The 86298-nt window shown below is 43.0% G+C and carries 84 protein-coding genes and 2 pseudogenes; 42 read left to right on the plus strand and 44 right to left on the minus strand.

Going from position 1 to position 86298, the window contains the following annotated elements:
- Nucleotides 1-103: 103 nt before the first annotated feature.
- From pxpB to NWE91_05155, 3 genes are read right to left on the minus strand one after another with little or no spacing between them, the layout of a single operon-like run.
- A complete protein-coding gene (gene pxpB, locus NWE91_05145) occupies nucleotides 104-766 on the minus strand; it encodes a 5-oxoprolinase subunit PxpB (GenBank protein ID MCW3985777.1) in 663 nt (220 codons plus the stop codon).
- A 9-nt stretch (nucleotides 767-775) separates the two neighbouring features.
- On the minus strand, nucleotides 776-1549 hold the full coding sequence (locus tag NWE91_05150; GenBank protein ID MCW3985778.1) for a LamB/YcsF family protein: 774 nt from the start codon (nucleotides 1547-1549) through the stop codon (nucleotides 776-778).
- Nucleotides 1550-1566: 17 nt separating this feature from the next.
- Nucleotides 1567-2595, minus strand: a complete 1029-nt coding sequence (locus NWE91_05155) for a hypothetical protein (protein MCW3985779.1) — start codon at nucleotides 2593-2595, stop codon at nucleotides 1567-1569.
- Between the two features lie 177 nt (nucleotides 2596-2772).
- On the opposite strand from NWE91_05155, the gene NWE91_05160 reads away from it, so the two are divergent.
- The 7 genes from NWE91_05160 to NWE91_05190 all read left to right on the plus strand — a co-directional run bounded on the left by NWE91_05160 (nucleotide 2773) and on the right by NWE91_05190 (nucleotide 10048).
- The gene (locus NWE91_05160; GenBank protein ID MCW3985780.1) at nucleotides 2773-4206 is read left to right on the plus strand and encodes an FAD-dependent oxidoreductase; all 1434 of its coding nucleotides are present in this window, start codon (nucleotides 2773-2775) and stop codon (nucleotides 4204-4206) included.
- Nucleotides 4196-6604 (plus strand): CoB-CoM heterodisulfide reductase HdrA2, encoded by a 2409-nt coding sequence (gene hdrA2, locus NWE91_05165; protein MCW3985781.1) that lies wholly within the window; start codon nucleotides 4196-4198, stop codon nucleotides 6602-6604. The genes NWE91_05160 and hdrA2 overlap by 11 nt, the downstream gene beginning before the upstream one ends.
- Nucleotides 6605-6617: 13 nt before the next feature.
- Nucleotides 6618-6914: a ferredoxin family protein gene (locus tag NWE91_05170; GenBank protein ID MCW3985782.1), complete on the plus strand. Its 297-nt coding sequence runs from the start codon at nucleotides 6618-6620 to the stop codon at nucleotides 6912-6914.
- Nucleotides 6898-8055 carry a 2-oxoacid:acceptor oxidoreductase subunit alpha gene (locus tag NWE91_05175; protein ID MCW3985783.1) on the plus strand — a complete coding sequence of 386 codons (1158 nt, stop codon included), beginning with the start codon at nucleotides 6898-6900 and terminating at the stop codon, nucleotides 8053-8055. Before NWE91_05170 ends, NWE91_05175 begins: the two co-directional genes overlap by 17 nt.
- Nucleotides 8052-8921, plus strand: a complete 870-nt coding sequence (locus NWE91_05180) for a 2-oxoacid:ferredoxin oxidoreductase subunit beta (protein ID MCW3985784.1) — start codon at nucleotides 8052-8054, stop codon at nucleotides 8919-8921. Before NWE91_05175 ends, NWE91_05180 begins: the two co-directional genes overlap by 4 nt.
- Nucleotides 8906-9466, plus strand: coding sequence for a 2-oxoacid:ferredoxin oxidoreductase subunit gamma (locus NWE91_05185; GenBank protein MCW3985785.1), 561 nt, complete (start codon nucleotides 8906-8908; stop codon nucleotides 9464-9466). Before NWE91_05180 ends, NWE91_05185 begins: the two co-directional genes overlap by 16 nt.
- Before the next feature lie 84 nt (nucleotides 9467-9550).
- Nucleotides 9551-10048, plus strand: a complete 498-nt coding sequence (locus NWE91_05190) for a metallophosphoesterase (GenBank protein ID MCW3985786.1) — start codon at nucleotides 9551-9553, stop codon at nucleotides 10046-10048.
- On the opposite strand, the gene NWE91_05195 is transcribed toward NWE91_05190, so the two are convergent.
- The 5 genes from NWE91_05195 to NWE91_05215 form a co-directional block, all read right to left on the minus strand.
- Nucleotides 10049-10720, minus strand: a complete 672-nt coding sequence (locus tag NWE91_05195; GenBank protein ID MCW3985787.1) for an HDIG domain-containing protein — start codon at nucleotides 10718-10720, stop codon at nucleotides 10049-10051.
- A gap of 30 nt (nucleotides 10721-10750) precedes the next feature.
- Nucleotides 10751-11461, minus strand: a complete 711-nt coding sequence (nfi, locus tag NWE91_05200) for a deoxyribonuclease V (protein ID MCW3985788.1) — start codon at nucleotides 11459-11461, stop codon at nucleotides 10751-10753.
- Between the two features lie 12 nt (nucleotides 11462-11473).
- Nucleotides 11474-12112 carry a hypothetical protein gene (locus NWE91_05205; protein ID MCW3985789.1) on the minus strand — a complete coding sequence of 213 codons (639 nt, stop codon included), beginning with the start codon at nucleotides 12110-12112 and terminating at the stop codon, nucleotides 11474-11476.
- Between the two features lie 65 nt (nucleotides 12113-12177).
- On the minus strand, nucleotides 12178-13134 hold the full coding sequence (twy1, locus tag NWE91_05210) for a 4-demethylwyosine synthase TYW1 (GenBank protein MCW3985790.1): 957 nt from the start codon (nucleotides 13132-13134) through the stop codon (nucleotides 12178-12180).
- Nucleotides 13135-13554: 420 nt separating this feature from the next.
- Entirely contained in the window at nucleotides 13555-14544 is a 990-nt protein-coding gene (locus NWE91_05215) for a serine hydroxymethyltransferase (protein MCW3985791.1), read from the minus strand.
- Nucleotides 14545-14953: 409 nt separating this feature from the next.
- Between NWE91_05215 and NWE91_05220 the strand changes: the two genes are divergently transcribed.
- The 3 genes from NWE91_05220 (at nucleotide 14954) to cofD (ending at nucleotide 18506) form a co-directional block, all read left to right on the plus strand.
- Complete coding sequence (locus tag NWE91_05220) at nucleotides 14954-17092, plus strand: hypothetical protein (GenBank protein ID MCW3985792.1); 2139 nt, start codon at nucleotides 14954-14956, stop codon at nucleotides 17090-17092.
- 104 nt (nucleotides 17093-17196) lie between these two features.
- Entirely contained in the window at nucleotides 17197-17487 is a 291-nt protein-coding gene (locus NWE91_05225; GenBank protein ID MCW3985793.1) for a hypothetical protein, read from the plus strand.
- 74 nt (nucleotides 17488-17561) lie between these two features.
- Entirely contained in the window at nucleotides 17562-18506 is a 945-nt protein-coding gene (gene cofD / locus NWE91_05230) for a 2-phospho-L-lactate transferase (GenBank protein ID MCW3985794.1), read from the plus strand.
- On the opposite strand, the gene NWE91_05235 is transcribed toward cofD, so the two are convergent.
- On the minus strand, nucleotides 18503-18673 hold the full coding sequence (locus NWE91_05235) for a DNA-directed RNA polymerase subunit P (protein ID MCW3985795.1): 171 nt from the start codon (nucleotides 18671-18673) through the stop codon (nucleotides 18503-18505). The two genes, cofD and NWE91_05235, sit on opposite strands and share 4 nt — an antisense overlap.
- 286 nt (nucleotides 18674-18959) lie before the next feature.
- On the opposite strand from NWE91_05235, the gene NWE91_05240 reads away from it, so the two are divergent.
- From NWE91_05240 to NWE91_05250, 3 genes are read left to right on the plus strand one after another with little or no spacing between them, the layout of a single operon-like run.
- Nucleotides 18960-19130 (plus strand): DNA mismatch repair protein MutT, encoded by a 171-nt coding sequence (locus tag NWE91_05240; protein ID MCW3985796.1) that lies wholly within the window; start codon nucleotides 18960-18962, stop codon nucleotides 19128-19130.
- Entirely contained in the window at nucleotides 19114-19299 is a 186-nt protein-coding gene (locus NWE91_05245) for a hypothetical protein (protein MCW3985797.1), read from the plus strand. Before NWE91_05240 ends, NWE91_05245 begins: the two co-directional genes overlap by 17 nt.
- Before the next feature lie 24 nt (nucleotides 19300-19323).
- Nucleotides 19324-20175 carry a class I SAM-dependent methyltransferase family protein gene (locus NWE91_05250; GenBank protein ID MCW3985798.1) on the plus strand — a complete coding sequence of 284 codons (852 nt, stop codon included), beginning with the start codon at nucleotides 19324-19326 and terminating at the stop codon, nucleotides 20173-20175.
- A gap of 72 nt (nucleotides 20176-20247) precedes the next feature.
- Here the strand turns inward: NWE91_05250 and infB are convergent, their stop codons facing one another.
- The 7 genes from infB to tuf form a co-directional block, all read right to left on the minus strand.
- Nucleotides 20248-22029, minus strand: a complete 1782-nt coding sequence (gene infB / locus NWE91_05255) for a translation initiation factor IF-2 (protein ID MCW3985799.1) — start codon at nucleotides 22027-22029, stop codon at nucleotides 20248-20250.
- Between the two features lie 607 nt (nucleotides 22030-22636).
- Nucleotides 22637-22834: a 50S ribosomal protein L24e gene (locus NWE91_05260; GenBank protein MCW3985800.1), complete on the minus strand. Its 198-nt coding sequence runs from the start codon at nucleotides 22832-22834 to the stop codon at nucleotides 22637-22639.
- Nucleotides 22835-22859: 25 nt separating this feature from the next.
- Nucleotides 22860-23093 (minus strand): 30S ribosomal protein S28e, encoded by a 234-nt coding sequence (locus tag NWE91_05265; protein MCW3985801.1) that lies wholly within the window; start codon nucleotides 23091-23093, stop codon nucleotides 22860-22862.
- A 1-nt stretch (nucleotide 23094) separates the two neighbouring features.
- Nucleotides 23095-23475 carry a 50S ribosomal protein L7Ae gene (rpl7ae, locus tag NWE91_05270; GenBank protein ID MCW3985802.1) on the minus strand — a complete coding sequence of 127 codons (381 nt, stop codon included), beginning with the start codon at nucleotides 23473-23475 and terminating at the stop codon, nucleotides 23095-23097.
- 107 nt (nucleotides 23476-23582) lie between these two features.
- Nucleotides 23583-23945 (minus strand): hypothetical protein, encoded by a 363-nt coding sequence (locus NWE91_05275; protein ID MCW3985803.1) that lies wholly within the window; start codon nucleotides 23943-23945, stop codon nucleotides 23583-23585.
- A 9-nt stretch (nucleotides 23946-23954) separates the two neighbouring features.
- Nucleotides 23955-24659, minus strand: a complete 705-nt coding sequence (locus NWE91_05280; GenBank protein MCW3985804.1) for a hypothetical protein — start codon at nucleotides 24657-24659, stop codon at nucleotides 23955-23957.
- A gap of 116 nt (nucleotides 24660-24775) precedes the next feature.
- Nucleotides 24776-26080, minus strand: a complete 1305-nt coding sequence (gene tuf, locus NWE91_05285) for a translation elongation factor EF-1 subunit alpha (protein MCW3985805.1) — start codon at nucleotides 26078-26080, stop codon at nucleotides 24776-24778.
- A 220-nt stretch (nucleotides 26081-26300) separates the two neighbouring features.
- Between tuf and NWE91_05290 the strand changes: the two genes are divergently transcribed.
- A complete protein-coding gene (locus NWE91_05290) occupies nucleotides 26301-27476 on the plus strand; it encodes a 50S ribosome-binding GTPase (protein MCW3985806.1) in 1176 nt (391 codons plus the stop codon).
- A gap of 1 nt (nucleotide 27477) precedes the next feature.
- Here NWE91_05290 and NWE91_05295 read toward each other — a convergent pair whose 3' ends face one another.
- The 5 genes from NWE91_05295 to NWE91_05315 form a co-directional block, all read right to left on the minus strand.
- A complete protein-coding gene (locus tag NWE91_05295; GenBank protein ID MCW3985807.1) occupies nucleotides 27478-28056 on the minus strand; it encodes a 30S ribosomal protein S7 in 579 nt (192 codons plus the stop codon).
- A 16-nt stretch (nucleotides 28057-28072) separates the two neighbouring features.
- A complete protein-coding gene (locus NWE91_05300) occupies nucleotides 28073-28513 on the minus strand; it encodes a 30S ribosomal protein S12 (protein ID MCW3985808.1) in 441 nt (146 codons plus the stop codon).
- A gap of 81 nt (nucleotides 28514-28594) precedes the next feature.
- Entirely contained in the window at nucleotides 28595-28984 is a 390-nt protein-coding gene (locus NWE91_05305) for a tyrosine-type recombinase/integrase (GenBank protein ID MCW3985809.1), read from the minus strand.
- 88 nt (nucleotides 28985-29072) lie between these two features.
- Entirely contained in the window at nucleotides 29073-30266 is a 1194-nt protein-coding gene (locus tag NWE91_05310; GenBank protein MCW3985810.1) for a winged helix DNA-binding domain-containing protein, read from the minus strand.
- A gap of 120 nt (nucleotides 30267-30386) precedes the next feature.
- The gene (locus NWE91_05315; GenBank protein MCW3985811.1) at nucleotides 30387-30782 is read right to left on the minus strand and encodes a Mov34/MPN/PAD-1 family protein; all 396 of its coding nucleotides are present in this window, start codon (nucleotides 30780-30782) and stop codon (nucleotides 30387-30389) included.
- Between the two features lie 62 nt (nucleotides 30783-30844).
- Here NWE91_05315 and NWE91_05320 point away from each other — a divergent pair, with 62 nt between their 5' ends.
- Nucleotides 30845-31657, plus strand: coding sequence for a lipoate--protein ligase family protein (locus NWE91_05320; protein ID MCW3985812.1), 813 nt, complete (start codon nucleotides 30845-30847; stop codon nucleotides 31655-31657).
- Here the strand turns inward: NWE91_05320 and NWE91_05325 are convergent.
- A complete protein-coding gene (locus tag NWE91_05325) occupies nucleotides 31634-33538 on the minus strand; it encodes a hypothetical protein (GenBank protein MCW3985813.1) in 1905 nt (634 codons plus the stop codon). The genes NWE91_05320 and NWE91_05325 overlap by 24 nt on opposite strands.
- 178 nt (nucleotides 33539-33716) lie before the next feature.
- Between NWE91_05325 and NWE91_05330 the strand changes: the two genes are divergently transcribed.
- Complete coding sequence (locus NWE91_05330) at nucleotides 33717-34007, plus strand: Trm112 family protein (protein MCW3985814.1); 291 nt, start codon at nucleotides 33717-33719, stop codon at nucleotides 34005-34007.
- Here the strand turns inward: NWE91_05330 and NWE91_05335 are convergent, their stop codons facing one another.
- From NWE91_05335 to guaA, 5 genes are all read right to left on the minus strand, one after another.
- Nucleotides 34008-34970, minus strand: a complete 963-nt coding sequence (locus NWE91_05335; protein MCW3985815.1) for a Gfo/Idh/MocA family oxidoreductase — start codon at nucleotides 34968-34970, stop codon at nucleotides 34008-34010. It lies immediately after the preceding gene.
- A complete protein-coding gene (locus NWE91_05340; protein ID MCW3985816.1) occupies nucleotides 34967-36337 on the minus strand; it encodes a nucleotide sugar dehydrogenase in 1371 nt (456 codons plus the stop codon). Before NWE91_05340 ends, NWE91_05335 begins: the two co-directional genes overlap by 4 nt.
- A gap of 62 nt (nucleotides 36338-36399) precedes the next feature.
- Nucleotides 36400-37767 (minus strand): phosphoglucosamine mutase, encoded by a 1368-nt coding sequence (glmM, locus tag NWE91_05345; GenBank protein MCW3985817.1) that lies wholly within the window; start codon nucleotides 37765-37767, stop codon nucleotides 36400-36402.
- Between the two features lie 17 nt (nucleotides 37768-37784).
- Nucleotides 37785-38909, minus strand: a complete 1125-nt coding sequence (locus NWE91_05350; protein ID MCW3985818.1) for an NDP-sugar synthase — start codon at nucleotides 38907-38909, stop codon at nucleotides 37785-37787.
- Nucleotides 38910-39052: 143 nt separating this feature from the next.
- The gene (gene guaA, locus NWE91_05355; protein ID MCW3985819.1) at nucleotides 39053-40603 is read right to left on the minus strand and encodes a glutamine-hydrolyzing GMP synthase; all 1551 of its coding nucleotides are present in this window, start codon (nucleotides 40601-40603) and stop codon (nucleotides 39053-39055) included.
- 301 nt (nucleotides 40604-40904) lie between these two features.
- Between guaA and wtpA the strand changes: the two genes are divergently transcribed.
- From wtpA to NWE91_05375, 4 genes are all read left to right on the plus strand, one after another.
- The gene (gene wtpA, locus NWE91_05360; GenBank protein MCW3985820.1) at nucleotides 40905-41963 is read left to right on the plus strand and encodes a tungstate ABC transporter substrate-binding protein WtpA; all 1059 of its coding nucleotides are present in this window, start codon (nucleotides 40905-40907) and stop codon (nucleotides 41961-41963) included.
- Between the two features lie 4 nt (nucleotides 41964-41967).
- Complete coding sequence (locus NWE91_05365) at nucleotides 41968-42774, plus strand: ABC transporter permease (protein ID MCW3985821.1); 807 nt, start codon at nucleotides 41968-41970, stop codon at nucleotides 42772-42774.
- The gene (locus NWE91_05370) at nucleotides 42771-43820 is read left to right on the plus strand and encodes an ABC transporter ATP-binding protein (protein MCW3985822.1); all 1050 of its coding nucleotides are present in this window, start codon (nucleotides 42771-42773) and stop codon (nucleotides 43818-43820) included. The genes NWE91_05365 and NWE91_05370 overlap by 4 nt, the downstream gene beginning before the upstream one ends.
- Before the next feature lie 1435 nt (nucleotides 43821-45255).
- Nucleotides 45256-45792 (plus strand): hypothetical protein, encoded by a 537-nt coding sequence (locus tag NWE91_05375; protein MCW3985823.1) that lies wholly within the window; start codon nucleotides 45256-45258, stop codon nucleotides 45790-45792.
- Between the two features lie 36 nt (nucleotides 45793-45828).
- Here NWE91_05375 and NWE91_05380 read toward each other — a convergent pair whose 3' ends face one another.
- Both NWE91_05380 and NWE91_05385 read right to left on the minus strand, forming a co-directional pair.
- A complete protein-coding gene (locus tag NWE91_05380) occupies nucleotides 45829-46926 on the minus strand; it encodes a reductive dehalogenase (protein ID MCW3985824.1) in 1098 nt (365 codons plus the stop codon).
- A gap of 103 nt (nucleotides 46927-47029) precedes the next feature.
- Nucleotides 47030-47821: a mechanosensitive ion channel family protein gene (locus NWE91_05385; GenBank protein MCW3985825.1), complete on the minus strand. Its 792-nt coding sequence runs from the start codon at nucleotides 47819-47821 to the stop codon at nucleotides 47030-47032.
- A gap of 124 nt (nucleotides 47822-47945) precedes the next feature.
- Between NWE91_05385 and NWE91_05390 the strand changes: the two genes are divergently transcribed.
- Entirely contained in the window at nucleotides 47946-49022 is a 1077-nt protein-coding gene (locus tag NWE91_05390) for an inositol-3-phosphate synthase (protein ID MCW3985826.1), read from the plus strand.
- 84 nt (nucleotides 49023-49106) lie between these two features.
- On the plus strand, nucleotides 49107-49796 hold the full coding sequence (locus NWE91_05395; protein MCW3985827.1) for a hypothetical protein: 690 nt from the start codon (nucleotides 49107-49109) through the stop codon (nucleotides 49794-49796).
- A gap of 20 nt (nucleotides 49797-49816) precedes the next feature.
- Here NWE91_05395 and NWE91_05400 read toward each other — a convergent pair whose 3' ends face one another.
- The 4 genes from NWE91_05400 to NWE91_05415 form a co-directional block, all read right to left on the minus strand.
- A complete protein-coding gene (locus NWE91_05400) occupies nucleotides 49817-50719 on the minus strand; it encodes a site-specific DNA-methyltransferase (GenBank protein MCW3985828.1) in 903 nt (300 codons plus the stop codon).
- Nucleotides 50720-51527: 808 nt separating this feature from the next.
- Nucleotides 51528-52589 carry an inositol-3-phosphate synthase gene (locus NWE91_05405; protein ID MCW3985829.1) on the minus strand — a complete coding sequence of 354 codons (1062 nt, stop codon included), beginning with the start codon at nucleotides 52587-52589 and terminating at the stop codon, nucleotides 51528-51530.
- Between the two features lie 166 nt (nucleotides 52590-52755).
- Nucleotides 52756-52908: a DNA-directed RNA polymerase gene (locus tag NWE91_05410; GenBank protein MCW3985830.1), complete on the minus strand. Its 153-nt coding sequence runs from the start codon at nucleotides 52906-52908 to the stop codon at nucleotides 52756-52758.
- A 370-nt stretch (nucleotides 52909-53278) separates the two neighbouring features.
- Complete coding sequence (locus NWE91_05415; GenBank protein ID MCW3985831.1) at nucleotides 53279-53611, minus strand: hypothetical protein; 333 nt, start codon at nucleotides 53609-53611, stop codon at nucleotides 53279-53281.
- Nucleotides 53612-54214: 603 nt separating this feature from the next.
- Between NWE91_05415 and NWE91_05420 the strand changes: the two genes are divergently transcribed.
- The 3 genes from NWE91_05420 (at nucleotide 54215) to NWE91_05430 (ending at nucleotide 56588) form a co-directional block, all read left to right on the plus strand.
- Nucleotides 54215-54838 carry a DUF116 domain-containing protein gene (locus NWE91_05420; GenBank protein MCW3985832.1) on the plus strand — a complete coding sequence of 208 codons (624 nt, stop codon included), beginning with the start codon at nucleotides 54215-54217 and terminating at the stop codon, nucleotides 54836-54838.
- A gap of 255 nt (nucleotides 54839-55093) precedes the next feature.
- The gene (locus NWE91_05425; protein MCW3985833.1) at nucleotides 55094-55975 is read left to right on the plus strand and encodes a fumarate hydratase; all 882 of its coding nucleotides are present in this window, start codon (nucleotides 55094-55096) and stop codon (nucleotides 55973-55975) included.
- A gap of 7 nt (nucleotides 55976-55982) precedes the next feature.
- The gene (locus tag NWE91_05430; protein ID MCW3985834.1) at nucleotides 55983-56588 is read left to right on the plus strand and encodes a FumA C-terminus/TtdB family hydratase beta subunit; all 606 of its coding nucleotides are present in this window, start codon (nucleotides 55983-55985) and stop codon (nucleotides 56586-56588) included.
- A 240-nt stretch (nucleotides 56589-56828) separates the two neighbouring features.
- Here the strand turns inward: NWE91_05430 and NWE91_05435 are convergent, their stop codons facing one another.
- Complete coding sequence (locus NWE91_05435; protein MCW3985835.1) at nucleotides 56829-57938, minus strand: (Fe-S)-binding protein; 1110 nt, start codon at nucleotides 57936-57938, stop codon at nucleotides 56829-56831.
- Between the two features lie 95 nt (nucleotides 57939-58033).
- On the opposite strand from NWE91_05435, the gene NWE91_05440 reads away from it, so the two are divergent.
- From NWE91_05440 to NWE91_05485, 10 genes are all read left to right on the plus strand, one after another.
- Nucleotides 58034-60397, plus strand: coding sequence for a 4Fe-4S binding protein (locus NWE91_05440; protein MCW3985836.1), 2364 nt, complete (start codon nucleotides 58034-58036; stop codon nucleotides 60395-60397).
- 15 nt (nucleotides 60398-60412) lie between these two features.
- Complete coding sequence (locus NWE91_05445) at nucleotides 60413-61201, plus strand: electron transfer flavoprotein subunit beta/FixA family protein (protein MCW3985837.1); 789 nt, start codon at nucleotides 60413-60415, stop codon at nucleotides 61199-61201.
- A complete protein-coding gene (locus NWE91_05450; protein ID MCW3985838.1) occupies nucleotides 61202-62185 on the plus strand; it encodes an electron transfer flavoprotein subunit alpha/FixB family protein in 984 nt (327 codons plus the stop codon).
- Between the two features lie 205 nt (nucleotides 62186-62390).
- Complete coding sequence (locus tag NWE91_05455) at nucleotides 62391-64022, plus strand: type II/IV secretion system ATPase subunit (protein ID MCW3985839.1); 1632 nt, start codon at nucleotides 62391-62393, stop codon at nucleotides 64020-64022.
- Nucleotides 64000-65712 (plus strand): type II secretion system F family protein, encoded by a 1713-nt coding sequence (locus NWE91_05460; protein MCW3985840.1) that lies wholly within the window; start codon nucleotides 64000-64002, stop codon nucleotides 65710-65712. Before NWE91_05455 ends, NWE91_05460 begins: the two co-directional genes overlap by 23 nt.
- Before the next feature lie 8 nt (nucleotides 65713-65720).
- Complete coding sequence (locus NWE91_05465) at nucleotides 65721-66524, plus strand: hypothetical protein (GenBank protein ID MCW3985841.1); 804 nt, start codon at nucleotides 65721-65723, stop codon at nucleotides 66522-66524.
- Nucleotides 66525-66536: 12 nt separating this feature from the next.
- A complete protein-coding gene (locus NWE91_05470; GenBank protein ID MCW3985842.1) occupies nucleotides 66537-66998 on the plus strand; it encodes a hypothetical protein in 462 nt (153 codons plus the stop codon).
- Nucleotides 66999-67081: 83 nt separating this feature from the next.
- On the plus strand, nucleotides 67082-68251 hold the full coding sequence (locus NWE91_05475) for a hypothetical protein (GenBank protein MCW3985843.1): 1170 nt from the start codon (nucleotides 67082-67084) through the stop codon (nucleotides 68249-68251).
- On the plus strand, nucleotides 68239-68703 hold the full coding sequence (locus tag NWE91_05480; protein MCW3985844.1) for a hypothetical protein: 465 nt from the start codon (nucleotides 68239-68241) through the stop codon (nucleotides 68701-68703). The genes NWE91_05475 and NWE91_05480 overlap by 13 nt, the downstream gene beginning before the upstream one ends.
- 4 nt (nucleotides 68704-68707) lie before the next feature.
- Nucleotides 68708-69445, plus strand: coding sequence for a hypothetical protein (locus NWE91_05485; GenBank protein MCW3985845.1), 738 nt, complete (start codon nucleotides 68708-68710; stop codon nucleotides 69443-69445).
- Nucleotides 69446-69512: 67 nt separating this feature from the next.
- Here the strand turns inward: NWE91_05485 and NWE91_05490 are convergent, their stop codons facing one another.
- From NWE91_05490 to NWE91_05500, 3 genes are all read right to left on the minus strand, one after another.
- On the minus strand, nucleotides 69513-70313 hold the full coding sequence (locus tag NWE91_05490) for a prepilin peptidase (GenBank protein MCW3985846.1): 801 nt from the start codon (nucleotides 70311-70313) through the stop codon (nucleotides 69513-69515).
- A 105-nt stretch (nucleotides 70314-70418) separates the two neighbouring features.
- Nucleotides 70419-70880 (minus strand): hypothetical protein, encoded by a 462-nt coding sequence (locus tag NWE91_05495; GenBank protein ID MCW3985847.1) that lies wholly within the window; start codon nucleotides 70878-70880, stop codon nucleotides 70419-70421.
- A 201-nt stretch (nucleotides 70881-71081) separates the two neighbouring features.
- The gene (locus NWE91_05500) at nucleotides 71082-71648 is read right to left on the minus strand and encodes a hypothetical protein (protein MCW3985848.1); all 567 of its coding nucleotides are present in this window, start codon (nucleotides 71646-71648) and stop codon (nucleotides 71082-71084) included.
- A 308-nt stretch (nucleotides 71649-71956) separates the two neighbouring features.
- On the opposite strand from NWE91_05500, the gene NWE91_05505 reads away from it, so the two are divergent.
- The 3 genes and pseudogenes from NWE91_05505 (at nucleotide 71957) to NWE91_05515 (ending at nucleotide 72902) form a co-directional block, all read left to right on the plus strand.
- Nucleotides 71957-72427, plus strand: coding sequence for a pyruvoyl-dependent arginine decarboxylase (locus NWE91_05505; GenBank protein MCW3985849.1), 471 nt, complete (start codon nucleotides 71957-71959; stop codon nucleotides 72425-72427).
- Nucleotides 72428-72543: 116 nt separating this feature from the next.
- A pseudogene (locus NWE91_05510) lies at nucleotides 72544-72665 on the plus strand (ATP-binding cassette domain-containing protein).
- Nucleotides 72666-72710: 45 nt separating this feature from the next.
- Nucleotides 72711-72902, plus strand: a pseudogene (locus NWE91_05515) (ABC transporter permease).
- A gap of 146 nt (nucleotides 72903-73048) precedes the next feature.
- Here NWE91_05515 and NWE91_05520 read toward each other — a convergent pair.
- Nucleotides 73049-73597 carry a 50S ribosomal protein L15e gene (locus NWE91_05520; GenBank protein MCW3985850.1) on the minus strand — a complete coding sequence of 183 codons (549 nt, stop codon included), beginning with the start codon at nucleotides 73595-73597 and terminating at the stop codon, nucleotides 73049-73051.
- Nucleotides 73598-73773: 176 nt separating this feature from the next.
- Here NWE91_05520 and trxB point away from each other — a divergent pair, with 176 nt between their 5' ends.
- The 4 genes from trxB to gltA all read left to right on the plus strand — a co-directional run bounded on the left by trxB (nucleotide 73774) and on the right by gltA (nucleotide 78876).
- Complete coding sequence (gene trxB, locus NWE91_05525; GenBank protein MCW3985851.1) at nucleotides 73774-74709, plus strand: thioredoxin-disulfide reductase; 936 nt, start codon at nucleotides 73774-73776, stop codon at nucleotides 74707-74709.
- A gap of 358 nt (nucleotides 74710-75067) precedes the next feature.
- Nucleotides 75068-76096 (plus strand): hypothetical protein, encoded by a 1029-nt coding sequence (locus NWE91_05530; GenBank protein ID MCW3985852.1) that lies wholly within the window; start codon nucleotides 75068-75070, stop codon nucleotides 76094-76096.
- A 535-nt stretch (nucleotides 76097-76631) separates the two neighbouring features.
- Complete coding sequence (locus NWE91_05535) at nucleotides 76632-77483, plus strand: sulfide/dihydroorotate dehydrogenase-like FAD/NAD-binding protein (GenBank protein MCW3985853.1); 852 nt, start codon at nucleotides 76632-76634, stop codon at nucleotides 77481-77483.
- The gene (gltA, locus tag NWE91_05540; GenBank protein MCW3985854.1) at nucleotides 77467-78876 is read left to right on the plus strand and encodes an NADPH-dependent glutamate synthase; all 1410 of its coding nucleotides are present in this window, start codon (nucleotides 77467-77469) and stop codon (nucleotides 78874-78876) included. The genes NWE91_05535 and gltA overlap by 17 nt, the downstream gene beginning before the upstream one ends.
- A gap of 743 nt (nucleotides 78877-79619) precedes the next feature.
- On the opposite strand, the gene NWE91_05545 is transcribed toward gltA, so the two are convergent.
- The 6 genes from NWE91_05545 to NWE91_05570 all read right to left on the minus strand — a co-directional run.
- A complete protein-coding gene (locus tag NWE91_05545) occupies nucleotides 79620-80711 on the minus strand; it encodes a hypothetical protein (protein MCW3985855.1) in 1092 nt (363 codons plus the stop codon).
- A complete protein-coding gene (locus NWE91_05550) occupies nucleotides 80695-80949 on the minus strand; it encodes a hypothetical protein (protein MCW3985856.1) in 255 nt (84 codons plus the stop codon). Before NWE91_05550 ends, NWE91_05545 begins: the two co-directional genes overlap by 17 nt.
- A gap of 138 nt (nucleotides 80950-81087) precedes the next feature.
- Nucleotides 81088-81963: a CoB--CoM heterodisulfide reductase iron-sulfur subunit B family protein gene (locus NWE91_05555; protein MCW3985857.1), complete on the minus strand. Its 876-nt coding sequence runs from the start codon at nucleotides 81961-81963 to the stop codon at nucleotides 81088-81090.
- Complete coding sequence (locus NWE91_05560; protein ID MCW3985858.1) at nucleotides 81960-82475, minus strand: 4Fe-4S dicluster domain-containing protein; 516 nt, start codon at nucleotides 82473-82475, stop codon at nucleotides 81960-81962. The genes NWE91_05555 and NWE91_05560 overlap by 4 nt, the downstream gene beginning before the upstream one ends.
- 1 nt (nucleotide 82476) lies before the next feature.
- Nucleotides 82477-84912, minus strand: coding sequence for a hydrogenase iron-sulfur subunit (locus NWE91_05565; GenBank protein MCW3985859.1), 2436 nt, complete (start codon nucleotides 84910-84912; stop codon nucleotides 82477-82479).
- Nucleotides 84913-84924: 12 nt separating this feature from the next.
- Nucleotides 84925-86298 (minus strand): Ni/Fe hydrogenase subunit alpha (locus tag NWE91_05570; protein MCW3985860.1); only part of this gene is annotated, 1374 nt, incomplete at its 5' end.

Raw genomic sequence — 86298 nt, forward strand, 5'->3', positions numbered from 1 at the left:
CTTTTGAAAACCGTATCGTCCCACATCTTGAACTGTCGTAAAAAGGCCCGGCTTAATCACTTTGCATAGTTTCATTTTTGCTATTCCTGAAATCTTCAAACTCTTATTTTCCAACGGGTTTGAATTTCACAGCGTCACCGGGCTGTATCAAGGCCGGTGGATGTTTTCTTGTGTCGAAAAGCTTTAGGGGAGTTCGACCGATTATCCGCCATCCTCCGGGAGACTCACACGGGTATATACCGGTCTGTTTTTCAGCTATTCCCACAGACCCTGCTGGAACTCGCAACCGCGGCGTTTCAAATCTCGGTGTCGCGATTTCGTCGGCTACTTCGCCTAAGTATGGGAAACCAGAGATAAAGCCAATCATGTACACCGTGTATTCTCTATCACTATGTAGCCGAATAACCTCTTTCTTGTCTAGGTTGTGATATTTAGCCACGTAGGCGAGGTCTGGGCCGCATTCGCCGCCGTAAATTACTGGCACTTCAATTACTCGTTTTCGGGTTGAAGCTCTAAACTTGTCCAGTCTTTCTTCAAAATCTCTTAATCTGAAAACCAACTGTTCATAACTTATCTTCAACGGGTCATAGTAAACAAGGAGCGAACGGTAGGTTGGCACACACTCTTCCACACCTTTTAGCTCAAGTTGGGAAATTGCACGGTTTAAGGCGTGCACCTTCCTGTTAAGGTCTAGACTTATGGTGTTGCCGAACTCAACCAATAACGCCCTATCGCCCACAGGCATATGCTTCGCAGTTTGGTACATAGTTTGCACCTAGACGAAAGTGCCTACAGGCGTAACTTCAACATCTGCAGCCAAAAGCGCTTTCTTGACGGATTTCGCAAGCTCCACAGCGTTTAACGTGTCGCCGTGAACACAAATGGTATGCACTTCGTCAAACTTTACAGTCTGACCATCGATAGCAGTTACACTTTTTTCCTTTACTATCCTTACCGCCCTCTCAGCCACAAGTTTCGCTTCTTCAATCACCGCTCCCGCTATGTTTCTGGAAACTAAGCTTCCGTCTGGGTTGTAGGCTCTGTCAACAAAGATTTCATGAGCCACGCGCAAACCTGCCTCAGCTGCTATCTTCGCCATCTTAGAGTTTGCCAAAGCAAAAAGCATCAGTTTAGGGTCCACAGCACATAAAGCTTCGATGATGGCGTTTGCATAAGCTTCGTTCTTGGCCGCAGTGTTGTAGAGGGCTCCATGAGGTTTAACGTGTTGCAGATTCTTGTCGGCGGCTTTTGCGAAAGCTGCGAGGGCGCCTACCTGATAGATAACGATGTTCTCTACTTCTTCTTGGGAGAGGCTCATGTTGCGGCGACCGAACCCCAACAAATCTGGGAACCCAGGATGTGCACCTATTGCAACTCTATTTTCTTTTGCCAACTTCACGGTTCGAGCGATAACGACTGGGTCGCCTGCGTGGAAACCGCAAGCGATGTTGGCTGAGGTTATGAAAGGCATAATTTCTGCATCGTGTCCTATTTTGAAGTTACCGAAGCTTTCGCCGAGATCGCAGTTGATGTCGATTTTGAGCTTCATGTATGAGCCTCTTGAGTTTAATGAAGGAAATTACGCATGTTTTCTGTTGCTGCAGAAGGAACAGGCAAGTCCTTCATGGTAACTAAACCCGGCGATGCATTAATCACTTTGGGAATTGTGTTCACCACCATCGCCACAGTACCTATATCACCGTGCACACAAGGTGTGATTTTCTGGTTTACGTTTGGAACACCTTCAATTGATATGGAGTCATATTCTTCCTCTGCGCCAATGTATGCTTGAAACTCAAGAGTGATCACTTCCTTTCCATTTTTATATCCTCTTGCCACTTGTCTTAAGCCAGCCGCGTAACCAGCCTTAACTTCGATGGCCTCGCTTCTAACAGGTTTCTTGGCGATAACAGGCTCAACCGGATCAACTTTAATCCCCTCCAGCTCCCAAGCTAAGGCTGCCGCAATCATTGAGATGGACTGTTCTAAGCCTACATGTCCAGTAATCACTTTCTTTTCGATTGCTTTATGGAATTCCTCTGTGGTAAGACTTGCACCAATCTTCTTTTGGAAAGGTACTCGTCGAGTGGCGGCGTTCATGATTCGAACCGCTTTTATTTTTTCTATTTTTTGGCAGACTGCGGTAAGAGTGATGACTAGGGTGTCCATTAGAAAGCCGGGGTTTATGCCTGTGCCTAGAACTGTGGCTTGGTGTTTCTTGGCTAGTGCATCAAGTTTTTCTGCCAGTTGTGGTTCTGAAAGATAGGGATAAGAGAGTTCTTCACACGTTGACACCACATTGACCGCTTCTTTTACGATTTCTGCAAGCTGTGGAAAAACGTCTTTCAGATAAGATGAAGTTGTGTGCACCACGATGTTTGGTTTCGTCTTTGAAAGCACTGCCTTGGTGTTGCTTGAGATAATCACTCCAACATGCTTGCCTATGCCTAAGACTTCTCCCAAATCCCTGCCCACTTTCTCCTTTGCCACATCGATGGCTCCAACTATTTCTAATCCTTTTTTCTGGAGGAGATGTTTTGCTATGAGGCTACCGACTGCTCCTACGCCGTATAAAACTACCTTTATTTTCTCCAATTTCTCAACCTTTTTATTTTTGTTGCTTTGTGTTTGGATATAGGTGTTTCGCAGCGTGTATTATGATGGCTTTGGACAAAAGGTTTACGTTTGTAAAGTTTTATATCGGAGACGCCGCTTCTATTCCAGAATAACGAATGAACTACTCATAGAGCGACTAACGGAGCAAGAGGTCTAATGAAACCAATGCTCATCCCAAAGGAAATCCGTGAAAAAACAAAATACTGCTATGAGTGCGGCATTTGCACCGCAAGCTGTCCCATGGCAGAACTTCTGTCAACGCATTACAACCCTAGGAGTCTTTTGCAAAAAGTTCTTACAGAACCCGAAAAGACTTTGAACGAAAATAGGCTTTGGCTGTGCGCGTGGTGCTACAAATGCTACAAACGATGCCCCCAAGGATTAAAACCGCCAGAAATATTCCAAATTCTAAAAAGTGAAGCCGCAAAACGTGGACTTTCTAGTGGTTTCGAAGAGGCGGTTGCAATAATAGAAGAAAATGTGCCTTTTCCGGTTATCTGCTGGTACACTTGTTTTCACCCTGAACGTGCAGAAGTGGGTGATGAAAAGATAACTGAGGCTTTGGAAAAATTAGCCGCGCAGCGCATGCAATCAAAAAAGAAAGAAACAGCCACTGGTCACAAGGAGAAGATTGCAATCATCGGCTCAGGTCCTGCAGGACTTACAGCTGCTTGCGAACTAGTAGAAAAAGGATACTCGGCTACGATTTTTGAAGCTCTTCCAGAGGTTGGAGGTATGTTAAGGACAAGCGTGCCAGAGTACAGATTGCCCAGAAAGGCGCTACAAAGTGAAATTCAATGTTTGAAAGATTTGGGCGTGGAAATAAGAACCAACACAAGGATTGGGAAAGACATTAGTTTTGATGAGCTTTGGCGAGATGGATATAAAGCTGTGTTTGTTGGAGTTGGCGCCCATAAAAGTCGAAAATTGGGAATTGAAGGTGAAGAGCTGGAAGGAGTTATTGACGCTTTGGGCTTTCTTTGGAAAGTAAACATGCAACAAAAAGTCAGCCTTGGAAAAAAAGTAGGAGTAATCGGCGGTGGAAACGTTGCCGTCGACGCCGCTAGAACCGCACTTCGCCAAGGAGCCAAAGAAGTTGTTATTCTTTACAGAAGGTCACGAGAGGAGATGCCAGCTAACCCTTGGGGAGTTATGGAAGCAGAAAAGGAAAGTGTGAAAATCGAATTTTTAGTGGCACCCCAAAGAATTCTAAAAAAAGAAGGAAGGGCTGAGGGATTGGAGTGTATTAAAATGAAGTTGGGAGAACTGGATGAAACTGGCAGAAAAAAACCAATGCCAATTGAAGGCTCCGAATTCTCTCTAGAGCTAGATACGATAATAGTTGCTATTGGAGAAACAACAGAAACTACTTTCTTGCCCAAAGAAGTAGAAGTGGACAGAGGCAACAGAATTCTAGTTAACCCGATTACCATGGAAACCAGCATGACGGGAGTTTTTGCAGGCGGAGACACGGTCACTGGACCAGCAACTGTGATAGAGGCTATCCTTGCTGGAAAACGAGCCGCATGTTCCATCAACCAATATCTAACGGAGATTAGGGAAAGGGAGGAAAGAAACCGTGGCGACTGAAAAGAAAGTTGAAGAAGAGCCGCGAATCGGCGTCTATGTGTGCCACTGCGGACTAAACATAGCGGGCACGGTGAACTGTGAAGAAGTGGCAAAGTTCGCTGCTACTCTTCCCAACGTAATTGTTGCAAAAGACAACCGATACGCATGTTCTGACCAAGGCCAAGAGCTTATCAAAAGTGACATCAAAGAGCACAACCTTAACCGTGTAGTTGTTGCTTCTTGTTCTCCACGCCTCCACGAGCCCACTTTTAGAAAGGCGTGTGAAGAAGCTGGATTGAACAAATATCTTTTCGAAATGGCAAACATACGAGAGCATTGCAGCTGGGTACATCTTCACGATAAAGAAGCGGCTACAGAGAAGGCTAAGGACTTAGTTAGAGCGGCGGTGGCGAAGGTTGCTCTTCTTAAGCCAGCAATCGAAACCGAAGTTCCTATACTCAGAAAAGCGTTAGTAATTGGTGGTGGAGTGGCGGGAATTCAAGCGGCCTTAGACTTGGCTGATACGGGCTATAAAGTGTATTTAGTGGAAAGAGAGCCAAGCATCGGCGGAAGGATGGCGCAGATTGACAAAACTTTCCCCACGATGGACTGCTCAATCTGTATTCTTGCACCAAAAATGTCCGACGTAGGTCATCATTCCAATATCGAGTTATTAACAAACAGTGAGGTCCAAGAGGTTAAGGGATACATTGGAAACTTTAAAGTAAAAGTGCTGAAAAAGCCGAGATATGTAACGGACGATTGCAGCGCTTGCAACGATTGCTCAGAAGTATGTCCCATAACCGCGCCAAACGAATTTGACATAGGCTTAGCAACGAGGAAGGCAATTTATACACCCTTCGCTCAAGCGGTGCCATCTACCTACATAATTGACCGTGAAATATGCCTCAACAAAGAAGGAGTCATCCCGTGTGACAAGTGCATAAAAGCCTGCGAACGACTAGCCATAGACTTCGACATGAAACCAAAACCCTTGGAATTGGAAGTCGGTACAATAATTGTGGCAACAGGCGCCGACGTATACGACCCTTCCTCACTGCTAAACTACGGATACACTCATTACCCGAACGTACTAACCTCACTCGAATTTGAAAGACTAATCAACGCGGGAGGGCCTTCTGGAGGAAACCTTATTCGCCCAAGTGACATGAAAATTCCCGAATCGGTTGCCTTCATCCAATGCGTAGGCTCACGGTCTAAAAAAGGAAACTTCTATTGCAGCAACGTATGCTGCATGAACACGATAAAAGACAGCCTGCTAATCAAAGAACACTGGCCTGACGTTAAGATATACGTTTTCTACGTGGACATAAGGGCTGTTGGAAAAGGTTTTGAAGATCTCTATAGAAGGGCGAAGGAAGAAGGTGTAATATTTATTCGAGGATTGCCAGCAGAAGTGATTGAAGACCGGAAAACTAACAACTTATGGCTAATTGGGGAAAATACACTCCAAAAAGAGCTGTACAAAGTCAAAACGGGCATGGTGATTCTTTCAGTCGGCATCGAACCCTGTCATGACAGCGATGTTATTCAACGCCTCTTCACGCTGTCTAGAACTCCTGACGGATTTTTCATGGAAGCTCACCCCAAACTCAAACCTGTAGACGCCCCCACTGGAGGAGTGTTCTTAGCAGGCTGCGCCGAATCTCCAAAGGACATAAAAGACAGCGTAACCCAAGCAAGCGCTGCAGCAGCACGCGCTGGCATCCTGATGGCGCAAGGAAAAGTAACTGTTGAAGCCATCACGCCCGAGCCTATTCCTGAAAACTGTACAGTCTGTGGACTATGCGCCCGAGTTTGCCCTTACAATGCGATTGTTGTGGACAAAGAGCACAAGCTGGTCGAGATTATTGAGGCTGCTTGTGCTGGATGCGGCACTTGTGGTGCCGAATGCCAATTTGAAGCCTTACACATGCGTCACTTCACGAACGCCCAAATCCTAGCTCAGATTGGTGCGTTGACGGAAGAGGATGCTGACAAGAAGATAATTGCGTTTTGTTGCAATTGGTGTGCTTACGCAGGGGCAGATTTCGCAGGCGTCAGTCGTATGCAGTATCCACCAAACGTACGTATAATTCGAACGATGTGTTCAGGAAGAGTGTCACCAAAGTTTGTTGAACACGCATTTGCCAGAGGTGCAGGGGCAGTGTTAGTCGCTGGGTGTCACCCAGGCGACTGCCACTACATCGACGCTAACTATCAAACGCAGAAAAGAATGGAGAGATTGTGGAAGAAAATGGAAAGACTGGGAGTTGACAAAGAGAGACTTCAGCTTCTGTGGGCTTCTGCTGCTGAAGGCGAGAGAGTCGCATCTAAGGTACGCGGAATGCAGGCAACATTGAATAAGCTAACGCCTAGGGAACTGGAAAATTCGAAGAAAGGCTTTGCAGGAAGCTAGGGTGGGATTGGTTGTGCCTCAAAAACTGTGGAGAAAACCTTTAGACACTGAAAAAATCAAGCTTCCCAAGGCAGAAATCCACATCATAAAGGATTTCTGTAAAGGCTGTGACTTCTGCATCGAATTCTGCCCAAAGAATGTATTAGAAAAATCTGACAAGATTAACAAGAGGGGAGCATACCTGCCAAAAGTGGTGGATGAGAATAAATGTGTCCTTTGTGGCTTTTGCATGGCCATCTGTCCCGAGTTTGCCATTTTTACCATTGAAAAGAAATGTAAGGAAGGTTGTGAGAATGGAGAAAAAGAATAGAGCGGTTCTTACAGGAACGCATTTCATGAGCGGAGATCTGGCATGCGCCGAAGGAGCAATTGCCGCTGGATGCCGATTCTTTGGCGGCTACCCCATCACTCCCGCCACTGAGATTGCTGAGCGAATGGCTAGACGAATGCCCGAAATTGGCGGTGTTTACATTCAAATGGAAGACGAAATCGGCTCCATTGCCGCTATCATTGGGGCCTCTTACGCTGGTAAGAAAGCCATGACTGCAACGTCGGGTCCAGGATTCAGCTTAATGCAGGAAAACATAGGATTAGCTGTCATGACTGAAGCACCTCTTGTTATCGTAGACATAATGCGTGGTGGTCCCAGCACCGGCCAGCCAACCATGCCTGGGCAACAAGATATGATGCAGGCGAAGTGGGGGTCCCACGGAGACTACGAAATTATCGCGCTGGCTCCTGCATCTGTTCAAGAGATGTTCGATTTAACAATAGAATGCTTCAACCTCGCCGAAACCTATCGTGTTCCAGTCATGTTGCTAGCTGACGAGATTATTGGTCACATGTGGGAGCGAGTCAAGATTCCACCCCCCGAAGAAATTGTTCTTGTCAGTCGCAAAAAACCCAAAGTGCCGCCGAATGAATACCACCCCTTCAAACCGGACGGAAACCTAGTTCCTCCCATGGCTTGCTTCGGAGAAGGCTACCGCTTCCACGCCACCGGCTTAACACACGACGAAAAAGGTGCACCCAAAACGGTAAGCATCGAAGAGCAGACCAAACTTGTCAAAAGGCTGTGCGACAAGATACGCAAGAATGCTGGAAAAATAATCAAAGCTGAAGAAGTAATGTTGGAGGACGCTGAGGTGGCAGTTATTGCTTACGGCATTACTTCCCGCGCAGCTTTAAGTGCAGTGCGAAAGGCCAGAAAGGAGGGGATAAAAGCGGGGCTGCTTCGTCTAATCACCATTTGGCCCTTCCCAGAAGAACTAGTTGCTGGAATTGCTAAACAGGTTAACGTCATAATTGTTCCTGAAATGAATTATGGACAGCTAGTTCGAGAAGTTGAAAGAATGGCAAAGACGACTCCAGTCTTTCTCTTTTCAAAACTTGGTGAAGAACCCCATCGACCTTCAGAAATTATAGAAGCTATGAGGAGGGCTCTGAAATGACCGAGTCAAACTTGATGTTAGAGCATCCCTTGGCAAAATATTTGAGACAGGAAAGGATGCCACACATTTGGTGCGAAGGCTGTGGAAACGGCGTTCTGCTGAGCAGCTTCTTTGAGGCTCTCGACGAACTTAAGCTGAACTTGGACAAGTTAGTTGTCGTTTCAGGAATCGGATGCATCGGTCGCGCAGCTGGCTATGTCAACGTTGACTCGTTCCACACAACGCACGGTAGAGCCATAGCCTTTGCTACAGGAGTGAAGCTTGCCAATCCAGACTTAAAAGTCGTAGTAATCAGTGGCGACGGCGATCTCTTCGCTATCGGCGGAAATCACTTCATCCACGCTGCCCGTAGAAACGTGGATATCAAAGTTATCTGCGCCAACAACTTCAACTACGGAATGACTGGCGGCCAGTATGGTCCAACTACACCCTTAGACTCATGGACCACAACTACTCCTTACGGAAACATTGAACATCCCTTCAACCTAGTTCATCTAGCTGCAGCATCTGGTGCCGTGTACGTTGCCCGATGGACAACGCTTCAAGTGAGAAGACTAAGAAACTCGATAGAAAAGGCGCTGCAAAAGGAAGGCTTCTCCTTCATTGAAGTCATATCGCCGTGCCCAGAGATTTATGACCGCTACAACAAGCTTGGAACAGCCATTGACGTAATGAAACGGTTTAAGCTGGTGTCCGAAGTTCGGCATGGTTACGATCCTGCAAAAGCAGAAATAACAAAAGACCAAATCATAGTGGGCGAGTTTATCGATATTGAAAAGCCAAGTTATGGCAGGTTATTCCGAGAAATGACTGCTAAGGTGCAGAAAAAACTCAAAGGAGGAAAAGCCAAATGCGAACGGAAATAAGGTTTGCAGGTTTCGGAGGACAAGGCATCATCCGTTCAGGCTTGATACTGTCCATGGCAGCCTGCATTTACAGCGATAAAAACGCAGTGCAAACTCAATCCTATGGACCAGAGTCAAGAGGCGGCAGCTGCAAATCCGAAGTGGTCATAGCAGATGAAGAGATAGACTTTCCAAAAGTAGACAACCCAGATATAGTAGTGATAATGTCACAGGAAGCCTACCACAAATACGTCAGCACCGCAAAGAAAGGTGCAACAATCCTTGTTGACCCTAACAGAGTAACAGATAGAAGCGACCCAGCAAACACAAAAATATATGACATACCGGCAACGAAATTCGCAGAAGAAATGGGTAAAACAATAGTAGCAAACGTGGTTATGCTAGGCGCTCTAACAGCCATCACAAACACAGTCACGCCGGAAGCCATGAAAAAAGCTGTTTTACGGAATGTTCCAAAAGGGACTGAAGAACTGAATATGACGGCCTTTGAAAAAGGCTATGGCTATGGCAAACAACTTCTAAAAAGCCAAGGCAACAGCGAGTAAGCTATTTCTCCAGTCAAAATGGAAAGATTTCAAGGAAAAAGGCTTTTCAAGTAAGTGCCCAACTCGTCAATAGGTGAAAGAAAGTTGAAAGTAGGTATAATATCGGACACGCATGACAATCTGCCTTTAGTCGACAAGGCAATAGAGAGACTCAACCGCGAAAGGGTAAAAATAGTGCTTCACGCAGGCGATTATATTGCGCCCTTCACCGTAGCGCGTTTCAAACAGTTAGAAGCAAAACTAATTGGTGTTTTTGGAAACAACGATGGCGACCATGAACTATTGAAGAAACGATTCGCAGACATTGAAGCGGCGGAGATTCGAGGTAACTTCGCTGAGGTTAAAGTCGATGGGTTGAAAATTGCATTACTGCACGGTGGAGAAGAAGAGCTTTTTCAATCGCTTGTCAACATTGAATGTTATGACGTGGTGGTTTATGGACACTCGCATGAAGCGCGAACGTACAAGAAAGGCAAAACAACAGTAGTTAATCCTGGGGAGGTCTGCGGTTACTTAAGCGGAAAATCTACGATAGCTCTATTGGACACAGTAACTCGAGAAGCGAAGATTGTTCAATTATAGTCAACTCTGCCTTTTTCGTTTGATTTTCTCTACAGTTTTGCTTACCCCTTCCCATCCTTCGACTGTTTTCGAATGAACAATTTCGAAGGCTTCCTTCGACGTCAACAACATATGCTCCTCCCCTGTAGCTGTTCTCGAGAGATACCTCGCAGCCCGCAACACATCACCACTTAGCCGAGAGTCTGCCTGGTCTGCCAGATGACAGATTAATGCTTCAACTGTTCTAGGCCACATCGGTCCTGCTTGACCTCCATGATGAGCACAAACTATGTGAACTAAATCTAGTGGGAAATCTCTTCGAATCAATTCGGCGGTGATGAGAGACAAGTGGTCTAGGCGTTCCCCGATGTGTGAAGTGGAGTAGCCTTCACCTTTCGACTCGTAAGTTAATGGTTTGAAAATGTCGTGCAACACAACGCCTGCCATTACGAGGTCATGGTTCACTTTGCCTCCGTATACTTTCTTGGTAACATCACAGAGTGTTAATGCAATTTTTGCTGTGGCAAGAATGTGCTCAATGAACCCTCCGGGATAGCTGTGGTGGCGGGAGAGACTGGCAGGAGAAATGTTGAGGGGTAGTCCAGAATAAATTGTTCCGCTAATTTCGATTTGCGGGTTTTCAACTATTTCTGCAACTTTTTCTCGAAGCCTTCTGTCCTTTATTTGGTTCAAAACGCGTCTTAGGCGGGAATTCAAAACGTATCACTCTCTTCTCTCTTTGCTTACTCGCTTTTTTTGAATTTTCCGTTTTTCCCTCGCCGCTAAAGCGTGAGCTAGGCGGATGGGTTTTGGAATTCGATAGGTTGGGGTACAGTGCTTGACGATTTCTATGGCTCTTTTCAGCGAGACCATGTGTCCAACGCTGACGTAGACAGGTTTTGTCCCCGTTCTAGTGGTAAGCGCCACTCCCACTACTTCCTCTTTATCTGTTATTGGCGCCCAGTTTGCTTCATTAAATTCACCTATCTTCCCGATCAGTGGGCGCTTCGCTACACCTACAGTTGCTCTGCCAATAACAAGTCCTAAGTGGCTGGCAAGTCCAAGTCTGTGAGGATGCATTATTCCTTGTCCGTCAACGAGGAAAATATCTGGTTGCAAGTGAAGTTTCTTGACAACCGCAAATGCCGGGGGAATTTCTCTAAATGATAATAGTGTTGGAATGTAGGGGAACTTCGTTTTGACGCTGGTTGTTTTTGATTCAACGAGGGAAAGCAAGCTATAGTCAAGGACTACAGTGGCGCCAATTGACAATTCTTTTGTATAAGCTACGTCCACTCCTGCAACATATTGTATTTTATTAGGAAGGGTGTCTCGTCGAATTATGCGTTTTGAGATCTTTGACTGCGCTGCGTGAGCCTTTTTAACAGAAAACGACGTTGAGATTTTTACTCGTTTAGATTTTTGCGAAGACAAGCCATGGCGACCTTACTTTTCTTTTGCACTAATAGTTTTTTCAAGCTTCTTAATTGAGCGCTCGAGCAAGCTTCTCCGTACTTCAATTGTAACGTCTCCGCGGGTGGCTTCTATGATTCTTCTTGCAATGTCAGTTTTTCGTCTTAGCTCAGAAAGAAATCGCAAAGCCTTATCCATGACCATAAGCTCGTCGTGGATGAGCTCCATTGTCTCAAGGCTTTTCTCAGCAACCTTCGTGTCTCCTTTTCTGAGATGATCTAAGGCTCTGCGTCTAAGCTCACCTACAACATCTGCTAATCCAAGCAAATATGAAGTGGATGGAGCACCGATTTTCTTGGGACCGACAAACTTTCCATCTTGCGCCAATTCGAGGAAAATGTGGGCTTCGGTGTATTCTTGAAAAGCGGAATCCACAATGCCTGCATAGAGAAATTTTTGATGAACTGGGGGGATATCATCGAGTTTTGTGAAAAACTTTTTTATCTCCTTTAGCAACTTCTCTGCTTCCCTGAACCGTTCCTTATGCACTAAGAAGATTGCTTGTTTCGAAAGACGGGTTGCCTTTCGCATGGCGTCATAAAGTTCATCTTTGATTTCTTCTCTTTCCCTTAATTCTTTGTCTATTTTGCTCAGAATATTTCTTAGCGACATGTGTACATGCACCAAAATTGCTTTGCAGAGTGATTCGTAAAGGTGTCTTTATAGCCTTTTTGATGCTATCCCAGCTTGATGGGTTTCTCCAGTCTACTTAATAAAACCACTCGGCTATTTCTTGATTCGTCAAGCACCTTGTAACTGGTTTCCTCAGCCAATGAAGCAGCAAAGTCTTGGATTTCCTCATGTAGCGGCGTGTTTGCATATGTTAGTCTCAGCCGTGAAAATCCAACATGCATATAAGCTTTTGGCTCCACGTAAGTGGGACGGGCTTTTTCCACTAGTTTGCCATAGAATTCCGGGTGTTTAAGGTTGAGATGGCGGACTAGAGTTATGCGCATAACGGTGGGACATTTGAAGCTTGGCAGCAAAGCAAGAGTTTCGTTTAACTTCTCCCAAGCATTGGGGATTTGAGGTCGGCAAGTTTCGTAGTAAGTTTTTTTGTCTGGGGCACATGTTGAAATGTAAAGTTGTGTGGGTTCTTCGCTTAATTTAGACAACGCTTCAGGTATTGTCCCGTTTGACACGAGGAATGTTGTGAAGCCTTTTTTGTGGAAGGATTTAATCAAGTCTCCAAGCCGTGGATAGAGTGTTGGTTCTCCAGCTAGGCTTATGGCAGCGTGTCTCGGCGTCAACGCTTCTCTATACTTCTCCTTGTTGGCTTTGGGGTTTGCTTTGTAGCCGCTCAAAAGTCTCATTTGTGCTCTTATACAGCCCTCTACAATGTCTTCAGGCTCATCACAGGTTGGCAACACTGTCTCTTCCCACTTTAATCCTTTGTCTCCGCTTTGAGCCCTCCAACAAAACAGACATCGCATTGTACAGTTAAAGACTGTTGGCGTCATCTGTATGCATTGGTGGGTCTTTATTCCGTAGAATTTTTGTTTGTAACAAGGTTGGTTGTGGATTAATGTGTTGTAGAGCCATCGGCAACGCTTGACAGCTGAGTGCTGGCCTATCATATGATATTTTTGGGTTTTCATCAGTTGAAGGAGTTCTTTTGGAATCTGAGATTGCATTGATAGGGTCCTCAAATTTTCTAGGAGAATCAATCCGTTTTGCGTTAATAAAAATGTGTCTTATTGTTGATGTGCAGATTTCTACGTACGACGTCTTGATATAGAGAGAGCTATGGTGTTTTTCCTTTTAGTTTTTTGATGCGTCTGTGGTACGCTATTGTTATTGATATGACCGATAGAATGGCCGCGGATATTTCACTTCTTCTGAGCCACCAGTGCAATCTGGCGGTGGAAATGCAAAACCTTCGTTGCTAAAGTGATGCGTGCGGCAGTTGTCTGACAGGTTAAGTTTTCGAATTTTAAGTAGTTGAAAGAGTGCTCGTGGAATTGAAGGTTGCTATGCAGCATTTTCTGAAGGATCTGAGCAATTAAAAATATTGGATCACAAATAAGAGTACAGTTAACTTGCAGCCTGCATTTTTATTCCAGAAAACAGTATTCTATGTTTTGGAACTCTTTTGAGAACTTTTCTACATCCTGTTTAACTTTTTTTGGGTCTTCTTTGTCGATGATTGCAGATTTTATGAATTCTGCTATTTTCTCCATCTCAGCTGCCTTCATCCCCCGCCTCGTTACTTCGCAAGTGCCAAGCCTTACTCCACAGTCTGCAATTATGTTTGCCTTCTCAAGCCGCTCAGCCACTTCCTGTCCCTGCTTATAACCTCCATAATCTAATAGAAGTTGATGTGACTTAGTGTAACCAAGACTTGAGGCAATAACTGGAAACCCAAAGTCATCTAGTGCTTTTGCAAGGGCTTGTGCATTGCTAATGACTTGTTCAGCGTAGGTGCTTCCAAACTTTTTCATTTCTGCCAATGCTAGAGTTAGAGCGGCTATTCGATTCCAATGAGCGTTGTCCACAAAAGCTGGAAAAATCTTCTCTTTCATGGTTTCTCCATATTCTTTATCTGCGAGTATTATGCCTCCTTGCGGTCCAAAGAAGGTTTTATGGGTTGAACCGAAAAGCGCTGAAGCGCCCTCTTGAAGTGGGCTTTGGAATTTCCCGCCAGCTATTAACCCCATGACATGTGAGCCATCGAACGCCACGTGTGAACCAACTGCCTGCGCTGCTTTAGCTACTTCAAGAACTGGATGGGGGAAGAGAAAGAGGCTAGCTCCAAAAATCACCACGTCGGGTTTGACTTTGATTATGGTCTCCACAGTTTTTTCAGTCTTTATGTTCATTTTTTCTTTGGAGAAAGGAAAGGCTTTAACTTCTATTCCAAGGACTTTGGGTAACCCTTTTTGCCAAATTCCCGGATACCCGCCATCTTTTGCGGAGACACACATTAAAATGTCACCTTGTTTTGTGAAATTGGCTAAAAAAATCCAGTCTGCTACGTGTCCTGAAAGAGGGCGCAAGTCAGCGGTCTCTGCTTTGAAAAGTTTTTTTTGCGATTTCTTCTCCATTTTTTTCTATTTCATCAACGAAGTGGGTGCCCATGTAGAAATGATTTCGTGCAGTATATCTATGGGCTAGTTCGGAGGAAAGTAAGGAACGAACTTGAGGGCTCATGATGTTTTCTGAAGGGATAAGGTTGATGCATTGTTTCTCACGCCACTGTTCATGTTTTTGCACTAGGTCTAGAATATCCGCAATCATTCGACCTGACCACAAATTCAAGGGTTTGTCGTTCAGATATTTACCGCTTGTGGAAATGTCAAGGAGATTTAGCCTTCTACTTAGTTCTAAGATGTCTGAGTTTAGCGAAAAAGGAAATGATAATATGCTCGGAGAGTGAGAACAGATAAAAGTTTAAAACATCCTCTTTACTAAGAAGTGTCAAACCTTCGTATAGCCATAACATGAGGGAACAACATGCACAGAAAATTTCACTTAAAAAGAGCTCCAACTTTCTTAATAATTCTACTCGTTTCAGCTTTTTTCGCAGCCTTGCCTACACCGAAAGTTTATGCTGAAGTCTCAATAAGTGAACTTTCTAAATACGAAGGGTTTGTCGGGGACCTTCTCAATTTAACTGGGCAAATTAATACAATAAATGGCACCTACGAAATTCTGTTCGATGGAACAACAGTCAAAAGCGGAAATGCAACATTAAGAACCGTAGAGGACGTATTTATAGTTCCAAACAGCACATTTGGCGTCCATCAGGTACAATTGCGAGACGTTCTTAATACCACAGAAAGCACCCCCCCTCTGAACTTCACCGTCAATACAAAATACGTTGTCAGGGCAATAACACCGCAAGCGCCAAAGCAGTTGCAGGAAGGTACAAACATGACTCTTTTAGCTGAGATCACGGGAGGAGACGCAGGCAAAACTACACGTGCGAACATAACTGTGCAGGACCCAGACAATATGACTTATTCATCACTCGAATTTCTCATGCGACCGGATCAACATGGTTATGTCAACATTAGCAAAATATACCCCGTAGACTTTGGAGCGGATGCCCATACTTTCTTCGTCGGTGTCTACAACATGTCACTAGTTGATACGCTTAATGCAACTCTTGCATCAGGAAACTTCACCATAGGATTGACAGATGCCGTGGAGTATCACAGGTTTCAAACAGTCTATATTCAAGCCGCAAATTACACTTCGACCGAGTTCTTAACGATTAAGATAACTCACCCTAACGGAACAGTTGAACTTACGCCAAGTAACGCGTCAGGACCTATTGGGATAATCACCGCAAACTGGACAATTCCCGCAAACGCTAGCATAGGGCTTTACAGAGTTGATGTAAAAGATACAAAACCGCTTGGGACTGAAAAACCAGTGGTGGACAGCCAAAATTTCACAGTTGTTTCGAAGTCCTTTGCTTGCGAGGTTAAAACGTTTAATTTAGACAAAGAGCCTGTGGAGGGCGTTCTGGTTGAGGCGTGGAACGTTACTAGCCCTCCAATCGTGAGAAATGAAACTACAAACGAAGAAGGAGTTACAGTTTTCCTTTTGGAAGCCGCGAATTATACTTTCAAGGCGTTTTGGAATGCCTCGGATGGACCTAAGGCAGAAGTAGGTGAAACATCATGGATAAGTTTAGCTGGAAACCTTACTGGAGGCTCAGCTGTGAACATTACGTGTTCCGTTGCTCACATCAAAGTAGCAGTCAAAGATGTAGAAGGAATGGTACTTCCCTTTGTCGGTATACGCGTAAACTTCACCTATGTCTCGAGATTAGCAGATATTCCCATAACCCCCACTCCACTCTTCTCTGAAACTGACATAACAGGTATAAGCATATTTCAAAACATGTTCACAAACGTTAGCTACACTATACAAGCAAATCGTTATAGCTACATATTCGACACAGCCACAATAAACCTTACATCCACGAGCTGGCTCAACATAACCTGCCCAGCATACGAGCTCATTATAAGCGTTTATGACAGAAACGGCTCGGCGTTGCAGGATGCACAAGTGAAGGTTTATGAATGGAGCATTGGGCTAAGCGGCTTGGTGGGAATAGAAAACACGGGGGCGAATGGAGAAGTTACTTTCAATTCTACTTTTGGAAAGTACACAGTGAATGTGTACAAGGACGAAATACTCTTAAACCAGACAACAATACTCCTTATAAACCAGCCAACTACTCTTGCAGTTTATTGCAAGCTCTACAATCTAACACTTGGCATTAATGTACTGGACTTTTTTGGACAAGGGACACCAAACGCAAACGTTACAATAGAACGTGAAGGAACCGTTCTTTTATCCTTAAATACTGGAGCAGGAGGAGGCGCACAATTTACAAACCTCGTCGGTGGCAACTACAGAATCTTTGTTTACATAGGCGAAAAGACATATGAAATCACTACACTTTATCTTCAAGAGTCGAGAACGATTACATTAAAAATAGGAGGAATCGTGTCAATCGGCGGTTTCATAACAGAAACAAGTCTTTTCATTACTGCAGTCTTCATGTTATTGCTGGTCGCTATTTTTCTGCTTGCCTTCATTTATCGTAGAGTCAAATCAACTCCCAAAAAGGAGTAGCGAATTGGAAAAGTTTATAATACTCAAATGCCTAAGCCATTTTCGTTGAAACGTGAAAACGTCCAAAATTGAATTTTGTATGAAACCACATTAAGGTAGTGTCTATGTTGGGTGAAGTAAAATATTGTTCCCCCCGATGTAATTTGTTCAAATGCGGAAAAAACGCTGTAATCTATAAAGGCAATGATGTCTGGTGTAGGTGGACCGATGAAAAATGCAACGTTGCAAATTGCAACTACGCAACGTGCATTAAACGAAGACTACTGCCGAGCGGTATATGTGGAGAAACCATAAAACGGAAAACAACCGAAAAACGGATGGAAGAAGTTGTTGGACCCCCTGTAAAGCTTCGCGGAAAAACTCTAAGAAAGGTGGGCGAGAAAGAAATTTTCTAAAACCCCCTCTACTGAGACATAAACAGTTAACATTAAACCTTAACCAACCGCAACATATGGCTAGGGTAGTCTCTTTGATCAAGCGAGTAACTTGTCTTGCAGGAGGAATCGGCGCCGCCAAATTTCTTCAAGGTCTCGTTAGAATATTACCACAAGAAAACATAACGATAATTGTCAACACCGGTGATGACATAGAACTTCACGGTTTACACATTTCCCCAGACCCCGACATCATAATGTACACTCTAGCAGGCATTGTGAATGAAGAGAAGGGATGGGGAATACAAAGCGACACGTTCAACTGCCTTAACATGTTTCAAAAATATGGGTTGGAAACATGGTTCAAGCTTGGCGACAAAGACCTTGCTACACACATTTACAGGACACAACTTCTGAAAAACGGCTTCTCCCTAGGCGAAGTTACACAGAAACTCTGCAAATCTCTTGGACTCAAAGTGAATATTCTACCTATGACCAACGGAAAAATTGCCCCACAAATACTTACAAATGTGGGTAAAATGCATTTTGAAGAATACCTTGTGCGAAGAGGGGCAAAAGATAAGGTTCTAGATGTGATTTTCGAAGGCGTCGAGTCGGCACATCCAACTCCAGGAGTTATTGAGTCTATACAAGATGCCAGTGGCATCATAGTATGTCCAAGCAACCCGATAGTAAGCATAGGTCCAATTCTAGCAGTCAAGAAAATCAGAGAGGCTTTGAAGGAAACCACAGCGAAAGTGGTCGCTATAAGCCCAATTGTTGGAGGTGGCACGATAAATGGACCTGCAGACAAATTGATGCGGGGGCTAGGGCTAAAGGCTTCAGCTTACTCTGTTGCTTTCCTATACCGCGACTTTCTTAATGTGTTCATATTGGACGAAGTTGACGAGGTAGAGAAAGAAAATATTGAAAGGCTTGGGATGAAGGCTATCGCAGCTAATACGATCATGCGCTCGTTAGAAGACAAGGTCGAATTGGCGAGACTAGCTTTGGACGCCATTGATCCCACCGCATACTAATCTGTGGAAACCCGCTTTATAACAGGTGGCCTAATTTTCTTCAAAATGCGGTATCCGCAGAAAGTGCATTTGACTCCTCCACCGCGTAGCTCCAACTCTTCAGTGGGCACTTTTGCCCCGCATCTTACGCACTCGTAAACAAGTCCGTCACCTGTTTTTTCAGACATCGTGTTTCGCTCTCTTTAACGATGGGTAGCTAATGTGCAATTTAAATCTATTGACTCTTCCTGAAATCCATTTTTCTGTGCAAATACAGATCGGACTTCTCTCAGTGATTATGGCCTCATTTAAGAACGAAATACATTATTTTTCATAGCTTTGTATGTTGATATTTTTGTTGATCTCGTGCAAAGATGTGTTTCGCAAGCGAAAAATCCAGACAAGAAATTAAAAGGTGTATTCTTATAGAGTAAGGATAGGACAAGTTAAAACGTCTAAAGAAAGTGACTTGGGATGTCGATTATAGAAATAATAACGAGAGCCCTTATGTTCAAGAATAATGAAATTCCCACAGCCTTTACAGAAGGAGAAAAACACGCGTTTCTTCCAAGAGGGTATGTTGAATTCGGAGAATTCGCAGAAACAGCTTTGAAGAGAGAATTAGAAGATGCGCACGCGCAATAGAAAATCAATTGAAGTTATTCTCAAATGCCGATTTGATGTCCCCATAGTTTTAGAGATTCAAGAAAGGGAGATGGATTACGCAATAAACATGATTCAGGGAAAGAAGTATCTTGAAGCGTTACTAAATTCGAAACAGAGAGGACGTTTCACAAAAATGGAAGAGAACTAAAATACGCGTACAAAGGTGTAGGTTATGAAGGGCAATTTGAAGGCTATTCTCAGAGGAAAGCTTTCGCCTGAGGAGCTTGCTTTAGTTTACAAATCTTATGATATCATTGGAGACATTGCTGTTATACGTGTTCCAGATAAACTGCTGCCGCTCAACGAAACGATTGCTGAGGCTTTGATGAGACAACACAAACATGTTAAAGCTGTTTGGCGACAGTCAAGCCCCGTTTTCGGGGATTTTAGATTGCGGAAGCTTGAATGGATTGCGGGGAAGAAGAAGACCGAGACTGTTTACAAAGAGCATGGGTGCCTGTTAAAAGTTGATGTAGGAAAATGTTATTTTTCTCCTCGACTTGGTTTTGAAAGAATGCGGATTGCCAACTTAGTTAGGGATAATGAAGTTGTTGTGAACATGTTTGCCGGCGTAGGTTGCTACTCGGTAATAATTGCTAAGCACTCGAAAGCTGCAAAGATCTATTCAATTGACATAAATCCCGTTGCAGTAAAATATATGCGGGAAAACGTTCTGCTGAATAAAATGGTTAACACGGTAATTCCTATAGAAGGAGACGCAAGAACAACAATTGAGGAGATGCTAAAAAATACAGCTGATAGAATTCTAATGCCGCTACCTGAAAAGGCGTACAAATACATCGACTCCGCATTCTTAGCGGTTAAGCTCCAAGGCGGCTGGATTCATTACTACAGTTTTGAACATGCGAAAAAAGAAGAAAATCCTATTGAGAAAGCAAAAACACAAGTTAGAGAAAAGCTAAAGCAACAAAACGTCAACTTCGAATTACCCTTCGGTCGTATAGTGCGACTAACGGGGCCCAACTGGTATCAAATAGCCATCGATATTCAAGTTAAAAAGTAATGTGCAATTATAGCTGTTGGATCAGAAGACGTCAAAGCCTTTTGGGGCCAGATAGACGTCTGTTTATGATGTTTATGCAGCCCAAAAGGGGGTTGTCTTCTTTCTCATTAATTCAACATACCCTTTCAGAACTTCAAGCTCCTCAGCTGTCAAGCGGTCTTGAAACTTTGTCAGCAGAGCTCTGGCGTGATTTTCTGGAACCCGAACATAAAGAACATCTTTTTCGTTAATATGGCGTCCAACAACAGGTTTATCCAGAGAAACAGCCACTTGCATACCAACTACAGCCTCAGAAACCGCCTTTCCCCGATCTTGAATCTGTATGATCTCTCCCACATCCTCCCCATCTTCTTTAACAAGGACAACCCTTGGTTCTATTCGGCCCGCTAGAACTTCCACTCCTACAATGGCAGGTTTCGCTTTTCTGAAAATGTATCCTAGCAATATTCGGATTTTGCCTGGCTTAGCGAGGCTGTCAAACTCTTCAAGAGATAGTTTGTCGCGTTCATTCTGTAGCCACTCCACAAACTCGTCTATTAGATGGTAGATTACGTTGTGTTGAAAGATTTTGACTCTCCGATCTTTAGCTTCTTCTTCAGCATCAGGCAATACTTTTACATTAAACGCTAAAATAGTTCCAAAAAGCGGCTCGTGCTCTTTTACAACGTTGGCTTCTACAACATCACGTTTCGACACATCGCCGACATCTGCTAGTCGTATAGGAATATTTTCCCGTTTCAAACTCTCTGCGATAGCTTCCAAAGAACCCAATGCATCAGTCTTCAACACAATACCTTCAACGTCTGTTGCAATCTTTACCTTCTCAACTTCCTCAGAGACCATCCTGACAAACTCTTCAATCCGTTCTTCCGAAGGTATAACATACAACGGAGCTCCAGCCAAGGCCGTATCTAAATCTGGGGCAGCTATCTTTATCCCCGATGCAGCAGAAACAGAATCCACCGAAGAAAACTTGTCGCGAGGATCCATTATTTCATCCAAAGACTTAGGCAAGAGAACCGCACGAACTTTCGTCACAATCGGCTTCCCCTTGCCTCCAATCACAATTGTATCTCCTTTCCGAAGAATCCCATCATAAACAACAGCATTAACAGTCATTCCAAGCCCCGCTTCTTCCATTACTTCCAAGATCGTTCCTTTCCCAGGGCCTTCCGTTACCTGCAGTTGTGTCTTAAGATACTGTTGCGTTAACCCCACAAGAACCGAAAGAAGTTCCGGAATTCCTTCCCCTGTTTTTGCGCTAACGGGCACAAGGGCAATTGTTCGCGTGAAATCTTTTATTCTATCGAAACGTTCAGACTGAAAGTCTAACGTGGAGAAAGTGCGCATAATTGTATAAAGACGATTGTCAAGGTCTTCGCGTACATAGCGGTCTTGGGACTGATAGGATTTCAAAAAGAGTTTTTTATGATGAGAAATCCATCCTGGTATGCGGTCAATTTTATTTACAGCAACCAGAAATGGCGTCTTTCTAGCCTTTAAAATGTCCAGAGACTCGTAGGTTTGGGTTTCAAAGCCCTTTAATACGTCAATTACTAGAATGGCGATATCGGCGGCGCCTCCGCCTCGCTTTCTAAGGTTAGCAAAAGCCTCATGTCCAGGAGTGTCAATTACCAGAAGACCGGGAATCTGAATTTTTCCCTTCAATCGATCTAGTAATGAACCACATATCTCCATAAGTGTGTCTAGAGGGAAGAAACTTGCGCCAATGTGTTGGGTTATGCCGCCTGCTTCGCGTGCTTGGACACTGCTTTTTCTAATATTGTCTAGCAAAAGAGTCTTTCCAGTGTCAACGTGTCCTAGCACGCAAACTATAGGTTGTCTTGTTGGCATAGTGTTTCCCAATATTGATTTTTTTCAGGCTCACTCTGAAAGCCTCATAAAAATGATGTCTCTTTGATATAAACTATTTTGCTTAACGATGTTTCTACAGCCACTTTTTAATGCAACTGTTCTCTAAACGAAAATCGTGATGATACTTTTTGTGGGTTGAGAAAAAAGACAAGATTTCGCTGTTTCTGCTCACTATGCAGCTAAGAAAGGTGTGGAAAATGTGCCTAGCTTTCTAAGCAGATGCGACGCCGGAAAGTTCTATATGTTCTAGAACCAAATGATGGCATCAAATCATGTGTTTTCTTCCCCATTGGCACAGATGCTGTTCGAGGAAATATCATGAAAGGCAATTTGGAGGATATTTGGAACGACGACGAAATGTTTTGGAAGCTTAGAACAAGAGAAAATTTTGAATCATCTGAAGTGGAAGAACGTTAGTTGGATGTGGAATCTGCAAAGATAAGCACATTTGCGGGGGTTGCCGCGCTCGTTCCTATAGCTATTTCAACGGCGACCTTGACGGTCCAGACATTACTTGTATTGATACTAAAGAAACTTGGGAAAGAATTGTCAGTGCTCTCTTAGTTACACCGATAACGTCTTAGCTCTAAGCTTTACCTTTTTCCTCTTTGCCGAAATATTTTGTCCATCTCAGTTTTCTTGAATCTCTACCCAGTTTCAAGCTGTTTTTGCGGCATTTGCTTGAACAGAACCATAGAATAGTGCCGTCATTTTTAACATACATTTGACCAACGCCTTGCTGAAATTCATGTCCACAGAAGGAGCATGGCCTTGATTTCGGCATTTGTAATGTCTCCAGTTTTCTCTTTTCAACGCCGCATTTTTCTTGCTTCGCGTTCCGTTTCTCTCAGCATCAATACATCTTCAACTCGAATGGGGCCTTTGACATTTCGAGTAATTATGCGCCCTTTGTCTTTGCCTTCGAGTATGCGCACTCGTACTTGTGTTATTTCACCGGTTGAGCTTGTGCGACCTATGACTTGGATGACTTCGGCAGGAATGTGTTCTAACCCTTCTGTTTTCTTCTCTTCTCTTCTGCTCATTTTACCGTTTGCCTCGTTGAAGTCCCTCGATTCTGCTGACTATTTCCTTGACGAGATTTGCAGCGTCTCCTTCTTTAAGAATACATACAGATGCAGATGGGACGTCGATGCCTACAGCTGCGCCTATTTTCTTTTTTGTCGGAACGAATATGAATGGAATTTTTCTTTCTTCGCAAAGGATGGGAAGATGGGCAACGACTTCTGGGGGTTCAACATCTTCCGCGATGACTACTAGTTTTGCAATGCCGCGTTCAATAGCTTTTGTTGTTTCGTTTGTTCCTTTTCTGACTTGGCCTGTTTGAGTTGCGATTTGCAGGGCTTCATAGGCCGCATCTGAGACTTCTGTTGGGGTTTCAAATTTTACATAGAATGGTTTGGACATTAGCCTTCACCCTTTTCATGTTGCAGAGCTTATTCAGCATCTCCCATTTATAAGGTTTAGTTATTTTGTGCGTATGGTAGTGCGGCTTAAAGCATATAAGTTTTGGACTAAATGGGGTGTTTTGGCGGTGTGTTGTGTTTCTTATCGAGTTTGAGAATTGCTTTCAGCAGATTTGTGAAAAGCTTTACTCCTGTAACGTTAACTATTGGAAGATTTACCCCTTTTTCAACTTCGTAAAATTTTTTGTATTTCGGAAATTCCGTATAACAGACTTGGCTGATTGGGAACTCACGCTTGGCTATTTCGTGTTCGAAAGCTTTTTCGTAAACTTCAGCGCATATAAGATGTCCGTCTATCCAAAACAAACGATTTATGCTATAGGTTGATGCACACCAGATAAGATCGTCTAATGGGCGTTTGTCAAGTCCCAATACAACAACTTTCTTTGTAGGTGCGATTTTTACCGTCAAAATGCTTTTCTACTCCTTAAATGGTGTGTTTAGAACTTTCTTTACCTTTTTGCTGATTATAGGTCCGAGACCATGCACGTCTTTTGCCCAACCATCCACATTAATTAGAGCGTTTATGGGAGTTTGGTAAGATTTAAGAATAGCTAACGCTTTTTCGCGACCGATATTTGGAAGACTTGCAATGAGGTAAAGCTGTGCATCAGCCAACGTTGCGATTTTCTTTGCAGCATGTACCACGGGAATCCGCTTTTCAATTATTTGTTCTTGTTTAGCAGCAGTGTACAGAAAGTCAACTGTTTCCTTATAGTTTGAAGTATGAACCAACGCAATTCCCTGTTTTGCCAAAGCAAACATGGCGCCCCAAACTGCTGACGGGTTGATGCGGGTGAACTTGTAAATTATCGGCAGATATCCCTCAAGCAGAACAATGGCGGTTGGATACAGTTCTTTTAACCCAAAAAGCTGGTCAAATAAGTAGCGGCGTGTTAGAGTATACACGAAGTCATGGACTGTTTTTCGCTCGACAGCGCAACGGTCTGAGAGAATATAATCGCCTTTTGGCAGCGGAAGGCTTTGAACTTTGGCTCCCCGTTCTACCAATCCTTTGACGATTTTTGAAGCGCTACTTGCTTCGCGGCTGTCAACTATTATCATAGGTTGCGGTTCTTTTTTCGGCTCTCTAATATACGGCACTAGTGTTTCGGTTCCAGACATTCTCTCAACTCAATTGTAAATAATAATCAAAAGTGTGTTCACTGACTAATAAAATGTTGAGAAGAATTAGTGTTGTGCTTTCTGTGAAAAAAGAAAAAAAAGAGGAGTTTACAGTTTTAAGGGCCTTTCTTTGTGATTTCCTTGATTACACCCGCAGCGACTGTAGTGCCCATGTCTCGCACCGCAAATCGTCCCAACTCTGGAAAGTCGTTGTAAGTCTCTACAGCGATTGGATGTAGAGGTTCCATACGGACAATGGCGCCGTCTCCTGTCTTTAGGAATGCTGGTTTTTCTTCAACTGTCTGACCGGTTCGAGGGTCAATTTTTTTGATGAGCTCGGTGAATCGACATGCGACTTGTCCTGTGTGGTAGTGAAGGACAGGTGTGTAGCCAGCTGCAACTGCGGTGGGATGGTAGATTACTATAATTTGTCCAATGAACTCTTTGGCGACGCTTGGTGGACTGTCTGGATGCCCGCATACGTCTCCTCGGTGCACGTCATTTCTTGATATGCCCCTCACGTTAAAGCCTATGTTATCTCCTGGCTCAGCTTTAGGGACCCTTGTGTGATGCGTTTCCATAGATTTAACTTCTGCCTTAACGTTCGATGGCATAAAGATAACGGCGTCACCTTCTTTTATGACTCCTGTCTCAACGCGTCCTACTGGTACTGTGCCTACACCTGTAATCGTGTAAATATCTTGCACTGGTAAACGTAAGGGTTTATCAAGTGGTTTTGGTGGAACGTCGAAACCGTCTAAAGCCTCAAAGAGTGTTGGTCCTTTGTACCAAGGCATTTTGTCGCTTTTCTCGACTAAGTTGTCCCCTGTCCAGCCAGATGTTGGTACAAATGGGACTTTCTCAACTTTGAAGCCAACCATTTTAAGCATGCGACCGATCTCACTTTTGATTTCTTCGTAGCGCTCTTGGCTCCAGTTAACTGTTTGATCATCCATTTTGTTAACTGCTACTATCAGCTGATGACAACCTAGTGTGAAGGCTAGGAAGCCGTGTTCTCGTGTCTGTCCGCCTGGACCGATGCCCGCTTCGAATTCCCCCCTCTTCGCCGAAACAAACAGTATTGCAGCGTCAGATTGACTTGCACCTGTGACCATGTTTTTGACGAAGTCTCTGTGACCTGGAGCGTCAATGACTGTGAAGAAGTATTTCTTGGTTTCAAATTTGAGGAATCTGAGGTCGATAGTTAAGCCTCTCTCTCGTTCTTCTTTAAGGTTGTCGAGGACCCATGCAAACTTGAAAGTTTCTTTGCCCAATTTTCTTGCTTCTTCTTCGTAAGATTTCATTACCCTATCGTCGATGGCTCCGGCTTTATAGAGCAGGTGTCCAGTGGTTGTGGATTTTCCATGGTCAACGTGACCGATAATGATTAGGTTTAGGTGTGGTTTCTCTGATTTGCTCATTTTTTCTCCTCCATATATTGTTTTTACTTCCTCTAATTTATTGGTGAAATTCGATTTACACCACTGTTCTTTCGGCAATATTAAGTTTACTTTCTCACAACCAGCAACTCCAATAATATTTGCGAGTTGGGGGATGCCGAACAACACAAACGTTAGAAACCCACTTCTTTTAAATACATAGATATTGCTTTGCCTTTCTATGTGAAGGAGTAAAGGTGTAATGCCCACAAATTTGCCTCCGGAAGCGAAAAAGAAATGGGACGAGGCTTCGATGGTCAGAAACCCTGGAGAGAAGCTTCAACTCCTGCAAGAGTTTCTGAGCTTGGTTCCTAAACACAAGGGTACTGGAAGACTTCGTGCGCAAATTAAAACGAAAATGGCTACGTTGCGGAGAGAAGTAGAAGAGGCAAAACACAGAAAAGTCGGTGTGCGAGGACCGAAGTTTTTTATTGAGAAAGAAGGAGCTGCTCAGATTGTTGTTTTAGGGCAAACGAAAGTAGGGCGAAGTAGTCTTCTAGCTTCTGTTACAAACGCGAAGGTTGAAGTCTCTGATTATTTTTTCACGACACAGGAACCGGTTCCTGGTATGCTTCCTTTTGAAGACCTTCAAATTCAAATTGTTGAGGCCCCAGCAATGATTAGAGGTGCTGCAGAGGGAAAAGCGTGGGGACAAAAAACATTGGCGTTAGCGCGGAATGCTGATGGTTTAATTTTGATGGTTGACTTAGTCAAAGATCCTTGTGGGCAGTTTTCTTTTATCTTGAATGAACTTGACAACGTACGTATTCTTGTTAAAAGACCTAGTGCCAGGGTAGAAGTAGAACGGAGACATATGGGGGTTGGCCTAAGAATTTTCGTAATCGGCAAACTTGTCGATTGCACTCTCAAAGATGTTGAGACGTTGCTGAAGAGTTATAGAATTTCCAATGCCATTGTAAAAATATATGGCAATGCCACGCTTGACGATGTTGAAGACTCGATTTTTGAGAGCGTTGTGTTTCGTCCAGCAATCATAGTAGCAAATAAGTTCGATGTTGAAGGAGCCGTAGAAAGTTTGAGCAGATTGAAAAAGTTTGTTGGCGGTCGCCTTAATGTAATTCCAGTATCCTGCAAAACGGGGTTCGGATTGAAAAGGCTTGGTGTAGAACTGTTTAATTCGCTTGAAATAATCCGTGTTTATACTAAAGAGCCAAACAGCAAGAAGCCCTCTCCGGCACCATTTATTTTGAAGAAAAATTCTACAGTTGCGGAATTGGCGAAGCAGATTCATAGCGACTTTTATAGTCGCTTTTCTTTTGCAAAAGTGTGGTCGAAACGACTTCCATTTAGCCCTCAGAAGGTTGGTTTGTCTTTTGTTTTAGATGATAAGGATATTGTAGAAATGCATGTGCGATAGTTTATCTTGAAGCCATGGCGATTCTTTCCATTTCGTTATGTTTAGATACTGCGTAGCTTTTTATATCATTATTTGCTGCCAGAATAAGTTCTTCCGCTATGCATTCTTCTAGTGTGCGAGGATTACCAAAGGTTGATTTTCGAGCGCCTTCAGACAATAAACGAAGAGCAATGTCTACTCTTCTTTGCGGTGCGACGTCAACAGCCATGTGGTAAGCTGTACCGCCGTACCTGATTCTGGTTGTGTCTTCGCAGGGAGCAGAATTCTCAATGGCTTTTACGAGGACTTCAACTGGGTTTCTTCCCGTTTGCAGGTGGATAATTTCAAACGCGTTTTTCAACGTGTTTATTGCTCTTACTTTCTTACCCGCGTGTTTTCCTGGTCTCATTAAGTTATTTATGAATCTTTCAACAATGTTCACTGCTGCCTTGTGAAACCTGTGATGCTCATGTCTCCCCATGCTGTGGGGGACAAAGACTGGTGTAATAGAGACGTATTTTTTTAGACTAGGATCTTGTAGCTGAATTTCTTGAAAGCTCCATTTTCCGAAAAGCTTTATTTCCTGTGCTTGTTTGCTCATTTTTTGCCACTTTCTTTCAGCGCATTGGTTTCTCTTTTCTACCGTATACAAGTTCGTTTAGAGACACACCGTTGACCATGATGACTTTCCATCTTACACCTGGGATGTCGCCCATGCTTCCTCCTCGGGAGCCTCCGATGCCTTCAACTATCACTTCGTCATGTTCGTCTACTACGTTTAGGGCTCCGTCGCCTGGTAGAAAGGCTGTTATGGATCTGCCGTTCTTGATAAGTTGTGTTCTTACGCATTTCCTGATGGCGCTGTTGGGTTGTTTGCTTTCAATCCCAACTTTCTCTAGCACAATTCCCCGTGCCATAGGTGCACCTTGTAGAGGGTCGGCTTTGACATCTAGTCTAAGCATTCGCCGTTTGTAGTAGCGGTCGCTCCAACGGAACTTCTTCCTTTTCTTAACTAGCTGTCTTGCGGCGAATTCACCTGTTGGCGACTTTGAACCCATGCTTCAGATCATCTCGCTACGATAAACCACATTTCTAATATTTAAACTGTCATATGGAAGAATTTCGCTAATATAGGAAGTCTACTTTGGTTTCCTGTAGATTTTAACGCCGTCTCTTTCTGTGACATACTCGAATCCAGCCTCAATCAGTTCCCTGTCTTCCTTCACTCCAGTTGAAACACGTGTCGTGTAGTCGTCGGTTTCAAAGCTCACAAGCTGCGTGTAAAGTATAGTGTTGTTGATGTTCTTGTGCCCCAGTAGCTTCATTACGTGAAGGATGTCCTTCGTTTTGTGGTATTCCCTAGTCGCTTTCCAATGACGAAACGTGTGAAGATGGATCTGTATGATTCTTGGGTTTTTCAGTTTAAATGCAATTCTCTTACGCTGTGCATTTATGTTTCGCCGCATACTATCCAGCAGAGCCCCTTTTTTCTCTGCGCTGAAGATCCAGTTGCGAACAAGAGTCCGCAATTGCCTTCAAGACGAGTATTGTCGATAAAAAAAGTGCATGTGGAGCTGTCTTCACACTAAAACGCTTACTTGTTTGTTGCTAAAATCCCTAAGCAGATCTGCTTAATTCAGCTAACAGCGCACTTTTCAGCTTCTTCGGCTTAGTCTTCACTATATTGACATGTAGGGCTTCATGAAAACTGAGAAATTTCCTCAGTGTAGATACTAATTCAACAACAAAGTCTTCTTCAAAGCGTCCTTCCTCTAATACCAAAGAATTAACGATCATCGTTTTGTTCACCCTGTCCAATTTCGGATCAATTCTTCCAACAAATTTCGAACCACAAAGGATAGGCAAGACGTAGTAACCATATTGCCTCTTCTCCGGAATCTTATAGATTTCCCACGCGTAAGTGAAACCGAAAATTTCGGAGATCATTCTCCGGTTCCAGATGAGGTTATCAAGGGGGGAAATGAAATGAATTTTTTCTTCAATGGAAGAATCTTCTGCGACCTCGAGTGTGCCTAAATATCTTTCTAGAACGTAGTAGACATGCTTGACACCTTCTACTTTTACTGGACAGATCTTTCTATCCTTGACCATTTCTTCTATTGTTGCCTTGCGTTGTGGAGATTTTAATGTATGCCAGCCAAATCTCCAGTCACGTGTATCAACGAAACCGTAAGCCCTCATGTATTTCTCAATCATGAATCGGTCATATTCCTCTCTGGTAGGTATCTCAACGTTCAAGTTCTTAGGTAGGATGTGCTCCATCAAATCGTAGTATCGACGATTCCCATCCACGTGATGAATCATTACCTCTCCACAATCCCAAAGCAAGTTCAAAACACGTTTTGCAGCTTTGCGCCCCACTTTTTCAAAATCCTTTGCACACAATGGGCCATTAGCTTCGATAGTTGATAATACATGACGAACTACATCTTTAAGTTCTTCTCGCCTAGCTTTCAAACGTTCATAGAACGGCGAGTGAAACTCCATATAATTTCGCATTCGATAGTCAAAATATCGGAACTCCTCCATGGGAATGATTGATTTCTCGTTGCACCAATATTCGAACACAGCTTTGTCTTTGTAGAGTAACGTGTCTAAATATGAGAGCTTATAGTCGCTTACTCTGTTATAGAGAACTAGGTGATGGTTGCGGTGGACAACACGGACGGGATCAATTTGGACACATTCCAGCCGCCTGATTGCCTCCAACGTTCCATTTTTTCCTTCACCGTGCTGAAATCTCTGCCTAGTGATGAGAAATCTTCTCGCAGTCTCCTTTGAAACCGTCATCAGCTTCATCTTGTTCCCTTTCTGTCTTTGTTAACTCTTCGGAGTTGAACTCGTTGTCATGCCAATATTATACACATACGAATAAAAATGTCTGCAAAAGACCCTCAAAAAACCCCAGAGTTATTCTGTCAGTTGCAGCGCTATTTTTTCACCTGAACGACTATAAACCACCACGTTTTCTATTCCAGCAAATGGATATGCCACTATCATTATTATTCTACCAAAAGAATGGTTCAAATCTCCTACCGAAGGCTTTGCCACGCCTGACGGGTGCGAGTGAACACTTCCCATAAGCGAAAAGTCCATTGGAAGCATATATGCAGGAAAGCTTGAAAACCCTCTGCCATGAGTAGCCAACGGAGGAATTACAAGGTCTGTTATTTCAATTCTACCTCTTTTAGCCTTACCACGTAAAAGAAGAATCGTTTCCCGAGGATACACGGCTCTTGCACACTCTAAAATTGCATCTAGCAATTTCCGCCCAATCGCAACTTCCGCTATCATTACGACCAGCAAACCAAAAATATCTCATCCACATTTATATCCATCGCTTGAACATTTAAAAAGGCTGAGCAAAAATGTCTCCTTGGCGCCTGCTAAAACCCGAAACAGACAATGCCTTCGTTAACATGGCGGTTGACGAGGCCATACTGCGGGCGAGAATCGAAGAAAAAGTACCTAATACTTTACGTTTTTTTCGTTGGCGTCCTTCAGCCGTGTCTATTGGGCGTTTTCAGAACGTTTACGACGCAGTTGACTTGGAAAACTGCAGAATCCACGGCGTGGATGTGGTTAGGCGTATATCCGGAGGCGGCGCGGTTTATCATGACTCTGAAGACGAAATCACCTACAGTGTTATCGTGAAACAGGAGGATTTAGGAACGGATGACGTCGCAGAAGCGTACATCCAAATTTGCAGCGGACTAATTGAAGCAGCTCACATTCTAGGCGTAGACGCTGAATACAACAAAGGCAATGTCAAACAATGTCCTAACATAACCGTTAAAGAGCGGAAGATTTCTGGAAGCGCTCAGGCACATAAAAGAGGTGTAATTCTTCAACACGGTACTCTCTTGATGAACGTTGACTTGCAGAAAATGTTCACATTTCTCAAAGTTCCTTGGGCAAACACCCGTGGAGACTTGATAAATATTGCTACGAGAAAAATTACGTCGGTTGCAGATGAGTTAGGCAGCTGTGTAGCCGTCGACCGAGCTTGTGAAGCGTTGACCAGAGGATTTGAAAAAGTTCTCGGCATAAAGCTTGTAGAAGGCATCCTGACCGATTATGAGTTAAATCTTGCTCAGAGACTAGAAGAAGAAAAGCTTGCAACTTATGAGTGGAATTTTGAAGGTAAGACTAACCTCTTAAGCTCCAAACCAGTCAGTTAGCTTCGTATCTTGTTCCAACGTCATGTCCATTGGCTTAAAGGTTTGTTCAAGAGCCGTCGTTAAATTGCGGATATAATCCTCTGCATTAATCTCTGCCAAACTCCTTACATGACTAACGGGTTTCACTGTGAACGTTTTATCTCTGTAGTTGAAGGGCTTAACCTTTATGAAATGAACAGTGTCTCGGCGGCTTAGCTTTTCCCCAGCGTTAATGAGCTGTAAGGCACATTGATAAGGCTGAGGCATAATCTTTGTTGCACTGGCTCTTTCAACAGGATCATAATACAGTTGCACAGAATGGACAAGGTCTTCAAGTTCCACATCGCGTTCCCGCAGCTTCTTTATCGCGTTGTGGACTAGGGCAACAATTTCCTTTTTCGCCAAAGAATATTGTTCCATGCTCTTCACTTCGCTAAGCACTTTTACACAGTCGCGAAAAACTTGTTGAATGAATTTTGGTGCGTTGGATTTTATCGCTGTCAGGCCTTTCAAGTCGGGGATTCCGTTTTTTGTTATGCCTAAATATGATTTTTTTGCTTTTGACAATACGCAGAGAGCGTAGCGTTTTTCTATGGCCAAGTCAAGATTCAGCTTTTTTTTAACGGTGTCAATTAGGCTTTGCACCTGTCGCGGTGACGGTTTGTCTAGGAAAATGGAGTCGGTGTCGCCATAAGTTGGATGCATTCCGTTTTCTCTTGCAATTTTCCATGTAGTCTGCAGTGCCCATCGCCCATAGCCTGTTATGGATTCTGCAAGTGGGGGGCATGCAACTCCATGGATGCGAACGGTCACGCCATAGCTGGAAACACTTATCAGTTTAAGTAGCTTCGATGCAGCCTTTGCTAACTGTCTCTCCTGCTCTGAGATGGAAGTATCATTGGACAGGGGTTTGAACCAACGGATTCGGAGATCCTTCAATGCTCCTATCAGTAGCGAATAGAAGCCTTTCCGTTTCGTACAAACATGATGCTCTATTTCAGAAATTTTGTTGGCTTTGCATTCTTCGTGGGGACAATTAACTGTCTCGTATGAGAGGTTGTAGCTGTCTATACAGCTGGGGTATAGGCTCTCAAAATCGCAGACAACCGTGTCGAAATATATCCCTGCTTCTGGTTCAATTGTGAGGGCGCCAGGAACTTGGTGTGTTTCAAAGCCTCTTCGCAGTTCTTCGGATGTAGGGATGAGAACATTGTTGTTGCGAAGATGCGTGTAAATCATAGATTTTATCCAGTCGCTTACTCTTCGGCTAGCGTAAGCTTCTGGAATGGGAATATTGGCTATTCTTGCAAGCAAGAAAGCGAGGTAGATTTGTTCTGTAGCATCTTCCTGCCTTTTCTCACCACCCAACAGATCCATATTGATTTTTGGAACTGGTTGATGACAGAGGTTGAACCATTTCTCAATCTGTGCATATTTCGGCGGGGTTGTCTGTCTTTCTTGTGCAAAAGCTTTGTCAAATTTTTGTTTCAAGTCCCGCTGAACAGTTTTAGCCACTACAAAATTGTCCCCTTGTTGGATGTAGGGGGCGCCAAACACTAGACCATTGTCGTAAATGTAGCTTCGACTGTACTCGATTTCACTTTCCCAGACATTCCTAAACTGGTTAATTAGCTTCTTAAGGAATGTTGGAGTCCAAGCCCTTACTTTTGCGAGTTGCACTATTTCGTCAGTGAACAAGTTTAGTTTCTTAACAAGCTCCACTTCGCCTTGAATACTCGCTACTGCTTCTTCCTCTTCTTTTGACAAAGGACAAGTTGCCAAGAAGTAAGGTTTATACTTGCTAGTGCTAAACTCTCTAATTTCTCCGCTAGACGAATCATAAAACTCAAGCTTAATCTCTCGGTTTGTATCTGTGAACTTTACATTCCACAGGAATAGCATCTTGTTCCTAACAACTGTCTAAGATGTTCTTAATAAAAAACTCGTATGAAGAATGTTGCACTGCAGAAAAACAAAGTGCTTCTAACTCCTCCAATAGTTAGAGGAAGTGTGATAGTTTCTGCGTAAGTCTTTTAAGCAAATCAACAAAAAGAGCATTTGAAGAAAGGAGATGTTTTGCATGAAGAAAAAGTTGATGGATATTCTGGCTTGCCCCATCGACAAATACCATCCACTCGAGCTTCACGTTTTTGAGGAGAAAGAAGAAATCATTGAAGGATTAATCGTTTGTCCAAAATGTCTGCGCTGGTACCCGATCCGCGACGAGATTCCCGAAATGTTGCCAGACGAACTTCGCGATGAAAAAGACGAACTGCCCTTCTTGAAAAAGTGGAAAAGCAAAATTTCCAAAAAAATCCTTACAGAAGGCAAACCGTTCAATTTGGAAGCAAAAATCAGAAAGAAAGACTAGTCACGTTTTGTTAAACTTCAATTTTATTGCGCTGCCTTTTTTAGAGGATTTTATGGCAGCTTCAGCGATTACTAAGGCCTTTAACCCGTCGACACCTGTGACCTCCGGCTCTTTATCTTTAAGTATGCTTCTTGCAAAATGCTGCAACTCCAGTTTTAATGGTTCTTTCCATTCATATCGTGGCTTCAATGTCTCTTCTAGAGTTTCCACGGTTATTTCTTGCGTGAGATAATTGAGTGACAATATCGCGTCGCTGCCCGTGAGCGTCAAATTTCTAATTTTGTCAGGTGTCAACCAGTTTGCTTCAATAAAAGCTGTTTTTCCACGCTTAAACGTGAGCATTATCTGGGCGTAATCTTCAAATTTTGTGTGCTTCAGGTTTCCAACTCTTGCATAAACCGTTGTCGGGTCTTCTTCAAAGATTTTCCGCATAATGTCTATTTCGTGAATTGCATAGTCTTTCACAACTCCTACATCGCCTATTCTTTCAGGCCACCGTGAAACCCGTTTAGCGGTAGCTGAGACAAGTTCGCCGATCTCTCCTTTTTTCAAAGCATCTTTGGCTCGTTGGATACCTGGGTTGAATCTTTCTATGAAACCCACCATCAAGTGTCTATCTTTTTGTTTTGCGAAGTCTACAATTTTTCTTGCTTCTCTGATTGTGCTGGCTAATGGCTTCTCAACCAGTGCATGCTTTTCCGCTTTCAACGTTCTCATAGCCTCGGTTGCGTGGGCTGTTGTCCATGTACAGATGCTAACTGCTTCAACGTCTTCTCGTTTAAGCAATTTTCGACTGTCGCTGTACACTTCGGCGCCGTATTGTTCAGCAATGGCTTTTGCTCTTTCTACATTAACGTCACAAACTGCTACGAGTTCAGTCTCTGAGAGTTCACTGAACACTCTAGCGTGATTTTTACCCCAGAAACCTACGCCGATAACTGCAACGCCAAGTTGCTTGTTCATTTTGTCCAAACTCCCCTTCCTAAGCCACGATACACAAATCCATATTTCTCTGCTTTTAATGGATCTATTACATGACTGATGTCCACTATTGCTGGCGATTTTTTGGCCAAGAACTTGATTTTTTTAAGGTTCAACCGCTCAAATTTGGAATGCCCTACTAGAATGATTATGCAATCCGTTTTTTCAACAACTTTGAATAATTTTTCGGCTTCAAAGCCAAGCTCCGTCAGCTCTTTTTTTGAAAAGAACGGGTCATAAATCTGCACTATCCTCACCTTCTTTTTGAGGAGATTAATAATGTTCCTTGTCAGTGTTCTAGGTGGTTCTTTGACGTTTGGATGTTGGGAAATCCCTAGAACTGAAATTTTTGCTCTTCTAACCGTTTTGCCGCAAACTTTCAAAGCGTCTTTTGCCAAGCGGAACGTGTAATCAGCAATTTCTTCATTTATCTTTCTAGCTAAATGCGTCAGGCGGAGGTTCAAGTTAATGTTTTCGGCTTCTTCATAGAGCAAGAAAAAGTCACTCCGCGCCGAACTATTCAAGACGCCAGGAAAGGGCAGATGGAATGTGTCACTTTTGTTGGCAACTTTCAAGATTTCAAGAAAGTCTATTCTAAGCCTTTCGCACAAGAATGCAAGCTCATTCGCTAAAGCTTGACTGGCCTCGTTACTTGCGTTTTGGAAAAGATTTACTGCCTCGGCGGTTTTCATGCTGCTGACTTCTATAATATTCGACTTGGTTATTCTACCTAAGACAAGATTTGCTATTCTAAGGCTTGATTCATCAATAGCGCCTACGACTCTCGAGAAGTTAGAAACTCTGCTTAATGGTTCCAGCGAATTCCCTTGAATGGGACTACAAGCCAAACCAAAATCTATGCCAGCCTTTAATCCAGATGTTTTTTCTAAAACCTCTCGCATAGAACCTTCAACTATTCCAGGTCCTGTGGAGCAGACAAACAGAACCAAAGAATCTTTCTGCAGCCCCATTCCTACCTCTCTGCACATTTTTTCTAATAGCGAATAGTCTGGCTTTTTCTTTCGGTCAACTGCCGTTTGAACGGCGATAACAATGATGTCACTTTCAGATGCGGCCTTTCTAGCATTAGAAGATGCAGTGAAAATCGCTTCTTTCATGTATCTTTCTAATGCGCGATAGGCTTCCTTTAAAAATAGAGTTTGCCCCTTCTTTAGCAATTCAAGGGCATGCGGATTTGTGTTTACGCCTATTACTCTGAACCCTGCGTCTGCAAAAAGACAAGCATAAGGCACGCCTATTTTGCTGCATTCGATGACGCTGACTGTGTAGTTTCCGCATTTTTCGAAACTGTCAACATCTTCTTTGTTAATGTTCATTATGCTGGACATTTTTTCACTTCTGTGGTGTTTATCCGGCTGGGCATTTTGTGGTTTGAAAGCTTGTCTTGAGTTTAAGGGCTTATGATTTGTTGCAGTTTTCGCTTATATTCTTTAACCAATATGTACGCTCTTTCTTTTGTCTCTGCTTCGGCGTAAAATCGGTATATGGGTTCGGTTCCGCTTGGTCTTATGAGGATGGAGCTTTTTTTTGGTAACCATAATTTTACGCCATCGATGGTTTCAGGATTTAAGTACTTGACATCTGCAACCAATTTTTTAAGAGCCAAAGTTTTCTTTTCGTTTGGGCATTTTATTTTGCCTTTTTCGAGGTAATAATGAGGCAATTCGCCCAGCAATCGAGACAGCTTTCTCTCAGTTTTCGCCATTATGTCCAAGATTAAAGCTGTTGTCATTGCACCGTCTCGTACTGGCTGATGGGGACCGTAAAATACGCCTCCATTTTCTTCTCCTCCCAATTTTGCCTTCAGTTTCTTCATAGTGTATGAGACGATGGTGCTTCCAACCTTTGTCCAGACTAACTTGCCGCCATATTTTTCTGCGATGTCTTTGACTACTTGTGAAGAGCTTACAGGCGTGACAATCATTTCTCCGCTGTTTGCTTGTAGAAAATGTTTTTCTATCAGGGCGAAGGTGCGATCTCCCCATTGTATTTCTCCTTTTTCGTCTACGAAGATAGAGCGGTCTGCATCACCATCGAAAGCAACGCCGAAATCTGCCCCAACAGTCTTCACCGTTGTTGCCAAGTCTTGTAAAATTTCTGGTGTAGGTTCTGACATTCTACTTGGGAATGTTCCATCGATGTCTGCGTTTATAGTGGTGACTCGGCAGCTTAGCTCTCTAAGCAAGTACGGTGTTACCAAGCCGCCTACGCCGTTGGCAGCGTCCACCACAACGTGGTAATTTTTTTTCCTAATCGCAACAACATCAACATGCTTTTTCACAGCTTCTTTGTATTCATCCAAGACTCTGAGCAAAACGTACACATGTCCAACTCTACACCAGTCAACGCGGTTCGCCTTGTTTTCAAAGAATATGTTTTCGATTTCAACCTCTTGTTGCCTTGGAATTTCTACGCCGTCTTTTGCCATCACTTTTATTCCATTATATTGAGGTGGGTTGTGGGAGGCTGTAATCATGACGCCGCCGTCCATTTGGTGATTTTTAACTGCGTATTGGATGCTGGGTGTAGGTGCCATTCCAGCGTCATAGACGTTGCAGCCTGTTGAAACCAGTCCACTTGTGACCGCGTTTGCTAGCATAATATTACTGACTCTGCTGTCATATCCTAGGAGAATTCTGCCTCGTTTGAAGAAGGTACCGATGGCTTCTGCAATTCTTATTGCAAACTCTGGCGTTAATTCCTCGTTAACTACTGCGCGGATCCCGTTTGTTCCAAACAATCGTCTTGACTTTTCCATTTTCCATTCGTCTCAGGTTACATAACGCATCTAGGTGTGAGTATATTTTCGGAAATTTCTTTCGAGGGGCATATTTTGACACCGTGGGTGAGAGTGATGCTATCTCGAATCACTGTGTTGTCGCCTATTAAGCATCCTCTTCCGATTTTCACCTTTTTTCCGATAGTGACAAACTCGCCTATTATTGCTCCTTCAACGGTCGTAAAATCTGAAATTGTAGTGTTTGGGAAAACGATGCAGTCTTTCATGCGAACTTCTTTCCCTACAAAAACGTTTTTTCCAAGAGACACGTTTGGACCTATAATCGATTTTTCTCCCACAGTCACACTTTCTCCAATAGCCACTGCTTCCTTGATTTCACCTTTCTTACCGATTCTCGCTTCCCCCAAATTATTGCTTGTTTCCATTCCTGCTTCAAGCCAAAGCCTGTTTGCTTTGATGTAGTCTATTGGCTTTCCAACATCGACCCATAAGCCTTTAATTTCGTGACCGAAAAGCTCTCCTTCTTCTGCAAGCTTTGGAAATATCTCCCGTTCTATGGAGCATCGTCTGCCCGCTGGGATGTAGTCAAATATGCATGGGTCAAAGACGTAAATGCCAGCGTTTGCCAAGTTGCTTGGCGCCTTTTTAGATGGCTTTTCTACAAATCTCGTAATGCGATTTTTCCTTGTTAGTTTCACCACCCCATAGCGGCTCGGATCTTTGATTCTGCGGAGTGCTATGGCTGCTATACAGTCGTTGCTTTTGTGTTGTTCCATAATTTCTGAGTAATTAACGTCGGTCAGGATATCGCCATTTAGCACTAAGAAAGGCTTTTTTCTTCCCAGAAGCTTTTCAGCCTGTTTTACAGGGCCTCCGGTTCCTAAAGCCCTTTGCGAAGAACATGCGGTTTTAGGTTTTAGTGGCATGTCTCTGGAGTAATGAAGTCTTATTCCATGTTTTGACTTACCGCAGATGTGCTCAAGGGCGTCTGCCATGAAGTTGACGGCAAGTATTGCTTCCTTTACGCCGTTTTCTGCTAGTCTTTTAAGCGTCAAATCGAGAAGTGGCTTGTTGGCTATTGGAAAGAGAAGTTTCGGTCTTGTGCAACTTAGGGGGCGTAGTCTTGTTCCGAATCCTCCCGCCAAGATTAAAGCTTTCAAAGTTTTCTTCGTTCTCCGAATAGGGATTTAGATTCTGTGATACTTGACTAAAAACTTTGTCGAAACACCGGACTCGTCAACATATCCAAAGCTGCCATCTTCAATCTTGTTCTTTCACGCTCGCAACTGCGCGCGCGCGTTTTTTATTCCCATTCTATCGTTGCAGGTGGCTTGTGAGTAATATCGTAGACCACTCGGGTCACATCAGGTATCTCATTAGTTATTCTCGAAGAAATCTTTTCAAGAACTTCGTAGGGAATCTCTGCAAAACTAGCAGTCATAGCTTCTCTGCTTTCAACAATCCGCACTGCAACCATGTAGCCATACGCTCTAGAATCTCCCTTAACCCCCGTGCTTTTGGTATCTGTCAACACCGCAAAATACTGCCACAATTCATCCTTAAAACCAGTACCTTCAATCTCATCAGTGACAATCCTGTCTGCCTTTTTCACAATATCCAACTTGTCCTCTGTAACCTCGCCTATTATTCTCACAGCTAGACCGGGTCCTGGAAAAGGCTGTCTCTTGACAATTCTATTGGGTAACCCTAACCTTTCGGCAACTTTCCGAACCTCATCTTTATACAGGTCTCTTAATGGCTCAACAACAGCTTTGAACTCCATTTTCGCGGGCAACCCAGCAACATTGTGATGCGTCTTTATCTTGTCCGAAAACTTCCCAAATCCTGATTCGATTCTGTCTGGGTAAATTGTTCCTTGTACAAGATATTCTGCGCCAACTTTTCTTGCCTCTTCTTCGAAAACGCGAACAAACTCTTCACCGATAACCTTTCGTTTCTGCTCCGGGTCGGTTACACCTCGAAGTTTCTGTAAAAATCTTTGTCTAGCATCGACGGCTATGAAGTTAATGTCAAATTTTCGGAATGTGTTCTCGACAAATTCTGGCTCGCTTTTCCGCATGAAACCGTGATCTACAAATACAGCTGTGAGGTTTTTTCCTATTGCCTTTGCGGCTAGGGCTGTCACTGTGCTAGAATCTATGCCACCACTCAACGCTACTATTACTCTATCAGCACCTAACAATTCTTTTGTATCGTCTATTGCTTTTTCCACGAAATCTTCCATGGTCCAGTTTGGCTCGCATTGACACACTTCAAAAAGAAAGTTTTTCAGCATTTTGTCTCCATTTTCTGTGTGAACTACCTCTGGGTGCCACTGCAACCCGTAAACAATACCTTTTTTGTGGCGGAAGGCAGCGACCGGACAGTTTTCGGTGTGAGCTAATGCTTCATATTCATTTGTGAGACTATAGACGATGTCACTGTGGCTCATCCATACTTTCTCTTTGCTATTTAACCCTTTTAATACACCAACGGGCTTATCTATTGTCGCGCAGGCGATGCCGAATTCTCTTTTCTCTGCGGGCTTGACCAGTCCTCCCATGATGTGAACTATTAATTGATGCCCATAACATAACCCCAAGACAGGGAGGCTCAAATTGAGGATGCCATGGTTAACTTTTGGGGCGTTCGGTTCAAAAACGCTTTGCGGGCCTCCCGATAAAATAAGACCTTTAACGTTAACCTTCTTTTGCCAACTTTCTATTTCAGTTGGTGAGATATCGTGGGAAACTATTTTTGAGTAGACATTGTTTTCTCTTATTCGCCTTGCTATTAGGTGGCAGTATTGTCCGCCAAAATCTAAGACTAGAACTGTGTCTATTTTCATGTCGATTCCTATCTTGTGAGTAGTGAGAACGCCTTTGTTACTTTACTGTTGCGGTTTAGGCGAAAAGGTCTTCTTTAATCTCTTATTGCTGTAACTTCTACCGTTTCTATGGGCAGTGATTTTGGATGTGCCCTTGTCGCGGATGTTGCATGCTGTGGCAGCTAGGCATTGAAGATTTGAAGATATTCCGTTTTGACCAGAACAAACTTCGATGTTGCCGCCATGCGCTCAATGTTTGGCGATCTAGCGATACGTATTTAAGGTTATCATACCGATATGCACGGATGAACATAATGGTGATTTGAAGATGATTAAACTTTCTAGAAGTGGACTAACTAGAATACAAACAAGTGTACTCATTTCCATTCTTGCCATTACGACAGTAGGAGGGCTTCTCTACTACTCTGACAGATCACAGAAGATTGGATTGAAAGTTTTTTGTGCAGGTAGTTTGGCGCTTCCTTTTGAAGATATTAGAGTTGAATTCGAGGCAAACCATACGAACGTTGAAGTGCAATTAGAACCTAGTGGCAGTATCATCTGTGTGCAAAAGATCACAGAACTTGATGAAGAGTGTGATGTGCTTGCATCTGCAGATTACACTCTGATACCAAATATGATGATGACTTCGGACTCAAACCACACAAGTTGGTACATAATATTCGCTGTTAATAGGATGACTATAGTGTATACTGACCAAAGTAGATATGCTGACGAGATAAACTCAACTAACTGGTACAACATTCTTCGAAGAAACGATGTGAAATGGGGGTTTTCCAACCCCAATATGGACCCGTGTGGGTATAGATCGCTCATGGTCATACAGCTTGCAGAACTCGAATATGACGATGATCTGATTTTTGAGGATCTAATCGAGGCTAACTCGGATATTACAGTATCTGAAGCCGACGGGATATATACTATAGACACTAATATGTCAGATTTGAATCCCAACACCGCGAAGTTGATGATTAGAGAGAAGTCCATTGACCTGATTTCTTTTGTGCAGGAGGGCGGATTGGACTACGCTTTTGAGTACTCGAGTGTCGCGAGGCAGCATGGACTCAAATTTCTGGTATTGCCTGAATCCATTGATTTGAGCTCTGATTATCATAAGGGCATCTACAAGACCGTGAGGGTTCGGAAAACCACAAAAACTAGTACTGGAAAGCCAATTGTTTATGGGTTAACAATACCTAATAGTTCCCCCCATCCAACGCTTGCTGCAGAATTCGTCAAATATATCCTCAATGAATTCGGTCAAAGTGTCCTACACAATAACGCGCAACCACCTGTTGTGCCAGCGGTAACAAATGACATAGACAAAGTTCCTGAAAGCCTTAGACCATACATAGTGGGGCAATGAGATTATGTCCATTAAAGTCTTCAAACGTCAACCTCTTTCTCTGATTTTTTTGCTTATAGGCTCTCTTATCATACTCTTCATAATTCTCACACTCTTCAACATGATTTTCCAGCAAATCGTACTCGAGCCAGGGAGTCTTCTTGAAGCAGCTAGTGACCCTGCAGTGATAAAATCGATTCTATTGACTTTATACGCTTCTTTTCTCGCAACCTTGGTCGCAGTAGCTCTTGGAACACCTCTGGCATATGTTCTTGCAAGGCATGATTTTTTTGGAAAAAGCGTGGTGGAATCCATCATTGATGTGCCAGTGATAATACCGCACAGCGTTGCAGGGATAGCTCTATATGCCCTGTTTATGCGTAGAAGCGCCATGGGAGGCGCCTTTTCGAATCTTGGTATCATCTTCGAAGATTCTCTGTGGGGTATTGTAGTCGCGATGCTTTTCGTGAACACTCCATTCTATGTAAATGCTGCGAAAGAGGGTTTTCAGAGCATCAATCCACATCTTGAACGCGTGGCCAGAACCTTAGGTGCCAGCCAGCAGAAAGCCTTCTACTGGATAACGTTGCCCTTGGCTATCCGCCACCTTTTTTCTGGAGCCGTAATGGCATGGGCTAGAGGTATAAGTGAGTTTGGCGCAGTAATAATTATAGCATTTTATCCCATGGTTGCTCCGATTTTAATATATTACGAATTTACCACTGGTGGCCTAGCTAAGTCTCAGCCCATAGCAGTCCTCCTAATACTTGTTTGCTTTGCAATTTTCATTGTTCTGCGCACATCTGCGAAGTACTGGGAGAGACGAAAATGATCACCTTTGAAAAAGTCAGTCACGAATGGGGCGATTTTTCCCTCAAAAACGTGACTTTTAACATAAACAGGGGGGAATACTTCGTTATCCTCGGGCCTACAGCTGCTGGTAAAACCTTAATCCTTGAAACTATTGCTGGATTCTACATTCCACGTGAGGGGAACATCTTCCTAGATGGAAGGGACACTGCAAGCATCCCACCAGAGAAGCGCAACATCGGCTTTGTCTATCAAGACTATTCCTTATTTCCTCATATGTCGGTAGAAGAAAACATTGCTTTCGGTCTGAAAATGCGGAAGCTTCCTAAGAGAGATGTTGAATCTAAAGTCCAGAGTATAATGGATTCCATGCACATTTCTTACATTAAAGGTAGGGTTCCTTCAACTCTTTCTGGTGGGGAACGACAGCGGGTGGCTTTAGCCCGTGCCCTCGTGATAAACCCTGATATTCTTCTCCTTGATGAGCCATTAAGCGCTTTGGATTCAAGAACTCAGGAATCACTGAGGGAAGAATTAAGGAGAATCCATAAAGTACAAGGTACAACGACGATTCACGTCACTCATAATCAAGATGAAGCTTTGGCGTTGGCCGACAGAATAGGCGTAATAATGAATGGTGAAATAGTCCAAGTTGATACGCCTTACAAGATTTTCAACGAGCCTGTGAGTGAGGAGATGGCGGTTTTTGTTGGGGTGGAAAACATTGTTAGAGGAAGGGTAGTGTCGAGTGAAGAAGGTGTGGCTCTAGTGCAAGTCGGGAGCAATCACATAAGTGCGCTTTCTAATATTGGAGCCGGGGAAGTAAACGTTTTCATTAGACCCGAAAATGTAGTCTTATCTAGAGATAAGTTAGAGAGTAGCGCACGAAATAGTGTTATTGGGAAGATTACTGACATAATTCAGTTTGGGGCGATACTTAGAATATATATGGATAATGGTCTTTCGGCTTTAGTGACGAAGCAAGCAATAGAAGAGCTTGAATTGAATGTTGGGGAAAAAGTTTATGCTTCATTCAAGGCTACAGGTGTGCATCTGATTAAACGATGAAACTATTTGGGCGTGTGTGTGCAAATAATTTACAGGTCATTCTATCGAAAGGCAAGCACTTTCCTACACACGACGTTCGTTTTACGCCAAAAACGCCCAAATCCATCTGAAACCAAGAAGTTGGAGAGTTTATAGAGACGAGACGGTCCCTAAAGACTCGTCCACATATATCTGAAACCTGGTGGAGCAATTTTCCGTTGGGCTAACGCCTACAAACCATGTCTAACCGAATATCAGGTCTCCGCAGCTAATACCTTCTGAAATGTTCAAGTTCATTAGTTGTCTCACTTGTATCTGAAATTCTCGAAATTCCCTTTAAAGATACATTATTCCACGCTAAATTTCGTTGAGGAACTGCTGCTTCTGCCTCAGTTCATAGGCTATGTCTTACCAGGTAATTAAGGCGGCTTCATTGCTTGTTGGAAAAGGGAGGGACATATGGAAAAACCATTTTCAATAGGGAGAAAGGAGAAGGCTTTGAGAAGAAAATTCTCTTCTTTTATCCATATGTATCCCTTTTTTCAAGCTCAACCGTCGTAAGACTTACGATAGCATACAACTATAAAAAGCTTACGATATAAACAAACTAACAAACGATAATTTCTAATTTAAACATTATAAGTTGAAAGATAGAGAATAAACGATTGTGTGTCGATATGTTTTAAAGTTCTACAAGTAGGTAAAAACATTTATTAAGTCTTAATATACGAGTTACACTAAGCTTGGTGGGCAAAAATGAAAAGCACCTTAAAAGCAAACAATAAACCGTTTTCTTCCCTACATGAGAAAGTAAAAAGTGACTACTTGCGCCGGGCATCAAAAAACCACGCATTGTGGAGCGATTTGCCTTTGGAAGTAAGAATGAAACAAGCAATGAGACCAATGTACCTAACTAGATATGAATAACAGCGCGCATTCCATATATCCACCCTCTTGTTTTTATAACGTGTCTTTTGATATTTCTACATTTGTTTGACGCAGTAGAGAGGTTATCCTATTAGATTTCCTAATGAGTCGAGGATTCTTTGTTGGTATGGAGACTTATGGAAGAAGCTCTGATTTGGCGGAAGCTAGTTAACGTTGTGCTGAATGTGATGTTTTGACATTGTGTATCCTTATTGATGTGCTCCGCTCTGCTTTTTATAGGTCCATGATACCCCGAGTTGCGCATAGCCTGATGAGCATACCTGTTCGTTGCGCGTGCCAACAAAAGCTCCGTGCTTTAGAAGATTGATTGTGCTGCGAAACAAACCTGAAGATGTTCTTCTCGCCTTATTAGCCAGCTTTTGCAAACGATACACAACAGTCATGCTTTATATTCACAATACGAATACTTGGGCATTCGCTGGGATATTGTTTATTGATGCATTAGATTTATCTATCTTCATGCCATTAGTATTTCTCGAAGACAATTGCGGGGAGAAAACTGAGCCCAATGGTGAAAAAATCTCCTTCAAAAGATGAAGCCTTAGAAGCTTTAGACTTCATAATCAATGTTCTCAGAGAACACGAGAAAGATCTTGACCGTTTGATAGGTGAACTGGGCAACATAACATCGTCAGTGGGTAAGACAGGCGAGATGGCTGAAAAGATTGAAAAAGTTGAAGAACGTCTCTCCACTCTTCAAACTGAGATTACTGGTTTGATAGGTATTCTTTCTTCTCCCCGTAAGCAACCAGCAGCACTACCAACTGCACTATCTACGGCATCAGCTGCTCCAAGGGGACCACCAGTAATAGTTCGATGTAAACAGTGGAATGACTTCAAAACATTAGCAAAAGGCGCAGACACTGTGTCTTTTCTGTTCAGAGAGACCGAGAAGAGCTTTCAAGCAGACGCTTTAAAAGATGGGCGAGTACTGACTTTTAGCGGTGATTTGCCAAAAGATGCGAGGTTACTGAAGTTGTGGTTGGCTAGCGAGTTAGAAGTAGGAGAAGAGAAGATTTTCGAAGGCATACTCGCAATAGGATAAATTTGTAATTGGAAATCAGGTTGCAATATACGCGTATTAATATTCTTTTAATTGCCAAAATTCTTCTGGAGAGACGTTGACTTTTCCTGCTGATGCGACATTGTATGGGCAAACTTTTATGCATGTTGAGCAGTCTGTGCCATTTTTGTACCAGAAAAGATAACACTGTTCAACGTTGACGTACCATTTCAACGCTCCAGGATTATTAGATTGGCATGCTGTTTCGAAGCTTGGTTCATCATCCATTGAAATCGCACCTGTCTCGCAATACTTAGCGCATAACTTACATTTTTTGCAGAACTCTTTTACTCCAAACTCTATAGATTTATCCGCTTCCAGCGGAAAATCTGTTATAACCTTGCAGAGCCTAACCCTTGGGCCATATTGAGGCGTTATCAATAATCCATTACGACCCAGTTCTCCAAGTCCAGCGTCAATTGCAAGTGGAACGCTTAAAGCAGTATCGTTTCCACATTGAATTGCTTTGTATCCGAGATTTCGGATGAACTCGCCCATGCATGCAGCTATGAAAGACATTTTCGAATATCCCACCCCTGTGGCAGCCGCCGCGGAAACAGCTGGAGAGGTTGCAATCCCATCTGCGTCCATTTCAACTGCCATAACGATAACGTTTTCGAATTTCTTAGGGATGTCAACGTCAGCGTAAACCCAATTTCTGTTGAGATTGCAGATTCCAACGAGCGAAGCGCCGAAAAGCTTTGCTGCCCGCTTGATGTAGATGTTCATCTTATGTAGGTCATTGATCTCGCGTTTAGTTTTTGCCCAGTCAATTCCAATAGTATCTACAGGTGTTTTGTGTGTTCTAATCCTGGTCCATGAGAATCCATCTTTGAAAGCGTCATGTACTATCCAAGAGGCATAGGCCAAGGCAAAGTCTACTTGCGAATATCCCGATTTTCCTTGAGTAATTATGTCAAGAACTTTTTCATTGTAGTTTTTCTTGTAGCCTTTCCACGACGAGTCCCATTTGACTCTTTCAAAAATGATGTTTTTCTGGGTGAAACGCCGAAGTTTAGAGCGGTCAACAATGTAGGGTGGCTCTTTGACTACCTTTACCGAGATTTTCGGGACCTTACTCTTCTGGTTCGGAACGTTTATGTCGCGCAAAGTCATAGCATGGCCCTCAAAGATAAGAGGTATTTATCATATTAAATCCATTGTTGTAGAAATCAAACGCGTATTTGATGTGCCCGTTGTTGAGGTCGCAACCATTTGGTTATTGCTGCTTCCTCGCTTTGTATACATCCCAACTATTCGCTATGTTTTGCATAAGCTCTGGCTGGATGTTGTAGAAGTCGTTTATTTTTCCTTGTGGAAAGAATATTCTGATTAGAAAGCTCTTTTCAAGTCTGTTTAGTTTCAACATGCTCAGTTCTGGCTTCTTTGGAAGGATGTCCTTGTATTTGTTGTAAAAACTTTCAAGGACAGGGAGAATGCATTCCTCAATTAGCTCTTTATTCGTTACATTTTCTGAATGGGGAAAGCCTACTTCGAAGGAGTAGTCGATTACGTTTCTTCCGGTAGAATAATTAAGGATGGTGCTGTCCAAGACTTTCCTATTTGGTATCTCCATGATGTTATATGTAGGTGTGTATACTTTCGTGTAGTTGATGGTTATCTCTCGCACCTCCCCTTCAACATCTCCTATTTTCACGTAATCCCGAATCATAAATGGCCTCGATATCATGATGTAAAGGCCAGCCAAAAAGTTTCCCACAGTCTGTGTGGAGGCAAACCCAATAGCTGCTCCAGTCAAAGCGGAAACTCCAACAAACCAGTCAGTAGGCAAGCCGAAAAAAGATAAAAAGGCAACCATGCCAGCTGCAGCAATAATAATTCTAGCGATTAACTTGAAAATGTTTTCAACATGAGGCGGTAACCTTAAACGCTGTGAGTATCTGGCGATTGCCCTACGTATCAACTTGTCGGCAACAAGCATTGCAACTAAGATAATCAAACCTTTTGCAATAAGCAGAAGATTCTCCATCGTTAAAAAATCTTCAAACATACGAAATTTCTCCTCTTAGGAAGGATTTACCATTTTACAAAAATATTTATATGTTTCTATTGGTTACGGCGTTTCGCATCAATTTATATATACAATCATTCATCTTTTCGAGAGAGGAGAACCAATGGAAATTAGAGTTGCAATAGCAGGGGTTGGAAATTGTGCTTCAGCCCTCATCCAAGGTGTCGAATACTATAAAAACGCCAGAGAAGACACGAAGGTTCCAGGATTAATGCATGTCAATTTCGGGGGCTATCATGTTCGAAGCATAAAGTTCGTAGCTGCCTTCGAAGTTAACCAGCAGAAGATTGGTAAAGACTTGGCTGACGCCATATGGGCTGAGCCAAATGTCTGTGCAAAGTTTACTGATGTCCCCCAGCTAGGAGTAAAAGTGATTCCTGGGCCTGCTCTTGATGGGGTGGCGCCTCACATGAAGACACCATTCCATGCTTATGACAGTGAGAAGGTTGAGGCTTCTGACATTGCACAAGTTCTTGCAGACACTAGGGTGGACATGCTAGTTAATTTTATTCCAGTAGGAAGTCACAACGCAACGTTTCACTATGCTCAGGCGTGTCTTGATGCGAGATGCGCCTTCGTTAACTGCATTCCGGAATTCGTTGCCTCAGATAAAGCATGGGGCAAAAGGTTTGAAGGAAAGGGCCTGCCTGTTGCGGGCGACGACATTAAGAGCCAGCTTGGCGCCACAATTTTGCATCGGAATTTGGTGAGGCTGTGTGTTGATAGGGGGATTAAAATTGAGGAAACTTATCAGCTCAACCTCGGTGGCAACACGGATTTCTTGAATATGACGGTGGAGGATAGGTTGAAGACGAAGCGTATAAGCAAGACTGAGGCTGTTACTAGTCTTGTGCCTTATGAAGTACCGACGCGCATCGGTCCTTCTGACTATGTGCCTTTTCTTAAGGATAAGAAAATATGCTACTTATATGTTAAAGGGCGAAAGTTTGGCGATCAACCAGTTACGCTGAGAGCGAAGTTGGAGGTTGAGGATTCACCTAACAGCGCAGGAGTAACTATAGATGTTATAAGGGCTGTGAAGCTGGCGCAAGATAGAGGAATCGCAGGTCCTCTTGTCAGTATTTCTTCTTATGCGTTCAAGCATCCTCCAGTGCAGGTTCCAGACGACTTGGCAAGACAGTGGGTAGAAGACTTCATTACAGGAAAGCGAGATAAATAGAAAATGAAGAAGAAATTAGAAACTCATGATTCACGTGTGACAAACATTATATTCTTTATCTAATGATGGAGAATCGGGATTCTGATGAGTCCTAGGAAATCTGTCTCAACCGGTGCCAACATAGGTATTCGATATGAACAACACATAAATCATTTGCTCAAGAACAAAGGACTTCAGCCCAAAAAGATTGTATCTGCTGGTGCTACAGATAGCCCCAACGGATTTGTTGATTATCACTCTATTAATTTTCCTATCGAAATAAAGAAAGATCTGTCTGCCGATTTCGCTCAAATTGAGTTGAATTGGGACATTAAAAAAAGATTTTTCTATTCTAAACGGAGTAAGAACAACGAATTCATATCGATTCTTAAAAAAGAAAAATTCTTGGATGAAATAAATACAAGATGGAGTGGAATCCCTCGAAAATTTACCCGCAATTTTCTCACCAAAAATGATAGATATCGAGATTTAGATGAATTCCCAGACATAAAGCGAGAAATCAAGGAAAATCTAATAGAGCAATTCTACAATTTGAAGAGCCCTCCAATCCACTACATCCAAATTGGTGGTTATGGATTCTTTTGTATGGGAAATGACGTCGCAGGATTGGGCATGCCTAGATTAATTGGAAAAGGAACTTTACGTGCAAGAGTGAAGACTAGAAACTCGAGAAAAAATCTTTATGGATTTCTGGTGGCAATAAAACTCAGAAGTTTGAAACCGTCTTCATATGATATAGAAGAAAAAAATGGAAGAACTTTTCCTTTTGAATGAGAAGTGAGTTATAGATGCAACTAGACTAGCGACTTATGCTGCTTTTTTCCGTTGGTTCCCCAAATATTATCCAGATCAGGCGTAAATTGGTAGTCTCGATAATATTTCGAAACGTCATCAGCAGGTCTAATTTTTTCCAGCCGTTTCTTGATTAAATTTACATGACTAGGATCTATTTCAATGCCAACTGATTTCCTTCTTAACTGGTAGGCTGTTACCAAGGTTGTACCCGTTCCTGCCATGGGATCGAAAACTATATCGCCAGGAAGGGAAGATGATAGAATTACTCTTATCAAAAGAGCGACAGGTGATTGCTGCTTATGTATTCTGTTTCCTGTCTTGTCTCTAAGAGGTTCTTTACCTGCAAAATAGCCGCTAGTTAATTCTTTGATATCAGCCCATATGTCAGTAGCATACATTCCGTTTTTTCTCTTGTACTTATAGTGAGGTGGAAGAGGGGGGTCTATCCGCAGCCGGTTAAATACTCTAGGTTTTCTACCTTTTGTTGCAAATGCTATTACTTGATAGCTTTTGCCAAATCTGTATCTACCAGGTACTGCAGAAGTCTGTTTCCTCCAAATCATTGTATTCTGATAAGCCCATTTTGTTTCCCGTAAAGAACGTAAAATAAACTCGGCGTTTTTCTCTCTTTGCATGAAATAAATTGCTCCACCGTTTACAGTCGCGTTATATGTTCCTTCAAGAACCTTTTTGATCCAAGTCCAATATTCCTCGGGTTTCTGGTCATCATCAAAATATTCATAATCCTTACCCTGGTTATACGGAGGATCAAAAAAAGTAAGATATATGTCCTTGATTGAGCCATTTTTGAAATAGTGTAGGCAATCCCCTTGCAAGATCACCGGCTTACTATTTGTGACCGAATTCTCTTTCATAGTTCTATAGCCCTTGCATTTATTCAATTATCTATTACCCCAATTAAGTATATGGCGTTTTATATTGGCAAGCTGCAATTCTAGGCTTCCAATTCTTATGTTCGTTTCTAAGAAACTTCCCGAAAAGTAATACTTCTTCATTTATCAAGGTCTCAATGGTCTGTTTCTTACCAACTCTAATCCTCGGAACTTCAACTTCTAATTCGAAAAAGGCATACAAGCCTTTTAATTCTGATTATCGTTTTTTCAGAACATTTCTAACAAAGACATTAGCCGCATTTTCTTCTTTTCTTTTGGACATCTCCAACCCTTTATTCTCTACAATATGATGGTACAACTCATGTAGAACATTCCTTTTGTTCAACCCCTTCTTGGTGAAACAAGCAAGACCTTCGAAATAATCACACTCGCATGTTCTCATCACCCTTCTACCATCCAATGTTATCTTCATCTTTGGAATTCCGTAGTATTCAGTTAGAACATCTACTCTTTCTGTGCTCCTTTCAGCTCGTAGGCTAAGTGGAACTTCTCACAAACTCTCTTAGAAGGAACACGAATTTTCATTCTTGCTCCCTCAAAGAATAGCTATTCTGGGAACCCAACTCTTCCTTTCGTCTCTCAGATATTTCGCTAGAAGCAGAGCCTCTTCGTTAATCAGAGTCTCTATCTCTTGCCTTAGTTGGAAAGATGGTTAATTAGTTGCCGGTCTATCACATCAAGAGAGACTTGAGTACGAGGCGAAAAATCGTGGACTGAAGTTCGCCTATGACGGAATGCGTGTGAAGTTATAGTACCTCAAATGTTTCTTTCTTGATGGTGTGCGTATAGGTGGAATCTAGGTCTTCTGTCGAATAAAATCTTCAAATAGTTGCGTGGCCCTTTCAAGGGGCAGTATTTTTGGTGGTTGTTTAAAGGCGTAGGCAGAAATGCTCAGTATCGCTCCCGCTTCTCCTCTTTCAAGGGCAACCTTGACCGCTCTTATAACGTCTAAAAGAACTGAACCAGCATTTGGACCATCAACGGTGCACAACCGCAGTTCAATTTCCATCGGCACTCTTCCGAAATATAGCCCCTTTAACCACAAATAGCTATCCCGTCGGTTTTGCAGAAAATCCACGTAATCAGTTGTCCCAGCCACAACCGAAGCCTTATAGGGCAAAGCCGACTCTACCGTCTTCGTCTTCACAACCCGCTTAGTTTCTCGACTCCTCTCCAGTGTATTCAGAGACTCTGTCCCTCCACCCACATCAAGCTGATAAGTTTCGGAAATGCGAACACCCCGCGCCGAAAGTAATCTCAGCAGCGTCTTATGCAATGTGGTGGCGCCGACTTGATCGATCAAATCATCACCCACAACCGGTAACCCTGCGTTCTTGAAATGTCCCGCCCACGTGATGTCACTTGCAATACTCACAGGCGTTACATTAATAAAAGCGCAACCAGCCCTAAGCGCTTGCTCTGCATACCATTGTGCAGCCTTCACCGCGCCGCTTGGAAGAAGGTTAACAAGCATGTCAGCACCGCTTTCCTTCAACACGTGTGCCGGATCTATTTCAGGAGAAGAATCGATTTTCACGATATCTTTGAGGTAACTTCCTAGACCATCTAAGACCTGTCCTTTTTGGACAGAGACGCCCAATTCAGGAACTTGAGCGAACTTCAAAGTGTTGTTTGGCTCTGCAAAGATAGCCTTTGACAGATCCTTTCCAACTTTTCTAGCGTCAACGTCAAAAGCTGCAACGATTTCAATGTCCCGCGGATGATACCCTGCAAGAATTAACCGCCTTAGTCCAATCACATCTTCTTCATTGTCCATGTCTTTGTAATAGTGCAGACCTTGAACAAAACCTGAGGAACAATTTCCAACGCCAGCTAGCGCAATTTTAATTTTAGTCATCGAAAGTCACCAGTCACGCTTATGAGATAAGCGGTCCTATTCAAAACTTTTGGGGCTACAGACATCTACAAAAGCATTCTATCTTGTGAATCCTTTTATGATAAAAAAACTTTGAGAAAATAGTTTTGGATATGTTAGACAGTCGTCATCTTTGCTGGCTTTAGTGTTAGTACCTTGTACTTGTTCTTCTTCTCTTCGACCAACAATCTCTACAGTAGACTGGCCTGCTGGGATCGGGCTTGAATGGAACTTCACATTCATTACCGCAATCAGCGCAAACTGCCTTGGTCATCTCTCGAGTTTCTTTTTCGTATGGCATACAGACTGCACCTCCTATTCGATAAGACAGAACTAGTTTTCTTTGGACTAATTCTTGCTTGTCTACCCAGTTGACGAATCGCCTTATAAACTTATGTAGCATCCAGCAGATAAACCAGCAATACCCCCCCAATTATGATTATAGAATTTTTTTCCATGATACTAACCTCATAATACAACCTAAGTTTCTATTCTGCATGCATCTCATAGGCTTAAGTTTTTATGACTTGTGGAAGCGTGCGCATTGCCAGTATTCTCCATACATACATGCACTAAGTTTCTTCCACATGCCGCGCTCCCTGGCTCAACAGATATTAGCTACACGAGTTATCCTAACCCTTCCTCTCTTTTTGTGCATGTATGGTTGATTGTCACCAAACCATTGGGATATATCCGTCTTTTATGAGGTTTGAAATTATTGGACCAACATATTCTATCTTGATTCCCAGCTTCGCCAAATTGCCAGACCAACTTTCCTTGTCGGATATATACTTGCAAGCCACACATTCACTTAGTTTGGCTATCTCTTGAGCCCTTTTTGCTATATCTTCGTCTTCAGCTACTAATCGCTCTGAAGGTCCGAAAAAAATCACTTTTACGTCATCTAGCCATCTATACTTGATAGCATTGCGAGCATACATCATACCAGTTTGAGCTTTCTCTTTTTCGCCAGTTGCGATAATTATCAAAAGTTTTGAACTCATAATAGAGCACATCCGTGAAAAAAATGTCAGTCGCGTATTAATGCATTTTGGGCCACGCGAACATCTTTATTCATCTTGCATGTAATTTCAGCATATGGAGCGTTTGAAGAGAGCTTTGAAATATGCGTTTTGCATCCTCACTCGACAGGATTTCATCAACCGAATTTTGACAGCATCACCCGACAGTTTACAGGAACATTCATGACCCTAAGACTTAACAGAGCCGAAGAAAACAGACCTTATATGTCTCACATCGGGTGATATCTCCACTTGGGGGAGGGTTCAAATCTCTCCCGGTCCACCTAGAATTCTAATGTTCCACTAGTGAGAAACTGAGAGCGCTAACCTTCAGTCTTAAGAGATTGTGAGAATCCAGATCAGAAGCTCAGATTATGTATCTGAATCTGGATTTCTAAATCATAACTTTTTTCTAGCTTCGAAAGCTGCTTACAATACTTGACAATCATGTGTACCACATGCGCGCTCGCAGGTAACGGCAAATGACTTAATAAAGATTGAACAGAAAGACGCCAGTGACGCCTCTTACACCACTAGATGTATGTAGTTGGAGTCAGTATATAAGTTTAAGGTTGGGTAAGGAATATGCCCTACAAGTTTAGCTTTGACCTTTCGAGAATATCTAAGGGTTTCTTTAGAGAACTCGCAAGCATAGCCAATGAGAAAGGTCTGCACAAAAAACTTGGAGGTCGCGCTAGGCATTTAGCTGAAAAATTTAGAATTCAAGAAATGACTGGCTTGGAGATTTCTGATGCATTAATGCTTGTCGAAGACCTTGTTGACGTATATGTTAGAAACCTTTCCGAAGAACAAAAATTTCATAAAACTGGAAAACGGGCTGTTCTTCTGCCTCACTGCGCCCGCAAGTATATGGACAATCGTTGTCAAGCGAGCTTCAATCCTGAAACTCCATCTTATAGCTGTGGTCACTGCTCAGAAGACTGTATAGTAAACCAGGCTACAAAGCTGGCTGAGAAGAATGACTACGACGTATTTGTTATCCCTGGGAGTTCTTGTGTTCCTCAGATATTGAAAAGGAGTGGCTGTGAAGGAGTTATAGCTGTCGCTTGTGGTCACGAGTTGAAAATGGGTGGTGACTTTATCCAACATCTAGGCTTAACTGGCCAAGCAATTCCTCTTACGAAAAATGGTTGCGCAAACACCAAGTTCAACATAGAGATTTTGAAGAAGATTATGGCTTATTCCTAGACTACGCTTATCCTAATCCTGAAAATGCTTTTCCTTTCAACATTAACTTGCAAAGGTAAAAACTAGTGTTTTCATTGCAGTATAAGTTATAGAGCTTCTCACGTAATTACTTTGCACTTTCCATGTTCGGAGTCTATATGATTCCAAATAGAATTTTGATCGCTTACCATCAAACACGGCAAACCGGGATGCACACAAAATCTATAAGATTGAAGCCTTTACAACTAAGCTCTCAAACGCTTGGAGGAAAACCATTTGAGTTTAGAACAAACAGTAGAAAACGTAGCAGTTAACCTGTTACGCTTTGCAGTTACAGAATTACCAAAAGATGTTAAAGAAGCCCTCCAAAAAGCTTACCAAGAAGAAACAAGTGAAGCGGGGAAAACACAACTCAAAGCCATCCTTGACAATGTTGCGTTAGCCCAAAGAACCCGCACCCCCATGTGCCAAGACACCGGCACAATAATCTTCTATATCAAAGCCGGAGCAGAAGTCAAAAATCTAGACAAGATTGAAAACGCTTTACGCAACGCCACCAAAAGAGCCACAAACGAAGTGCCCTTGAGACCAAATGCTGTAGACCCATTCAAACAGAAAAACACAGGCAACAACACAGGTAGAAACATCCCCTACATAAACTGGGAAATAGTGCCCGGCAACACCCTTGAAATCACTGTGCTACCGAAAGGCGGTGGCTCAGAAAACGTCTGCGTTACTACTATGCTAGTACCTGGAGAAGGTATCAAAGGGCTAAAGAAATTTGTCATAGACTCCGTAATCAAAGCAGGCTCAAAACCGTGCCCCCCAAACATTTTAGGCGTGGCAATTGGAGGAGGAACAGATATCTCCATGAAACTGGCAAAAAAAGCGTTACTACGCCCCCTTAACCACCCCAACTCAGACCCCGAAATAGCCAAACTTGAAAAAGAACTACTGGAAGCCGCAAACCAAACAGGTATAGGACCCATGGGATTAGGCGGCAAGTTCACCGTCCTAAGTGTAAACATAGACTACGCTGCAAGGCACCCCGCATCCTATCCAGCGGCAGTAGCCTTCAACTGCTGGGCGGCAAGAAGGGCAACAGCACGCATTCATCCAGGTGGGCGTGTTGAATACTTAACGCATGAAATGAGGTGAAAAAGAATTGGCAACATACAAATTAACCACCCCAATCTCCGAAGAACATGTGCGAAAATTGAAAGTCAACGATGTTGTATACATCACAGGAACTATAGTGACAGCCCGCGACCAAGCTCATAAAAGAGCCCTGCAATTTCATAAAGAAGGAAAACAACTCCCAATCAACTTAGAAGGTTTGGCAGTTTTTCACTGCGGTCCCATAGTCAAAAAGGAAGGAGACAAATGGAACATAGTGGCAGCTGGCCCCACAACTAGCACACGAATGGACATTTTCGAAGATGAATTCATCAAGAACTTCAAAACCCGCGTCATCATTGGTAAAGGAGGCATGGGTAAACGCACCACCGACGCCATGCAGAAATACGGTGCCATCTATGGAGCCTTCACGGGCGGAGCCGCAGTCCTCGCCGCAAAAGCAATAAAAAAAATCAAAAATGTCGAATGGATCGACCTGGGCATGCCCGAAGCCCTATGGATATTAAAGACTGAAGAATTTGGTCCCCTAACAGTCGCGATAGACTCTCACGGAAACAATCTCTTCGAAGATGTTAAAAAGAAAACAGAAGAAAATCGAACAGTTATCTACCAAAAACTCGGCATTCAGCCATAGCAAACTGCAATGTGCGCATGAATCTCTAACTCAAATCGGTCATAGTGCTTCCTTCAAAGGCTCTAGGATATCCTTCATCGCGCAGAAGAGGATAGTGCATTGTATGCAGAACCTTTTGAAGAACCTTCAGTGAAACCTGCGTGTGCGTGCCAAGAAAGAGCGTGAAGGGATGTTGAAAAGACTTCAATCATTAGGATACATTCAATGCGAAGATTCTGAACTCTAGGCGCGCGCGAACGGTTATATGGCTTGCGAAAGTAGCTCTGCTATGTCTAGGACTTGAATTTTTCCTTCCAAGCCTGTTGTTTTAACGGCATCCTCGAAGGTTAGGAGACAGAAGGGACACGCAACAACTAATATCTCTGCTCCCGAGTCGGCTGCGTCCTTGACGCGGATTTCGGCGAGACGTTCTCCAGGAATGTCTATCCACATTCTTCCTCCGCCGCCTTCGCAACACAAGCTTCGCTCCCTAGAACGATCGAACTCTACAAGTTTTACGCCTGGAATGTTTTCGATAGCTCTTCTGGGCTCGTCGTATATGCCATTCTGTTTTCCTAGGAAGCAGGGATCGTGATAGATGACTGTTTTGTTTATCTCTCGTGAAAATGTGAGATTACCTTTGCTGATTAAGTCTGCAAGTAACTGTGTGTGATGCAAAACCTCGAAGCTTGTTTGTCCATATCTGTTTTTGAAGGCGTTGTATGAGTGGGGACAGCTTGTGACAAGATGCTTTACATCATACTTGTTGAATAGCTTAACGTTTTCTTCTATTAGAAGTTCGAATAGGCCTTTTTCACCCATACCATAAACTTCGCTTCCACAGCAGTTTTCTTCGTCTCCTAATGTTCCAAAGTTGACTCCTGCTTTTTCGAAGCACTTCACCAAGCTTGTCGCCACCTCTTGAACTCGAGGATCATAAGCCGGTGTGCAACCTACAAAATAAAGAAACTCTGCATCTTGCGAGACGTGTTTAATGTCTAGTTCTTGTGCCCACTCCGACCTTTTGCTTCTTATTCTTGCCCACGGATTACCATTCTTAAAAGTGCTCTCTAACGCATCACGGAGTGTTGTAGCGATTTGTCCTTGTTCTACCGCAAGGCTTCTGATGTCAATTAGAAAGTCGTAGGGATTTATTTCCTTTGGACAGCGAATTCCACATGTAGCGCAGGTTGTACAGCTCCATAACTCGTTTTGGGAGTGTATGGTTAGCTTGCCACCTACAGAAACTTCCCGCATGTACTTTCTAACGTTTAAATTAGCCTTTCTGGACACTGGGCAACTTCCGGTACATATTCCGCAGTGAATACATTCAAGCAACTTATGTTTTTGAACGAGTTCCTGCACATTCATTTTTCTTGTCTCGCTTTGATAAGATGAAACATAAGGTTTTTTAAGCGTTTTCCTTTGTATGAATAAAAACAAGTTAAGGAAACGAGGGTGGCAAGATGGAGAAGGCGCCAACGAGAATAGGGATTTACGTTTGCGAGTGCGGTGGAAACATAGGGGACGTTGTGGATGTAAAAGCTGTCTTAGAAGCAGTTAAGAATTGGGAAGGAGTTGTCGTCACAAAATACCAAAAATATCTTTGTTCAAAGCCATCCCAAGAAGTAATAGCTGAAGCTATAAAAAAGAAAGACTTGGACCGAGTTGTAATCGCCAGCTGCACTCCAAGAATGCACCTTGCAACCTTTCAAAGCGTACTCGAGCGAGCTGGATTAAACCCTTACATGCTTGAATTCGTAAACATCCGAGAACAAGCCTCGTGGGTTCATGGTCCACAATCCTCTACGGCAGCCACAAAAAAAGCTATAAGCCTAATAAGGGGTGGCTATGAGCGAAGCATAGAACTTGAACCTTTAGAGAGCATAAGTGAAAAATGTTCAAGAGAAATTCTAGTAGTTGGTGGTGGGATAGCTGGCATTACTGCGGCTCTGGAACTTGGCTATTTGGGTTTTAAGGTTCATGTTGTGGAAAGGAAACCAAGCATAGGCGGGAACATGGCTAAATTAACCAAAGTTTTCCCCACGTTAGACTGTGCCCAGTGTATACTCACGCCGAGAATGGCTGAGGTTGGGCGAAACCGAAACGTGAATTTGCTTACTTACGCTGAAGTACGTGGTATAAGCGGACGCCCAGGCAACTATGAAGTGGAAGTTTTCATGAAGCCTCGCGGCGTGGATACTGAGACTTGTAGAAGTTGTGGTGTATGCGCTAAAGTTTGCCCAGTTACGGTGCCCGATGAGTTCAACGAAGGCATATCTCAGAGAAAGGCGGTGTACGTAGAGTTCCCTCAAGCAGTGCCCTCAGTTTATGTGATAGACTTTGGTGCGTGCACGAAATGCTCAAAATGTGAGCAGCTTTGTCCAGCCAAAGCCATAAACTTGGAAGACAAGGGAAAAACAATTAGGCTGAAAGTGGGCGCCATAATTATGGCCACTGGCTACGAGCTTTATGACGCGAACATGCTTAAGAACTATGGATATAGCGTTTACAAAGATGTTATCAGTATGATGGATCTGGAACGGTTAACTTCTGCATCTGGACCGACAGGGGGTTATGTGAAAAGGGCGGATGGCGACGACGTTAAAAGGATAGCGATTGTACTTTGTGCGGGCTCCAGAGATAAGAACCACATTTCATATTGCAGCCGGATATGCTGCATGTACGCATTAAAGCAAGCTTTCGTGCTTAGGAAAATGCTTGGAATCGATGTTCATGTTTATTATATTGACATTAGAGCTACTGGTAAGGGTTATGAAGAGCTTTATTGGCGAGATGAGGAAGCTGGAGTTATCTTTACTAAAGGTAGAGTGGCTGAAATCTGGAAGAGCAAAAATGACAAACTAGTTGTTTTAACGGAGGATACTTTAATGGGTGAGGTTATGGAAAGAGAGTTCGACATGGTTGCTTTAGCTACGCCCATGGTTCCACCTGCGGGACTTGGAGAGCTCGCTGGCAAAATGAAACTTTCCTTAGGAGAAAAAGGTTTCATACAAGAAAAACACCCAAAGCTCGACCCCGTAGACTCACTTAAAACTGGGATTTTTGCATGTGGATGCGCCCTAAGCCCGAAAGACGTTCGCGACACGGTTTCCGACGCATTAGCAGCATCTGCCAAGGCTTCTCTTTTCCTGAAAGGAGAACGCATAACGACAAGTCCAGAGAAGGCCTTTGTAGTTGCAGCCTTATGTGATGGCTGTGGTCTTTGCATTCAAGTTTGTCCAGTCAACGCTATAACCATGGAAGCCAAAAAAGCCAAGATTAACCCGTTCATGTGTACTGGCTGCGGGGCATGCATTCCCGTTTGCCCGAAGGGAGCTATAGACTTTAAAAATTCAACAAATAGGCAGATCATAGCTAATCTACGGGGAGTTCTCATGGACAAGGAGCCTAACGAGGTTAGGATTGTTGCTTTTGTAGACAAGAATGTTGGATATACCGGCATGGACTTTCTGGGTCTTGACCGTGTCAACTATCCCGAAAACGTTCGAATATTGGCGGTTCCTTCTACCGCTATCTTAGGTTTAAAACATTTGCTTTATACCTTTGCCTTAGGAGCAGATGGAATATTGGTGATTGAGGGACAAGAAGACATCGATGAGCATTTTACCAAAAAGAGGATGATTGAAATGAACCGTTCCCTTGCAGAGTTTGACATAAAAGGCATGAGAGTCCGCTACAGCTATGTCCCCCTACCAGTATACAAGAAGGCTGCAGACTTGTTCACAAGGTTTTCCGAAAGAATTAAGAAATTCGGGCCCTTCTCCATGAAGAAACGTAATAAGCTCAAAGAGAAGCTAGGCATCTAGGAGAGAAAAAGCGTTATGGATATAATCGTTTGTGTGAAACACGTTCCTGAAACGGCGGAAGCAGAGATAAAAATAGACTCTGCAGGAAAATCCATAGAAAAAAGTGGTTTAGTTTTTGACATTAATGAATGGGATGATTACGCTCTAGAGGAAGCAGTGCAAGTAAAAGAAAGAATCGGAGGAACTGTCACCGCCATAACAGTGGGTTCTGAGGACGCTGACAGCACTTTAAGAAAGTGTCTAGCCCGAGGAGCAGACAAGGCTGTAAGGCTTACCGACCCGAAGTTCGAAGGCTCTGACGGCTACGCCATCGCCAAAATCCTCTATAAGACCATTAAGGACTTGCCTTTCAACATGATATTTACGGGGGCACAAGCAGGTGACGATGGCTATGCAATAGTGGGGCCAATACTTGCAGAACTTCTCGGAATCCCCCACGCCACTATGGTTAAGAAAATCGAATTGAACAGTGACGTCGCCAAGGTTAACCGTGAATTGGAAGGTGGCTTGGAAGAAATTATCGAAATAAGGCTACCAGCTGTGCTTACAATCCAAACAGGAATTAATGAACCTCGCTATGTCTCCATTATGGGAATAAGAAAAGCAATGCAGAAGGAGATAAAAGTCTTCAGCTTGGCTGAAGTTGGCCTAAGCGAAAATGAGGTTGGGGAAGCTGGTTCATGGACAAAAATAGAAAATATGTACGTGCCACCTGTAGAGAAACAAGCAGAATTCCTAAAAGGGAGTCCAGAAGAAGTTGCTGCGAGAATCGCCGAAATCCTAAAAGCAAGGGGGTTAGTATAAATGAAAGAAATTTTTGTTCTAAGCGAACACAGGCAAGGACAGATCAGAGACATAACCTTTGAAATGTTAGCCAAAGGTAAGGAATTGGCTGAGAAAACAAACACAGAACTAACAGTAGTGCTATTCGGGAAAGATGTCAAAGAACAAGCAAAAACTCTTTCAGAATACGCAAAAAAGGTTCTGTTGGTTGAAGATGCAAAGTTGGAGAATTTTAACTCAGAAACCTATCAGAAAATACTATCCAATTTAATAAGAGAACGCAAGCCATTATTAACCTTAATTGGGCACACCTCTTTTGGTATGGATTTGGCGCCATGCCTCGCTGTTTCGTTGGATGTACCCTTAGCAACGGACTGCATAGACCTAAGATTTAAAAATGGGACATTAACTGTGACACGTCAGATGTATGGTGGCAAAGTAAACGTCAATGCAGTGCTTCGTAAAGCAGAAAATTACATCGTGACTGTTCGACAAGCATCTTTCCCAGCTGGAAAGAAGACTTCTACAAATGGAGAAATTATTGAAATTCCTTCTCCTATTTCCGAGGAAACAGCGGAAAAACGCTTTATCAAATACGTTTTGCCTCCTCCCGGCGGCGTAGATATAACAGCTGCGGATGTGCTCGTAGGAATTGGGCGCGGGATAAAAGACGAAAGTGATATTCCTCCAATAGAAGAACTGGCAACAACCCTTGGAGCTGTATTAGCCTGTTCACGTCCCATCGTAGATAAAGGATGGCTTCCTAACGACCGCCAAATAGGCAGTTCTGGAAAGACCGTTAAACCGAAACTTTACATAGCCCTCGGAATAAGCGGTGCCTTCCAACATGTCCTCGGGATGAAGAACTCGGATCTAATCATCGCAATAAACAAGGATCCACACGCACCTATATTCAGTGTAGCTGACTATGGTATCGTGGAAGACCTCTTCAAAATAGTTCCGCCCCTAAAAAGCAAAGTAAATGAACTAAAAGGAAAAAGGTAACGCAATCAAACTTTTTGCCCGTTCCATCGATGCCCACTTCGAATTTCTTCATGATCTCCATTTTCCTAAGCCACAAAGAATCCTCTTTCTCAAATCAGGGTGATACCTTGAAGGCTGAGTTGTTAATTTCTGAGTTCAACTATGCTTTAGCAAGACGCAATATTTAATACACAGCCATACACTTTAATTGTACAGGAGAGCAACGTTGCAACACTTGAAAAAAGCGTCAGCGAAACTAAAAGATTCTCTAAAAAAAATTAAGTTGCCACGATTCCGTAAGTCACCTATGCAAATGGTTGTTCAAAAAGCACCACCAAAACCAGTGCCCAGGGGTTTCAAGATTATTGAGAGATATCCGTTGTATGAACCTTTTGCACATGTGGCTATAGTGCAGAACCCAAAAACTGGTGAATACAAATATATACTTGACGAGTTACAGCTGGATCCGTTGGAACAGAATATCTACAATCGTGTTTTGGATGTTTTGCTGGCTGAGATAGATTCTCCAAAAGAGGAAATTGATGATCCTAGAAAGTTTTTTGCCACAGAAGCCAGACAAATCGTCGACAAATACCGTATCAGCCTAGGATGGTTACCCGATGTTTCTTGGTACAAAATCCTATATCACGCTGAGCGAGACCTCGTCGGCTTCGGAAGAATTGACCCACTTATGCGTGATCCTAACATCGAAGACATATCATGCGACGGTATCCAAAAATCAGTTTACATATGGCACCGAAAATACGAAAGTCTCGAAACCAACCTCATTTTCCGAGAAGATCCCGAATTGGACAACTTGGTAGTTAAGCTAGTTCACATGGGTGGACAACATGTAAGCTCTGCATTCCCTATAGTTGACGCCTCACTTCCCGGAAAACATAGACTTGCTGTATGCTATCGACGCGAAATTACGCCTTTTGGCACAGCTTTCACTATACGGAAATTCAGAGAAGACCCATATTCTATCATTGACTTGATTAACCTCGGAACCTTCTCTGAAGAGATAGCTGCGTATTTCTGGTTATGTCTAGAAAATAGAGCATCAGTCATGATTTTGGGAGGCACAGCATCCGGGAAAACAACAGCATTGAATGCTCTTGCCTGCCTTATTAAGCCAGGTAGCAAACTAATCACAATTGAGGAAACCGCTGAGCTGAATCTTTCTCATGAGAACTGGATTTCGTTGATTTCAAGAAGGAGTTATGGACTTGGTAAAAACCAAACAGGTGAAGTGACACTTTTTGATCTTGTAAAAACTTCGATGAGACATAGGCCAGACGTTCTCATAGTAGGGGAGATTCGAGGCGCAGAAGCCTATGTCCTATTTCAGGCAATGGCAACAGGTCATGGTGGTATGAGCACAATGCACGCTGAAGACATTGATTCTGCGGTTAAGCGTCTCACCCAGAAGCCTATGAATATTGCACCTGCATACATTCCGCTCTTGAACATTGTGTTATCTATTCAAAGGGTTCACTTAGAAGTAGAGGGGGAAACGAAAGCATTTAGACGTGTGATGGAAATAAGTGAAGTTGCTAACTACGAGGATTATCGAAGGATTTTCAAATGGCAACCTACGAAAGACGATTACATATCTTCATTTGACGATAGCGTTATGTTGCCTTACATGTCTGAACGCACCGACATGGACAGAAAAGATTTGGAAAAGGAGATTGAGCAACGTAGAAAAGTGTTGCATTGGATGAGAGAACAAAACATTCGCAGCTACAAAGATGTTGCAGCAATTATTGCAGAATATTATGCTAGACCAGAAGAATTCTACAAAAAAGTTTCAATAGGAGAAATAGAAGCACTTGCCATTGCTAAGCACTCTTGAAGGGCTTTCATTCCGCTTTTTCGGAAGGATAGCGCCAGTCTTCCTAAAGAACGTCTTCGAGTTCGAAGGCTATCTTCAAAGAGCAAATATGAGGATATACGCTGAAACATATGTATCTCTAATGTTTTTTGTAGCTTCTCTGACACTTCCAGTAAGTATAGTTGCTATTGTGCTTCTCTACTTCTTCCAATTCATCCCTCTCATTTTCCTAGTGCCTACCCCCCTGTTTGTAATGATTGCCTTCATGCTCACCCCTATGTCCAAAGCCAGTGAACGATCTCAACGGTTAGAAAGAGAAATGCCATTTGCCGCAACTTACGTGGCCGTCATGGCATCAGGAGGAATTCCTCCATATACAAGCTTCAAACGACTTGCAAAAGCAGACTTGATGCCTGCTATGAGCCAAGAAGCAAAAAACTTGATCAGAGATGTAGAGATTTTTGGCGTAGATCCTTTAACTGCTATGCAAAGCTCTGCAAAAGCAAATCCATTAGACATTTATCGGGAGTTTGTTGGAGGATACGCTTCTACAGTTATCATAGGTGGAGACATTACCAGTTTCCTTGAAACAAAGTCTAGAGAGCTCTTTAAGACAAGAGCTGCAAGAGTACGAGCGGCTGCAGAGCGGCTTGGCATGCTTCTAGAGTCATTCATTATCATTATGGTCCTCATGTCTCTGTGCTTTTATATCTTGTTCAGCGTGGAGGCAATCTATAGTACAGGAATGTCTTCGTACTCAGGAATAATCCTGTACACGTATGTTTTCACGCCGCTACTTTCGTTTGTGTTTATCTATCTTGCACATGGTATGCAGCCGAAATCTCCAGTTACGGATTGGAGACCCTACAAGGCTTTTGGAATCTGTGCGGTGATTGCTGTAGCAGTTCTTATGCTTCTCACTAACTTCTTAGGTATTATGCCTGTTCCGTTTCTTGCGCCATTAGCAAATATTGTCGATCTTCCAACGGCAGTCTCGATAACTTTAGTGATTACAACTGGACCACCCGCCATTATCCATACGAGACTTTCTGCAGAAAAAATGAGCACCGAGAAGGGAGTTACCCTTTTTCTTCAAGACCTTACAGAAACTAGGAAGACTGGTCTTGCCCCGGAAAAATGTATTGAAACTCTTTCTAATCGGGAATATGGAAGTTTCAGCAAGCATTTAAAGAAAATAACAGCTGAACTTTCTTGGGGTATCCCGATAAGGAAAGTTTTCATGGATTTTGTCAGCCGAACAAAAAGTTGGGCGACGCAGATTGTTATGTTTCTTTTGGTGGAGACGATTGATGTTGGCGGTGGCACTATCGCGATGATTGAGTCGCTTGCGAGATTTACCACTACGACGCAGCAGGTGGAAAGAGAGAAGAGGATGTCAGTTAAGCCTTACATAATGATGCCTTACTTTGCGTCTCTCATGTTGGTGGCTACAACTGTTATGATGCTCACTTTTACAACACAAACGGTTGGCCTTGCAGGTCCTGAGGCTACGACTGCGGTAGATATAGATGCATTAATGCTTATTTTCTCCACTTCTGTCATAATTCATAGCTATTTAATCGGGCTTGTGGGAGGGAAGATAAGTGAGGAATCCGTTGCTGCAGGCTTCAAACACGCGACATTACTGACAATAATCGCTATAGTAGCATCTAAGGTAGCTCCATCTTTGATTAGCTTCCAAGGAGGTTAACTGTTGATATGATTTTCAATAGGCGCGGGGTCTCGTATGCTATATCTGCAGTTATAATGACTGCAACTATTATAGTGTTGGTGCTTGTAACTAGTACCTACACCTATCAAGTTCTAGAGCAACAAAGGGGTGCAGCTGAGTTTGCGGTTGCGAAGAAGTCAATCTTAGCATTTGATGACGCACTAGAAAACATTGCTTGGAAGCCTCAGGGGGCCCGTTCAGCCAGATTCACAGTTAATTATGGGCAGTTAGAGTTAGTACCAGATATGCGGTTAATCGTTAACGTCACGGGCTATGAAGGCGCGAACTATTCCGTCAGTACGGGATATGTAAAATATCGCACAAAGACGATGTATGTTAACTTTGGAGCGAACTATGCCTCATACCTCTTAGGGAACGACGAAATAATTTCTAACGGCACAGGAAGCTATGGAAGGGCGTTAATAGAACAAAACTCAGGCTGGGTTACATTGAACCTAGCTTATGGAGTGCGAGCTATGAAAACCTATACAATTAACGTTACTGAGGGTGATCAGCAGGTACTTGTCAATTACGTGGACATATGGATTATTAGTATTGAGATAGCGAAATGGTCAACATACATTGGTGATTTTGATCTTATCGCAAGATGTCTTAATATAACAACGATCCCTTATGGTAGTCTCCACGGCAACGGCTATGACGTTTTAGAAGACAAATGCAATATCAGCGTTCGATTGGGAGATAATGCTCTTGACACAACTCTTATTCAATTGGATGGTAGTAAGGTTGTTTTTAACTTTGTTATTGCTACGGTGCGGGTGAGCGTGTAGGAGGAGATGTGAATGGTAGCGCCTTTGATGAGTCATGTCATTTGTACTAGCGCCTTGATCGCTCTGATTTTTGTGATGCCGTTTTACTATTTCTACATAATAGACAACGTAAATGTTGAGATGATGAAGCGTGAACTAAAGGAAGTTGCCGACTACGTATCTAACTCGTTGGGAAACCTCTATTTTCTGGCAAACTCTACTAACTGTGACGTCGTGTTACAGAAGGATCTCGATTTGCCCTCAAGCATTCGGGACTCAACATATTTTGTTGAAATCGTATACCAAAACGGTTCGGCCCAATTCGTAAGGGCTCGTTTGAAAGACAATTCATGGAATTATGCGGATTCGTGGCTTCTTCCGGGTTTGAAGGTGTATCAAGAAGACTGTTTGGTGGAAAGCAGTGAGAGGTTGGTGGTTGCGGGGTGTGTTAGCAATAGCACAGGTGTATGGGTGTGGCTTGGAGTTGAGAGATAAGTGTATCGTAAGACAAAAGACTTAAGAGACGCTCACTATACTTTATACATAGAAAAAGTTTCTAGTTTAAGGAGGGATTGAATTTGGTAGGAGAACTGTATGATTACGTAGTTTCCATTGTAGTGGTAGGTATAATTTTCGTATCTGGCGTGTTGGCTGTTCCAGCCATAAGCTATGTCAATCTACTTTATGTAGACGAGCAGCAACTCAGAAACACAGCCTTGAACGTGTTAAACGCGATACTTCTAGGAAGCGGCTCTCCATCGGATTGGGGGTCTGCATTTCCATTTTATCAGAATAATGTTAATGCCTTTGGGCTAGCTTATTCAGAGGAATCTTCACTGTACGTATTGGACATGGATAAAGTGCAGAGATTAGACAAAGACAGCCCGGGGTACATAGAATACCTACGTGCACGGGACTTGCTTGAACTCAAGGACTATGGCTTTAGCCTCAGCATTTTCCGACCCTTTGTGGTTGATTGGGATCTTCAAATCAACAATGCATCGAATTACGTCTTTTTCGCAGTTAACGTGACCCGTAGCGTAGACCGGAGACCGATTCCGAATGCCCAAGTAAGCGTTACAATTCTTTGTACAGCAAGGCATCCCGATAAAGTAGAGGAGCCTTTAGTCAATGTCACTTCGCCAGAAACTTTGTTCACGGACGCTTTGGGGAGATGCGAAGGAAACCAAACTATGCAAATTCCGTCTGGTTACATTCTGCAAACAGCTATCGCAATTATGACGATAACAGTCGCAGGCATATCAACAATGGTAGTGGCGCAACAAGATCAATGGGCACAAAACGTGATGAAGATTAACACTTTTGGAGACACCGTTATTCTGTCATTTCGAGGTGAACTTACCAATACGAGTGCGGTGCGAAGGATTCTCAACTTCATGGCATACAACTATGATGATACACTGACGGAGATATACGGAGGCGGCGATGGGAATGATGATAAGATTACTGAAGGCTATGGCTATGTCTATTGGAACAATACTTTTCCTGGGCTCAAAGCTATGGAACCTGCCTTACTGCTTTTTCTAGTAAGCGTTCCACTGGGAGCAGGAGGAGGAGGCCGCAGACCTGTAATAATCGTCGGTCCGTTTTCACTTTGGGAGTCTTCCAAGATTTTCAGTTTTGGTCCTGATTCAGAACAAAGTAGTAACGTTGCGTTAAAGCTTCGTCGTTATGTTGTTTTCTCTGGTATGGAGTTCATTGCAGAGTTAACGTTATGGAAAGAATAGCAATGAGCGCAATGAGGAATACAAAGGGACAGATGCGGGTCATTGAAACCTTGCTTGCTTCATTCATTTTCATATCCGCCTTAACTTTCGTCAACACATTCGCCGTGCTCCCTTCAAGTCCGAAATATGAGACTAGCGATCTTGAAAAAATGGGTCACAACGTTCTTCATGATTTAGATGAACAAAAGCTTCTGGGTCGCTTCGTTTACAATCAAACTGAGTGGGAAGACCTTGGGCTTGCGTTGACGATATTTTTGCCCCCAGACGTGTACTTCAATTTAACCATTTATAATGTAGATTACCACGTAATCAACCGAGATGTGCCTATATGTTATGGTGCCGAAGAGGCTTTCAAAGCTTCAAATTCGACGGTTTCAGTAACTTACATGATCCCTGGATACCAATCACAATATGACCCAAGAATTCTGGTATTGCAGCTTGTGAGAGGATAAAGCGATGAGAATAGTGAAAGACAAGAAGGGACAGTTCATAATCATTGCAGTTATGATGATAGCAATTATGATGGTGTCCATAGCTGTGACAATGTACGGCGTCGCGACATACTACAAATACGAGATGTGGGAAGAATACATAACCATGATTGATCATATAAAGCTCAACACAATTCGACTGGTCGAGATAAGTCTAGCCAACTACACGACGGCGGCGACCGAAAACAACAGCATATTAAGGGACAGTTTAGCGCGATGGCAAATCGACTTAAGAAAGGCATACCCAGGTCATGGAATAGCCCTAACATATGAGTTGGCCAATAGTTCCTATCAGGCTTATAATGCACACATCAATTATACCCTCGGGCTGTCCCGTTGCTGGAATGAAACAGCTTCTTTCTCAGCTGCAAACGCTACCTTCACTCTCAACATGGCTTCCGTAGGATTAACAGGATACAAATTCAGGACAGCCCCATTCCTAAACTTAACAATAATCACTGTTGATAACGCCGCAAAAGAAATCACCGTAACTGTGAAAGGAGAAGACGGAACGCCCATAACCAACTTGAAAGAAGACAACTTTCAAGTAGACGGGCTCAATATAACGGCTGTTACTTCACGCTACGACCCGAAAGAGTTATTTTTATACACAATAAAATGTGACGGACCCATGCTTGAATCAGTTACAGTAACAGTATGGGATGTACAAGGCATACAAGTAGTCGCTAAATCAAACGAATAACTATGATGTAACTACAACACTATGAAAGCGTCCCCACCACTCTATTGCTCTTTTTCATAACGGAATCTCACACCAATGCGAAATGCAAAACTATCCAGACAATGTCGCCGACTGTAAGTGCTAGAATCAACCCTATTGTAATGAAGATTAGCATTGGCAAACCGGGTGTAGCCCAAACCATGTTTTGGGTTTTTCCTTCATTTTTGGCTTTGATGATTCTTTCTACAATTTCTTCTCGGTGCTCATCCTTTGGAAATAGCAATAGGCGTTTCTTTATCTCTCCTTGCTGCGTCGTCTGATAATCTTCGAGGGGATACAAGAACGATTTTTCCAAGTCTGCAATTGAAACCTTATAGCCACATAACAGTGCTAATGCTTTGCGTCCGAACGATTCATCTTCGTATCCTTGAAAGAGTTTCTGTCCAGTTTTTTGTCTCCAAATGAGGTTGCGAAGAAGCGCATAGAATACACTGAAGGCGGCTATGATTACGCCGTTGCTGAATACAGTGATGGGAAAAATTGGAGAGACAAAACCTGATACTGGTTCAACCAAGTCTGGGATCCGCGGAATCGCCAAGGCTATACATATGAGTGCTTTTGCATCTGCTCCGCCGAATGCTCCTACGTAAAAGAGGGCTATTGAGAAGACAGAGGTAATCACGACGGATATGCCATAGTTAATTATTAGCTGAAGTGTGTCACTAGGTGAGAAAAACAAGAACTGAGCAACACTCAGCAAGAAGGCAATAGGTGCAAAAACTATCCATACGTTGTTGCTTATTTCACGTGTTTTCCAGTCGCTCCAAGAAGCATAAGCTAAGAAAATCAAAGCAATGATGATGCGGATCCAAGATAGTATCTCTTCCATGCGGTGTTCCACATTGTTCAGTTTTCGGATAAACTCATTTAGAAAGAAAGAAGTAATAAAAGTTGGCAATTCCCGAATTGCAGTTTTCTGAGGAGACTAGATATTCTAAGCGGATGGCGATTTCCAAGTGAATTCTTTGGCTGTTCCAGCTTCGGGTGCGATTTTGAAGTAGTATGTCTTGCCGCTTGTCCATGAAGACGCCAAGTTGTTTGGCCAGTCAAGAACTATTGTGATTGTTTGATCGACTGCAAGGAGTTTTCCTGCTGTACTGAGGTCTGTGTTGACTGTGACTTCTATGAGGTTTGAAACTGTGCTGCCTATGTAAAGGCGGACGATTTTTGCGTCGCTTGTTCCTATGTTTTTAACAACTATGCTTGTTGTTTCGGTCGTGGCGTTCCAATATACGTTTTCAACATCTAGAATAGTTCCACCTGCTTCTATTTGTGCACCCATGAACGTCATTACCCAAGCATATGTGACGACTATTGCCGAAACTGCGATAACAATTAGTAGGAGTGTGGCTAAGATTGGAGATATACCTTTTCTTGATTTCAGGGTTTTTGGCAAATTCGTTTACACCTCTCTTCTAACCATTCTGCGAATGCTTATTTAACACATATGAACTCAGAATCAACATCACAACTACTTACCAGCATTCCCTAGAAAATAAAGCAGAGTCCAAAACACATTTTGCTTCTTCCTTAGTTTCAACGCAATTATTCAGCATCAGTTTTATGAAAGCAACTCCTTGAAGCGCAAAATGGGATGTTAAGTAGTGACTTCATAAACAAAAGGCGGGTTTTTCGTACGAATTTCAAGAGTAGCTCCCAGGAGAGTTTCAAGATATCCTCTTTGCACTTCAGGATTGTATATGTAAGGGGTTTTGATGATTATGTATTTGTCTCTTTGATAGAAATCGCCGAGACCTTGAATGCGAAGGCGTTTGAAAACTTCTGACCATTTTTCTTTATCTGTTGTGTCAAGATTTAGGGTGGCTTCCATGCTGATTTTTGCTGCTTCACCTGCTTTTCTGCCCACTTCGCGGTGTTGGTCTGGAGGAATATATTGTAGCAGAGTACTTACGAATTCTATATTGATGAAGGCAATGCGGCTGATGCCGGCATAGTATTCACCTGGGTATTTCCAGTCGTAGATCATCATGCTTCTGTAGACGTCCAACATTTTAGAGATGAGTTGTTTTATGCCTGCTTCCTTTCCGTCTTTGATGAGTTCGTCTATGTATCTGCGTTCTTCTTCTTCGAGGATTATAGTGGTTCGTCGCACATGTTCCTTCTTGTCTTTTTGTGGTGGCGGTGTATCTTTAGCTGGCTGCATATTTGATATATCTCATTGCATACCTTATATGTTTTATTGCTTGATAAGCAGTTAAGCAATTTAGTGTTGCAATGTACGTTTCCTAAGTCTCTCTATCTTTTTCCCAATTAATTTAATAAGCCTTTTAGACCATTGAAAATAGTATTCGCCAATATGAAGGTTCATAATATGGTCAATCTGGATACTGTTACTCCGTTGTTTGAGCGAGTCGAATCTTTCCAGATTTTCACTGTTCAATCATTCCTACCCATTAATCATATGACTGTGTTCTTAATCGCATTCAACATCAGTGAGGCAAAAAGCAAAAAATGATTCCCAAAGAATTCTTCGTAACAAGCGCCAAAGCGACCAGTCCTGTCTCTGAACTGAACGCGTTCGACCTTGCCCTAAGAAATGCGGGAATTTCCCAATGCAACTTAGTATCAGTCAGCTCTATACTGCCACCAGAGTGCAAAGAGCGAAAATGGCGTAAGCTTCCTGCCGGCGCAATCACTCACGCCGTCATCGCCCGTATGGATGGAGACGAAGGAACCACCATAGGAGCGGGAATTGCATGGGTTTGGGAAAAAGATAGAGAATATGGTATTGTGGCGGAGGCTCATGGATATATGGATCGTAGAGCTTTGAAGGAGACTTTGGTGTGGAATATCAAGGAGATGGCTGAGATTAGAGGAATAGAAATTGGAACTACCAAGTCTCGAATTGAAGTTTTACGTGTGCCTATGGCCCATTATGGATGTGTCATAGCAACACTCATTTACTGCCCACTAGATTGCTAACAACTTCATACACGCGCATATGTTCTTCAAAAAGACTAATATTGTCGAGGCTGTGCTCTCGTGGAGAGAACGGAGAAAAAATTGCACAAAGAAATTGCCATTGAAGTTAGTCTCGCATGAAGAAATATGGAGATCTTACTGTTGCAGATGGCATATCCTTCACTATTCATAAAGGCGAGGTTTTCGCATTTGTCGGTCCAATGGTGCTGGAAAAACCACAACTGTAGAGATGCTGACGCTGCAGGGAATGCAGTTACATTTCCAATGATGTTTTCTTTCAGGTAGCTTCTTCCCATTGGAGTTTATGCCTAATTTCTTGCAGCAGATAGCCACAGTCCTTCCGTTGACCTATTTAAATAGCGGGTTGAGAGATTCAATGGTGTATGGCAATGTGTCGAGTGCTCTGTTCAATACGGCGGTAATGTTGGGTGTGGGTATGTTCCTCATTATAGTTGGGGCGCTGATAACAAATTAGAGAGAAGAGTAAAATGTTATGCCGGACGTGTTCTCCAAAACCTGTGAGATTTGAGGTTTTGCAATCAGTTGTCCAGAGGGCTGATGGCTACAAATCTGCCGTTCATCTTTTCTCAAATTTAGCGAACAATCGCGAGAGGTCGCGCTTTACCTGGCTTTTTCAGCACCCTTCCCCTTATGGCGAAGTCCTCTCACCTTCTTTCCTGCACTGGTTAATCCTCGAAAAACTCGTCCTTTGTGCACTTTTTTGCAAATCCAATTGACATCATTGTCTGCTTTGATAACTGGATGCGCCGGGTCAACCATAAGAATTTCATACCACTTGTGGCGTCCGTCTTCTCCAACCCAGTAAGAATTAAGAACTTCCAAGTTCGGAAACCTTCTCGCCGTCCGCTCTTCAGCTATTAGTTTAAAGCTTTTTGCAGGTTTGTATTTAGCAGAGCCCATGCGTTTCGGTTTTCTACCTGACTTGGGTCTCGGTCTGTTTAAGCCCCCTCGTCTTATCCTAACTCTAGTTACAACGAAGCCTTGCTTAGCTTTGTATCCCAATTTCCTTGCTCTATCTAGCCTTGTCGGTTTTTCAACTCTAACAATCGAGGACTGCTTCCGCCACTCAATAAGTCTGTGCCACATTAGTTCTTTCACATAGGAAGCTTCTGGTTTTTCCCAAGCTTCTGAAATATACTTGTAGGTCATTCTATGTTTTCTCCAGTTTGCGGTTCAACCTTTAAGGTTACATTCCAGCGGATTCGAGCGTCCGCCAACGATTTGTAGCTAACAACAAGAGGAATCCTAATAAAGCTTTTTCTGCTTCGCACATTCCAGCAATGAATTTATTAGCCACGGACTAAGTAGCCTAAAACCGAAGAAAAATGGAAGACTGGGACCTAATTATCATAGGTGCTGGTCCCGCTGGGTTAACAGCAGGAATATACGCTGGCAGAAGCAGACTAAAGACGCTCATACTTGAAGAGAAAACGCCAGGCGGCGAAGCAGCAGTCACACCACTTGTTGAGAACTATCCAGGCTTCGAAACAATTAGCGGACTCGAACTGATTGAAAAAATGACTGCCCACTGCAAAAAATTCGGAGCACAGATAAACGAACTGGAAAAAGCAGTGTCACTTGATATTGAAGGCGAAAAGAAGCTTGTGAAAACAAATGCAAATACTTACTCCGCGTCTGCGGTGATTATCACCACGGGAACTCACAATCGACAACTCAACGTACCGGGCGAGGACAAGTTTCAAGGAAGAGGCGTCAGTTACTGTGCGTTGTGTGATGGCGCTTTCTTCAAAGACAAAAAAGTAGTCGTTGTTGGAGGTGGCAACTCTGCTGCAACATCAGCTCTTTATCTTTCAAACATTGCAGCCAAAGTCAAACTTGTGCATCGTAGGAATCAGTTAAGAGCTGAATTGACTGTTGTGGAGAATTTGAAAAGGCAAAATGTGGAATTTCTTTGGAATTCGGTGGTCAAAGAAGTCAAAGGCAACAGTGTGGTGAAAAATGTGATTTTGCAGAACAACAAAACTGGAGAGGAAAGCGAGGTGGAGATTGACGGCGTATTTGTTCAAATCGGCGAAGTCCCTAATACCCAACTCGTCAGAGAGGCAGGGATTGAAGTTGACAACGGCGGCTATATCATTGTTGATGTCCGCCAGAGAACCAATGCCCCAGGTGTTTTTGCTGCAGGAGACGTAACTAACGGGTCAGTAAAGCAGATTGGAACGGCTGTTGGTCAAGCCATAGTTGCTGCAACAGAAGCTTTTGGTTACATTAAACGACCTTATTATTATAAAGAGATGTAAAAAATTAAACTGCATCGACGGAATTCTCGCCATAAATATTCAAAAGACAATCCCGAAAGCAACCATTTACGGTATAACCGACAAAACAATTACCCGTCACGCTACAGGTGGATTTCCTGTTTTAGGATTCACGGTCGCACAGATTCCCACGGGAATTACTCACACTGGAACTACTATGGTAACATGTGCGGTTGCGATTGGCTGGTAAGCTTGAGATGCGCGCCCCGCATAGTCTGCAAAGGGTTTAGGTTAGATCCAAACTGATAGTTTCAGTTTTTTACAACCGCTTGTTTTCACAATTCTTAAATGCAACTTAAAATGGAATACTGGACAAGTTAAAATCATGGGAGGTGATTTATTGTCTGATGGAATATTTTCATTAAAGAAAGCAGTTCCTATAATTGTTGTAACGTGGATTCTGTCTTTAGTTACCACGTTAGCTATTACATACTTTGTTCCGTTTGTACCGATTGGTACTAGCCAAATTGGCGACGGCGTAGTCACAGGGGATAAGATGGCTAATGGTACAATTATAACTATGAAGTTAGCCGATGGAACAGTAACTTCTGCCAAAATATTGGATGGTACAATAACGGCAGTAGACTTGGCTGATGGCTCCATTGTAAGCGTTAAAATCACAGATGGTGCAGTAACAACAGCTAAAATTGCTGACGGTTCTGTTACTACAGTCAAGATTGCAGACGGTGCCCTAGTGACTGTGAAGTTGGCGAATGATACTGTGACGTCGGAGAAGATAGCGGATGGAAACGTGACTACAGCTGACCTTGCCGACGGTGCAGTTACAACATCTAATATTGTTGATAACGCTATTGTGGAAGTGAAGTTGGCTGACGGTTCGGTAACTTCAGCGAAAATAGTAGACGGAACAATAACCGCAGTAGATATGGCTACAGGCGCTGTAACCTCGACTAGGATTGCTAACGGTGCCGTTACAACCAGTAAGATAGCTAATTACGCAGTCACTAGTCTTAAGCTGGCAGCAGACGCGATTCCATATAATTCTACAGTGCAAACTTCTGAAGTAATCACAAGCTCATCAATCATGGAGGACATGCCCTACACGTCGGTGAATATAACTTTGTCAAGGAATAGCACGTTGCTAATAATGTTCAGCAGTGAAGCAAGTAATCCAACAGCAGGTTCAATGATCCATTTAACCGCTTCGGTTAATGGAACAGATGCGAGTCCTCATAATATATATTTCACTCCAACTGATGTAAATCGTATGTGTTCATACGCCTACAATTTCATTTACTTCAACGCAACTGCAGGTTTCTACACAATTCAGATGCGATGGAGGGTAACGGGAGGCAGCACGGGTGTCGTTTGGTATCGGACTTTAGTCGTCATAGCGTTACCAGCATAATGCGCAGGCACAACTCTTTACTTTCCCATTTTTTTGTTGACCCCTATGGTTTTCTTCCATAGTATTCCCATTCTAAAAGAGATTTGGTTTTATTGATTTTTGCCATCTTTTTATTATTATAAAAGTTAACAATTTGAAAACAAATGCTTTCTGCGGGAGAAGAACCCCTCCTTCCTGAACCGAGTCAACATCTCAACGCAGAGGGCGTTTGCGCATGTGCGCTGGCGACTCAAGGTTCCGCGAGCTTCTTTTCCCACAGAAAGCAAGGCTAGAAAAACGTGACTAATTATTTTTAAGAAGTCAAGTTGTACAAAAAACTTGCGGTTACATGTTATTTCTGCCATTCAATTTTCCTTTAACACCATTCACCATATTCTCTTTTCAGCCTATTTCTATGAGTCAATTTTTCTTGTGCCAATTTAGAAGACAAATTGCCAGCCTCCGCGCCTCAAACCCTTATTGCAATGAATTTATTAGCTCGTTTTATGTAGTAGACTACTTCTATACACACAAAAACTGTATCGGATGTGAGGGCATGTACAAAATCGTTGCCATGCAGACATTGGCTCCTCAGACAAAACTATCCAAGATTTATGCCCCCGAAATCGCCGAAAAGGCTCAAACAGGGCAATTTGTTATATTAATAGTGGATGAAAAGGGGGAAAGAATCCCATTGACTCTTGTCGATTGGGAACCCAGAAATGGCACTATAACGCTGATTTTTCAAGAAGTTGGTGTGTCAACTAAAAAATTTGGCTCCTTGGATGTTAACGAAGAATTGTCCGATGTGGTCGGTCCTTTAGGAAATCCAAGCTACATAAAGAACTATGGAACAGTCGTAATCGTTGGCGGTGGTGTTGGCACTGCACCTTGTCTGCCGATAGCCAAAGCGTTCAAAGAGGCAGGAAACAAAGTGATTTCGATAATTGGCGCACGGAACGAAAAGTTACTTATTTTAGAAGAGGAAATGAGACGCATATGCGACGAAATTTACATTGCAACTGATGATGGTTCCAAAGGATACAAAGGATTTGGCTGCGACATGCTCAAAATACTGATTGAAAAAGGATACTCCATAGACATAGTATATGCTATAGGTCCGACTGTGATGATGAGAGCAGTCGCAGAGGTTACACGACCATACAAAATAAAGACAATCGTTAGTTTGAATCCCATAATGGTGGATGGAATGGGAATGTGCGGTGTCTGCCGGGTTTCAGTTGGAGGCAAAGTTAGATTCGCATGTTTTGACGGACCCGAGTTTGACGGCCACCAAGTGGATTTTAACGAATTAATAAAGCGTCAAAGAGCGTTTCTTGCCGAAGAAAAACTTGCTCTAGAGCACTGGGAAAAATGCAGAGGCAACTGTAATGGAAAAGAAGCCTAAACCAAAAATTTGTAAAGAAAGCGTTCCAATGCCTAAACAAAAAATAGAGGAAAGAATACGCAACTTCAACGAGGTGGCACTTGGCTATACCGAAGAACAAGCAGTTGCTGAAGCAAAAAGATGTTTACAATGTCCACAACCAAAATGCATTGAAGGTTGCCCAGTAGAAATAGATATCCCCGCTTTCGTAAAACTGATTAGTGAACGCGAATTTGACGAAGCCATAAAGGAAGTTAAGGAAAAAAACAGTCTCCCAGCCATTTGTGGACGTGTTTGTCCTCAAGAAGAACAATGCCAGCAACAATGCATAATGGGCAAAGCTGGTGCACCTGTCAGTATTGGAAAACTGGAAAGATTTGCAGCTGATTACGAAATGAAAAAAGGTGTAGAAACCCCCACGAGGCAGCCGCTTACTGGCAAAAAAGTGGCGGTTATTGGCGCTGGACCTGCGGGGCTTACTGTTGCCGCAGATTTGGCCAAACTTGGACATGAAGTTATCATTTTTGAGGCTCTTCACAAACCAGGCGGCGTGCTTGTTTATGGAATACCAGAGTTTAGGCTACCTAAAAAAATCGTGGCATCCGAAGCAGGCTATGTTGGAAAGTTGGGCGTCACAATTAAACCTAATGCTCTGATTGGCAGGCTGTTTACGATTCCTGAACTTTTCAGAAAAGGATTTGACGCAGTTTTTATAGGAACAGGCGCAGGGCTTTCTCGATTCCTAAGACTTCCTGGTGAGAACCTTGGTGGAATATATTCAGCAAACGAGTTTTTGATTCGTGTGAACCTGATGAAGTCGTATGCTTTTCCAGAATATGACACACCTATAAGGCTTGGAAAAAGAGTGGCGGTTATTGGCGCTGGCAATACAGCTATGGACTCTGCCCGTTCCGCTTTGAGACTTGGTGCTGAGGAGGTTTACGTAGTGTATCGCAGGTCAAGAAAAGAGATGCCTGCCCGTGCCGAAGAGATAGAAAACGCTGAAGAAGAAGGCATAATCTTTAATCTTCTAACAAATCCAAAAAGATTTTTTGGCGATGAAAAAGGCTGGGTAAAACAGATGGAGTGCATTAAAATGCGACTCGGAGAACCCGATGCATCCGGACGCAGACGCCCTGTTCCAATCGAAGGTTCGGAATTTCTTATGGATGTAGACACGGTAATTATCGCAGTTGGAAGAACTCCAAATCCAATGATTCAACGAACAACTGATGGATTGGAGACTACAAAGTGGGATACAATATCGGTTGATGAGGCGACTGGAAAGACCAGTCTTGAAGGTGTTTATGCTGGTGGCGACATTGTATCGGGTCAGGCTACAGTGATTAGTGCTATGGGTGCTGGAAAGAAGGCTTCCCGAGCTATCCATGAATATTTGGCGAACAGAAAGTAATTCCTTGCGTTTCAATGGCAAAGAAGATAGTAATAAGACTTAATTCCGCAAACAGCAACTTTAAAATACAGACAACCGTTAAGACCCAGTTTATTCTAGGTTTCCATCAACATCACCATCTGAGAATATTTTGTCATGATGTAAATTCTATCTCTCCTCCATTTGATGTCCTACGAAACTTTTCAAGTCCCCGAATAAAATTTTAAACCCATTTCCAATCTATTTTTCTTCAAAGGATAGATGAAAAGCCATCTACAATCAATCATTAGCATTACCTTTCTACTCCTATATCCGATGCCAATAAAAAAAGTCTGTGACACCATCTATTCCAAATCATGTGTACACAATTTTTTGGGCTGTCTGTTTTCGGAGAAGAGTTGCGAGTGGAAGTGGGAGATAAGGAAATGAAGAGTTTTAGATGTAAGAATCTACATCTAGGCCTCCCACTCGCAATTATGAATAGAGCAACATTCTACATATATCTCTTGTTCTCAAACGAGGCCCATTTCAGCTATGACAGATCACAGTACACTAGAAAATCTGCATATGTAATGCAAACTGCGGAAAAGACGGGACAATGGAGAAAGTGTGCTGGCGAACCCTTTTTCTATTCACGAGTCACTATTAGATATGCGCGTTTCAATTTGTGACATTCCACCATTCCAACAACGTGTGTATATTGCAACAAAATAATCGAGGGTAGTAACCCAAGTCTATACATGTGTAACGGTGGCGCCCAATTACTAAGCAATTGATTTTACAGCCTTTGAGACAAGCTTTAAACACCTAATTGCAGAGGCATATGTTGGGTAGCCCCGTAACCCACATTCTGTACCAGCCAGCACCACTCTTTCCTTACCAAACCGTTCAGTTATTCTTATAAGCCGTTTCTTCATGATGCCAACGTCTTCTAGAAAGGTTTCTGGTTTCACTGTCCCCTTTGAAATGTTCTTCCAAACGTCTGCGACAGCATCATCAGATGCATTTGAGCCCAACTTTTCCCTTATCAATCGATCAAAATCAGTTAAGGCTATGCTGGCCTTTAACAATTTATCCTCCTTTTCCAACCGCTGCTTAGTAGTTTTCATTTCATAAAGAGGGTCATCCATATGTGACTCTATAATTCTGAGTGACTTGACTGCCCAAAACAAGTCGTCCGAGGTGCAGTGAAGATGGATGCAAGTCTCTACGCCTTTATTCCTAGCCTTGCTCGTTAAGGATTCCCACGCTGCAAGAAGGCTCTCTCTACCTTCGGTGCCTCTGTCTATTGATGGGTCGTCAACTAAGCCAAAAAGCGGCTCATCTACAGAGACTAGGACAACCTTGCCTTGCTTCATTGCAAAAACGTTCTTCTCTACGGTTTCTGAAAGCACTTCACCTAGTTGTCTGTAGGTTTGGCTGTTTCTATAGGGAAAAAATGAGGCTAACGTATAGGGTCCAGTGATGCAGATTCTAAGCTGAAAGGGGCTGTCCGTTTGGGCATGAATTTTTCTAGCGTTTTTCTCTATAGTTACCACTTCGGGTAGCCTGCCATACCCCGATTTTAAAGTTAGACGCCCGGTTTCAATGTAGCCGTTTTCTATCTTTTCTAAACCTTCAAAGGTTGAAAGGAACGTTTTATTCATGTCACGAAATTGCGGAAAAGCTGGAACTGCAATGCCTGCTTTCAGCTTGTCCAAAAAAGCGTTGACAACTATCTGTTCAAAAAACTTGGTAGAGTCATCGCGTAGGTTTGCTGCGAAATGGTTTGCCCCTTCTAACAATTTGTCTGGCCTATAGGTGTAAGGAAGACTTCCAACGTCACAAGACTGAATCAACCTAGCCGCTTCCTTCATACTTGAAATGTTTATAACCTCGCGCCTCTATTTTAGCCATCTTGCTCCTATACTTTAGGCGCAGGACTTTCTCTGCAGTAGTTCTGCCGATTTTCAAGAGGGCACCTCCTTTTTGCATAACTGCATCTTCTACTAATCTCCAATGTTTCGACTTAATGGTAACAATTAGCTCGTATTCTTCACAGCCATAAAGGCTCCACGTTAATCCATCGCTGGAATCTAGACGCTGTGGTTGCACCTGTTTCTGCCAAAGCTAAGCTTTCTTTGAGCCATGCATGGGGCGTCAAAACAGCGACCACAAGTTTCTTTCTGATTTTTGGTGGGTGGCGCGTTTTTATGTCAATATTTTGAGACCCGATGCACGCGCGTACTATTTCTAGGATATTTTGCTGAGTATCTTGTCTGTCTTTATCTTGTGGATTTCGGGTGCTAATTCTTTTGGGTCTATGCCCAATGCGAAGGCTAAGAGTTCGGAATAATGAAGTATTGGTATATCGTAGTTTTTATTGAATTTCGCTCTCACTTGTATCTGTCCTATGTCCAGTGCAACGAAACAGAATGGGCAGAGGGTTGCAATGCAGTCAGCGCCAGCCTTAGACGTGTTTTCAAGTTTCTCTCTGGCAAGATTGAGCGCCAAATCATCAGAATACCCCCTCAAAAGCCCGCCACAACACTTCAACTTGTTTCGATACTCGACACTTTCAGCACCTAATGCTTCAATTAAACTTTCAAGAATGCGGGGACGTTCTGGATCGTCGAGTTTCAGAAGCTCGCTTGGCCTAAGCGCGTGACAACCATAGAAAGCTGCAATCTTTAAGTTGTTTAAAGGCTTTGAGACATTTTGCTTAAGTCGCTCCAGTCCTACATCGTCCATCAAGACTTGGAGGAAATGTTTAACCTCTTTGTCACCTTGAAACTCCTTTCCAGCTTGGGATAGAATCTTGTTTATCTTCGCCTTTAGTTCTTCGTCATCCTTTAACATGTTGTTTGTCATCGCAAGAGATTCAAAGCAACCGCTGCACAACGTGACTAGATTCAGATCAGATTCTTCGGCTAGGCAAATGTTGTATGCGGCTATGGCTAGACTGGTTTCGAAATTTATGGATTGCACTGGTGGAGGTGCACAGCACGTCATGTTGTCTAAGTCAACAAGCTCGATTCCAAGTTTTCCTAAAGTCTTCCTTGCAGACAACTCATAGTTGGGCTGACGAGCGGGTATGGTGCAACCAAGGAATAAAGCGTAGCTAGTCATTGTGATTCCTCTTTGAGTTGCAGTTTGTCAAAACCTGTCGCAGAAAGAATTTTTCTCAATGCTTCCACACCTGTTGGTTTAAGGGGAGGTAAGCCGAGGGTTGGTCTTTTATTTTCGACGAATTGGGAAATCTTTACTATGCGTCCGTTGTTTAATAGAGCGGATGCAAACTCCGAATAGATATTCGGGCTGTAGCCTTTTTTGAAGGCGATGTTTCTCAGGGCGTAAATTACGTCGGCTATCTCAACCTTTTGAGGACAACGTTCTTGACAGTTGTAGCATGAACAGCAAAGCCATATAGAGTCACCTGAAAGAACCTCCTTTTCTGCTCCTAGGAGTGACAGTTTGATGACTTCTCTCGGGTTGAAACGTGGGGTGATTTTAGCCACTGGGCAACTGCTAGCGCATGTTCCACACTGGTAACATAGGGTTATTGTTTTGCCACCTAAACGACTCGTAATTACACTGGAGAATGCCATGTTAGTGTTTTTTTCCTCTTGCACTTGTTCCATTCTAAGTCACCCCTTCCACTTGAGAACCTGTCATTAATTGCAATGGACCTAGCTTCTCTAACTTATCATTCATCATTCGCGCAGCCTCAGCAAACTTGTTTCCTTCAATAAACACCATATTGAACATCTCCAATCTCTCCGGCTCAATGCCATACTCCTTTAGCAAAACTTTAGCAAGTTTCACCTTCTTCTCAGCTTTTTTGATGCCAACCTCGTAGTGGCAGCCGTCACTTTTGCATCCTACAACCATCACTCCATGAGCCCCTGCCTTGAAAGCCTCCAAGAATTGATGGATTTGCAGGATTCCCGTACAGGGCACTTTCATTACCCTCACGTTGGCTGGGTATTGCATCTTGGCCATTCCTGAAGAATCTACGACGGTGTGTCCACACTCTGAACAGCATATGGCCAGAACCAAAGGCTTTGGCGTTCCATTTATAGACAGGAGCGCTTTCATTTGAGCCAACATCTGGTTTGTTGTCGAATGCCTAAGTTCAATAGCGTTAAGGGGACAAGTCCCTACGCAAATGCCACATCCCTCACATAAGAGATCAGATACTTGAGCAACAAAGTGGTTTTCAGTCGTTGGGACCAAACTTATCGCTCCGTAAGGGCACGTGACCGGGCAGAATTCACAGTCACCACAATATTCCTCGTTGACCACGGCAGTTCTCTGATATTTAACTATCTTGCCGGTAGTCAAGAGCTTCATAACCTTTAGTGCTGCTGAGTGAGCATGCAAAGAAGTAGTTGGCGCGTCTTTTGGGAATGTTGCCCCACCGCACAAGTATATCCCTTTCAGCTTGGTCTCGGTTGGTCTTAGCTTGGCATTATATTCCTTGAAAAAACCGTCTTCTTCTAATTCGATGCCCAGCATCTCAGCAAGTTCTTTAGTACCTTTAGCGGGCACCATGGCTGGAGCTAAAACCACTAAATCGGCTTCTAATTCGAGAAATCTCTGTAGAAGAGCGTCTTCAACATCGACAATTAATTGATTGGTTTCTAGGTCTTTGTAGATTTCGCTTGGTCTGCCCTTGACAAATTTGATTCCCATCTCTCTAGCTCGTTCGTAGTAATGTTCGTGTTCTCTTCCGGTGGTTCTCATGTCTATGTAACATATAGTGACGTCTATGTTGGGGTAGGTTGATTTAATTAATGTGGCGTGTTTTAGGGAAATCATACAGCAGATGCTTGAGCAGTAAGAGTTGTAGCGCCTGTCTCGCGAACCGACGCATTGAATCATCACGATTTTCTTGACAGGTTTGTGGTCTGAAGGTCGAATGATTTGACCCCCAGTGGGACCGAAACCGTCAAGGATCCTGGCAAACTCAAGATTGGTTATTACGTCTGAGTAGTCATCGTAGTGATACTCCTTTATGATGCTGGAATCAAACTCTTCAAAGCCAGTGGCGACTACTATGCTGCCCACGTTTAGAGTTATATGCTCAGTCTTCTGGTCCAACGCAATAGCATTAGTAGGACAGACTTCAACGCACTTGGCACAGTCGTGGAACTTGCATACGCTGTCGTCGATGACGTAGACAGGTGGATGAACGTTTGGAATGTTCATGTAAATGGCTTTGCGGGTTTTCAGCTTTGCATTATATTCATCTGGTATTTCTACGGGGCAAACTGTAGTGCACAAATCGCAACGGATGCATTCCTCGTTGATGTATCGCGGTTTTTTTTCTATCGAAACTTTATATTTTCCAGGAACTCCTTCAATTGCTACGACTTTTGAATTGGTTAATATGCTTAAGTTGGGAATCTCGCTGAAACCAGAGCGGTACATGCACTTCCGTGAAGTATGAGTGATGGTTTTCAAGTCTGAGGCGGGAGACTGTATGCAGATGGCGCAGTCATCAGTTGGGAAGAATCGACCTGCACGAGCAGCCAAGCCTCCGAGAAATGCCGTCTTTTCAACCAAGTTCACCTCGAATCCCAAATCTGCCAAGTCCACAGATGTCTGCATCCCAGCGATACCTCCACCTATGACCAGTACAGATTTGAGGACAGGAAACTCAAGTTTTTCCAAAGGCTCGAGAAGCTTTGCACGTTCGATAGCAGCTAGGAGCATGGCTTTAGCTTTTTCTGTGGCTTCAGATGGTGTTTCTTGGTGAGGCATTGCACAGTAATCCTTGAGATCGATGAATTCCATCAAATATGGGTTGAAACCAACATTCTCTACTGCTTGAGCAATCTTCACTTCACTTAGCTTTGGAAGAGTCCCCCCCACGACGACTCTATTTATTTTTTCATCTTTTATGGCGTTTATTATGTTTTGTAGTCCTTGGCCACGCCAAAACTCGCTGCCTCTCGCCACGTAAACCACGCCTGAAATGTTTTTAACATAATTTGTCAAATCGTTGTAGTCTAAGATTTTAGAGAGTTGCTTTCCACTGTCAGCTAGGAACACTCCAACTTTAACTCTGTCCATTTTGAACCCTTCTCATCTTTTAATCATTTTCAATAGTCTTTTCTCGGCATCGTAAATCTTAACTTCCAGAGGCATCTCACCAATAGCAAAGTGGGTAGCACATGCAAAGCACGGGTCATAAGCTCTAAATGCCATTTCCACCCTGTTCAAAACCCCGTCACTGATTTCGCCGTTATGTATAAGTCCTTTAGCCGCGTTTTTAATGGACATGCAGATTCCTGGCGCATTGTGAGTTGTTGCCACTACTAAGTTAACTTTCTTGGCTAAGGCTTTTTCATCTAATATATAATGGTGGATTAATGTACCCCTAGCAGCCTCAACTATTCCAACTCCTTCGCCTGGATTTCTAGGCTTGTTTCTAATATCCTTGCTTGTGATTTCCTCGTCTCTAACCAATTCTAAAGCTCGTTCAGCGGCATACATGAGTTCTATCAGTCTGGCCCAATGGAAAGCCAAGGTGGCATGAACGGGTTTTCCACCGAGTGTTTTGTACATTCTCTCATACTCTTTTTGAGCTATGGGCGTTGCCATACCGTCCGCAGCATTCAGTCTTCCGAGAGGTCCAACTCTGTAGATGCCGCTGTCCGGTCCCGCTACCAAGCCTTTCCATCCGATTTTCTTGAGGTATGGAAATTTGACGTAGGTCCATGGTTCCACGTGCTCCTCGATAACATCTAGATATTCGTTTGGTGCGAATTTGACAAACTCTTCTCCTTTAGGGTCAACCACACGGACATCGCCGTCGTAGAAATTCACTTTGTTGTTTTTGTCAACAGTTCCCATGTAGTAGGTCTCCAATGCGTACGGTTCGCTTTTAATCAAGTTTACGTAGTCACTGTTCTTAAGAACCACGTCGTCGAAGATTTTCAGAGAGAACTTTGCGAACTCCATGCAACTTCTAACCATTTTTTCAATTTCTTGTCTTTCCTCTTCGGATAAAGGCTTTGAAACGCCTCCTGGCAAAGCACTCACTGGATGAGTTGGTCTACCTCCGAGGATGCCCGTTATTTTTTGTCCATAAGCTCGATGTTTAATCACTTCTTTTGCAATATCCAAGCCCACCTTTTCTATCACTCCGAGAATGTTTCTTTTCTCAGGTGGCGCGTCTGGTCCTACGATGAAGTCTGGTCCACCTAGGAAGTAGAAGTGCAATATGTGGTCGTAGATGATGTAGCCACAATACATAAGTTCTCTCAGTTTCTTAGCCGTCTCTGTAGGTTCCACGTTGAACGCAGCGTGACATGCTTTTGCGGCTGCCATGTGGTGGGCTACTGGGCAGACACCGCATATCCTCGTTGTTATTATTGGCAAGTCTTCAGCTCTTCTTCCCTCGCAGAACTTCTCGAATCCCCTTAACTCAGGTATTATCATATAGGCGTTCGCAAC

The organism is Candidatus Bathyarchaeota archaeon, assembly GCA_026014805.1.
Lineage (GTDB): Archaea > Thermoproteota > Bathyarchaeia > Bathyarchaeales > SOJC01 > JAGLZW01.

Coding starts and splice junctions, on each gene's coding strand:
- pxpB (MCW3985777.1), bottom strand. CDS start 766: ATGTACCAAACTGCGAAGCATATGCCTGTGGGCGATAGGGCGTTATTG.
- NWE91_05150 (MCW3985778.1), bottom strand. CDS start 1,549: ATGAAGCTCAAAATCGACATCAACTGCGATCTCGGCGAAAGCTTCGGT.
- NWE91_05160 (MCW3985780.1), top strand. CDS start 2,773: ATGAAACCAATGCTCATCCCAAAGGAAATCCGTGAAAAAACAAAATAC.
- NWE91_05175 (MCW3985783.1), top strand. CDS start 6,898: ATGGAGAAAAAGAATAGAGCGGTTCTTACAGGAACGCATTTCATGAGC.
- NWE91_05180 (MCW3985784.1), top strand. CDS start 8,052: ATGACCGAGTCAAACTTGATGTTAGAGCATCCCTTGGCAAAATATTTG.
- NWE91_05185 (MCW3985785.1), top strand. CDS start 8,906: ATGCGAACGGAAATAAGGTTTGCAGGTTTCGGAGGACAAGGCATCATC.
- NWE91_05205 (MCW3985789.1), bottom strand. CDS start 12,112: ATGTCGCTAAGAAATATTCTGAGCAAAATAGACAAAGAATTAAGGGAA.
- twy1 (MCW3985790.1), bottom strand. CDS start 13,134: ATGCAATCTCAGATTCCAAAAGAACTCCTTCAACTGATGAAAACCCAA.
- NWE91_05215 (MCW3985791.1), bottom strand. CDS start 14,544: ATGGAGAAGAAATCGCAAAAAAAACTTTTCAAAGCAGAGACCGCTGAC.
- NWE91_05220 (MCW3985792.1), top strand. CDS start 14,954: ATGCACAGAAAATTTCACTTAAAAAGAGCTCCAACTTTCTTAATAATT.
- NWE91_05225 (MCW3985793.1), top strand. CDS start 17,197: ATGTTGGGTGAAGTAAAATATTGTTCCCCCCGATGTAATTTGTTCAAA.
- NWE91_05235 (MCW3985795.1), bottom strand. CDS start 18,673: ATGTCTGAAAAAACAGGTGACGGACTTGTTTACGAGTGCGTAAGATGC.
- NWE91_05240 (MCW3985796.1), top strand. CDS start 18,960: ATGTCGATTATAGAAATAATAACGAGAGCCCTTATGTTCAAGAATAAT.
- NWE91_05245 (MCW3985797.1), top strand. CDS start 19,114: ATGCGCACGCGCAATAGAAAATCAATTGAAGTTATTCTCAAATGCCGA.
- NWE91_05250 (MCW3985798.1), top strand. CDS start 19,324: ATGAAGGGCAATTTGAAGGCTATTCTCAGAGGAAAGCTTTCGCCTGAG.
- infB (MCW3985799.1), bottom strand. CDS start 22,029: ATGCCAACAAGACAACCTATAGTTTGCGTGCTAGGACACGTTGACACT.
- NWE91_05260 (MCW3985800.1), bottom strand. CDS start 22,834: ATGCCGAAATCAAGGCCATGCTCCTTCTGTGGACATGAATTTCAGCAA.
- NWE91_05265 (MCW3985801.1), bottom strand. CDS start 23,093: ATGAGCAGAAGAGAAGAGAAGAAAACAGAAGGGTTAGAACACATTCCT.
- rpl7ae (MCW3985802.1), bottom strand. CDS start 23,475: ATGTCCAAACCATTCTATGTAAAATTTGAAACCCCAACAGAAGTCTCA.
- NWE91_05280 (MCW3985804.1), bottom strand. CDS start 24,659: ATGTCTGGAACCGAAACACTAGTGCCGTATATTAGAGAGCCGAAAAAA.
- tuf (MCW3985805.1), bottom strand. CDS start 26,080: ATGAGCAAATCAGAGAAACCACACCTAAACCTAATCATTATCGGTCAC.
- NWE91_05290 (MCW3985806.1), top strand. CDS start 26,301: ATGCCCACAAATTTGCCTCCGGAAGCGAAAAAGAAATGGGACGAGGCT.
- NWE91_05295 (MCW3985807.1), bottom strand. CDS start 28,056: ATGAGCAAACAAGCACAGGAAATAAAGCTTTTCGGAAAATGGAGCTTT.
- NWE91_05300 (MCW3985808.1), bottom strand. CDS start 28,513: ATGGGTTCAAAGTCGCCAACAGGTGAATTCGCCGCAAGACAGCTAGTT.
- NWE91_05310 (MCW3985810.1), bottom strand. CDS start 30,266: ATGACGGTTTCAAAGGAGACTGCGAGAAGATTTCTCATCACTAGGCAG.
- NWE91_05320 (MCW3985812.1), top strand. CDS start 30,845: ATGTCTCCTTGGCGCCTGCTAAAACCCGAAACAGACAATGCCTTCGTT.
- NWE91_05325 (MCW3985813.1), bottom strand. CDS start 33,538: ATGCTATTCCTGTGGAATGTAAAGTTCACAGATACAAACCGAGAGATT.
- NWE91_05330 (MCW3985814.1), top strand. CDS start 33,717: ATGAAGAAAAAGTTGATGGATATTCTGGCTTGCCCCATCGACAAATAC.
- NWE91_05335 (MCW3985815.1), bottom strand. CDS start 34,970: ATGAACAAGCAACTTGGCGTTGCAGTTATCGGCGTAGGTTTCTGGGGT.
- NWE91_05340 (MCW3985816.1), bottom strand. CDS start 36,337: ATGTCCAGCATAATGAACATTAACAAAGAAGATGTTGACAGTTTCGAA.
- glmM (MCW3985817.1), bottom strand. CDS start 37,767: ATGGAAAAGTCAAGACGATTGTTTGGAACAAACGGGATCCGCGCAGTA.
- wtpA (MCW3985820.1), top strand. CDS start 40,905: ATGATTAAACTTTCTAGAAGTGGACTAACTAGAATACAAACAAGTGTA.
- NWE91_05365 (MCW3985821.1), top strand. CDS start 41,968: ATGTCCATTAAAGTCTTCAAACGTCAACCTCTTTCTCTGATTTTTTTG.
- NWE91_05370 (MCW3985822.1), top strand. CDS start 42,771: ATGATCACCTTTGAAAAAGTCAGTCACGAATGGGGCGATTTTTCCCTC.
- NWE91_05375 (MCW3985823.1), top strand. CDS start 45,256: ATGGTGAAAAAATCTCCTTCAAAAGATGAAGCCTTAGAAGCTTTAGAC.
- NWE91_05380 (MCW3985824.1), bottom strand. CDS start 46,926: ATGACTTTGCGCGACATAAACGTTCCGAACCAGAAGAGTAAGGTCCCG.
- NWE91_05385 (MCW3985825.1), bottom strand. CDS start 47,821: ATGTTTGAAGATTTTTTAACGATGGAGAATCTTCTGCTTATTGCAAAA.
- NWE91_05390 (MCW3985826.1), top strand. CDS start 47,946: ATGGAAATTAGAGTTGCAATAGCAGGGGTTGGAAATTGTGCTTCAGCC.
- NWE91_05395 (MCW3985827.1), top strand. CDS start 49,107: ATGAGTCCTAGGAAATCTGTCTCAACCGGTGCCAACATAGGTATTCGA.
- NWE91_05405 (MCW3985829.1), bottom strand. CDS start 52,589: ATGACTAAAATTAAAATTGCGCTAGCTGGCGTTGGAAATTGTTCCTCA.
- NWE91_05410 (MCW3985830.1), bottom strand. CDS start 52,908: ATGCCATACGAAAAAGAAACTCGAGAGATGACCAAGGCAGTTTGCGCT.
- NWE91_05415 (MCW3985831.1), bottom strand. CDS start 53,611: ATGAGTTCAAAACTTTTGATAATTATCGCAACTGGCGAAAAAGAGAAA.
- NWE91_05420 (MCW3985832.1), top strand. CDS start 54,215: ATGCCCTACAAGTTTAGCTTTGACCTTTCGAGAATATCTAAGGGTTTC.
- NWE91_05435 (MCW3985835.1), bottom strand. CDS start 57,938: ATGAATGTGCAGGAACTCGTTCAAAAACATAAGTTGCTTGAATGTATT.
- NWE91_05440 (MCW3985836.1), top strand. CDS start 58,034: ATGGAGAAGGCGCCAACGAGAATAGGGATTTACGTTTGCGAGTGCGGT.
- NWE91_05445 (MCW3985837.1), top strand. CDS start 60,413: ATGGATATAATCGTTTGTGTGAAACACGTTCCTGAAACGGCGGAAGCA.
- NWE91_05450 (MCW3985838.1), top strand. CDS start 61,202: ATGAAAGAAATTTTTGTTCTAAGCGAACACAGGCAAGGACAGATCAGA.
- NWE91_05465 (MCW3985841.1), top strand. CDS start 65,721: ATGATTTTCAATAGGCGCGGGGTCTCGTATGCTATATCTGCAGTTATA.
- NWE91_05470 (MCW3985842.1), top strand. CDS start 66,537: ATGGTAGCGCCTTTGATGAGTCATGTCATTTGTACTAGCGCCTTGATC.
- NWE91_05480 (MCW3985844.1), top strand. CDS start 68,239: ATGGAAAGAATAGCAATGAGCGCAATGAGGAATACAAAGGGACAGATG.
- NWE91_05485 (MCW3985845.1), top strand. CDS start 68,708: ATGAGAATAGTGAAAGACAAGAAGGGACAGTTCATAATCATTGCAGTT.
- NWE91_05490 (MCW3985846.1), bottom strand. CDS start 70,313: ATGGAAGAGATACTATCTTGGATCCGCATCATCATTGCTTTGATTTTC.
- NWE91_05500 (MCW3985848.1), bottom strand. CDS start 71,648: ATGCAGCCAGCTAAAGATACACCGCCACCACAAAAAGACAAGAAGGAA.
- NWE91_05505 (MCW3985849.1), top strand. CDS start 71,957: ATGATTCCCAAAGAATTCTTCGTAACAAGCGCCAAAGCGACCAGTCCT.
- NWE91_05520 (MCW3985850.1), bottom strand. CDS start 73,597: ATGACCTACAAGTATATTTCAGAAGCTTGGGAAAAACCAGAAGCTTCC.
- trxB (MCW3985851.1), top strand. CDS start 73,774: ATGGAAGACTGGGACCTAATTATCATAGGTGCTGGTCCCGCTGGGTTA.
- NWE91_05535 (MCW3985853.1), top strand. CDS start 76,632: ATGTACAAAATCGTTGCCATGCAGACATTGGCTCCTCAGACAAAACTA.
- gltA (MCW3985854.1), top strand. CDS start 77,467: ATGGAAAAGAAGCCTAAACCAAAAATTTGTAAAGAAAGCGTTCCAATG.
- NWE91_05545 (MCW3985855.1), bottom strand. CDS start 80,711: ATGAAGGAAGCGGCTAGGTTGATTCAGTCTTGTGACGTTGGAAGTCTT.
- NWE91_05555 (MCW3985857.1), bottom strand. CDS start 81,963: ATGACTAGCTACGCTTTATTCCTTGGTTGCACCATACCCGCTCGTCAG.
- NWE91_05560 (MCW3985858.1), bottom strand. CDS start 82,475: ATGGAACAAGTGCAAGAGGAAAAAAACACTAACATGGCATTCTCCAGT.
- NWE91_05565 (MCW3985859.1), bottom strand. CDS start 84,912: ATGGACAGAGTTAAAGTTGGAGTGTTCCTAGCTGACAGTGGAAAGCAA.